Origin of the sequence: Amycolatopsis sp. A133 (genome assembly GCF_031082405.1) — a bacterium.
In the GTDB taxonomy this organism is placed as follows: Bacteria; Actinomycetota; Actinomycetes; order Mycobacteriales; family Pseudonocardiaceae; genus Amycolatopsis.
Map to the genome: position 1 here is coordinate 54,166 of NZ_JAVHJU010000076.1, position 113,862 is coordinate 168,027.

The 113,862-nt window shown below is 71.5% G+C and carries 104 protein-coding genes and 2 pseudogenes (2 of these 106 cut by a window edge); 52 read left to right on the forward strand and 54 right to left on the reverse strand.

What is annotated here, in order from left to right:
- Nucleotides 1-1,024: the 3' portion of a nucleotide sugar dehydrogenase gene (locus Q5425_RS44120; RefSeq protein ID WP_308678420.1), read on the forward strand. 230 nt of this gene lie to the left of the window's left edge; 1,024 of the gene's 1,254 nt are visible here — the last part of the coding sequence; its start codon lies beyond the left edge, outside the window; the stop codon is at nucleotides 1,022-1,024.
- Nucleotides 1,025-1,085: 61 nt separating this feature from the next.
- On the forward strand, nucleotides 1,086-1,619 hold the full coding sequence (locus Q5425_RS44125) for an EF-hand domain-containing protein (protein WP_308678421.1): 534 nt from the start codon (nucleotides 1,086-1,088) through the stop codon (nucleotides 1,617-1,619).
- Nucleotides 1,620-1,683: 64 nt separating this feature from the next.
- Here the strand turns inward: Q5425_RS44125 and Q5425_RS44130 are convergent, their stop codons facing one another.
- From Q5425_RS44130 to Q5425_RS44155, 6 genes are read right to left on the reverse strand one after another with little or no spacing between them, the layout of a single operon-like run.
- Nucleotides 1,684-2,085 (reverse strand): DUF6917 domain-containing protein, encoded by a 402-nt coding sequence (locus tag Q5425_RS44130; RefSeq protein WP_308678422.1) that lies wholly within the window; start codon nucleotides 2,083-2,085, stop codon nucleotides 1,684-1,686.
- Nucleotides 2,085-2,984 carry a Gfo/Idh/MocA family oxidoreductase gene (locus Q5425_RS44135; RefSeq protein ID WP_308678423.1) on the reverse strand — a complete coding sequence of 300 codons (900 nt, stop codon included), beginning with the start codon at nucleotides 2,982-2,984 and terminating at the stop codon, nucleotides 2,085-2,087. The genes Q5425_RS44130 and Q5425_RS44135 overlap by 1 nt, the downstream gene beginning before the upstream one ends.
- The gene (locus Q5425_RS44140; protein ID WP_308678425.1) at nucleotides 2,981-4,072 is read right to left on the reverse strand and encodes an Ldh family oxidoreductase; all 1,092 of its coding nucleotides are present in this window, start codon (nucleotides 4,070-4,072) and stop codon (nucleotides 2,981-2,983) included. Before Q5425_RS44140 ends, Q5425_RS44135 begins: the two co-directional genes overlap by 4 nt.
- On the reverse strand, nucleotides 4,053-5,321 hold the full coding sequence (locus Q5425_RS44145; RefSeq protein ID WP_308678426.1) for a M20/M25/M40 family metallo-hydrolase: 1,269 nt from the start codon (nucleotides 5,319-5,321) through the stop codon (nucleotides 4,053-4,055). Before Q5425_RS44145 ends, Q5425_RS44140 begins: the two co-directional genes overlap by 20 nt.
- Entirely contained in the window at nucleotides 5,315-6,169 is an 855-nt protein-coding gene (locus Q5425_RS44150; protein WP_308678427.1) for a sugar phosphate isomerase/epimerase family protein, read from the reverse strand. Before Q5425_RS44150 ends, Q5425_RS44145 begins: the two co-directional genes overlap by 7 nt.
- The gene (locus Q5425_RS44155) at nucleotides 6,159-7,145 is read right to left on the reverse strand and encodes an oxidoreductase (protein ID WP_308678428.1); all 987 of its coding nucleotides are present in this window, start codon (nucleotides 7,143-7,145) and stop codon (nucleotides 6,159-6,161) included. The genes Q5425_RS44150 and Q5425_RS44155 overlap by 11 nt, the downstream gene beginning before the upstream one ends.
- A 253-nt stretch (nucleotides 7,146-7,398) precedes the next feature.
- Here Q5425_RS44155 and Q5425_RS44160 point away from each other — a divergent pair, with 253 nt between their 5' ends.
- The 9 genes from Q5425_RS44160 to Q5425_RS44200 are packed head-to-tail and all read left to right on the forward strand — an operon-like array spanning nucleotide 7,399 to nucleotide 18,278.
- Nucleotides 7,399-8,604 carry a DegT/DnrJ/EryC1/StrS family aminotransferase gene (locus Q5425_RS44160; protein ID WP_308678429.1) on the forward strand — a complete coding sequence of 402 codons (1,206 nt, stop codon included), beginning with the start codon at nucleotides 7,399-7,401 and terminating at the stop codon, nucleotides 8,602-8,604.
- Complete coding sequence (locus Q5425_RS44165; RefSeq protein ID WP_308678430.1) at nucleotides 8,601-9,740, forward strand: DegT/DnrJ/EryC1/StrS family aminotransferase; 1,140 nt, start codon at nucleotides 8,601-8,603, stop codon at nucleotides 9,738-9,740. The genes Q5425_RS44160 and Q5425_RS44165 overlap by 4 nt, the downstream gene beginning before the upstream one ends.
- Nucleotides 9,737-10,408, forward strand: coding sequence for a class I SAM-dependent methyltransferase (locus Q5425_RS44170; protein WP_308678431.1), 672 nt, complete (start codon nucleotides 9,737-9,739; stop codon nucleotides 10,406-10,408). The genes Q5425_RS44165 and Q5425_RS44170 overlap by 4 nt, the downstream gene beginning before the upstream one ends.
- The gene (locus Q5425_RS44175; RefSeq protein ID WP_308678432.1) at nucleotides 10,405-11,370 is read left to right on the forward strand and encodes a UbiA family prenyltransferase; all 966 of its coding nucleotides are present in this window, start codon (nucleotides 10,405-10,407) and stop codon (nucleotides 11,368-11,370) included. The genes Q5425_RS44170 and Q5425_RS44175 overlap by 4 nt, the downstream gene beginning before the upstream one ends.
- Nucleotides 11,367-12,728, forward strand: a complete 1,362-nt coding sequence (locus Q5425_RS44180; protein ID WP_308678433.1) for an NAD(P)/FAD-dependent oxidoreductase — start codon at nucleotides 11,367-11,369, stop codon at nucleotides 12,726-12,728. Before Q5425_RS44175 ends, Q5425_RS44180 begins: the two co-directional genes overlap by 4 nt.
- Nucleotides 12,729-12,739: 11 nt before the next feature.
- Nucleotides 12,740-14,293 (forward strand): AMP-binding protein, encoded by a 1,554-nt coding sequence (locus Q5425_RS44185; protein ID WP_308678730.1) that lies wholly within the window; start codon nucleotides 12,740-12,742, stop codon nucleotides 14,291-14,293.
- Nucleotides 14,294-14,302: 9 nt separating this feature from the next.
- The gene (locus Q5425_RS44190) at nucleotides 14,303-15,088 is read left to right on the forward strand and encodes a methyltransferase (protein WP_308678434.1); all 786 of its coding nucleotides are present in this window, start codon (nucleotides 14,303-14,305) and stop codon (nucleotides 15,086-15,088) included.
- Nucleotides 15,085-16,650 (forward strand): CoA transferase, encoded by a 1,566-nt coding sequence (locus tag Q5425_RS44195; protein ID WP_308678435.1) that lies wholly within the window; start codon nucleotides 15,085-15,087, stop codon nucleotides 16,648-16,650. Before Q5425_RS44190 ends, Q5425_RS44195 begins: the two co-directional genes overlap by 4 nt.
- On the forward strand, nucleotides 16,647-18,278 hold the full coding sequence (locus tag Q5425_RS44200; RefSeq protein ID WP_308678436.1) for a long-chain fatty acid--CoA ligase: 1,632 nt from the start codon (nucleotides 16,647-16,649) through the stop codon (nucleotides 18,276-18,278). The genes Q5425_RS44195 and Q5425_RS44200 overlap by 4 nt, the downstream gene beginning before the upstream one ends.
- Here Q5425_RS44200 and Q5425_RS44205 read toward each other — a convergent pair.
- From Q5425_RS44205 to Q5425_RS44215, 3 genes are read right to left on the reverse strand one after another with little or no spacing between them, the layout of a single operon-like run.
- Nucleotides 18,217-19,029, reverse strand: coding sequence for a class I SAM-dependent methyltransferase (locus tag Q5425_RS44205; protein ID WP_308678437.1), 813 nt, complete (start codon nucleotides 19,027-19,029; stop codon nucleotides 18,217-18,219). The genes Q5425_RS44200 and Q5425_RS44205 overlap by 62 nt on opposite strands.
- A gap of 8 nt (nucleotides 19,030-19,037) precedes the next feature.
- A complete protein-coding gene (locus Q5425_RS44210) occupies nucleotides 19,038-19,493 on the reverse strand; it encodes a transcriptional regulator (protein ID WP_308678439.1) in 456 nt (151 codons plus the stop codon).
- The gene (locus Q5425_RS44215; RefSeq protein WP_308678440.1) at nucleotides 19,483-19,728 is read right to left on the reverse strand and encodes a hypothetical protein; all 246 of its coding nucleotides are present in this window, start codon (nucleotides 19,726-19,728) and stop codon (nucleotides 19,483-19,485) included. The genes Q5425_RS44210 and Q5425_RS44215 overlap by 11 nt, the downstream gene beginning before the upstream one ends.
- 977 nt (nucleotides 19,729-20,705) lie before the next feature.
- Here Q5425_RS44215 and Q5425_RS44220 point away from each other — a divergent pair.
- Complete coding sequence (locus tag Q5425_RS44220; protein ID WP_308678441.1) at nucleotides 20,706-21,632, forward strand: DUF1996 domain-containing protein; 927 nt, start codon at nucleotides 20,706-20,708, stop codon at nucleotides 21,630-21,632.
- A gap of 157 nt (nucleotides 21,633-21,789) precedes the next feature.
- On the opposite strand, the gene Q5425_RS44225 is transcribed toward Q5425_RS44220, so the two are convergent.
- Nucleotides 21,790-22,353, reverse strand: a complete 564-nt coding sequence (locus Q5425_RS44225; protein WP_308678443.1) for a DUF305 domain-containing protein — start codon at nucleotides 22,351-22,353, stop codon at nucleotides 21,790-21,792.
- Between the two features lie 219 nt (nucleotides 22,354-22,572).
- On the opposite strand from Q5425_RS44225, the gene Q5425_RS44230 reads away from it, so the two are divergent.
- Nucleotides 22,573-23,781, forward strand: coding sequence for a glycosyltransferase (locus Q5425_RS44230; RefSeq protein WP_308678445.1), 1,209 nt, complete (start codon nucleotides 22,573-22,575; stop codon nucleotides 23,779-23,781).
- 71 nt (nucleotides 23,782-23,852) lie between these two features.
- Here Q5425_RS44230 and Q5425_RS44235 read toward each other — a convergent pair whose 3' ends face one another.
- Nucleotides 23,853-25,691 carry a TIM barrel protein gene (locus Q5425_RS44235; RefSeq protein WP_308678447.1) on the reverse strand — a complete coding sequence of 613 codons (1,839 nt, stop codon included), beginning with the start codon at nucleotides 25,689-25,691 and terminating at the stop codon, nucleotides 23,853-23,855.
- A complete protein-coding gene (locus Q5425_RS44240; protein WP_308678731.1) occupies nucleotides 25,678-26,610 on the reverse strand; it encodes a shikimate dehydrogenase in 933 nt (310 codons plus the stop codon). The genes Q5425_RS44235 and Q5425_RS44240 overlap by 14 nt, the downstream gene beginning before the upstream one ends.
- Nucleotides 26,611-26,741: 131 nt before the next feature.
- Here Q5425_RS44240 and Q5425_RS44245 point away from each other — a divergent pair, with 131 nt between their 5' ends.
- Nucleotides 26,742-27,404, forward strand: a complete 663-nt coding sequence (locus tag Q5425_RS44245) for a TetR/AcrR family transcriptional regulator (protein WP_308678448.1) — start codon at nucleotides 26,742-26,744, stop codon at nucleotides 27,402-27,404.
- A gap of 2 nt (nucleotides 27,405-27,406) precedes the next feature.
- On the opposite strand, the gene Q5425_RS44250 is transcribed toward Q5425_RS44245, so the two are convergent.
- The 3 genes from Q5425_RS44250 to Q5425_RS44260 all read right to left on the reverse strand — a co-directional run bounded on the left by Q5425_RS44250 (nucleotide 27,407) and on the right by Q5425_RS44260 (nucleotide 31,100).
- Complete coding sequence (locus tag Q5425_RS44250) at nucleotides 27,407-28,162, reverse strand: N-acyl homoserine lactonase family protein (protein ID WP_308678449.1); 756 nt, start codon at nucleotides 28,160-28,162, stop codon at nucleotides 27,407-27,409.
- Nucleotides 28,159-29,514 carry an MFS transporter gene (locus tag Q5425_RS44255; RefSeq protein ID WP_308678450.1) on the reverse strand — a complete coding sequence of 452 codons (1,356 nt, stop codon included), beginning with the start codon at nucleotides 29,512-29,514 and terminating at the stop codon, nucleotides 28,159-28,161. The genes Q5425_RS44250 and Q5425_RS44255 overlap by 4 nt, the downstream gene beginning before the upstream one ends.
- A 158-nt stretch (nucleotides 29,515-29,672) precedes the next feature.
- Nucleotides 29,673-31,100 carry an alpha/beta hydrolase domain-containing protein gene (locus Q5425_RS44260; RefSeq protein WP_308678451.1) on the reverse strand — a complete coding sequence of 476 codons (1,428 nt, stop codon included), beginning with the start codon at nucleotides 31,098-31,100 and terminating at the stop codon, nucleotides 29,673-29,675.
- 368 nt (nucleotides 31,101-31,468) lie between these two features.
- On the opposite strand from Q5425_RS44260, the pseudogene Q5425_RS44265 reads away from it, so the two are divergent.
- Nucleotides 31,469-33,244 (forward strand): annotated as a pseudogene (locus Q5425_RS44265) (bifunctional sugar phosphate isomerase/epimerase/4-hydroxyphenylpyruvate dioxygenase family protein); the annotation flags it as partial.
- Nucleotides 33,245-33,346: 102 nt separating this feature from the next.
- Nucleotides 33,347-34,105, forward strand: a pseudogene (locus Q5425_RS44270) (sugar phosphate isomerase/epimerase family protein); the annotation flags it as partial.
- 15 nt (nucleotides 34,106-34,120) lie between these two features.
- On the opposite strand, the gene Q5425_RS44275 reads toward Q5425_RS44270, so the two are convergent.
- From Q5425_RS44275 to Q5425_RS44295, 5 genes are all read right to left on the reverse strand, one after another.
- Entirely contained in the window at nucleotides 34,121-35,341 is a 1,221-nt protein-coding gene (locus Q5425_RS44275; RefSeq protein WP_396135375.1) for an FAD-dependent oxidoreductase, read from the reverse strand.
- A gap of 163 nt (nucleotides 35,342-35,504) precedes the next feature.
- Entirely contained in the window at nucleotides 35,505-37,085 is a 1,581-nt protein-coding gene (locus Q5425_RS44280) for an FAD-dependent oxidoreductase (protein WP_308678453.1), read from the reverse strand.
- On the reverse strand, nucleotides 37,082-37,882 hold the full coding sequence (locus Q5425_RS44285; RefSeq protein ID WP_308678454.1) for a citryl-CoA lyase: 801 nt from the start codon (nucleotides 37,880-37,882) through the stop codon (nucleotides 37,082-37,084). The genes Q5425_RS44280 and Q5425_RS44285 overlap by 4 nt, the downstream gene beginning before the upstream one ends.
- A gap of 1 nt (nucleotide 37,883) precedes the next feature.
- Nucleotides 37,884-39,113, reverse strand: coding sequence for a CoA transferase (locus Q5425_RS44290; protein WP_308678455.1), 1,230 nt, complete (start codon nucleotides 39,111-39,113; stop codon nucleotides 37,884-37,886).
- 37 nt (nucleotides 39,114-39,150) lie between these two features.
- The gene (locus Q5425_RS44295) at nucleotides 39,151-39,936 is read right to left on the reverse strand and encodes an IclR family transcriptional regulator (RefSeq protein WP_308678456.1); all 786 of its coding nucleotides are present in this window, start codon (nucleotides 39,934-39,936) and stop codon (nucleotides 39,151-39,153) included.
- 162 nt (nucleotides 39,937-40,098) lie between these two features.
- Between Q5425_RS44295 and Q5425_RS44300 the strand changes: the two genes are divergently transcribed.
- The 8 genes from Q5425_RS44300 (at nucleotide 40,099) to Q5425_RS44335 (ending at nucleotide 49,113) form a co-directional block, all read left to right on the forward strand.
- Nucleotides 40,099-41,577, forward strand: a complete 1,479-nt coding sequence (locus Q5425_RS44300) for an aldehyde dehydrogenase family protein (protein ID WP_308678457.1) — start codon at nucleotides 40,099-40,101, stop codon at nucleotides 41,575-41,577.
- A gap of 36 nt (nucleotides 41,578-41,613) precedes the next feature.
- The gene (locus tag Q5425_RS44305; RefSeq protein WP_308678458.1) at nucleotides 41,614-43,359 is read left to right on the forward strand and encodes a thiamine pyrophosphate-binding protein; all 1,746 of its coding nucleotides are present in this window, start codon (nucleotides 41,614-41,616) and stop codon (nucleotides 43,357-43,359) included.
- Between the two features lie 32 nt (nucleotides 43,360-43,391).
- The gene (locus Q5425_RS44310; RefSeq protein WP_308678459.1) at nucleotides 43,392-44,549 is read left to right on the forward strand and encodes an ABC transporter substrate-binding protein; all 1,158 of its coding nucleotides are present in this window, start codon (nucleotides 43,392-43,394) and stop codon (nucleotides 44,547-44,549) included.
- A 56-nt stretch (nucleotides 44,550-44,605) separates the two neighbouring features.
- Complete coding sequence (locus Q5425_RS44315) at nucleotides 44,606-45,475, forward strand: branched-chain amino acid ABC transporter permease (protein ID WP_308678460.1); 870 nt, start codon at nucleotides 44,606-44,608, stop codon at nucleotides 45,473-45,475.
- Nucleotides 45,472-47,364 (forward strand): branched-chain amino acid ABC transporter ATP-binding protein/permease, encoded by a 1,893-nt coding sequence (locus tag Q5425_RS44320; protein ID WP_308678461.1) that lies wholly within the window; start codon nucleotides 45,472-45,474, stop codon nucleotides 47,362-47,364. Before Q5425_RS44315 ends, Q5425_RS44320 begins: the two co-directional genes overlap by 4 nt.
- Nucleotides 47,361-48,077: an ABC transporter ATP-binding protein gene (locus Q5425_RS44325; protein ID WP_308678462.1), complete on the forward strand. Its 717-nt coding sequence runs from the start codon at nucleotides 47,361-47,363 to the stop codon at nucleotides 48,075-48,077. Before Q5425_RS44320 ends, Q5425_RS44325 begins: the two co-directional genes overlap by 4 nt.
- A gap of 300 nt (nucleotides 48,078-48,377) precedes the next feature.
- Nucleotides 48,378-48,602, forward strand: a complete 225-nt coding sequence (locus Q5425_RS44330; protein WP_308678463.1) for a winged helix-turn-helix domain-containing protein — start codon at nucleotides 48,378-48,380, stop codon at nucleotides 48,600-48,602.
- Between the two features lie 112 nt (nucleotides 48,603-48,714).
- Complete coding sequence (locus Q5425_RS44335; protein ID WP_308678464.1) at nucleotides 48,715-49,113, forward strand: hypothetical protein; 399 nt, start codon at nucleotides 48,715-48,717, stop codon at nucleotides 49,111-49,113.
- Between the two features lie 63 nt (nucleotides 49,114-49,176).
- On the opposite strand, the gene Q5425_RS44340 is transcribed toward Q5425_RS44335, so the two are convergent.
- The 3 genes from Q5425_RS44340 to pqqC form a co-directional block, all read right to left on the reverse strand.
- On the reverse strand, nucleotides 49,177-50,145 hold the full coding sequence (locus Q5425_RS44340; protein ID WP_308678466.1) for a ThuA domain-containing protein: 969 nt from the start codon (nucleotides 50,143-50,145) through the stop codon (nucleotides 49,177-49,179).
- 259 nt (nucleotides 50,146-50,404) lie between these two features.
- On the reverse strand, nucleotides 50,405-51,790 hold the full coding sequence (gene pqqE / locus Q5425_RS44345; RefSeq protein WP_396135376.1) for a pyrroloquinoline quinone biosynthesis protein PqqE: 1,386 nt from the start codon (nucleotides 51,788-51,790) through the stop codon (nucleotides 50,405-50,407).
- Nucleotides 51,787-52,476, reverse strand: a complete 690-nt coding sequence (pqqC, locus tag Q5425_RS44355; RefSeq protein ID WP_308678467.1) for a pyrroloquinoline-quinone synthase PqqC — start codon at nucleotides 52,474-52,476, stop codon at nucleotides 51,787-51,789. The genes pqqE and pqqC overlap by 4 nt, the downstream gene beginning before the upstream one ends.
- 373 nt (nucleotides 52,477-52,849) lie before the next feature.
- Here pqqC and Q5425_RS44360 point away from each other — a divergent pair, with 373 nt between their 5' ends.
- Nucleotides 52,850-54,994 carry a PQQ-binding-like beta-propeller repeat protein gene (locus tag Q5425_RS44360; protein ID WP_308678468.1) on the forward strand — a complete coding sequence of 715 codons (2,145 nt, stop codon included), beginning with the start codon at nucleotides 52,850-52,852 and terminating at the stop codon, nucleotides 54,992-54,994.
- A gap of 209 nt (nucleotides 54,995-55,203) precedes the next feature.
- Here Q5425_RS44360 and Q5425_RS44365 read toward each other — a convergent pair whose 3' ends face one another.
- Nucleotides 55,204-55,800, reverse strand: a complete 597-nt coding sequence (locus Q5425_RS44365) for a TetR/AcrR family transcriptional regulator (protein ID WP_308678469.1) — start codon at nucleotides 55,798-55,800, stop codon at nucleotides 55,204-55,206.
- Nucleotides 55,801-55,906: 106 nt separating this feature from the next.
- Between Q5425_RS44365 and Q5425_RS44370 the strand changes: the two genes are divergently transcribed.
- Nucleotides 55,907-56,656 carry an SDR family oxidoreductase gene (locus Q5425_RS44370; protein WP_308678470.1) on the forward strand — a complete coding sequence of 250 codons (750 nt, stop codon included), beginning with the start codon at nucleotides 55,907-55,909 and terminating at the stop codon, nucleotides 56,654-56,656.
- Between the two features lie 54 nt (nucleotides 56,657-56,710).
- Here Q5425_RS44370 and Q5425_RS44375 read toward each other — a convergent pair whose 3' ends face one another.
- On the reverse strand, nucleotides 56,711-57,658 hold the full coding sequence (locus Q5425_RS44375; protein ID WP_308678471.1) for a 2-dehydropantoate 2-reductase N-terminal domain-containing protein: 948 nt from the start codon (nucleotides 57,656-57,658) through the stop codon (nucleotides 56,711-56,713).
- Nucleotides 57,659-57,794: 136 nt separating this feature from the next.
- Here Q5425_RS44375 and Q5425_RS44380 point away from each other — a divergent pair, with 136 nt between their 5' ends.
- Nucleotides 57,795-58,451: a helix-turn-helix domain-containing protein gene (locus Q5425_RS44380; protein WP_308678472.1), complete on the forward strand. Its 657-nt coding sequence runs from the start codon at nucleotides 57,795-57,797 to the stop codon at nucleotides 58,449-58,451.
- A gap of 188 nt (nucleotides 58,452-58,639) precedes the next feature.
- Here Q5425_RS44380 and Q5425_RS44385 read toward each other — a convergent pair whose 3' ends face one another.
- The 5 genes from Q5425_RS44385 to Q5425_RS44405 form a co-directional block, all read right to left on the reverse strand.
- The gene (locus Q5425_RS44385; protein WP_308678473.1) at nucleotides 58,640-60,055 is read right to left on the reverse strand and encodes an NAD(P)/FAD-dependent oxidoreductase; all 1,416 of its coding nucleotides are present in this window, start codon (nucleotides 60,053-60,055) and stop codon (nucleotides 58,640-58,642) included.
- A gap of 1 nt (nucleotide 60,056) precedes the next feature.
- Entirely contained in the window at nucleotides 60,057-60,620 is a 564-nt protein-coding gene (locus tag Q5425_RS44390) for a hypothetical protein (protein ID WP_308678474.1), read from the reverse strand.
- A gap of 244 nt (nucleotides 60,621-60,864) precedes the next feature.
- Nucleotides 60,865-61,458 carry a TetR/AcrR family transcriptional regulator gene (locus Q5425_RS44395; protein ID WP_308678475.1) on the reverse strand — a complete coding sequence of 198 codons (594 nt, stop codon included), beginning with the start codon at nucleotides 61,456-61,458 and terminating at the stop codon, nucleotides 60,865-60,867.
- A 58-nt stretch (nucleotides 61,459-61,516) separates the two neighbouring features.
- Nucleotides 61,517-62,668, reverse strand: a complete 1,152-nt coding sequence (locus tag Q5425_RS44400) for an epoxide hydrolase (RefSeq protein WP_308678476.1) — start codon at nucleotides 62,666-62,668, stop codon at nucleotides 61,517-61,519.
- A gap of 44 nt (nucleotides 62,669-62,712) precedes the next feature.
- On the reverse strand, nucleotides 62,713-63,765 hold the full coding sequence (locus Q5425_RS44405) for an aldo/keto reductase (protein WP_308678477.1): 1,053 nt from the start codon (nucleotides 63,763-63,765) through the stop codon (nucleotides 62,713-62,715).
- Nucleotides 63,766-63,768: 3 nt separating this feature from the next.
- Here Q5425_RS44405 and Q5425_RS44410 point away from each other — a divergent pair, with 3 nt between their 5' ends.
- The gene (locus Q5425_RS44410; RefSeq protein WP_308678478.1) at nucleotides 63,769-64,140 is read left to right on the forward strand and encodes a helix-turn-helix domain-containing protein; all 372 of its coding nucleotides are present in this window, start codon (nucleotides 63,769-63,771) and stop codon (nucleotides 64,138-64,140) included.
- Nucleotides 64,141-64,336: 196 nt separating this feature from the next.
- Here Q5425_RS44410 and Q5425_RS44415 read toward each other — a convergent pair whose 3' ends face one another.
- The 5 genes from Q5425_RS44415 to Q5425_RS44435 form a co-directional block, all read right to left on the reverse strand.
- Nucleotides 64,337-65,833, reverse strand: a complete 1,497-nt coding sequence (locus tag Q5425_RS44415) for an arabinofuranosidase catalytic domain-containing protein (RefSeq protein WP_308678480.1) — start codon at nucleotides 65,831-65,833, stop codon at nucleotides 64,337-64,339.
- Between the two features lie 373 nt (nucleotides 65,834-66,206).
- Nucleotides 66,207-67,691, reverse strand: coding sequence for an alpha-N-arabinofuranosidase (locus tag Q5425_RS44420; RefSeq protein WP_308678481.1), 1,485 nt, complete (start codon nucleotides 67,689-67,691; stop codon nucleotides 66,207-66,209).
- Between the two features lie 7 nt (nucleotides 67,692-67,698).
- Nucleotides 67,699-68,550 (reverse strand): carbohydrate ABC transporter permease, encoded by an 852-nt coding sequence (locus Q5425_RS44425; RefSeq protein ID WP_308678482.1) that lies wholly within the window; start codon nucleotides 68,548-68,550, stop codon nucleotides 67,699-67,701.
- Entirely contained in the window at nucleotides 68,547-69,428 is an 882-nt protein-coding gene (locus Q5425_RS44430) for a sugar ABC transporter permease (protein ID WP_308678483.1), read from the reverse strand. The genes Q5425_RS44425 and Q5425_RS44430 overlap by 4 nt, the downstream gene beginning before the upstream one ends.
- A gap of 13 nt (nucleotides 69,429-69,441) precedes the next feature.
- Nucleotides 69,442-70,770: an extracellular solute-binding protein gene (locus Q5425_RS44435; RefSeq protein ID WP_308678484.1), complete on the reverse strand. Its 1,329-nt coding sequence runs from the start codon at nucleotides 70,768-70,770 to the stop codon at nucleotides 69,442-69,444.
- Between the two features lie 316 nt (nucleotides 70,771-71,086).
- On the opposite strand from Q5425_RS44435, the gene Q5425_RS44440 reads away from it, so the two are divergent.
- Nucleotides 71,087-72,136 (forward strand): LacI family DNA-binding transcriptional regulator, encoded by a 1,050-nt coding sequence (locus Q5425_RS44440; protein WP_308678485.1) that lies wholly within the window; start codon nucleotides 71,087-71,089, stop codon nucleotides 72,134-72,136.
- 140 nt (nucleotides 72,137-72,276) lie between these two features.
- Here Q5425_RS44440 and Q5425_RS44445 read toward each other — a convergent pair whose 3' ends face one another.
- On the reverse strand, nucleotides 72,277-73,116 hold the full coding sequence (locus Q5425_RS44445) for a helix-turn-helix transcriptional regulator (protein ID WP_308678487.1): 840 nt from the start codon (nucleotides 73,114-73,116) through the stop codon (nucleotides 72,277-72,279).
- Nucleotides 73,117-73,172: 56 nt separating this feature from the next.
- Here Q5425_RS44445 and Q5425_RS44450 point away from each other — a divergent pair, with 56 nt between their 5' ends.
- From Q5425_RS44450 to Q5425_RS44480, 7 genes are all read left to right on the forward strand, one after another.
- Nucleotides 73,173-74,078, forward strand: a complete 906-nt coding sequence (locus tag Q5425_RS44450; protein ID WP_308678488.1) for an alpha/beta fold hydrolase — start codon at nucleotides 73,173-73,175, stop codon at nucleotides 74,076-74,078.
- Between the two features lie 45 nt (nucleotides 74,079-74,123).
- A complete protein-coding gene (locus Q5425_RS44455; protein ID WP_308678489.1) occupies nucleotides 74,124-75,140 on the forward strand; it encodes a GlxA family transcriptional regulator in 1,017 nt (338 codons plus the stop codon).
- Nucleotides 75,141-75,247: 107 nt separating this feature from the next.
- The gene (locus Q5425_RS44460; protein ID WP_308678490.1) at nucleotides 75,248-75,886 is read left to right on the forward strand and encodes an HD domain-containing protein; all 639 of its coding nucleotides are present in this window, start codon (nucleotides 75,248-75,250) and stop codon (nucleotides 75,884-75,886) included.
- 153 nt (nucleotides 75,887-76,039) lie between these two features.
- Nucleotides 76,040-76,549, forward strand: coding sequence for a hypothetical protein (locus Q5425_RS44465; protein ID WP_308678491.1), 510 nt, complete (start codon nucleotides 76,040-76,042; stop codon nucleotides 76,547-76,549).
- Between the two features lie 183 nt (nucleotides 76,550-76,732).
- Nucleotides 76,733-77,818: an L-dopachrome tautomerase-related protein gene (locus Q5425_RS44470; protein ID WP_308678492.1), complete on the forward strand. Its 1,086-nt coding sequence runs from the start codon at nucleotides 76,733-76,735 to the stop codon at nucleotides 77,816-77,818.
- Between the two features lie 134 nt (nucleotides 77,819-77,952).
- Nucleotides 77,953-79,077 carry an AI-2E family transporter gene (locus Q5425_RS44475; RefSeq protein WP_308678493.1) on the forward strand — a complete coding sequence of 375 codons (1,125 nt, stop codon included), beginning with the start codon at nucleotides 77,953-77,955 and terminating at the stop codon, nucleotides 79,075-79,077.
- Between the two features lie 44 nt (nucleotides 79,078-79,121).
- Complete coding sequence (locus Q5425_RS44480) at nucleotides 79,122-80,831, forward strand: SpoIIE family protein phosphatase (RefSeq protein ID WP_308678494.1); 1,710 nt, start codon at nucleotides 79,122-79,124, stop codon at nucleotides 80,829-80,831.
- Between the two features lie 111 nt (nucleotides 80,832-80,942).
- Here the strand turns inward: Q5425_RS44480 and Q5425_RS44485 are convergent, their stop codons facing one another.
- From Q5425_RS44485 to Q5425_RS44505, 5 genes are all read right to left on the reverse strand, one after another.
- A complete protein-coding gene (locus Q5425_RS44485; protein WP_308678495.1) occupies nucleotides 80,943-81,452 on the reverse strand; it encodes a hypothetical protein in 510 nt (169 codons plus the stop codon).
- 437 nt (nucleotides 81,453-81,889) lie between these two features.
- Nucleotides 81,890-82,801 (reverse strand): sensor histidine kinase, encoded by a 912-nt coding sequence (locus Q5425_RS44490; protein ID WP_308678734.1) that lies wholly within the window; start codon nucleotides 82,799-82,801, stop codon nucleotides 81,890-81,892.
- A 58-nt stretch (nucleotides 82,802-82,859) separates the two neighbouring features.
- Nucleotides 82,860-83,795, reverse strand: coding sequence for an MEDS domain-containing protein (locus Q5425_RS44495; RefSeq protein ID WP_308678496.1), 936 nt, complete (start codon nucleotides 83,793-83,795; stop codon nucleotides 82,860-82,862).
- Between the two features lie 80 nt (nucleotides 83,796-83,875).
- Entirely contained in the window at nucleotides 83,876-84,550 is a 675-nt protein-coding gene (locus Q5425_RS44500; protein ID WP_308678497.1) for a fasciclin domain-containing protein, read from the reverse strand.
- Nucleotides 84,551-84,651: 101 nt separating this feature from the next.
- A complete protein-coding gene (locus tag Q5425_RS44505; RefSeq protein ID WP_308678498.1) occupies nucleotides 84,652-86,226 on the reverse strand; it encodes a molybdopterin-dependent oxidoreductase in 1,575 nt (524 codons plus the stop codon).
- A gap of 195 nt (nucleotides 86,227-86,421) precedes the next feature.
- Between Q5425_RS44505 and Q5425_RS44510 the strand changes: the two genes are divergently transcribed.
- From Q5425_RS44510 to Q5425_RS44540, 7 genes are all read left to right on the forward strand, one after another.
- Nucleotides 86,422-86,928, forward strand: coding sequence for an Asp23/Gls24 family envelope stress response protein (locus tag Q5425_RS44510; protein ID WP_308678499.1), 507 nt, complete (start codon nucleotides 86,422-86,424; stop codon nucleotides 86,926-86,928).
- Nucleotides 86,925-87,254 carry a hypothetical protein gene (locus Q5425_RS44515; protein WP_308678500.1) on the forward strand — a complete coding sequence of 110 codons (330 nt, stop codon included), beginning with the start codon at nucleotides 86,925-86,927 and terminating at the stop codon, nucleotides 87,252-87,254. The genes Q5425_RS44510 and Q5425_RS44515 overlap by 4 nt, the downstream gene beginning before the upstream one ends.
- The gene (locus tag Q5425_RS44520; protein WP_199191637.1) at nucleotides 87,251-87,427 is read left to right on the forward strand and encodes a hypothetical protein; all 177 of its coding nucleotides are present in this window, start codon (nucleotides 87,251-87,253) and stop codon (nucleotides 87,425-87,427) included. The genes Q5425_RS44515 and Q5425_RS44520 overlap by 4 nt, the downstream gene beginning before the upstream one ends.
- A gap of 5 nt (nucleotides 87,428-87,432) precedes the next feature.
- Nucleotides 87,433-87,795: an Asp23/Gls24 family envelope stress response protein gene (locus Q5425_RS44525; RefSeq protein ID WP_308678501.1), complete on the forward strand. Its 363-nt coding sequence runs from the start codon at nucleotides 87,433-87,435 to the stop codon at nucleotides 87,793-87,795.
- The gene (locus Q5425_RS44530) at nucleotides 87,792-88,319 is read left to right on the forward strand and encodes a DUF6286 domain-containing protein (RefSeq protein WP_308678503.1); all 528 of its coding nucleotides are present in this window, start codon (nucleotides 87,792-87,794) and stop codon (nucleotides 88,317-88,319) included. Before Q5425_RS44525 ends, Q5425_RS44530 begins: the two co-directional genes overlap by 4 nt.
- Nucleotides 88,316-88,888, forward strand: a complete 573-nt coding sequence (locus Q5425_RS44535; protein WP_308678504.1) for an alkaline shock response membrane anchor protein AmaP — start codon at nucleotides 88,316-88,318, stop codon at nucleotides 88,886-88,888. The genes Q5425_RS44530 and Q5425_RS44535 overlap by 4 nt, the downstream gene beginning before the upstream one ends.
- Nucleotides 88,889-89,173: 285 nt before the next feature.
- The gene (locus Q5425_RS44540; RefSeq protein WP_308678505.1) at nucleotides 89,174-89,890 is read left to right on the forward strand and encodes an anti-sigma factor; all 717 of its coding nucleotides are present in this window, start codon (nucleotides 89,174-89,176) and stop codon (nucleotides 89,888-89,890) included.
- Between the two features lie 88 nt (nucleotides 89,891-89,978).
- Here Q5425_RS44540 and Q5425_RS44545 read toward each other — a convergent pair whose 3' ends face one another.
- Together Q5425_RS44545 and Q5425_RS44550 are read right to left on the reverse strand one after the other, a co-directional pair.
- Nucleotides 89,979-91,694, reverse strand: a complete 1,716-nt coding sequence (locus Q5425_RS44545; RefSeq protein ID WP_308678506.1) for a hypothetical protein — start codon at nucleotides 91,692-91,694, stop codon at nucleotides 89,979-89,981.
- A gap of 57 nt (nucleotides 91,695-91,751) precedes the next feature.
- The gene (locus Q5425_RS44550; RefSeq protein WP_308678507.1) at nucleotides 91,752-92,645 is read right to left on the reverse strand and encodes a hypothetical protein; all 894 of its coding nucleotides are present in this window, start codon (nucleotides 92,643-92,645) and stop codon (nucleotides 91,752-91,754) included.
- 300 nt (nucleotides 92,646-92,945) lie between these two features.
- On the opposite strand from Q5425_RS44550, the gene Q5425_RS44555 reads away from it, so the two are divergent.
- Both Q5425_RS44555 and Q5425_RS44560 read left to right on the forward strand, forming a co-directional pair.
- Nucleotides 92,946-93,917, forward strand: a complete 972-nt coding sequence (locus tag Q5425_RS44555) for a ferritin-like domain-containing protein (RefSeq protein WP_308678508.1) — start codon at nucleotides 92,946-92,948, stop codon at nucleotides 93,915-93,917.
- 117 nt (nucleotides 93,918-94,034) lie between these two features.
- Nucleotides 94,035-94,448, forward strand: a complete 414-nt coding sequence (locus Q5425_RS44560) for a hypothetical protein (RefSeq protein ID WP_308678509.1) — start codon at nucleotides 94,035-94,037, stop codon at nucleotides 94,446-94,448.
- Between the two features lie 144 nt (nucleotides 94,449-94,592).
- Here Q5425_RS44560 and Q5425_RS44565 read toward each other — a convergent pair whose 3' ends face one another.
- Nucleotides 94,593-97,286 carry a SpoIIE family protein phosphatase gene (locus tag Q5425_RS44565; protein WP_308678510.1) on the reverse strand — a complete coding sequence of 898 codons (2,694 nt, stop codon included), beginning with the start codon at nucleotides 97,284-97,286 and terminating at the stop codon, nucleotides 94,593-94,595.
- Nucleotides 97,287-97,455: 169 nt separating this feature from the next.
- Here Q5425_RS44565 and Q5425_RS44570 point away from each other — a divergent pair, with 169 nt between their 5' ends.
- Nucleotides 97,456-98,019: a dihydrofolate reductase family protein gene (locus tag Q5425_RS44570; RefSeq protein WP_308678511.1), complete on the forward strand. Its 564-nt coding sequence runs from the start codon at nucleotides 97,456-97,458 to the stop codon at nucleotides 98,017-98,019.
- A gap of 61 nt (nucleotides 98,020-98,080) precedes the next feature.
- Here Q5425_RS44570 and Q5425_RS44575 read toward each other — a convergent pair whose 3' ends face one another.
- Both Q5425_RS44575 and Q5425_RS44580 read right to left on the reverse strand, forming a co-directional pair.
- Nucleotides 98,081-99,088: an RNA polymerase subunit sigma-70 gene (locus Q5425_RS44575; protein WP_308678512.1), complete on the reverse strand. Its 1,008-nt coding sequence runs from the start codon at nucleotides 99,086-99,088 to the stop codon at nucleotides 98,081-98,083.
- 84 nt (nucleotides 99,089-99,172) lie between these two features.
- Entirely contained in the window at nucleotides 99,173-100,081 is a 909-nt protein-coding gene (locus Q5425_RS44580) for a hypothetical protein (RefSeq protein ID WP_308678513.1), read from the reverse strand.
- A 217-nt stretch (nucleotides 100,082-100,298) separates the two neighbouring features.
- On the opposite strand from Q5425_RS44580, the gene Q5425_RS44585 reads away from it, so the two are divergent.
- Entirely contained in the window at nucleotides 100,299-101,561 is a 1,263-nt protein-coding gene (locus Q5425_RS44585) for a PP2C family protein-serine/threonine phosphatase (RefSeq protein WP_308678514.1), read from the forward strand.
- Nucleotides 101,562-101,748: 187 nt separating this feature from the next.
- Here the strand turns inward: Q5425_RS44585 and Q5425_RS44590 are convergent, their stop codons facing one another.
- The 3 genes from Q5425_RS44590 to Q5425_RS44600 form a co-directional block, all read right to left on the reverse strand.
- Nucleotides 101,749-103,740 carry a SpoIIE family protein phosphatase gene (locus Q5425_RS44590; RefSeq protein ID WP_308678515.1) on the reverse strand — a complete coding sequence of 664 codons (1,992 nt, stop codon included), beginning with the start codon at nucleotides 103,738-103,740 and terminating at the stop codon, nucleotides 101,749-101,751.
- A complete protein-coding gene (locus tag Q5425_RS44595; protein ID WP_308678516.1) occupies nucleotides 103,737-104,123 on the reverse strand; it encodes an STAS domain-containing protein in 387 nt (128 codons plus the stop codon). Before Q5425_RS44595 ends, Q5425_RS44590 begins: the two co-directional genes overlap by 4 nt.
- 162 nt (nucleotides 104,124-104,285) lie before the next feature.
- Nucleotides 104,286-104,537: a hypothetical protein gene (locus Q5425_RS44600; RefSeq protein ID WP_308678517.1), complete on the reverse strand. Its 252-nt coding sequence runs from the start codon at nucleotides 104,535-104,537 to the stop codon at nucleotides 104,286-104,288.
- Nucleotides 104,538-105,224: 687 nt separating this feature from the next.
- Here Q5425_RS44600 and Q5425_RS44605 point away from each other — a divergent pair.
- Nucleotides 105,225-105,557 (forward strand): helix-turn-helix domain-containing protein, encoded by a 333-nt coding sequence (locus tag Q5425_RS44605; RefSeq protein ID WP_308678518.1) that lies wholly within the window; start codon nucleotides 105,225-105,227, stop codon nucleotides 105,555-105,557.
- A 113-nt stretch (nucleotides 105,558-105,670) separates the two neighbouring features.
- On the opposite strand, the gene Q5425_RS44610 is transcribed toward Q5425_RS44605, so the two are convergent.
- Entirely contained in the window at nucleotides 105,671-106,930 is a 1,260-nt protein-coding gene (locus tag Q5425_RS44610) for a serine hydrolase domain-containing protein (RefSeq protein WP_308678519.1), read from the reverse strand.
- 242 nt (nucleotides 106,931-107,172) lie between these two features.
- Between Q5425_RS44610 and Q5425_RS45980 the strand changes: the two genes are divergently transcribed.
- From Q5425_RS45980 to Q5425_RS44635, 4 genes are all read left to right on the forward strand, one after another.
- Entirely contained in the window at nucleotides 107,173-107,889 is a 717-nt protein-coding gene (locus Q5425_RS45980) for a MarR family transcriptional regulator (RefSeq protein WP_396135377.1), read from the forward strand.
- A gap of 261 nt (nucleotides 107,890-108,150) precedes the next feature.
- Nucleotides 108,151-108,603: a hypothetical protein gene (locus Q5425_RS44625; RefSeq protein WP_308678520.1), complete on the forward strand. Its 453-nt coding sequence runs from the start codon at nucleotides 108,151-108,153 to the stop codon at nucleotides 108,601-108,603.
- A gap of 86 nt (nucleotides 108,604-108,689) precedes the next feature.
- Nucleotides 108,690-109,397 (forward strand): HAMP domain-containing sensor histidine kinase, encoded by a 708-nt coding sequence (locus Q5425_RS44630; RefSeq protein ID WP_308678521.1) that lies wholly within the window; start codon nucleotides 108,690-108,692, stop codon nucleotides 109,395-109,397.
- 190 nt (nucleotides 109,398-109,587) lie between these two features.
- Nucleotides 109,588-110,082 (forward strand): MarR family transcriptional regulator, encoded by a 495-nt coding sequence (locus Q5425_RS44635; RefSeq protein ID WP_308678522.1) that lies wholly within the window; start codon nucleotides 109,588-109,590, stop codon nucleotides 110,080-110,082.
- Nucleotides 110,083-110,435: 353 nt separating this feature from the next.
- Here the strand turns inward: Q5425_RS44635 and Q5425_RS44640 are convergent, their stop codons facing one another.
- The 4 genes from Q5425_RS44640 to Q5425_RS44655 form a co-directional block, all read right to left on the reverse strand.
- Nucleotides 110,436-111,473 carry an ion channel gene (locus Q5425_RS44640; protein WP_308678523.1) on the reverse strand — a complete coding sequence of 346 codons (1,038 nt, stop codon included), beginning with the start codon at nucleotides 111,471-111,473 and terminating at the stop codon, nucleotides 110,436-110,438.
- Between the two features lie 204 nt (nucleotides 111,474-111,677).
- On the reverse strand, nucleotides 111,678-112,115 hold the full coding sequence (locus Q5425_RS44645) for a DUF6292 family protein (protein ID WP_308678524.1): 438 nt from the start codon (nucleotides 112,113-112,115) through the stop codon (nucleotides 111,678-111,680).
- A gap of 323 nt (nucleotides 112,116-112,438) precedes the next feature.
- Complete coding sequence (locus Q5425_RS44650; protein WP_308678525.1) at nucleotides 112,439-113,020, reverse strand: dihydrofolate reductase family protein; 582 nt, start codon at nucleotides 113,018-113,020, stop codon at nucleotides 112,439-112,441.
- Between the two features lie 68 nt (nucleotides 113,021-113,088).
- On the reverse strand, nucleotides 113,089-113,862 hold the 3' portion of the coding sequence (locus tag Q5425_RS44655; protein ID WP_308678737.1) for a helix-turn-helix domain-containing protein. The gene runs 48 nt beyond the window's last position; only the last 774 of its 822 coding nucleotides appear in the window; the start codon falls outside the window, past its right edge; it ends in the stop codon at nucleotides 113,089-113,091.

Below are 113,862 nucleotides of genomic sequence, written 5' to 3' on the forward strand. Positions count from 1 at the left end.
GGCGGACGTGGTCGTGATCTGCGTGCCGACCGGCCTGACCGGCGATCGTGTCCCGGATCTCGAGCCGCTGCGCGCGGCGTCCGCGACCGTCGGCGACCGGTTGCGGCCGGGCACGCTGGTCGTGCTCGAGTCGACGAGCTTCCCCGGCACGACCGAGGAGGTCGTGCTGCCGATCCTCGAGCAGCGCAGCGGGCTGCGGGCGGGCGAAGACTTCTACCTGGCGTTCGCGCCGGAGCGGATCGACCCGGGCAACACGCGATTCGGCCTCGCCGACACACCCAAGGTCATCGGTGGCCACACACCCCTGTGCGCGAAGTACTGCGCCACGTTCTACAGCCGGTTCGTCGACGCGGTGGTCGTGGCCAGGGGGACGCGGGAGGCCGAGCTGGCCAAACTGCTGGAGAACACCTACCGGTTCGTGAACATCGCGCTGGTCAACGAGTTCGCCCGGTACTGCGACACGACCGGCATCGACGTGTGGGACGTGGTGCACTGCGCGGGCACGAAGCCGTTCGGGTTCGCGTCGTTCAGCCCGGGCCCCGGCGTGGGCGGGCACTGCATCCCCGTCGACCCGGTGTACCTGACCACTCGGGCCGCCCAGGAGGGGTTCACGTTCACGCTGGTGGAGGCGGCCGCCCGGGTGAACGAAAGCTCACCCGCACGTGTGGTGGACCGGGCCGAGACGTTGCTCGGCGACCTGCGGGGCGCCTCCGTGTTGCTCCTGGGGGTGACCTACAAGGCGGACGTGCCGGACGTGCGCGAGTCCCCCGCCCGGCCGATCGCGGCGCAGCTGCTCGCGCGCGGGGCGGACGTCGCCTACCACGACCCGCACGCAGCCGGCCTCGACGTGGGCGACCGCCCGCTGCGCCGGGAAACCGATCTGCGCACCGCCGCGGCGGCCGCCGACCTGACCATTCTGCTGCAGGACCACCGCGATTACGACCTGGTTCTGCTCGCGAACGCGTCGCGGCTGCTCCTGGACACCAGGGGAAAAGCTTCCGGCAGCCGCGTCCGGCATTTGTGATTCTTCCCGGTCCACACCGGGCCGGGCTGTTGTTTCCATCCGACGAAAGGATTCTACCGGTATGACGACCGCAATCACCACCGACCGGCTCCGCCGGCGATTCGCCAAGTGGGACGTCGACGGCAGCGGCACGCTGGAACGCACCGACTTCGAACGCGAGGCGGAACGGGTCGCGGGCGCGTTCGGCGCCCAGCCCAAGTCCAAGGAGGCCACCGCGCTGCGGGACGCCTTCCGCAACCTGTTCGACTTCCACGCCCGGGAGGCGGGCGTCCCGTCGAACGGCTCGGTCAGCGAGGAGCAGTTCATCCGGATCAACGAGAAGCTCATGTTCTCCGAGGGGGAAGCGAGCTTCAACCGGGTCCTGCGGCCGGTCATGCAGGCGATCGTCGGGCTGTGCGACCGCAACGACGACGGCATGATCAACCGGGAGGAGTTCATCGCGTACCTCGGCGGCGTCGGGGTCGACGAATCCACCGCGCAGGACGCCTTCCGGCAGATCGACACCGACAACAGCGGTGAGCTGACCGTCGACGAACTGCTGGCCGCGGTGCGGAACTTCCACTACGGCAAGCTGGACGTGCCGCTGCTGGGCTGAGCGACGACGAGCTGAACGGGGCGGCCCGTCCTCGGGCCGCCCCGCTTTTGCGCGTCGGGATCGCTCAGCCCACCGGCCTGAACGTGACCGGCAGCTCGGGGGCCAGCGTGAGATCACCGCCCGAAACCGGCGCCGGAGCGGCGATGAGGATGTTGTAGTGGTTCGGGAAGTGGCAGGCGTCGAACCCGTGCACGGTCCCGATCAGCCGGCCGCCGATCCAGACTTCGTCGCCGCGGTCGATCACGCCCGCGTTGTGCAGTTCGGCGAACCCGAGGAACCCCACCCGGTCGATCCGCGCGCCCGGCGCCGTCTCGGTGTGGTCGGTGGTCACCAGTTCGTGCACCTCCCCTTCGCGCACGCACCGGCTCGCGTGCGGTTCGAGAGTCATTCCGCGCTCGTCGCGCCGGTGCAGCAGGACCTTCACCAGCGCACCCCGGACGGCCCGCTTGGCGCCGTTTTCGCTCATCACGCGCGAGTCACCCGGCTTTCCTCGCGGTAGCAGGACTCCACGAGCTCGAGCGCCGCGACACCGTCGCCCGGGGCGCTCCCGCCGGTCCGGACGAGATCGGCGAACTCCGCGACCACACCGCGGTATTCGTGGTCCAGCGACTGCTTGAACCCGGGGTGGCCGGCGAGCAGGTCCGCGTACCGGACGGTGCCGTCCGCCGACTCGATCCGGACGTCCTTGACCTCGCCGGGGAACGACCAGTCGAGCTCCACCCGCGCGGTCGCGCCGCCGGACGCCCGCAGGGCGACCACGGCCTGCCGGTCCACTCCGCCGGTTCGCGCGATCTCGACGCCGGTGACGGCGACGTCGCCGAGGAACGACCGGACGAGGTCGAAGGCGTTCGGCCCGTTGTCGGCCACGCAGCCGCCGCCGCACCGCACCGGGTCGAGGTACCAGGCGTCCACCCCGACGTGGTCCTCGATCCGTTCGAGGTAGCGCACGGTCACGTCCCGGATCGGGTACTCCACCGTGGACCGCAGAGCACGCAGGTTGTCGTTGTACCGCCGGTGGAACGCGGTGAACAACGGCCGGCCGGCCGCACGTGCCAGCCGATCGAGGGCGACGGCGTCGGACAGCGAGGTGGCCAGCGGCTTCTCGACGCACACCGCGACGCCGGCGGCGAGCGCGTCCCGGCACACGGCGGCGTGCGCATCATTGGGCACCGTGACCACCACCGCGTCCAAGCCGGCTTCGGCGAGCATCCGGCCGTGGTCGGTGTAGCGGGCGGACTCGTCCCCCTCGATCAGTTCAGGTCGTAGATCGCACACCGCCGCGAGGCACAGGTCCGGCCGGGCCGTGATCGCGGCGCGGTAGAACGCCCCGATCACGCCGAGGCCGACGAGACCGATCCGGATCACCGCGGCAGTCCCGTCGCGACCAGGTCTTCGTGGACGTCGCGGGCGAGCGGGACGCCGGACCTCCGGTGGGCGGCGGCCCGCTCGGCCTCCAGCCACCCCGGGTAGCGGACCACGTCGGCGCCGGCCGCGGGCGGGCAGTCCAGCAGCGTGCCGAACACCGTGCCGGTGATGGCGGCGAACCCACCGCCGGGCCGCAGGGTTTCCGGGGCGATGGCGAGCACCAGGTAGCCGATGTCGTCGTCCGTGCCGTGCGGTCCGCCGTCGCCCTCCAGCGCGGCGGGCGCGGGCCCGAGCGCGGCGCCGGACAGCGCCGCGGCGAGCAGCTCCACCGCGAGCGCGAGCCCGAAACCCTTGTAGGCGCCGGTCTCCGGGTCGCCGCCGAGCCACCGCAGGTGGGCCTCGCCGCGGTCGAACGCCGCCGGGTCGGTGACCGGCCGGCCCTGCTCGTCGGCGAGCCAGCCGCCCGGGATCGCCTCGCCGGCCCGCGCGGCGGCCCGGATGCGGCCGGTCGGCACGACGGTCGTGCTCATGTCGAGGACGAACGGCCGGTCCGGCAGCGCCGGCGCCGCGACGCTCAACGGGTTGGTGCCCAGCATCGCCACCGCTCCCCCCGGCGGCCGCGCGATCCGCTGACCGCCGCAGTTGCTCGCGACCACCCCGATCATGCCGCGCGCGGCGGCGACGGCCGCGTGGTGCCCGGCGCAGCCGAAGTGCGTGCCGCCCCGGACCGACACGAGCCCGACGCCGTGCTCCCGCGCCTTGTCCGCCGCGAGCTCCACGGCTTCGGTGGCCGCCCACAGGCCGAGCGCGGTTCCGGCGTCGACCACGGCGGCGGGACCGGTGTCGCGGACCACTTCCGGTTCGGCCGCGGGGTCGCACCGGCCGGTGTCGAACAGCGGCAGGTACAGCGGGCGCAGGTTCGCGAGTCCGTGGGAACCGAGCCCGTGCAGGTCGCCGTGCAGCAGGGCGGTCGCGGCGGTCTCCGCCCGGGCGGCGGGCACACCACGATCGTGGAACACGCGTGTGGTGAACGCCAGCAGATCCGCGTACGGCACGCGGATACCGGTGTCAGGGAGCGTCAGGGACATGGTCCTCCTCGTGGCGCGCCGCGAACTCGGTGAGCACGCGGGTGATCGTGTCGGCGAAGGCGTCGAGCTGGGACAGTTCGGCGAACTCGCCCGCGGCGTGGGCGTTGTTGCCCGCGAGATCACCCGGCCCGAGGACGACGGTGGCCGTACCGGGCACGTCGTGCATCCAGATGGCGTCGCAGGTGAAGCCGGGTTCGGCCGGAGGCCAGGCCGCGACGCCCGCGGCGTCGAGCAGCCCGGTGGCCCACCGGTCGCGGCAGTCCAGTGCGGGCAGGCCCCGCTTGTGCCACCTCAGGGACACGATCTCCTCGGCGTCCTCGGCGGTGCGGTGCAGTTCCCTGGTCGCGTGGAAGCGGTTGCGGAACTCGGTGAGCCCATCGCGCACTGCGCCGGTCACCCGTTCCTCGAGCCGCCGGCCCGCGGCGAGCGAGGGGTAGGACAGGTTGAGCAGCAGGCGGCCGGTGCCGTACACGCGGTTGTGGGCCGTGCCGGTGTGCAGGCCCGCGACGCACACCCGGCCACCCGGTTCCACGCCGTCGAGGGCCGTGGCGAGGTGCTGGGCGAGGAAGCCGAGCAGCACCGTCGCGTTGTGCCCGGCGCCGGGCTCGTCGTCGATGCTGCCGGTGCCCTCGACGGCCACGCACGCCGTCATCGCCGCGGTCGACCTGGTCAGGTAGCGCAAGCCGGTGGGTTCGCAGAACACGTTGAGCCGCCCCACGTACCCGGCCTCGACGAGCGGCCGGGTGCCGTAGACGCCCATGGCGCCGCCTTCCTCCCCCGCGACCGCCTGCACCAGCACCGCGACCCGGTCGCCGAGCACGCGCCGCGCGGCCCGCACCCCGGCGAGCATCGCCACCGCGGGGCCTTTGGCGTCGATGGCGCCGCGGCCGGTGAACCGGACGCCGTCGAACCCGGTGGGCTCGGCGCCGGCGACGGTGTCGAGGTGCACGTTGAACATGACGGCCGGCGCGCCGGCGGGGCCGTGGCGCAGCACCAGGCTCGGCTGCGCGGCGAGGAACCCCGGCTCGCCGGCGTGCTCGCGCACGATCGAGGGCACGTCGTCGCGTTCGAGGACGGCCGGATCCGGTGCGGCGTCGTGGACGGTGGTGAACCCCGCCTCGGTGGCCGCGGCGGCGAAGATCCGCTGCGCCGACGGCAGGTCGGTGTTCTCGCCGGCCGCCTCGAGCGGGCTGACCGTGGGGGTGCGCAGCAGCTCGAGGAGCAGGTCGTGGTCGGCGGGGCTCAGCACGGCGTGTCCTCGACCAGCTCCGCCAGCCGGCGCCCGGCGGCGATGAACGACGCCGTGCCGGTCACGTCCGCCCACCAGCCCTCGTGCGGGCGGGTGGCGAGGTGGGGCTCGATCGACAGCGCGCCGGAGTAGCCGCCCGCGCGGAGCAGCCGCAGGCATTCGGCCACTCCGGCCTTGCCGTCGCCCGGCAGCGTGTAGGTCGTGCCGGCCCCGCCGCCGACCGCGTCCTTGACGTGGACGTGGGCCACGAACGGGACCAGCTCGGCCAGCAGCGACGGCGCGTCGTAACCGTGGGCGACGCCGTTGCCGACGTCGAACAGCAGCCGCAGCGCCGGGCTGCCGACGGCGTCGAGCAGGTCGAGCGTGCGCTCAGCACTCGCCGCCGCCCAGCCCGCGCAGTTTTCGTGCAGCAGGGTGATCCCGGCCGCCGCCGCGCGGTCGGCGAGCACGCGGATCCGGTCGACGACCGCCCGCCGCCATCCGGCGCCCGGCAGCCCCGCGTTCGGGTAGGACATGATCCGCACGAAGCCGGTGCCCAGTTCGGCGCCCAGCGCGGCGAGCGCCGCGAGCTCTTCGGTGTCCCGGTCCAGCGGGTCGGTGATCGTGCCCGCCCAGCTGCCGATCCGGGAGTCGAGGCACACCACCCGCAGCCCCGCCGCGTGCACCGCGCGGACCAGCCGGTCGCGTCGGGCGCGGTCGAGGTCGGCGAGCGCGAGCCCGTCGACGGTGCGCAGTTCCACCGCGTCCCAGCCGAGGGTGCGCACGGCGGCGAGCTGGCCGTCGAGGTCCGGGGCCGCCTCGTCACCGATCCCGGCCAGGCCGCCGGGCGGCCAGAGCTCAGCCGGCATGGGCGGGCACCTCCTCGGGCGACCGGGCTGCGTCACGTGCGGCGGCCAGCAACCGCACCACGGCCGCGTGCACGGCGAACTCGCCGGGCGGCGCGGTCGCCGCGCCCGTGAAGTACCGGTAGGCGGCGAGCAGGAAGGCGCCGAGCGCTTCGTCTTCGAACACCTCACGGGGACCGGCGCCGACCCGCAGCTGGGCGTGGTGGTCGTCGGCGGACACCGGGTAGTGGCCCACCACGGTCGTGTCCCGCAGGCGCAGGGTGATCTCGCGGCGGCGCACCGGTGAGGTGAGGTCGGAGCGGATCGTCGTGCGCGGGCCGCCGCGGTGCCGCACCGAGATCCAGGCGCCGCCCAGCGGACCGGCCTGCGGATCGGTCCACCCGGCGCCGACCAGCCCGGCCGGTCCCGCGAGGGTGAGCGCGACCGCCAGCGCGTGCGGGATCTCCACGTCGAACGCATCGGCGTGCGCCGGGTCGCCCGCCCGGGCGAACCTCGGCTTGTCCTGGCACACGGTGATCGACGCGAGCGGGCCGTGCTCTCCCGACCGCGCCAGCGCGGCGAGCCGCCGGGTGAGGGCGGCGGCGAGCCAGTGCGTCACCACGACGACATCGAGGCCGTGACCGGCCCGCAGCCGCTCGATCGCCGCGAGCGCGGCGAGGTCCCCGGCGACCGGCTTCTCGACCACCAACCGGCGAAACCCCTGCACCGCAAGGCATGTGAGCACGTCGACCCGCGTCGCGGGCGGAGTGCACACGTGCACGACGGTGTCGTCGGGCGGGACGAGCGCACGGAGCCGGTCGAGCGAGCCCGCGACAACATCCACGCCACCGTCACGCAGAGCCATTCCGGTACGGAGATCGAACCCCACGATCGGCTGAGTTCCGATCAGCTCCGGAAACTTCGCGCGCAAGCGCTTCAGCACCGGCACGTGCAGGCCCGCACCCGACCGCCCGAGTCCCACGACCACCGTGTGCGGCATCGCCGTCCCTTCGTCCTGACGTGGTTTTTGTTCTCCGTGGCAACGAGATCACCGCCGACAGTAGCGTCCCGGCCGACCGGCTGCGACAGCTCGGACCGCCGAACCGGGCGTGCGTCTTCGCGCTGTGTCGTCGGGCGTTGGTCCATTGAGTTACGCCCGCACCTCGACCGGATGATTCCGGTCGAGGTGCTCGCCGCACTCGCTCGAAGCGGGCTACGTTCGAAGGGCGTCCATCCGCGACAGACGAGGAGCCATGTCCGTAACCTCCCTTCCTCACAGGGGAAACCAGCCTGCCGCCGAGTTCGCGCCGATCCCGTTCTTCAGCCAGGCGGCCGGCTTCCGGCGGCTGTGGCCGGAAATCGAAGCGCGGCTGCACGAAGTCGCCGACAGCGGGAAGTTCTCCCACGGCGGGCAGGTCGCCCGCTTGGAAAACCTCTTGGCCGAGTACACCGGAGCGGCCCACGTCGTCGGCGTCAACAGCGGGACCGACGCGCTGACCCTGCTGCTGCGCGCGTGCGGGTTGGGCGACGGCGAAGGGGTGCTCGTCCCCGCGTTCACGTTCGTGGCGACCGCGACCGCGGTCGTCCACGCGGGCGGACGGCCCCAGTTCACCGACATCGATCCGGTGACCTACCAGATGTGCCCGGAAGCGGCGGCGCGGGCGATCACGCCCCGCACGCGCGCGGTCATGCCAGTGCACCTCTTCGACCGGATGGCCGACGTCGCCGCGTTCACCACCCTCGCCGACCGGCACGGGCTCACGTTGCTCGAGGACAGCGCGGAGGCGATCGGCATGCGGCGACAAGGCAAGCACGCCGGGCTGCACGGTGCCGGCGGCGTGCTGTCGTTCTTCCCCAGCAAGACACTCGGCGCCCTCGGCGACGCGGGCGCGGTGCTCACCGACGATCCGCAGGTCGCCGCGAACGTCGCCGCGCTGCGCCACCACGGACGCCCCGGCGCGACCCTCGGCGACTTCCCCGCCATCAAGACCGGCAGCGTGCTGGCCGGGGTGAACAGCAAGATGGACGACATCCAGGCCGCCGTGCTCATCGCCAAACTGTCCGCTTTGGAATACGACATCGCCCGGCGGGCCGAGCTCGCCGCCGCCTACACCGAGCGGCTGTCCGGCCTTCCCGGCGTGCGCCGGGTGCCCGGTCCGCTCGCGGACGGCGGGGACGACCGCGACGTCTGCTACGTCTACGTGGTCGAGGTCGAGGACCGCGACCGCCTCGCGGACGCCTTGACCGCCGCGGGCATCGGCACCGAGGTCTACTACCCCGTCCCGCTGCACCTGCAGCCGTGCTTCGCCGGCCTCGGCCACCGGCCGGGCGAGTTCCCCCACGCGGAGGACGCCTGCCGCCACACGATCGCGCTGCCGCTCTACCCGGACCTCACGGTCGCCGAGGTCGACTCGGTGTGCGCGGAGATCCGGCGCCACTACACGGGAACCCCGTCGTGACCGCGACGCTGCCGTTCTTCCCGCCGGACCTGTTCGAGGCCGATCGCGACACCCTGATCGGAATCGTCCGCGACCTCGGCACCGCACCCGCCCAGCGGTTCATCCTCGGCGACCACACGGCACGCTTCGAGCACGCGCTGCGCGACACGGTCGCCGGCGCCGACGTGGTGGCCTGCGGAAGCGGCACGTCCGCCCTGTCGCTCGTGTTCGCCGCGCTCGGCATCGGCCCCGGCGACGAGGTCGTGGTGCCCGCGTTCGGCTGCGCCCCGATCGCCGCGACCGTCGTCACCGCGGGCGCCACCCCCGTGTTCGCCGACGTGCAGGCGGACACCATGACGCTGGACCCCGGACTCGCCGAGGCGGCGATCACCCCGCGCACCCGGGCGATCATGCCCGCCCACCAGTTCTCGGTCATGGCCGGCATGCCCGCGTTCGAGGACATCGCCGAGCGCCACGGACTGCGTCTCGTCGAGGACTCCGCGGTCGCCCAGGGCGCCACCCTGCGCGGCCGGCCCGCGGGCACGTGGGGTGACGCGGGCGTCTTCTCGTTCGTCCAGGTGAAGTCGTTCGGGATGCCGGGCGAAGGCGGCGTCGTGATCACCAAGAACCCGGAGCTCGCCGCGGCCGTGCGCATGCTGCGCAACCACGGGCAGGACGGCAACCGGCGCTTCTTCCACCACCGCATCGGGTACAACAGCCGGTTCGACGAAGTGCAGGCCGCGTTCCAGCTGCGGCGCCTCCCCGGCCTCGCCGCCCGGCTCGCGCGCCGCGCCGACATCGCCGCGTACTACACCGAACAGTTCGCTCCCCTGGCCGACCGGGGCATCACACCGCCACCGCCCGGCCGGGACGGACGCTGCTACTACGTCTACTGCCTGCGGGCCCGCCGCCGGGACGAACTGGCCGCGCACCTCGCCGCACACGGGATCGGCACCCACGTGTACTACCCGGCCCCGCTGCCCGCTCAGCCCGCGTTCGCTCGCTACGCCCCACCCGGGGCGGCGTGGCCGAACGCGGTGGCGGCCAGCGAAACCATCCTCGCCCTCCCCGTCTATCCCCACCTGAGCGACGCGCAGGTCGAGCACATCGCCGCCGCGGTGTGCCGGTTCGCCGACCGGAAGGATCCCCGACCGTGAACACGACGGCAGGCGGCATCGAGACCGTCACCGAGGACGAAATCTCCGGGGAGTGGCGGGAGCGCGCGCGGCGCGACGGCCTGCGCCGGGTCATGCGGGCGTCCCAGCCGGACAGCCTGAACGCCGGCGTGACCGAGCGGACCCGTGCCGTCGTCTCCGGACAGCTCGCGCTCGTCGCGGACCGCCTCGGCCGGCGGCCGCGGCGTGCCCTGGAGATCGGCTGCGGAATCGGACGGCTCACCCCGACCATCGCGGCGCACGCCGAACGGGTGCACGCGATCGACATGACGCCGGCGATGGTGGACCAGGCCCGGGCCACCTGCGCCCACCTGCCCGCCGTGGAGTTCGAATGCGTGCGGGCGGACCGGATGTCCCCGCCGCGGGAACGGTACGACGCCGCGGTGTGCGTGTGGGTGCTCATGCACGTGCTGGACGAGCGCCGGCTCGCCGAGTCCTGCCGGGTGATCGCGGCGTCCACCCGCTACCTCACGCTCATCGAGTACGAGCACGCGAGCGTCCCGGTGAGCAGGTGGTCGCGGCTGCGCACGCTCGAGGACTACGTCCGGCTCCTGCCGGGCGCCGAGGTCGTCGACGAACAGGTGATCGACTACGGCGGCGACCACTCCTTCGCCGCGCTCATCGCGCTCGGTGGGCAGGCCGCCCGATGACCGGCAGCACCGTCCGGGCGGTACCGTCCACCGCCGGCGAATCCAAGCTCGTCAGTTACGCGCGGCTGGCGAAACTCGACGTGTTCGACTACTACCTCAGCCTGCCGCTCGTGCTGTCCGCCGTCGTGCTGCCGATCGGCGCCTTCGATCCCGCGGTGCTGGGAACGCTCGGCCTGTTCGGGCTCGGCGCCGTCCTCATGACCGCCTCGCTGGTCGCGTTCGACGACCTCACCGGCTACCGCGACGGCAGCGACACCGCCAACTACCAAGCCAATCCGACCCTGCGCCGCGCCCGGCGCAAGCCCCTGGTGACCGGAGCGCTGACCGAACGCGAGGTCGTGCGGTTCGGGTGGCTCACGGCCCTGGCCGGCGCCGCCGTCTTCGCCGTCACGGTGGCGACCGCACCGCACACTCCACAATGGACGATCTGGCTGATCGTGGCCAACTTCGTCTTCGGAATCCAGTATTCCTACGGTCTGAAGATCAGCTACCACGGCTTCCAGGAGGCGTACATCGCCGCCCTCGGCTGGGTCATGGTGCTCGCCCCCTACGGCCTGATCACCGGCCGCTTCGACGGTTTTGTGCTCGTGCAGGCGCTGCTGTTCGGGCTCGGGCCGCTGCTGTTCGGCGTGTACTCCAACACCAACGACATCGCGGGCGACCGCTCGGTCGGCCGGCCGACGGTGGCCGCGCTGACGACTCCCCGCGGCAACCGGCGGTTCGTCGCCGCCCTGTCGGTGGCGGAGTTCCTGCTCGGGGCGGTCGCGTCGGCGACCGGCGTGGCCCCGTGGTGGTTCGTCCTGCTGATGTTCCCCGTCACCGTCCTGCGGGCCCGCCAGTTCGGCGTGGGGTTCGGGCCACGCGGCGACATCCTGCGCGCCCGGGCGATCGGGTTCACCGCCCACCGGGTGGGCGCCGGGCTGCTCGTGGCCGCGAACCTGCTGCCGGCGGTCACAAAATGAGCGGCAGGCAGGAACCCGACGTCGATGTCGCGGTGGTGGGTGCCGGGATCGCCGGCCTGACGGCAGCGCACGAACTGGTCCGGGCGGGCCTCGCGGTGCGGGTCTTCGAGACGCGAGCCCGGGTCGGTGGCCGCATGGCGAGCCACCGCCACGCCGGGTACACGATGGACGAGGGCGCGGAACAGATCCCGTCGAGCGGGTACCGCGCGACGTGGGAACTGCTGCGCCGAAGCGGACTGTCCGAGACGGACTTGCCGAGGATCGGCGGGCCCATCGCGATGTGGCGCAACGGCGCGGCGCACAGCGGGGTCTCCGACCCCCGCGGCCTCCTCGGCGGTGCCGGGCTCGGGCCACGAGCCCGGGTCGACCTGGCCCGGTTCCTGGCCTGGGCGGCCCGGCACCGGCGACGGTTCGACCCCGACGTGCCCGAGGAGAGCCCGCTGGGCGCCACCACCGTCGCCGCTCTCGCCCGCCGGTACCATCCCGACCTGCACGACTACCTGTTCCAGCCGGTGGCCGGCAGCTTCTTCGGCTGGCGGCCGGAACGCTCGGCCGCCGCACCGTTCGTCGGCCTCATGCTCGACGTCGGGCCGCCCTCGACGTGGCGCACCTACCGCGACGGCATGGACACCCTCGCCCGCGTGCTCGCCGGGCGCCTCGACGTGAGCACCGGCACCACCGTCACGCACGTCGCCGCCGGCACCGGGATCGCCGTGCTCACCACCGACCGCGGCCCGGTCACCGCCAGAGCCGCCCTGCTGTGCGTCCCGGCACCGGTCGCCGCACGGCTGCACACAGACGAGCGCGAACCCGTACGGCGATTCGTCGACGCGTGCACGTTCACCCCGACGCTGAAGGTCAGCTGCCTGCTCGACCGCCCGTTGCGGCTCCCCGCCCGCAAGCGGCTCTACACGCTGCTGACTCCCGCCGCCGAGGAACCGGTGCTCGCCGGCATCATCGCCGACCACGTCAAACACCCCGGCCGCGCCCCGGCGGGCCGTGGCCTGCTCACGCTGATGACCCACCCGTCGGCGATCCCGGGGCTGCTGGACGCCCCGGACGACACCGTCGCCGCCGCTCTCGTCGAGCCCGCGGCGCGGTACGTGCCCGGGCTGGCGGACGCGGTCACGGCGACGTTCCCCCACCGGTTCCGCCACGGGCTGCCGGAGGCCACCCCGGACGCATTGCGGCTCCGAGCCGGATTCGCCGCCCGGGACGGCCGGTACCCGGTGGACTACGCGGGCGACTGGGAATTCCTGCGGCCCAGCAGCGAGGGTGCGGTGCGCTCGGCAGCGCGCACCGCGTCCCGGGTGCTGGCCCGCCTCCGGACGCCGGTTCGCGCCGAGGAGCGGGTGTGAAGCCCTACGACATGGGCGTGCTGCTCGACGAGTGCGCCGACCGGGGGGTGCCGACGGTCGTGCACCTGGACCGCCCCTTCGACATCGCCCCGGACTCCGGCACGACCCACGACGTGCCCGCGCTCGCGCGGCTCGTGCGGACCGCGGCGGGCTGGCTCGCCGCGGCCGGTGCGCGGCCCGGCGACCGCGTCGCGATCGTCAAGGACAACCACTGGGACTACGACCTGCTCGCCTGCGCGGCGGTGCGGATCGGCGCCGTGCCGGCGAAGCTGTCCGGAACGCTGCCGCCCGAGTCGCTCGCCGTCCTCCTCGGCCGGCTCTCCCCCGCGGTCCTGATCACGACCGCGGACGTGCTGGACGGGGGGCACGCGGCCGCAACCGACCTGACCGCCGCCTGCCGGGTGACGGTCACCGTCGACCGCGAGCACCCGGGCGCGGCCCACGTCGGCGAATTCCGCGACGCCGCCCCGCCTCCCCCGGTCCGGCCCCGCGCGGACGACCCGCTGGTGATCATGCACACCTCCGGCACGACCGGTTTGCCCAAGCTGGTGGCCCATTCCACCCGCACCATCATCGGGGCGCTGGCCCGGCTGGAGGCCCGCCGGGTGCCGGTGGTCGGCGTGCGGCACAGCGACACCGTGACGACCGTCAGCGCGTACGCCCACGGCCGGACGTTCTGCTGGACGGCGAGCGTGTTCTGCCTCGCCCCGCGGAAGATCGTGGTGCTGACCGACGCCGATCCCGACCGGGCCGACCCCGTGCTGCGCGCGCACCCGCCGACGGTCCTCGAAGGACTGCCCGCGAGCTACGTGCGGCTCCAGCCGCTGACCACCCGGCTGGACAACGCCTTCCGGGACGTCCGGCTGTTCGTGAGCACCTACGACGCCGTGCACCCGCCGACCGTGCGGAGCTACCTCGCCGCCTCGGCTCGCCGGCGCCCGCTGTGGATGCAGGGATGGGGGCAAAGCGAAACCGGGCCGATCACGTTCCGCTTCCTGGCCCGGAAGTCGGCATCCTGGCGCAACGCCGGACACCCCATCCCGCTGCGGACGCGGCTGCGGGTCGTCGACCCGGCCACGCTGGTTCCGGTGCCCCGGGGCCGGCCGGGCGTCGTGCAGGTCCGCACCCCGGCACGCTGCCTCGGCTACGTCGGCGAGGACGAGCGGTTCGCGGGCAAATGCGCGGACGCGTGGTGGAACACCGGCGATCTCGGGGTGCTGAGCCGGACCGGATCCGTGCGGCTGCTGGACCGCGAAGTCGACACTGTGCCGGGGATGAGCTGCCTCGCGGCGGAGGACGCGATCGAGGACCGCCTCGACACTGTGGCCGAGTGCGTCGTGCTCGGCCGGGCGGGCGCCCCGCCCCTGCCGGTGGTGGTCGCCGACGGCGCGCTGGACCCCGCGGCCTGGGCCGCGGCGGTCGCGGACCTGCCGCCCATGGCCGGGCCCGTGGTCCTGGCGCGGGAGGACGTGCCCCGCACCGGCACCGGGAAAGTCCGCCGCACCGCCCTGCTCGCCGCGCTCACCGGGAACGCCGCACCCGCGGGTTCCGGCCGCTGGACCTGAAGGAGCACGATGACCCTCGCCGGCCGGCGCTACGTCTTCGACAACAACAACACCCACAGCGACGAGCAGCACCGCTGCCTGGCCGCGGCCTACGACCCGGCCACCATCGGATCGCTCGCGGCGACCGGTGTGGGACCGGGGTGGCAGTGCCTCGAAGTCGGCGCGGGCGGCGGCAGCATCGCGCACTGGCTCGCCGGCCGGGTCGCCCCCGCCGGCGGGGTCCTCGCGACCGACATCAACCCCCGCCACATCCACGCGGCCCCCGGCCTCACCGTGGAACGGCACGACGTCGTCCACGATCCGCTGCCGGAGCGGCGGTTCGACCTGGTCCACGCCCGGCTGGTCCTGCTCCACCTGCCCGAACGCCTCGCGGTGCTCGACAAGCTGGTGCGGGCGGTCAAGCCGGGCGGCTGGCTGCAGCTCGACGAGTTCGACATCGCCTACGGGCCGGCGCTGGCCGGCCCGGACACCGGGCGGTACGAACGGTTCCTCGACGCCAAGGCCGAGCTGATGCGGACCGCGGGGGCGCTCGGCACCTGGGGACGTTCGGTGGGTGCGGCCATGATCGCCGCCGGGCTGGAACGGGTCGAGGCGCGGCCGCACGTGTCGCTGTGGGACCGCGACTCGCCCGGCCTGCAGCTGCTCGTGCACCACACCCGGCACCTGCGGGACGAATTCGTCGCGGCCGGGTTCTCCGACGACGACCTCGCCCGCGTGCGGGACGTGATGGCGCACGAGGACTTCCGCGCCTGTTCCTGCCTGTTCTACACCGTGCGCGGGCAGCGTCCGGCATGACCGTGACCCTGCCTTCCACCCACCCGGCGGTCCGGCTCGCCCGTGACCACCTCGCCGCCCTCGGCGCGGGTGACACCGGCGTCGAACCCACCGTCGGCTGGGCCGGTCCGGTCGACCTGCCGCTCACCGACGAGGTGCTCGTGCAGGCGGCGTGCGGGATCATGCACGTCCACGGCCGCGCGCGAGGCACCCCCGAGCCCTTGGCTGTCGACTACGCGACGGCGGTGGCCGGGGTGCTCGCCACGGCCGGGGTGCTCGCCGCGGAGTTCGCGCGAGGCCGCGGCGTGCAGCTGCCTGCCGTACGTACGTCCGTCGCCCAAGCCGCGTTGTTGTCGGTCGGCCAGTATCTGGCGTGCGGGCCACCCGAGACACCTGCCGCGGTCGGCGTGCCACCGCCGTTCGTGTCGGCCGACGGCGTCCGGTTCGAGATCGAGACGCTGCGCGCCGAGGACTGGCAACGGTTCTGGCGGGCGATGGGTGCCTGGGAACCGGCACTGCGGCAGGGATGGGCGCCGTTCGTGCACCGGTTCGCGACCGCGGTCTGTCCCCTGCCCGCCGCCCTGCACGACGTGCTCTCAGTGCACCCGTTCACGGTGATCGACCGCGCCGGTACCGCGTCCGGGGTGAGCGTCGTGCCCATCGGTGAAACGCCGGTGGTCCCGGTATGGGCCTTCAGCCCGTTGCCGGGTGGGCCCGGTGCTTCGGCGGCCGACCCCGACGTCGACGCGCCGCTGCGAGGAGTGCGGGTGGTCGAGTCGGCGCGCCGGGTCCAGGGGCCGCTGGCGGGGCACGTGCTCACGCTGCTCGGCGCGGACGTGCTGCGGATCGAGCCGCCGGGCGGCGACCCGGCGCGCGGCGTGCCGCCCCTGGCCGGCGGGGTGTCCGCGCGTTTCGCGGCCTTGAACGCCGGGAAGGACGTGGTGGACCTGGACCTCACCGAACCGGCGGGGCGGGCAGCGGCGAAGGAACTGGTCGCCGACGCAGACGTGTTCCTGCACAACTGGGCGCCGGGCCGGGCCGCGGCGTGGGGCCTGGACGCGCCCGACCTCGCGGCGGTGCGTCCCGGGCTGGTGTACGCGGCGGCGTCCGGCTGGGGCCCGCACCTGGGGCCGCACCCGCCGCTCGGCACGGACTACGTGGTTCAGGCGCACAGCGGGCTCGCCGCCGCGCTGCGCCCGCCCGGCGAGCCACCCGCACCGTCGCTGATGACGATCACCGACGTGCTCGGCGGACTGGTGTGCGCGGTCGGTGTCCTCGCCGGGCTCAACCGCCGGGAACGCACCGGCGCCGGCTGCCGCGCCGACACGTCCCTGCTGTCCGCGGCGAGCACGGTTCCGCGGGTGCGCCGGGAGTTCCACCGTCCATTGCGGACCGCGGACGGCTACGTCGCCGTGTCCGGCGCCTTTCCCGAGGACACCGGCCGGTGGTCGACCGAGGAGGTGCTGACCCGCCTCCGGGAGCACGACGTGCCCGCGGTGGCCGTGACGACGGACCTCGCAGCGCTCCGCGCCGACCCCCGCTTCACCGCCGCGCTGCACCGATCACCGTGGGAGTTCCGGTGAGCGCCGTGTGGACGTCGAGGGCCGGGGTCGTGATCCCGGACCTCGTGCCCGAGCAGCTGCGGCGTGCGTGGGTGACGCGCGGACTGTGTCCCGGCAAGGACATCCACCGGTCGTTCACCGAACACGTGGACGCGCACCCGGACCGGCAGGCGGTGATCGACGACGCCGGTCCGGTCACCTACGCCGAACTCGACCGCGCCGTGTCCGCCACCGCGGCCGGGCTGCGTGCCGCCGGGCTGGGACCCCGCGACGTCATCGGCATCCGGATGGTCAACAGCAGGCACGCGGTCGCCGCCGAACTGGCCGTGGCCGCCGTCGGCGCGGTGTCCATGCCGTTCCCGGCCGGGCGGGGCAGCCGGGACGCGCTGAGCCTCCTGCACCGCGCCAGGGCGACCGGCCTCCTCATCGACCAGCAGGCCGACGACCTGCCGACCCGGACCCTCCCCCACCTGCAGGCGACGATCGCCCCCGAGCAGCTCGCCACCCGGGCGGCCGCTCGCCCCGCGCCCGTGGCCGCACCGGGTGACCCGGCACGCATCCTCGTGTCCTCCGGCTCGGAGACCGAACCGAAGATGGTGGCCTACTCGCACGACGCGTTCCTGGGCGGGCGCGCAACCTACGTGCGTGCCCTCCACGAAGACGACACCCCGATGCGGAACCTGGTGCTGGTGCCGCTGTCGTCGTCGTTCGGCTCGTGCGGGATCCCGGTCACCGTGGCCGCGCTCGGCGGGACGCTCATCGTGCAGCGGCGGTTCGACCCCGACGCTGCGCTGCGCGCGATCGACGAGCACGAACCGACCCACGTGTTCGGCGTGCCCACGATGCTGAGCCGCCTGGCCGAGCGTCACCGCACCGGACGCCCACGCGGGTTGCGTGCGCTGGTGTCAAGCGGCGCGCCCATGCCGCCGGCGGTCGAACAGCGGATCCGGGCCCGGTTCCGCACCCCGGTGATCCGCGTCTACGGCTCGACCGACGGCGTGAACTGCCACAACGCCATCGACGGCCGCCCCGACCCGGCGGTCGCCACAATCACCGTCACCGACGAAGCCGGCAGGCCGCTCCCTCCCGGCACGTCCGGGGAAATCCGCGCCCGCGGCCCGATGACGCCGATGTCCTATGTGGCCGATCCCGAACTGAACACCCGTTACCGCACCGCCGACGGCTGGGTCCGCACCGGAGATCAAGGTGTCATCGACGAGAGCGGCGTACTCCACGTGACCGGTCGCAGCGGCCAGATCGTCCTCCGCGGCGGCCGCACCATCAGCCCGGCCGAAGTCGAGACGTACCTGTCCGGCCACCCCGCCCTGGCCGAGGTCACCTGCATCGGAATCCCCGACCACGACCTGGGCGAACGGCTGTGCGCCTGCATCGTGCCGCACCCCGGTCACCCATCACCCGGCCTGGCCGAACTGACCGAGTACCTCCGCACCCGCCACGACCTCGAACCGGTCAAGCTCCCGGAACGCGTCATCGTCCTGCCCACCCTGCCCCTGGGACCGACCGGGAAGGTCTGCCGAACCACTCTCACCCGGCTGGCCACCACCCCGGCAGCGTCCGGGAAAATGTTCAGAACCGGTAGCGGAGTATGCGGGTGCCTTGCCGGGACAGGGCGGTGCTGTGGCTCATGAGCCGGGTGGCCGCGCGCAGTGGCTGGGGGAAGCCGGCGACTTCCGGGGCTCGGGTGAGCAGCTGCTCCTCGACCATGGTCAGGCCGGCGTCCCACGTCTCGGGGTCGTGCGGGTCGTCGAAGCCCTGGGCGGCGGTGATGCCGATGGCCTTGATCGCCGGGTGGTACTTCATCGACCACGCAGCGAAACGGGTGTAGCCGTTGAGGGCCAGTTCGCCGGTGGTGAAGTGCGCGGTCAGCTCCCGGGTCATCCGCTGGAACGTGTCGCCGGGCAGGAACGGCAGCAGGCCCTCGGCGACGATCATGACCGGCCGGTCGCGGGGCAGCGGGGCCAGCCAGCCCGTCGTGGTCAGGTCGGCGCCGACGCGTAGGGAGCGGTCCGGGAGGAACCGGGACCGCAGATCGGCGACGTCGGGGAAGTCGACGTCGTACCAGCCGACGCCGGCGGGCGGGTCGCAGCGGAGGACGCGGGTGTCGAGCCCGCACCCGAGGTCGAGCACGACGGCGTCCGGATGGGCGGCGACGAACGCCCGGACCGCGTCGTCGAGTTTCTTGGCGCGCAGGGCGGTGCCGCAGACGAGGCCGGGCTTGAGCTTCAGCTTGGCGAAGTCGTAGTCGATCGCGTCGGCGATGCCGGCGGAGTGGGTGTCGCCGAGGATCGGGTGGGGCAGTTTCGTGTCCAGAGCCCTCGCGTAGAGGGTGAGCAGCAAGGTTTCCCGGAGCGGGTCCAGGTCCAGTCGCAAGCGTGGCACGAAAGTCCTCACGTGTTCGGGGGGTTGCGGGCGGCGATGTCGCGTAGCCAGGTCAGGGACTGCTGGGCGGCGCGGATGCGTTCGGTCTGAGCCCCGCTGCCGCCGGCGAGCTTCAGGCCCTCGTCGGCGATGTCGCCGAAGGCGCCGAGGCTGTCGAGCTTGCGCTGGATCACCTTGTGCCAGGCGTCGTCCTCGATGCGGTAGTAGGTGGTGCGGTCACCCGGCACGCGAACCTTGCGGACCAGCCCGATGGCGGCGAGGAACCGCATGTTCGACGTCAGCGAAGCGCGGCTGGCCCGGATTGTCTCGGCGATCCGGCCGGCGGAGCACTCGGGCGGGTCGCAGATCATCAGCAGGCCGAGGATGCGCCCGGTGATCGGCGGGAGCGCCCATTCCTCCACGCAGAACGTGGCCACCCGCTCGACCCACTGCAGCACCTCGTCCTGGTTGTCCTCACTGGACATAGCGCCCCCGCGGCTCGCCCACACTGGCACCGACCGTGCGGTAATCGATCGCCAGCACGGCGAACCCGGCGCGCACGAAGTGCGGCGCGAACACGGCCAGCGCCTCCTTGACCATCACCCCGCTGTGCCCCAGCACCAGACCGGGCACCGGGGCATCCGCCTCCGGCAGGTACAGGTCACCGGCGCACGCGGTGCCGAGGCTGTTGAACCGCACTTGCTCAGCACGCTGAGTCACCGTCTCCCCCTTCCCTTCGTCGGCCAGTTGTTTCAGTCTTGACTGAAATAGCTGGCAAAGTCAATCACGAGCCGATCGGAGTGTCACCCCGGGTGGCCGGCGGTAGCTGGAGCTCAGCGTCCGCCCGGCGCCGGCGCACGTAAAGCGCTTTCGGCGCGGGCCACCGACCGGGCCGAACCGGGCGGGTGGAAATTTGCCGTCATGCGTCTTGACGTCACCCAGTCGGGACGGGTTTACTGTCAGTTGTCTCGATGGAACCGGTTCCGCGGCCGCCACCTGGAACACTCCAGCACCTCGGGTTTGACTACATCACCCGAATGCCGATACGAGCCGTGTGCTCGCCTCGGCATCGTGACGCGCGCAGTGCGCGACACGGTGGATCACGACTGACCAGGTGGGCTCGATGAGATCAAAGACGTTCTCCCGACCACGACGCGCCACAGCACACCGACCGCACCCGCGGGGCACAGCTTCCGCCGCCCGCTCCGGCCGAGTGGTGCCCCGTCTCCGCGGAATCGGGTCATTGCCGTGCGACTCCTGTGTGGCCGCGGGGTTCACCCGGACAATGGCGCGCCGGCACCAGCCCGGGCGCGGGTGTTCATTCTGCGCGTTTCCAGATCGGCGACTGCCGCCCCAGTTCCGCGTTGACCGTGTTCACCGGCGCGAGCAGTAACACAGCTCCCCGGCAGTAGGCTGCCGTTCTCGCAAGCGGCAGTTAACGGCGCCCAGGCATCGGAGAAGATCCGCGCCACCATTGCGGTTATAACAACATCTGCGGCCACGGGTGCCATCTCCGCTATTGCATTACTTCGGACCTTCGTAGTACGCATGCGACTCTTCGAAAACAAAGCAAGGAGATTCATATGCAAAATATGACAAGTCGGGCTGCTGGTTGGCGACCTCGACAGTCCCGGCTCCGGACCCGGGCCGTTCTCACCGCTGCCCTCGCGCTGGCGCTGGCCGGGAGTACAGCCTTCGTGGCCGGCGCGAGCGAAACCAGCGAACCGGGCTCCGCTGCCGCCGGCGCTTCGGGCAACTCCATCGCGGCGGATGCCGGCTGGGTGGATGTCGACCAGGCCCGGTACCAGCGCGAACTGACCGCCTACCAGGGCATCGTGCCGCCACCGGTGCCGGCCGGGACGACCAGGGTTCCCGAGTTCCACACCGACTGCACGGTCGCGAACGAAGCCAAGGACGATGCGATCGTCTTCCCCCGCCTGCCCGGCGCCTCCCACATGCACACGTTCTTCGGGCCGAGGAACGACGCGTTCATGACCACGGAAACGCTGCTGGCCGCCGGGTCGACCACGTGCAACTCCCCGGGTGACAACGCCGCTTACTGGGTACCGCAGCTGCAGCGGAACGGTGTGGCCGTTCCGTTCAAGAGCATGCGCACCTACTACGGTTCCCGGCTCCCCGACCCGTCGGCCGTCCGACCGTTCCCGCCCGGGCTGGTGATGGTGCAGGGTGATGCCAAGCTGCAGGTCCCCACCCAGAAGGGCCAGGGGAACCAATTCTGGTGCGCGGGCAGCGCCGAGGTCGGGCGGAGCGCCGACGGGAACTGGCCGGTTTGCGCCCCTGGCGGGAACCTGATCTACCAACTCACGTTCAAGGATTGCTGGGACGGCAAGCACATCGACTCACCCGACCACAAGTCGCACATGGGTGACCCGGTCGGCGGCAAGTGCCAGGGAAACTACCCGGTCGCGGTGCCGAACCTGTCGTACATGGTCAACTACGACAGCCTGGGCGGCAACGGCCTCGCGCTGTCGTCGGGAATGGCGTCGTCGATGCACGGTGACTTCATGAACGGCTGGGACCACGTCAAACTGGCCGCGCTGGTCAAGACCTGCCTGAACCAGAACGCGAAGTGCGGGACCACGCCGAGCTTCACCGGCGGCTGAGAGCGACGGCAAGCGGGCGCCGTGCCGTCCCGACGGCCGGCACGGCGCCCTTCAGCTGGTCTTTCCCGGCGATCGCGGAAGCCGGCAAGTGGTCGATCGACGAGCTCAGGACCCGGCATCCCGCGCGCGGCGCCACCGAATGCCACGGGGTGACGGCTCAGCGTTCGGCCCTGACCAGCGCGGAGAGACTGGCCTGTTCTTGCAGGACTCGCGAAGCCAGGCTCACGGTCTGCGGCTCTTGGCCGGACGACTTCTCGCCGAGCGCCAACCGTTCCTTCTGATCCAGGTGCTCGCGCAGGCACTTCTTGAAGTAGTTGTCGAAGTCCGCCTCGCGCAAAGCGCCGGCCTGCGTGATCTGGTTCGAGGAAACCATCCCGGGCATCTCCATCCCCTTGTGGGGGTTCTCCGCCGGGAGGCCGGCCTGATCGTGAAGCCGCCGCAGATCCAGCAGCTCCGATTTTGTCGAGGCGTCGGCCTTTTTCCCGAGGTCGCGGACAGCTGCGGTTCCGGTGTGACTGTCGACGAGGCCGAGCATCGGAACAAGCTGCTCGTCCATGGCCACGTTGATCTCGATCCAAGCGCGGTCCGTAGCAGCGAACGACGACGCCGCAGTAGGGATGGTTGTATTCACGGATGGATTTCCGGAGTGACTGTGGAGACCGGTGGCGCAGCCGCCGGCGAATACCATGCCCATGATGCCCAATCCCAGAAAAATGCGCATGTATTGATTACATGCTATCCCCTCCGACGAAGTCAACATGTCTTCATTCTTTTACCGCGACAAGCGCGCGGACGGCCTGGGACGAGACCGGAAGGGACGGAGACGAAGGCGTTGAGCTCGGCCGGCGACCCATGGTGCGCGGGTGGTCGTGGGTAGAACTGCGGGCCCGCGATCCCCGCTCCCGTCTCCAGAATGGCGGGTGGAGACGGGAGTGGTCACGTGCGCGTGTTGTTGTCGACCTACGGGTCGCGCGGGGATGTCGAGCCTCTGGTCGGGCTGGCCGTACGGGCGCGGGAACTGGGCGCGCAGGTGCGGGTGTGCGCGCCGCCCGATTTCGCGGAGCGTCTGGCCGGCGTCGGTGTGCAGCTGTTCCCGGTCGGCTGGCCGGTGCGACCGGTGTTGCACGGGGCGACGCCACCACCGGCCGGCGACCGGTCCCAGCGCGTCGCGGAGCTGATCGCCGCGCAGTTCGAGGCGCTGGCCGCGGCGGCGCAAGGGTGTGACGCGATGGTGGCGGCCGGGCTGATGCCGGTCGCGGCGCGGTCGGTGGCCGAGAAACTGGGTCTGCGCTACCGGTATGCGAGCTACTGCCCGGTCATCCTGCCCTCGCCGCACCACTCGCCGGTGCCGTTCGCGGAGCGACCGTTCCCGCCCGGGGCGACCGACCACCAGGCGCGGTGGGAGCTGGATGCCCGCAACTACAACGCGGTGTTCGGCGCCGAGCTCAACGCCCACCGGGCGGCGATGGGCCTGCCCGCCGTCGACGACGTCCGCCGCCACGTCCTGACCGACCGGCCCTGGCTGGCCGCGGATCCGGTGCTGGCACCGTGGCCCGAGCCGTCGGACCTCGACGTCGGGCAGACCGGTGCGTGGATCCTGCCTGACGACCGACCGCTGCCCGGCGAGGTCACGGCGTTCCTCGATGCCGGTGATCCGCCGGTGTACGTGGGGTTCGGCAGCATGCGTGCCCCGGCCGACGTCGCCAAGGTGGCCATCGAGGCGATTCGGGCCCAGGGGCGCCGGGTGGTCGTCGGGCGGGGCTGGGCCGATCTGTCGCTGATCGACGACGGCGCGGACTGCTGCGCGGTCGGCGAGGTCAACCTGCACGCCCTGTTCGCGCGGATGGCCGCGGTGGTGCAGCACGGCGGCGCCGGCACGACGACGGTGGCCGCGCGGGCCGGCGCGCCGCAGGTGGTGGTCGCCCAGATGGTGGACCAGCCGTACTGGGCCGGGCGGGTGGCCGAGCTGGGCATCGGGGTGGCCCACGAGGGTCCGACGCCGACGGCCGAGTCGCTGTCGAGCGCGCTCGATCGGGCGTTGGCGACGGAAACCGCTGCCCCGGCTCGGGCGGTCGCGGCCGCGATGCGGACCGATGGGGCCGCGGTGGCCGCGTCGTGGCTGCTCGATACGGCCGGATCGGCGCGCTGAACCGAGGCGGTGCCGAGCGCGGTCGGTACGAAGGCGTCGTCGTTCGCCTGCGTCGCGAACACCCGGCGCCGTCAGGCGGACTCCTCGACGCGCTTGGCCGCACGCTGCCGCCGGTGGGCGGCCATCCGGACCGGCGAGTTCGCCGCGCCGTCGCCGGCGTAACCGCCGATGCGTTGCACCACCTCGAAAAACACGCGGCCGCCCAGTACCACCGTGAAGAAGTGCAGCAGTTCGCCGTGCTCGTCGCGGTCGTAGAGCACCGACTGCTGCCGCAACGCCGTCAGCAGCTCGGGGTCCGGGGCCAGCCGGGCGTCGAGGTCGTCGTAGTAGTTGCCCGGAATCTCGAGCAGCGGCGCCCCCAGCTCCTGCATCCGGCGCGCGGACGCGAGCGCATCGCCGGTGGTCAACGCGACGCGCTGCGGCTCGCGCACTCCCGGCGCCCAGTCACCCCGCCGGAGCAGGGCCGATTCGAGCGCGACGCGGACCCGGCCGGACGGGTCGGCCACCGTCCGGCTGCGCACCAGGCCGAACGGCGCGGCGAACTCCGTCACGGGTTCCGGCTCCAGGCCGAGCACCGCACGGTAGAACAACGCCGCTTCGTCGAAGTGGTCGAACGGCTGGGTCAAGGCCAAGTGGTCGATTCCGGTGACACCGGCGCCCGGGCCGGGCGGCTCGGTCAGCGTGAAGTCGCCGAGCCAGCTGTCGCCGGTGTCGGCGCCGGTGCGGCAGAAGAAGACCGAGGTCCCGTCCGGCGCGGCGATCGCCGACAGGTCCGCTTCGTCCGCGCGGTGGCTGCGCGGCAGGATCGGCGCGAGCAGCCGCTGGGCGCGGCGGGCCGAGCCGACCGGGTCCGCGCTCTCCACCGCGACCGCACCGACCGACGCACCCGCCGAAGAGCCGGCGCTGTTGAGCAGGATCCGCGCGTTTCCCTGCTGCCACAACCGGACCGGCTTGGACCGGTGGTGGCCGGCTTCGGTGAAACCGAGGCCGGCCAACGCCTCCGCCAGCGGAGGCTCCGCCACGTCGTCGACCGCCAGCTCGACGAACGCGTGCCCGGCCAGCGCCGGCGCCGGCGGCAGCTGGGCGACCCCGAGCGTCTCCTGCAGGACGAGCAGGGACCGCATCGCGTCGACGGCCGCCGGCACCGGATCGGCCTGGCGGAAGACGTCGTTGAACACTTCCAGCGACAACGGGCCGCGGTAGCCGGCCGCGAGCACGTGCCCGGTGAACGTCGTCAGGTCGAACGCGCCCTGGCCGGGGAAGAGCCGGTGGTGCCGGCTCCACTGCAGGACGTCCATCTGCAGCCGCGGCGCGTCGGCCAGCTGCAGGAAGAACAGCTTCTCGCCCGGGATCGTCCGGATCGCGGCCGGGTCGCTGCCGCGCGAGAGGATGTGGAAGCTGTCCAGGCACAGCCCGAGGGCGGGGTGGGCGGCGCGGCGCACGATGCGCCACGAGTGCTCGTAGGTGTTGACGAACCGGCCCCACGCCAAGGCTTCGTAGGCGATCCGGATCCCCCGCGCGGCGGCGTGTTCGGCCAGCAGGTGCAGCTGCTCGGCGGCGAGGTCGTCGTCGTCGACCGCGTCCGGTGACACCGACGAGCACACCAGCATCGTGTCGGCGCCGAGCTGGTCCATGACGTCGAACTTGAGCTCCGCGCGCCGGAGGTTGCGGGCCAGCACGTCCGGCGGCACCGCTTCGAAGTCGCGGAACGGCTGGTACAGGTCGATCGACAGCCCCAGTTCCGCGCAGTGCTCGCTGATCTCCTTCGCCGACCACGACGAGGCGACGAGGTCGTTCTCGAAGATCTCCACCCCGTCGAACCCGGCGCGCGCGGCCGCGGTCAGCTTGTCTTCCAGCGTCCCGGACAGGCAGACGGTGGCGATCGAACGGCGGAACTCAGTCGAGGACATCGGCAGGCTGCCTTTCCAGGGGTGGCGTACGGGTCAGGTCGGTGAAGTGGCGCAGCATCCGCCCGGCGTCGGGCCGGGCGCCGGTGAAGAGGGCGAACGCCTCGGCGGCCTGGAACACCGCCATGCGGCCACCGTCGAGGACCCGCGCCCCGAGCGCGCGGGCGGTGCGGACCAATTCGGTCTCGAGCGGCCGGTAGACCACCTCGGCGACCCACAGGTCCGGGCGCAGCAGTCCGGCGGGCAGCGGCAGCCCCGGGTGGGCGGCCATGCCGGTCGGGGTGGCGTGCACGAGCCCGTCCGCGGCGCCGATCGCCGCCTCCAGGTCCGTTCCCGCCGATGCGCGGCCGGCCCCGAACCGGCCGGCGAGGGCGCCGGCCAGCTCGGCGGCCCGGCCGGCGTCGAGGTCGAAGACCTCAACCCGACCGGCGCCGGCCGTGAGCAGGCCGTGGGCCACCGCCGCGCCGGCCCCGCCCGCTCCGAGCACCACGACAGCGCCGAGGTCCACGCCGGGCAGTCCGGTCCGCAGGCCACGGGTGAAGCCGGACCAGTCCGTGTTGTGCCCGACCGCGCGGTCACCTTCGAACACGACGGTGTTGACCGCGGCCAGCGCCGCCGCGTCGGGAGACAGCTCGTCCAAGTGCTGGAGCACCACCTGCTTGCACGGGTGGGTGATGTTCAGGCCGCGATACCCGGCTTCGCGAGCCTCGGCCAGCAGCGGACCCACAGCCACGCCCTGGATGTCGTGCTCGTCGAGGTCGAACCGGGCGTAGACCAGTTCCAGCCCGAGCCGGTCGGCCTCGGCCTCGTGCAGCGGCGGGCTCAGCGACGGTCCGATGCCCGCGCCGATCAGCCCGGTGAGCACCGTGCCCGGCGTGGCCCGCGCCGCGTGGGCGCGGATCGCGTCGGCGGCTGATGACAAGGTCACGCGCACTCCCGTAATGTACGAACCAGTACGTTATTTGTACCTCACGGTGTCGCCGCCGTGAAGAACCCCGGCTCCGCGGCGACGGCCTAGAGTGGGAACCCCAGCTGAAGCGAGGAAGGAACTCCGTGGCAGCACCATCGGCGGACGAAGTGGTGAACAGCGGACCCGAACGCATCCGCGACGCCGACCGGACCCGCGCGGAGATCCTCGACACGGCCGCCCGCGAGTTCGCCGAAAAGGGCTTCGACGGTGCCCGGGTCGACGAGATAGCCGCGAAGACCCGCACCACCAAGCGGATGATCTACTACTACTTCACCAACAAGGACCAGCTGTTCGTCGAGGTGCTCGAACGCGCCTACACGGTCATCCGCTCCCTCGAGCAGCACCTCGACGTCGACCACCTCGACCCCGCCGAGGCGATCCGGCAGCTCGCCGGGCTCACGTTCGACCACCACGAGTCCCACCCGGACTTCGTGCGGCTGGTCAGCATCGAGAACATCCACCGCGCCGAGCACATCGCGCGGTCGACCGCACTGTCCAACCTGGCCAATCCGGCCCTCGAAGTGCTCACCCGCATCCTCGCCCGCGGCCGCGAAGCGGGGCAGTTCCGCGACGACGTCGACGCGCTCGACGTGCACATGGCCATCAGCGCGTTCTGCGTGTTCCGCACCGCGAACCGCTACACGTTCAACGCCATCTTCGACCGCGACATGCTCGACCCGGCGCTGCGCGACCACCACCGGCGCATGGTCGCCGACATGCTCGTCAGCTACCTGACGACGCGCTGACCTCACGCGATCCGCACGATCCGGTCGGCGACCGGCGGGTAGCGCGCGAGCACTCCGGGGTCGTGACCGGGGATGACGGGGCCGGCACCGGCCAGCTCCTTGACCCGGTCGAAGGCGCCGTACACCCCGGTCATCGAGTGCAGCAGCGGCGCCGGACGGTCGTGCTCGAGGTTCTCGTGGAAGTGACTGGCGTCCGACGCCAGCACAACCGCGCCGGCGGCGGTTTCGACGCGGACGACCTGCATCCCGGCGGTGTGCCCGCCGACCAGGTGGACACCCAAGCCGGGCACGACCTCGGCGTCGCCGTCGACGAGGTCGACCGCCCCGGCGCGCACGTGTTCGAGAGCTGCTTCGTCGAGCAGCCACCGCTCCCGCTCGATCCGCTTCGCCCACGGCCCGGTCCAGTAGTCCAGTTCGGACTGCTGGACCGTGAACCGCGAGCCGGGGAAGCCGGCCACCGCGCCGCAGTGGTCGTAGTGCAAGTGCGTGAGGACGACGTGACCGACCACCTTCGGGTCGACGCCGAACTCGGTGAGCAGCCGGACGGGATCGACGTAGTCCAATCCGGACACTTCGCGAGCCCGCTCCGCACGGATACCGGCGTCCACGACCACCGTGTGCTCCGGCGACACCGCGAGCCAGATGTAGTAGGCGGTCGGGTGGGGTTCCGCGGAATCTCCGCCGTAGCCCAGGAAGTGTTCGCCGCGGTACCCGGTCCGCCGGCCGTAGCACAGGGCGTAGACCTCGAACACGCTCACCGCGGGACGCCGGCCTCGCTCCGGTCCGGCGCCGGCTCCTTGAGGCCGAGCTGCGCGGTGGGCACCCGGTAAGTCTCCTTCCCGGTGGCGACGGCGATCGCGTTCACCAGGCACAGCGCGGCGGTGAAGACGGCGACGCCCAGCCACGCGCCCCGGCCCGTCCCGGTCATCCCGACCGCGATGGTGGGCAGGAAACCGCTGATCGCGAACCCGATCTGGGTCCCGATCGCGGTGCCCGACAAGCGCACCCGGGCGGGGAACATCTCGCCGTAGAACGACGGCCACACGGCACTCGTGGCGGTGTAGACGATCCCGAACATCCCGATACCGACGACGAAGATCCACAGGTAACTCCCGGCCTCGATGGCACCGAGGTACGCGAAGATCAGGACGGCGCAGCCCAGCGATCCCGCGATGAAGATCCGCTTGCGCCCGACGCGGTCGGAGAACTTCGCCCACAACGGGATCGAGACGACGGCGGCGACGTTGGCCAGCACACCGACCCACAGCATGGGCGTCCTGCTCAGGCCCACCGTGTTCACGGCGTAGCTGAGCGCGTAGACGGTGAAGATCGTGCTCACCGAAGCGATCAACGCGGCCACGACCACGCGCAGGACGTCGGCCCAATGGTCCCGCAACAGGATGGCCAAGGGGAGCTTCGCGACCTCGCCGCTCGCGACCTCCTCCTGGAACACCGGCGTCTCTTCCAGCGAACGGCGGATGTAGTAACCCACCAGCACCACGACGGCGCTGAGCCAGAACGGCACCCGCCAGCCCCAGGACAGCAGCTCTTCCTGCGGCAGTGCGGCCACCGGCAGGAAGACGGCCGTGGCCAGGATCTGCCCGGCTTGCGTGCCGCTGAGGGTGAAGCTCGTGTAGTAGGCGCGCCGGTGTTCCGGGGCGTGCTCGAGGCTCATGGAGTTCGCGCTGGCCTGCTCACCGCCGGCGGACAAGCCCTGCAGCAACCGCAGCACGACCAGCAGGATCGGCGCGGCCACACCCAGCGAGCCGTAGCCCGGCAGGCAGCCGACGAGCACGGTGGACAACCCCATCAGCAGCAGGGTGGCCAGCAGGACGCGCTTGCGGCCGAACTTGTCACCGAGGTGCCCCAGCAGCAGCGCCCCGAGCGGCCGCGACACGTAGCCGACCCCGAAGGTCGACAGCGCCAGCAGCGTGCCGGTCGCCGGCGACGAGGCGGGGAAGAAGATCTTGTTGAAGACCAGCGCCGCCGCTGTGCCGTAGATGAAGAAGTCGTAGTACTCGAGCGCGCTGCCGATCCACGCGGCCAAGGCTGCCTTGGCGGGCTTGCCCGCGGTCGGGGCGCCCGCTGCGCCGTCCGGACGATCAGTCACGTCGTTCTCCTCCGCGGATGCACCCTTGCAGTCCAGTGAACTAACCGGTTAGGTATGTACCGTACGGTTAATTAGAGAGACTGAAGGGCGCTCGCGAGCTTGTCAAGTACTCCTTGTCCCCTTTGATGAGCGTGACCGCAACCAGGTCGACCGGTGGCTCACGGCACATCGGCCCGTTCGGCGGCGCGGATGGTGGCGTCGGCGTCCGCCTGGACGAGGAAGCCGTCGCGGACGTTCTGGGTCGTGACCTGGCGGACCGCGCGGACGTACTGCGCATGGGTCGGGTAGAGCTCGCGCAAAGTGGTGCCGTCGAACGGGATCCAGGTGCCGCCCTGCGCGCAGGCGCTGTCGCGGTCGGGGGTGAGACCGCTGTTCCAGCCCGTGTTGCGTTCGGTCGGCGCGGCGACCGCGGCGAGCCGGATGCCGCCCTTGATGATCTGGTAGGCGTCCCGGTTGGCCGTGGCCGGCCTGGTCGAGCTGTCGGTCACCTCGATCCGCGGGGCGGCGGGTGGCCGGGTACCGCGGACGACCCAGCGGACGATGTGGTCGAACATCGCGTCGAGCACGTACTCGTAGGGCACGTTGCTGCGGGCCGGCGCCACGCAGGGCGCGGTCGGCCCCGCCGGCAGGCCCGACACTCCCGCGTCGCGGAGCCGGATCGGGTTGTTCACCAGGTAGGCGTGCCGGTCGGAGTGGGACGCGCCCGCGATCTCCCAGTAGCCGAACCGCCCGGTGTCCGGCTGGCGGCGAGCGGCCTGGCCGGCGAGCACGTCGTACTCGCTCGCCGTCTTGAACACCTTGGTGGTCAGGTCGGTCCGCACCGGGCCGCCGCCGTCGACGATCGTGATGGCGTCGTACACCGGTGCGATCGGGTGAACGGAGTTCGCGTACGTGGTCAGCCGGGACGCCGACTGCGACTGGCCGGTCGCGATCACCGTCCGCACGTCGAGTCCCGGCACCGGGTTCGCGCCGCGTGGATGACGCAGGGCCTGAGCGGCCTGACTGAACACGTCGTAGGACAGCGCGTCGTCGGTGACCGTGCCGCCGTCGGTCAGGTCGAGTGAGCCGTACCGATCAGGGCTCCACGCCTTGAGCCCGCGCGGGGAGTGGACGCCCGTGCCCTGGGCACTGACGCCGACCCAGGCGTAACCGGCTTCGAGCAGGTGCCGGAACGAGCGGCTCCACACGACCTCGTAGTCGAACGTGTTGGTCACGTTGTACCACTCGACGACGGCGGTGCCGTTGAACTTCTTCGGTGAGATCGGGCGCCGGACCACGATTCTCGTCCGGTACGCGTGCCCTCCGTCGACGACCGTGCCGGTGGCACCGTCCGGCGTCGTGTAGCGGTTGGCGGTTCCTTCGACGAAGTACTCCTCTTCGACGTACCCGTACGCCCGGAGGTTCTGGTCGGTGGCGAAGAACGGGTAGCCGTGGGAGGGGTCGCCGGGTTTCGCCTTCGCAGGGATCGGGCCGGTGACCACCGGCGAAGGCACGGCCGCCGGGCTCGCCGGCGCCGATCCGGCGGCCGCGGCCGGGCCGGTCACCATGCCGGCCAGAAGTGCCGCGACGACAAGGAAAACGCGCATTTCAGTACACCTCGATCTCGCCGGTGGCCGGAAAGTCCTTTGTGGACGTGAAGTCGTCTCCTCCGACTCGACAGAGGTCCACTAGGTGGACCTGGCGAACCGTCTCACGGAACGACCATAGGGCGCAGTTCCCCGCGAGCGCAATACGCCCGGCGGCCGCAGCGTTCCGGAAGGCCGTCCAGGGCAACGCCGGCGAGCCTCTTCCGACGCCGCTGCTGTCACACCCTTCCCTATTCCGGCACCGGGGCGTATATGTAACTACCTAGTACGTTCACGGGCAAGGAGGCCGCGTGACCGCTCGAGACGGCCGTTTACCCGTCCCGTCCCTCCCCGCATCCGGCACCGCCGGTACACAACGACGCCTCGGCATCGCGACGGCCTGCCTGTCCGGCACCCTCGACGACAAACTGTCCGCCGCCGCGGCGGCCGGCTTCCACGGCGTCGAAGTCTTCGAACACGACCTCGTGGCGTCCTCGTGGTCACCGGGACGGGTACGCCGGGAATGCGCCCGGCTCGGCCTGTCGATCGACCTGTACCAGCCGTTCCACGATTTCGAGGCCGTCCCGCCGGACGTGCTCGCCACCAATCTCCGCCGCGCCGGGCGGAAGTTCGACGTGCTGGAGCAACTGGGCACGGACACCTTGCTGGTCTGCTCGTCCACTTCACCGGACGCGGTGGACGACGACGACCTCGCCGCCGAACAGCTGCACCTGCTCGCCGACCGGGCCGCGGCCCGTGGGCTGCGGATCGCCTACGAGGCACTGGCCTGGGGCCGGTTCGTCCACACCTACCAGCACGCCTGGCGGATCGTGCGCCGCGCCGGCCACCCCGCGCTGGGTCTGTGCCTGGACAGCTTCCACGTGCTCTCCCGCGGCGGCGATCCCGCGGGAATCCGCGTCGTGCCCGCGGAGAAGATCTTCCACCTGCAACTCGCGGATGCCCCGCGCCTCGTCATGGACGTGCGGGAGTGGAGCCGGCACCACCGGTCGTTCCCCGGGCAGGGCTCGTTCGACCTCGCCGGTTTCGCCGGTCACGTGCTCGCGACCGGGTACGCGGGCCCGCTGTCGCTCGAGGTGTTCAACGACGTCTACCGCCAGACCGACCCGTGGCACGCGGCCGTCGACGCGATGCGCTCGCTGCTCGCGATGCAGGAGTCCGTCGTGATGAGCGGCCTTCCGCCGGCGTCCCCGCTCGGCGGGCACGTGTTCACCGAACTCACCGTGGACGAGGTGTCGGGCCCGGCGATGGCGCACACGCTGACGAGGCTGGGGTTCACCCACACCGGGCAGCACCGCTCCAAGCCCGTCCAGCTGTGGCAGCAGGGCGAGGCCAGGATCCTGCTCAACCACGGGTCACAACGGACGGTCGCCCCGGGGACGGCGATGATTTCCGCACTGGCGCTGGAAAGCAGCGACCCGGCCGGTTCGGCCCGGCGTGCCGAACGCCTCCTGGCGCCCGTGCTGCCCCGGACCCGCCGCCCCGAGGAGGCGGACCTGTCTTCGGTGGCCGCGCCCGACGGCATGGAGATCTTCTTCTGCCGCAACGACGGCTGGCCGGACGACTTCGTCCCCACCGGCCACGCGCTCCCCCCGGCCCTGCTGACCGGTACCGACCACGTGTCGCTCACCGAGTCGGTCGACGACTTCGACCAGAGCTCGCTGTTCTACCGATCGGTGCTCGGGCTCGAACCGGACCGCACCGTCGAGCTGACCGCGCCGTTCGGGCTGATCCGCAGCCGGGCGGCGAGCGATCCGGCCCACCACGTCCGGATCACCCTCAACACCGCACCACTGCGCCGGGGCGACTGGGCACCCGCGGTCCCCAACCCCCAGCACGTCGCGTTCACCACCGGCGACATCTTCGCCGCCGCGAAGGCCGCCCGCGGAAGCGTGCTGCGCATCCCGGGCAACTACTACGACGACCTCGACGCCCGCCTCGCCCTGCCGGCCGAGCGGCTCGCCACCCTGCGCGCGCACTCCGTGCTCCACGACCGCGACGAGCACGGCGAGTACCTCCACTTCTACACCGGGATCGTCGGCTCACGGGTGTTCTTCGAAGTGGTGCAACGCGTCGACGGCTACGCCGGGTACGGCGCGGCCAACACTGCCGTGCGCATGGCCGCGCACCGCCGCAGCCGGCTGAGCGCTCTCCGGGAGACGGCGGACGCGCACGACCACGGGCACGACTACTCCCTGGCCCACCTGACCGCGCTGAGCCTGTCCCCGCCCGAACTCGTGGCCGCGGCGGCGAACGCCGGCTATCGCTACGTCGGCCTGCGCCTGACCCGGGTGACCCGGGAGGAACCGCACTACCCGCTGGCGACCGATCCCGCGCTCATGCGCGCGACGAAAGCACGTCTGGCGGCCACGGGGATCGAGGTCCTCGACATCGAGCTCGCCCGGATGGGCCCCACCGACGAGCCACGCGACTTCCTGCGCGTCCTCGAAGCCGGCGCCGAGCTGGGCGCCCGGCACGTCATCACGCAACTGCCGGACCCCGATCCGGTCCGCAAGGTCGACCACTTCACCGAACTGTGCGACCTGGCCCGCCCGCTCGGCCTGACCCTCGACCTGGAGTTCCCGTCCTGGACCGAAACCGGCGACCTCACCGAGGCCGTCCGCGTCCTGCGCGCCGCCGGCCGGCCCAACGCGGGTCTCCTGATCGACGTGCTGCACTTCGCCCGCTCCGGCTCCGGCATCAACGAACTCGGCGAGCTGCCGCGTGAGTGGTTCCACTTCGCCCACGTCTGCGACGCGCCCGGCGAAATCCCCGCCACGACCGCCGGCCTGATCTACACCGCCCGCTTCGAGCGCCTGTTCCCCGGTGAAGGTGGACTCGACGCGCCCGGCATCCTCGCCGCGCTCCCACCCGGAATCCCGTACACCTTGGAAATCCCCCGCGCCATGCTCGTTGCCCAGGTCGGCGCGAGCGAACACGCCCGCCTCGCCCTGGCAGCCACCCGACGCCACCTCAACGCGGTCAGCCCGGCGGCACTCCGCCCCTGACGGCCTCTTGCCGGGTCAGGCGACGAACTGCTCTTCCGGCGTGACGCCGCGCCGGGCGGACGCCGGAGCTCGCTCGGGGCGCAGTCCCACGCCGACGAGGTACACCGCCAACGTCCGCAGGATCGGCGACCACTGCGCCGCGGTCATGATCCAGCCCGCCGGACCTGCCTGCCTCCCGGACCCGAGGGGGCCGGCGAGGTCGGCGTGCATGATCCGCTGCAGGGCCTGCACCAGCAGCAGGGACGGCAACCGGCGCCGCCGGATCCGGGCGAGGTCGGCTCCGCGCACCGCACCCCGCTGCAACCGCCCGGCCAGCAGGGTCGCGGTCGCGACGGCGTCCTGGACGGCGAGGTTGATGCCCACGCCCCCGACCGGCGACATGGCGTGCGCGGCGTCCCCGATGCACAGCAAGCCCTCGACGTGCCATCGGCGCCGCCGGTTGAGCCGGACGTCGAGAAGCTTGACGTCGTCCATCGAGACCAGCTCGCCGACCCGGTCGGCGTACTCCGGGAGCAGTTCGGCCACATCGCGCCGGAACGCGTCGATTCCGCGAGCACGCAGCCGGCTGTCGGTGCCCTTGCGGGCGACATAGCCGATCTGGAAGTAACCCTCCCGCGGGATGACGATCGCGAAACGTCCCCGGCCCGGCCGCCGGGTCAGCTGTTCGACCTGCTCGCCCGCGCGACGCGAAAGCCGGAACCACCAGGTGTCGAACGGAACTTCGAACTCGGTCACCCCCAACCCGGCCGCCGCGGGCAGGACCGAATTCCGGCCGTTGCACACCACCGTGAGGTCCGCCCGGATCTCACCCTTCCCGCCGCCGGGACCGCTCGTGCGGTAGCGGACCCCGGCGACCCGGCCGCGCTCCCGGATCAGCGAGGTCACCGCGGTCCCCGTTTCGAGCCGGAACGACGGTTCCGCCCGCGCGGCGTCGGCCAGCAGGTTCAGCAGGTCCCACTGGGGAACGATCGCCACATACGGATGCCGCACTCCCCACCTGCGCAACGCACCGAAATCACCGATCCGCCGGACCCCGCCGGCTCCGTCGGGCAGGACCACGTCGGTGATCCGCGTCTGGGGCAGCCGCGCGAAGCGCTCCCCCAGTCCCAGCTCGTCGAGCAGCTGCAGGGTCGCCGGATGCACGGTGTCGCCGCGGAAGTCGTGCAGGAAGTCCTCGTGCTTCTCCAGCACGGTGACCTCGACGCCGGCCCTCGCGAGCAGCAGTCCCAGCACCATGCCCGCCGGGCTACCGCCCACGACGCAACACGTCGTCCGCTCCACCACGCCCCCGCTCCCCCGTCGGCTGCACCCCACCACCTTCTACACCCGACGGGCCGGCGGTTCCGGGCCCGCGGCGCGGACGGGAGTATCCAGGGCAGCTTTGCCGCGCGAACGTTCCCTAGGAGGACCGGCGGATGTGCTGCGCGGCCAGGTAACCGAAGACCAGCCCGGCTCCGATCTGGCACCCCGCCCCCGGGTACTCCGAGGCGGTCGCCGACATCGCGTCGTTGCCGCACGCGTACAGCCCTCGCACCGGATCACCGTGCTCGGCGAGGACCTGGGCGTGCGCGTTGATGCGGAGGCCCAGCGTGGTCGCCAACGGGGTGGGGACCACGGCGATCGCGCAGAACGGCGGCTTTTTGATGGCCCCGAGGTGGTTCGCCGCTTCGATCGTCCTCTTCAGACCGTCCGGGTCGACGCCGATCGTCTCGGCGAGTCCTTCGATCGTCTGTCCGATGTGGAGGTATCCGTCCTCGATGTGCCGGCGGAGAACGCGCTCGCGGGCGTGGGGACGGATCAGGCCCAGCCCGTACCGCTTCAGCGTGTGCGCGTCGAGGATCAGCCACGCCGGGATCGCGTCCGGCGCGGCGTACATCGCCCGGACGAACCGGTGGTAGGACACCGACTCGTCCACGAACCGCCGGCCCGCCGCGTTCACCGCCACGATGCCCGGCTTGGCCCGATCCCAGATGTGCGGGAAAACCGCCGTGGAACCGTCCGCCCGACGCCCGAGCGAACTCGGGAACCACAACGCGTTGTCGTCGCGCGGCTCGGCCAGGACACCGCCGGCCGACCGGGCCAACACGATGGTGTCGCCCGTGGCGCCTTCGGCGGCCGGCGTGAACTGCGGCGTCGGCGACGGCAGGTGCTCGGCGCGCAGGTCCGGGTTCGCCGGGAACCCGCCGCCGGCCAGGACGACACCACGACGGGCGGAGAGCCGGACGACGTGACCGCGGTGGGACACGACCGCACCCGTCACCCGACCCGAATCATCGGTCGTCAGCTCGGTAGTGCGCGCGGTGAACCAGACTTCCCCGCCGCGGCGCGTGAGCTGGTCGTAGAGGGCGGCGACGAGCGCGTTGCCCATCGTCAGGCGCGTCCCACGAGGGTGGCGGAGACGGTCGAGCGCCCACCTCGCGCCGAGGCGGAGGGCCAGTGCCGTCGCGCGTACCGAGCCGTCGAACACCTTCAGCAGCTGGTCGGCTTCGCTCCGGCGGACCATGAGCGTCCCGCCGAACAATGCGAACTCACGAATCGGCCACCGGACGCGGCCGAAGCCGGCGAGCCGCCGGGCGTCGAACGGGTGCGGTTCCAGCGCCCGGCCGATCCCCGAGCCCGGCAGTTCCGGGTGGTAGTCGGCGACGCTCGCCGAATGCCGGAACCGGAGCCCGAGCCGTTCGAAGTACTCGATCGCCTCGGCCCCGTGGCGCAGGGAGGACTCCCGCAGTTCGCGTGGTGCGCGATCGCCGACGAGCGCGTCGAGGTACCGGCGTGCCGCCGCGAGGTCGGCGGCCGGGTCGGGCTGGCGCCGGTGGCCCGGGATCCAGGACGTTCCGGCCGAGTAGGCGCTCGTGCCACCGAGCCACTCCGTCTTCTCCAGCACCAGCACCGAAAGTCCCCCGGCGGCCCCGGCGACGGCCGCCGCGAGACCGGCCGCGCCGGAGCCGAGGACGAGCAGATCGACCGTGCGGCCGGTCACGCCCGGCCCGGCAGCACGGCCGGCAGGATCGACGTCGGCATCGGGCCCTTGTTCCGCCGGCCCTGCGTCGTCTCTTCCCAGGCGTGAGCCAGGATTCCGACGCTGCGGCTGAGCACGAACAACCCCCGCGCGAGCGGCGGGGGGAACCCCAGCTCGGCGTAGATCACCGCGGTGGCGCCGTCGATGTTCATCGGGATCGGCTTGGCCCGGCCCTGGTTCAGCAGTTCCTCCACCGCACGCGCCGCGCGCAGGTGGTTCCCCGCCACGACACCGTCGGCGACGGCCGCGTCGACCAGCCCCAGCAAGGGATCCCGGCGCGGGTCACGCGGGTGGAAGCGGTGACCGAAGCCGGGCAGGTAGCGGCTGTGCTTCCGGAAGCCCGTCACGGCGGCTTCGGTCGCGGCTTCGAGGGAATCACCGGCGGCTTCGCGCTCGACGATCGCCGACAGCAGCTCCACGCACTGTTGCCCGGCGCCGCCGTGGGAGTCGCCCAGCGCGTTGACCCCGGACGCCATCGCGTTGTTCAGGCCCACGCCGCAGGTCGCCGTCATCCGCGCGATCGCGATGGACGGTGCTTGGGGACCGTGGTCCACCGACGCCACCATCGCGGCTTCGAGCAACGCCGCTTCCCGGGCCGACGGGCTCGTCCCCCGCACCATCAGCCAGATCGTGGCGACAAAACCGTGGGAGCCGATCAGCTCCTGCACCGGGATTCCGCGCAGCTCGACCACGCCCGGTTCCATGCGGCAGATCGCGGTGGCCCACCAGTCGGCCACGGCCGTCGTTCCGGCGTCCATTTCAGTCCTTGTCCACGGGCGCGAACGACCGTTCCGGAGCGGGCCGCGGGATGGGCGGCTCGTCGTTCCACCGGCGGGCCAGCAGCCCGGCTTCGTCGTTGTGTTCGCCGAGCAACGGCGGGCGCGCGCCCGGCCGCAGCGGCTCGCCGTCGACGAGGACGCCGTTGCCGCTGGCCCGCAGGACGCGTTCGGAGCCGCCGGGAAACGGCAGTTCCGTGAAGAAGCCGCGATGGGCGAGCTGTTCGGACTCCAGCGCCTGGGGGACGGTGAGGATCCGGGCCGCCGGCACCCCCGCGCCGGACAGCAGCTGCTCCCATTCGAGCGCGGGCCGCGCTCCCAGGGCCTTGTTCAGCTCGGCGTCGAGGTCCGCGCGGTGGGCCTTGCGGTCCTCGCGATCGGCGAAGCGGGGGTCGGTGGTCAGTTCGGGCCGCCCGACCAGCGAGCACAGGGTGACGAACTGCTCCTGCCGGTTCGCCGCGATGTTCAGCGGGCCGTCCGCGGCGAAGAACGTGCCCGAGGGTGCGGCCGTCGCGTTGTCGCGCCCCATCGGGACCGGCGGGACGCCGCTGATGACGTAGTTCGAGACCGCCCAGCCCATGGCCGAAATGGACGCCTCGAGCATCGAGAGGTCCAAAAACGACCCTTCACCGGTGCGGTCCCGGCCGACCAGTGCAGCCGAGATGGCCAGGGCCGCCATCAGCCCGCCGACGGTGTCGGAGACCGGGAACCCCACGCGCAGGGGTGCCGTCTCCGGCGTGCCGGTCACGCTCATCATGCCCGAGAGGCCTTGGATGATCTGGTCGTAGGCCGGGGCCTGGCTCAACGGCCCGCTTTGGCCGAACCCGGAAATCGCGCAGTACACCAGCCCGGGATTCAGCGCCCGCAGGCTTTCCCAGCCGAAGCCGAGCCGGTCGAGCACGCCGGCCCGGTAGTTCTCGAGGACGACGTCCGCGCCGCGGACCAGATCCTGGAAGAGTGCTCGCTGGCCGGTGTCCTTGAGGTTGAGCTCGATCGACTTCTTGCCCGCGTTCTGCGCCAGGAACGACGTGCCGATCCCGGCCCGGTTCAGGGCCGCGTCCGGTCCCAGGTTCCGGGCGAGGTCGCCCGAACCCGGCAGCTCGATCTTGACCACCTCGGCGCCGAACAGCATCAGCTGGTAGCTGCAGTACGGCCCGGCGAGGACGTTGGTCAGGTCGAGCACCCGGATCCCGCGCAGCGGTCGTTTCGTCATTCCCTCTCCTTGCACCTGGCGACGAGCCCGGCCGGAGTCAGCCGGCGAACGGATGGTCGAATCCCCGCTCGCTCATCCGCGTTGCGGACTCGATGAGATCGGTGACGAACTCGGCGATCCGTTCCTCGGAGAACCGGACCGTGGGACCGCTCAGCGACAACGCCGCGGCGACGGAACCGTTCTTGCCGAGCACGGGGACCGCCACGGCCGACAGGCCCGCTTCACGTTCGCCGTGGCTCACCGCGTACCCCTGGTCCGCCGCCTCGGACAGTCCTTTGTGGATACTGTCGACGTAGTCGGCACCGGCCGGGGAACTGCGCGCGATCCTCTTCAGCAAAGCAGGAGAAGCGTCGCGGAGCAAGACCTTCGACGAAGCACCACCCCACAACGGGAGTTCGTCACCGACCCGCACGACGTGCCGCAGCGGCTGCGGGCTTTCCTGCTGCGCCACGCAAACCCGGTACATGTCCCGCCGCACGTAGAGGTTCACCGTCTCCCGCTGCCGATCGCCGAGCTCGCGCATCAGCTGCATCATCTCCGCCGGCAGTTCCCAGCTCTGCCGCGCGAGGTGCGCCCACCGCCACAGCCCGGGTCCGGCCATGTAGCCCTTGCTGGTCGACCACAGCAACCCGTTGAGCTCCAGGGTCTGCGCCAGCCGGATCGCCGTCGTCTTCGCGAGACCCGTCGCCTTCACGATGTCGGAGATCGTGACGGCCGGCCGCTCGTCGGTCAGCAACCCGAGGATGTCCAGCGCGCGCTGCACGCTCCGCACACCCCCCTCGCCGGACGAGCCCTCGCGCTCCTCGGCCCCGTCAGCCTTCATCTCGGCACACCCTTCGTCGTGTTGCGGGTCCCCGGCCGGTGGACCAGTTCGCAACAGTTTCAGATCCCGCTCTTGCCACCGGCAGGCGGCTCACCGTACGTTACACGGAGTCCGCAGAGCGGTCCAGATGTGCCGTTTGATGGTTCACAAGGGAGTGTGGCGGTGCTGGAGCAAGTCCTCGAAGCCGCAAAATCCGATACCCCGGTCGAGGCCGCCGCGTTCGTCGCCGGGCAGTGGTCCCGAGCCGGATCAAGGGCCGACCGCACCGGTCCCCACCGGCGAAAAGTGGTGTCCACTTCGTTCCTCGCGGACGAGGCCCAGATCTCCCGCGCGGTCCGGTACGCCGCCGCGTCCGCACCCGCTGTCGCCCGCTTGGCCCCGGCCTCCCGCGCGGCGATCCTGGAGCGCGCCTCACGGCTGGCCGAAGACCACCGGGACGACATCGCCCGGCTGATCGCCCTGGAACTCGGGAAGCCCCTCAAGGACGGACGGGGCGAGCTCGACCGCGTCGCCGACACCTTCGCCGTCTGCGCCGCCGAAACCCGGCACATCGGCGGGGAGAACCTGCCGGTCGCCGGCTGGGAACGCGGGGTCGGCAACACGGCACTGACCTACCGCGCGCCGGCCGGGGTGGCCCTGGCGATCACGCCGTTCAACGCTCCGGCGAACCTCCTCGCGCACAAGCTCGGCGCCTCGTTCGCCGCCGGCAACACCACGCTGGTCAAGGCCCCGCCCCAGGCACCGGCCACCACCGCGGCGGTCGTGGCGTTGCTGCTGGAAGCCGGGATGCCACCGGAAGCCGTGCAGCTGCTGCACGGCGGCGGTGACGTCGGCGCCGCCCTCTGCGCGGCCCGCGAGGTCGCCGTCATCAGCTTCACCGGCAGTGCCGAGACCGGCAACGCGGTCGCCCGCGCGGCCGGTGCGAAACGGCTGGTGCTGGAACTCGGCGGCAACGCGGCAACGCTGGTGTGCGCCGACGCCGACATCACCCTCGCCGCCAAAACCTGCGCCCGCACCGGTTACAGCAACTCCGGCCAGAGCTGCATCTCCGTCCAGCGGGTCTACGTGCACCGCAGCCGGTTCGAAGACTTCCTCACCGCGTTCCGCACCGAAGTCGAAGGCCTGCGGGTCGGCGACCCCCTGGACGAGACCACGGACGTCGGCTCGATGGTCGACGACGAAGCCGCCGCCCGCGTCGAAAAGTGGACCGCCGAAGCGGCAGCCGGCGGCGCGCGGGTCTTGCTGGGCGGTACCCGCGACGGGGCCACGCTGCTGCCCACCATCGTCGCCGACCCCGCACCGGACGCCACCGTCGTCGTCGAGGAGGTGTTCGGCGCCCTGGTGGCGGTGCTGCCGTTCGACGACCTCGGCACCGTGATCGCCGCGTGCAACACCAGCCGGTTCGGCCTGCAGGCCGGCATCTTCACCCAGGACATCGGCACGATCTTCACCGCGTGGCGCGAACTGCAGGTCGGCGGGTTGATCGTCAACGGCTCGTCGAACTTCCGCCTCGACCACGTGCCCTTCGGCGGGGTGAAGGACTCCGGCTTCGGCCGCGAATCCCCCGCGCCCATGATCGACGACTACACCGTCGTCAAGACCCTCGTGCTGCGCAACCTGTCCATCTGGGGCGAGCAGTGACCAAAACCGCCGAGCGATAAGAGGAGTCCGACTTCGATGAGCGCCCCCGCCCCGACCATCACCGCCGCCGACGCGCTCGTGCGCCAACTGGAGTCCTACGGCGTCGAGTACGTCTTCGGCCTGTGCGGACACACCAACATCGCCTTCCTGGACGCCTTGGGCCGCAGCCGCATCGAGTTCGTCATGGCGCGCCACGAGCAGGCCGCGGCCCACGCCGCCGACGGCTACGCCCGCGCCACCGGCAAGCCCGGCGTCCTGCTGGTGCACGTCGGCCCCGGCATGATGAACGCGGTCACCGGCGTGGCCACCGCGGCGTTCGACTCGGTCCCGCTGATCACCATCTCCGGCGACGTCCCGTCGTACTACCACGGCCGGCACCCGCACCAGGAAGTCAACCTGCACGCCGACGCCGACCAGACCGCGATCTACCGCCCGTTCGTCAAGCGGGCCTGGCAGGTGCACCGCGCCGAGGACCTCGCCCGGTTCACCGAGCGCGCGTTCTGGACGGCGACCTCGGGCCGCCCCGGTGCGGTGCTGCTCAGCGTCCCGATGGACCACTTCTCCCGCGAAGTCCCGCTCGTCGAGTACCCGCTCGTCGCCCACCCGGCGAAGCCCGCGCTGTCCGACGCCGACGCCCGGCGGATCGCGCAGGCACTGGCCGGCGCCGAACGCCCGCTCGTCTACCTCGGCGGCGGCCTCCGTTCACCGGAAGGACGGGCCGCGCTGCTCGAACTGGTCGAGCACCTCGACATCCCGGTGGCCCACTCCCTGATGGCCAAGGGCACCCTGCCCGACCGCCACCCGCTCGTCATGGGCATGACCGGGTTCTGGGGCCTCGAGCTGACCAACGAGTACACCCGCAAGGCCGACGTCGTGCTGGCCCTCGGGACCCGGTTCGCCGAGACCGACGCCAGCTCGTGGAACTCCGATTACACCTGGGCGTTCCCGCCGGGCCGGCTTATCCAGATCGACCTCGACGCCGCCGAGATCGGCCGCAACTACCCCGTCGAGATCGGCGCGGTCGCCGACGTGAACCACGCCGTTCCGGCCATCGCGGCCGCCGTCAAGGACCTGGTGGCCGAGCCCGTCGACCGGGCCGACGTCCGCGAGCAGATCGGCACCGTCCGCACGGAGCTCTTCTCGGCGAGCCAGGAACGCGGCCGCAGCACCGATTTCCCGCTGCGCCCCGAACGGATCCTGGAGGATCTGCGCACGACGCTGCCCGCGGACGCCGTGCTCGTCACCGACGTCGGGTGGAACAAGAACGGCGTCGCCCAGTGCTACGAGCTGCCCGAAGAGGGCCGGTTCATCACCCCGGGCGGCGCGTCCACGATGGGCTTCGGCCCGGCGGCCGCGGTCGGCGTGCAGCTGGCCCAGCCCGACCGCGTCGTCGTCGCGCTGGTCGGCGACGGCGGGATGAGCGCCCAGCTGCCCGCCGTGCCCCTGGCCGTCGAGCGGGGCCTGCCCGTGCTGTTCGTGGTGATGAACAACCGGGCGCACGGCACGATCGCGGACCTGCAGGCCCACAACTTCGGCCAGAGCTTCGGCTGCGAATTCCGCGACCGGGACGGCAATCCCTTCTCCCCCGACTTCGCGGCCTTCGGCCGGTCCTGCGGCGCCGACGGCTACACCGTCGAACGCCCCGAGGACCTCGCCGCCGCGCTGCGCGAGGCGATCGCGAACCGGCGCCCCGCCGTGCTCGACGTCCCCATGGTCAACGAGCCGGTGCCGACGCCGGGGCACTGGAACATCAACGACATCTACCAAGGCGTCTTCGAATGACCCCCGCCACCGCACACAACGGAGTGTCCCCCATGCACCGACCCGGAATCAGACGACTGCTCGCCTCGCTGACCCTGCTGGCCGCGGGGGCCGCGGCCGCCTGCAGCGCGCCCGGCAGCTCCACGTCGTCCCCCTCGGACACCAGCGGCCCGATCAAGATAGCAGTGGTCAACGCGCAGAGCGGGCAGCTCAGCTCGCTGGGTGCGTGGGAGTACAAGGGCGCGAAGCTGGCTGTCGACCAGTGGAACGCCAAGGGCGGGGTCAACGGCCGCAAGGTCCAGCTCGACGTCTTCGACGACGCCGGCGACCCCACCGTCGGCACCAACCTGGCGCGCAAGATCTCCAGCGAGGGCTACATCGCGATGATCGGCACCGCCGAGAGCGCGGTGACCGTGGCGATGGCACCGGTGCTGCAGCAGGCGAAGATCCCGAGCATCACCTCCGGGCAGTCGCCGGCGATCATCGCGGTGAAGAGCCCGTTCCAGTTCCTCAACGGGCCGACGAGCACGACCTACGACGAGACGCTCGCGAAGTACCTGGTGGACCGGAAGGGCCAGAAGAACATCGCGTTCATCACCAACAACGGCTCCTACGGCAAGGGCGAGCACGACGCGTTCGGCAAGGCGCTGGCCGCTCGCGGCGTCACACCGGTCGACGATCAGGTCGTCACGACCGATCAAAAGGACTTCAGCGCCGCGCTGACCTCGATCCGGCAGAAGAACCCGCAGGTGCTGTTCGTCGGGACCGAGGAGGTCGAGGCGGGGCTGATCGTCAAGCAGGCCCGTGAACTCGGCATCACCGCGACCATCGCCGGCGCCGCCCCGATGGGCACGACGGTGTACCTCACCACGGCCGGAGCGAGCAACGCCGAAGGCACCGTCGTCAGCAGCCCGTACCTCAGCAACGAGACCAGCGACGCGGCCCGGCAGTTCGCCCAGGCCTACAAGGCGGCCTACAACGAGGACGCGGAACTGCACGGCGCCAAGGCCTACGACGGCGCCGGCATCTTCCTGACCGCGCTGAAGACCGGCAACGGCGCGACCGGCCGGCAGCTGGCCGACGCCATCCGCGGCACCAAGTACCCCGGGCTGCTCGGCGAGTTCACGTTCGACCAGACCGGGGTCGGCATCCACGCCACGTCGATCGGTGTCATCACCGGCGGCAAGCTCGTCGCGGCCCCCGCCAGCTGACTCGCCCCCGAGGGGCCGCGCGGAACCGCCCGGCCCCCGCCGGTGGAAGGACCCCCATGCAAGTTCTGCTCCAAACCCTCGTCGGCGGGCTCAGCTTCGGTGCCGTCTACGCCCTCGTCGCGATGGGCTTCTCGATCGTCTACCGCACCATGGGCCTGGTGAACTTCGCCCACGGCCAGGTGGTCATGGTCGGCGCCTACGCGGCTTCGACGTTCTACATGTCTTCCCGGCTCCCGTTCATCCTCGCCATCGTGGTCGCCATGGTGGTGACCGGGCTCATCGCGCTGGTCATGGAGCGGGTGCTGCGCCCGCTCGAAAACAAGGACTTCGACCTCATGCTGATCGGCACCATCGGCTTCGGCGTGGTGCTCGAGTCGCTGGCCACGATCATCTGGGGCGCGACCGGGCACGCGGTCCCCACGCCCGTGGAGACCGGGCCGCTGGACCTGTTCGGCGTGCGCGTCCGCACCTACAACCTCGTGGTGCTCGCCGTCGCCGCCGTCGCCACCGTGCTGTTGCTGCTGTTCCTGCAGCGCACCAAGCGCGGTGCCGCGATGCAGGCGGTGGCCATGGACCACGAGGCCGCGACGGCCGTCGGCATCCACGTCGGGCGCAGCAACGCGATCGCGTTCGCGATCGGCGCGGGGCTCGCCGCCCTCGCCGGAGGGCTGGTCGGCCCGCTGCTGTACGTCAGTCCCACGCTCGGCGGCACCTTGGGCATCAAGGGGTTCGCCGCGGCCATCCTCGGCGGCTTCGGCAACATCGGCGGCGCGATCGCGGGTGGTCTCGCCATCGGCTTGCTCGACTCGTACGCCTCCGGTCAGTTCCAGGGCTATTCGGACCTGGTGGTGTTCCTCGCCTTCACGGTCATCATCATGATCCGGCCGACCGGGTTCTTCGGCGAACGGACGGTGAACCGGGCATGAGCACTGGGACGTCCGGGGCTGCGCCCCAGGCCGGGGGCTCCGCCACCCGGAACCCCCGAAAAGCACCCTTCCTGCGTGACAAGTCCACCGCGGCCAAGGTGATCGCCGTCGCCGCGATCGCCGTCCTCGCCTGGTTCCTGCCCTACGGGCTGGACACCTACGGCATCCACGTCGTCAACATCGCGATCGTCTTCGCCCTGCTGGCCGTCGGCCTCGGCCTCGCCCTCGGCGTCGCCGGGCAGATCAACCTCGCCCAGATCGCCTTCTTCGGCATCGGCTCCTACTCCCTGGCCATCTTCACCACGTCGGCCGGCCTCGGGTTCTGGGTTTCCGCCGTGCTCGCGATGCTCGCCACCGCACTGGCGGGGCTCTTCGTCGGCATCCCGGCCCTGCGCGTCCAATCGCACTACCTCGGTATCGTCACCCTCGGTCTCGCACTGGCCTTCACCAACTGGGTCACCAACGCCCAGATCGCCGGCGGCGCCTCGGGGATCAACGGAATCCCCGCCCCGCCGCTGTTCGGCATCGACCTGACCAACGAGTACCTGTACTACTACTTCGAGCTGATCGTCTTCGCGCTGGCCATCGGGTTCGCCGTGTTCCTCGTCCGCACCGCGCTCGGCCGGCGCCTGCGGGCGATGCGCGACGACTCGCTCGCCGCCGGCGCCGTCGGTGCCCCGGTATCGCTCCTGCGCATGACGGCGTTCCTGACCGCGAGCGTGTACGGCGGCGCGGCCGGCGTCCTGTACGCCGGGCTGATCCACTACATCGCGCCCGAGTCGTTCAGCGTGGCCAACATGTTCCTGCTGCTGGCGATGGTCATCATCGGCGGACGGCAGAGCATCGTCGGCTGCGTGGTCGGCGCCCTCGCGCTGGCCCTGGTGCGCGAGGCGCTCGTCGACTTCTCCGTCTACGCGCAGCTCGGCTACGGGAGCGTCGTGGTGCTGATGGTCGTGTTCGCACCCACCGGCCTGGCCGGCCTCCCCCGCCGGATCCGCGCCGCGGTGCACCGCCGCCGGCACCGGGAAGCGGGTGTGCTGCGGGAGTTCCGCCCGTACGAGCCGGCCACCGGGGAAGCGACCTCGGGTTCCCTCGAAATCTCCGGAATCACCAAGCAGTTCAAGGGTCTGCGCGCTCTCGACGGCGTGACGCTGTCGGTCGCGCCCGGCGAGATCCGCGGCATCGTCGGGCCCAACGGCTCCGGGAAGACCACGCTGTTCAACGTGATCAGCGGGATCTACACCACCGGCGGCGGGACCGCGAGCTTCAGCGGGCGGCAGCTGATCGGGCAGCGCCCGCACCAGCTGTCCCAGCAGGGCATGTCACGGACGTTCCAGAACCTGCGGCTGTTCGGGCAGATGACGGTCGAGGAGAACCTCCTGGTCGCGCTCGACCGCACACCGATGCGCTCGGCGTGGCAGTACGTGGTGTGGCCGATCGGCATCTGGCGCCACGAACGGCGGCTGCGGCGCGCCGCGGCGGAGCTGCTCGACCGGTTCGGCCTGACGGACTTCGCCGACGCTGCCCCCCGCTCGCTGCCGTACGGCATCCAGCGGCGGGTCGAACTGGCCCGGGCGATGGCGGCCGAGCCCAGCCTGCTGCTGCTGGACGAGCCCGCCGCGGGCCTCAACGGCCAGGAGGTCGGGCAGCTGCAGGAGATCGTGCGGTCCATTCGCGACAGCGGGGTGACGGTGGTGCTGATCGAGCACAACATGGGCCTGGTCATGTCGCTGTGCGACCGGGTCACGGTGCTGGCGAGCGGCCGGGTGATCGCGGAAGGGACACCCGCGGAGGTCGCCGTCCAGCCGGAGGTCATCGAGGCCTACCTCGGCGACTCGTTCAGCACGGCCGAGGTCGTGGAAGCCGTGGAGACGGAGGCACTGCAGTGAACCCAGGCGACTTGGTCGTGGAAGACCTCGCCGTGCACTACGGCGGGGTCCAGGCGGTCAGCTCCGTGTCGTTCACCGTCGGCGCCGGCCGCTGCCTGGGCATCATCGGGGCCAACGGCGCGGGCAAGACGTCGACGTTGAAGGCCCTGATGGGGCTGGTCCCCCGCAAGGTGGGCACGCTCCGCCTCGGCGACCAGGACCTGACCAAGGTGAAGCCGAAGGACATCGTGCGCCACGGCATCGGGTACGTCCCCGAAGGCCGGCACGTGTTCACCGGGCTGACGGTGGAGAAGAACCTGTTGCTCGGGGCGTACCTGCGGTCGTGGAAGGGCAGGGCGCAGGAGAAGCTGGCCGAGGTCTACGAGATGTTCCCGGTCCTCGGCGAGATGCAGCACCGCCTGGCCGGGGCCCTGTCCGGGGGCCAGCAGCAGATGCTGGCGATCGGCCGGGCCCTGATGTCCGAGCCCCGGCTGGTGCTGCTGGACGAGCCGTCGATGGGCCTGTCCCCGAAGCTGGTGGAGGAGATCCTCGGCACGCTGCAGCGGCTGTCCGCGTCGGGGCTCGGGCTGCTGCTGGTGGAGCAGAACGCGAAGCTGACGTTCGAGGCCACCGAGACGTGCGTGGTCATGGAGAACGGGCGGATCGCGATGACCGGCAGCTCCGCCGAGCTGGCGCACGATCCGCTGGTCCGGCAGATCTACCTCGGGCTGTAGCGGTTGCCACGAACACCCGGGGCACACTGGTGCTTCGTGGTCATCGGGGGTCCGGGAACGACGTGCCGCAGTTGCAAGTCCACTTCACCGCTGCCCAGGTCTTGCAGCACGGCGACGGCGGGTTGCCGCTGAACCTACTTCCCGGACTTCCTCCCCCGCCGGAGAAGTGCGCGACAGCCGGGCGTTGCACGTGTACTTCGGGGCCCTGCTCGAATCGGATCTCCCGGTGATTGCCGGCGCGCGCATCGCGTGCGCCGGCGGCATCCAGCGGTACCTGAGCGACGGTACGGCGGCAACCACGTGGGCGCGCTGCTGGGACCCACGCGGGCCGCGATCCTGCGCTCCGCCGTCACCGGCACGACCACCTGCCGGCTGGCCCGGCAGGCCGGGGTCGCCCCGGCGACCGTCAGCCACCACACGAACGTCTTGCGCGACGCGGGGCTCATCACGACCGACCGGCACGAGAACCTCGCGACCCGCCTCATCACCCCGCTCGGACCGGCGGTGCTCACCTCCGCGGGCTAGCCCGCCGGGAGTGTTTCGAGCGAGTTCGAAGGAGCGCTCCCACCGGTGGCCGAGGTGCCAGAGTCTCCCCCGGATCTCCTGGTCCGGAAAGACACTGCGAATGGAGGGTGAGATGAGGTTGCCGAAGTGGGGGGCAGTCGGCGCGGCGACGATCGGCGCGGCGGGGCTGCTGGCGCTGGGCGCTCCCGTGGCGGGGGCCGCGAACACCACGGACGTCGCGAGACCGTCCCAGAGCGCGCAGATGCGGGCTCTTCCCTGTGAGAACTGGACGGTCCAGATCCCCGAAGGGCACGCGTCGGGGACGTGGTGCAACAACTACACGACCGTGAGCGGGAAGGTCACCGACGACAAGGCCGACGGCCGGTGCCCGTACGTCCGCTCGCACTGGAGCAACGGCGGGGTGAGCGACAGCGCCTCGATCGGCCCGAAGGGCGCGTCCCGGTCGTTCACGCTGAACGCGCCGTCGGGGACGACCTCGACGCAGATCAGCATCCACTACGTGCTCTGCTGAGCCGACGTCCGGCTCGGCGCCCGGCCGGGAAACCTCCCGGCCGGGCGTCCGGCCTCCGCGGGATCAGCGGCAGAACGGCGCCGCCCCCGCCGCGGACTTGATGCCGTTCGCGACCAGCGTCCGGAAGTACGCCGCACCGTCCGAAGTGGACGTGCTGGTGAACGCCCAGCTCTCGTGGCCGAGCGTGGTCACCCACGACCGGCCGCCGTCGTAGTACTGGCACCACGCCACCGGGTGGTCGTTGCCGTGCCCGGGGTGGCCCATCGAACCTTCGACGCCCTTCGCGAGCGACTTCTCGCCGACCTTCGCCAGGAACCGCACGTTGCTCGGGAACGGCACCAGGTTGTACCACTCGTCGGTGAAGGCCCAGCGGTTCGGCAGGTCCTTCGTCGACACGTCGTTGCGGTCCACCGTCTGCACCACGCCGGCCTGTGCGGGGCCGTGGTCGTAGTAGTTCGCACCGCCCAGCAGGCCCTCGTACCAGGGCCAGTTGTACTCGGTCCCGAACGCGTTGTGGATGCCGACGAACCCGCCGCCGCCCCGGATGTACTGCCGCAGCGCGGTCTGGGCGGAGTCGTCCAGAGTGTCCCGGGTGGTGCTCATGAAGATGACCGCGTTGTACTTGAACAGGGTGTTCGGGCTGGCGAGCTGGGTGACGTCCTCGGTCCAGTCGACGGTGAACCCGTTCTCCTTCCCCAGTTCGACAAGCCCGCTCTGCGCGACGTTCGCCGCGGTCAGCGGCGGGTTCAGCCCCGGGCCCAGCACCGGCCCCAGGTTCGCGTGGCGCGGACCGGCGGTGCGCGAGTAGACGAGCACCTTCACGCCCTTGCTCAGGTCGAAGTTGCCCCAGTTGTGGTAGCACCGCGAGTCGAGGCCGCGGCAGACGCCGTAGTCCGGGTCGCCGAGCGCCTGCGCGCCCTGCTTGTTCCCGTCGTGCGCCGAGGCGGGCATGCCGATCACCGCGGCCGTGGTCAGCGCCGCGGTCACCGCGCTCCCGAGCATCGTCAGCAACGTCGTTGATCTCTTGTTCATGGTGGTTCCGACCTTTCTCCGGGCACGGCGGTGCCCCGGGGTCTTTCGGGGCGGCGAGTTACAGCTCGAGCAGGCCGTCGGCGGCCACGGCCGGCTCCGGTGCGTCCGGCAGGACGAGCGGGTTCGTGTTGTTGAAGTGGGTGAACAGGTACCGCGGCGGTCTGTAGAGGGAAGGCGGTCGTGAGGGCTTCGTGCACGCGGCAGCCGCAGTTCCACTACGGCGCCCCACCACCGGCGGCCGTGCCGAGGAACCGGACCTTCACGGCATCCGCCGGGGTACGGCGGGGGCCGGCGTCGGCTCCGCGACGCCGTCCAGCACCAAGTGGTGGGATTCCGAGAGATCGCAGACGGGGTCGGTCACGGTCGCGTCGCCGGTCAGCTGGTAGGCCTGGCACCGGCAGCCCCCGAAGTCGATCTCCTTGAGGGCGCAGCTCCCACAGGGGTCCGGCAGCCACTCCGTGCCCCGGAACTTCCGGAAGGCCGGGGACTCGTACCAGATCCGTTCCAGCGAATCCGACTGCACCGACGGAATTTCGAGCCCAGGCAACGTCTCCGCCGCCAAGCACGGCAGCACGTGCCCGTTGGGCGTCACGGTCAGCTGCCGCGCACCCCAGCCGTAGTTGCACGGCTTCGGGCGCGGGTCGTAGTAGTCGGCGGCGACGTGCACGACCTCGTAGCCGTACCGCTCGCGAACGCCGGCGACGTCGCGTGCGGCTTGGTCGACCTGCTCGCGCGTCGGCATGAGCGCGGCGCGGTTGCGCAGTGCCCAGCCGTAGAACTGGGTGTGGGCCAGCTCCAGCCGGTCCGCGCCCAGGCGATCGGCCAGCTCGGCGATCGCCGGGACGTGCCCGGCGTTGCCGCGGTGCAGCACCACGTTGATGGTCAGCGGCAACCCGGCGGCGCGCACGGCCTCGGCGACGACCAGTTTGCGCTCGTGCGCCGCCCGCCCGGCGATCCGATCGGCGGGCGCCGCTTCGGCGTCTTGGAGGGAAAGCTGGAAGTGATCGAGACCCGCCTCGGCGAGCCCGGCGATCCTGGTCGCGTTCAGCGAGATCCCGCTGGTGACCAGATTCGTGTACAGCCCGAGCCGGTGCGCGGCCGCGACCAGGTCGACGAGGTCGCGGCGGAGGCCGGGTTCGCCCCCGGAAAGGTGCAGCTGCAGGACGCCGAGGTCCCGCGCCTGGGTGATCACGTCCAGCCAGCCGGCCGTGTCCAGTTCGTCCCGGTAGTCGGCGAGGTTGAGCGGGTTCGCGCAGTACGTGCACTGCAGGGGACACCGGTAGGTGAGTTCGGCGAGCAGGCCGAGGGGCACCGGCGACCGGTGCCGCACCGGTGTCGCCGACACCCTCGGAGAAACCGGCGCCGGGCGGGCATCCGGCGTCTCGCCCACCAGGCCACGGTGTTCGAAGTCGGCCAGCGTGCGCAGCACCGAGCCGGCCGAGACACCGGCGTACTGGGTGGCGAGGTCGTCGACGATCTCGGTCACCGAGCGGCGGGTGTCGCACCGGGACAGGACGGCCACCGCGGTCTCGTTGAGCAGCAGCACCCCTTCGGGAAACAGCAGCACCGGACGGCCGCGGACGGCGTCGAACTCCACCCGCACCCCACGACGCAACCCGAGGCGGCTCCCGGCGGTCACCGTCATGACGCCCCCGCGTAGTCCACCGCGTCGAGCACGGCCCACAGCACGTCGCACTTGAAGTTCAGGGCCCGGATCGCGGCCTCCTGCTGCTCCGCGGTGACGCAGTGGTCGAGCACCAGCCGCAGCGTCAGGGCGCTGTCTTCGCGGGCGGCGGGGATCCGGCGGTCGAAGTAGGCGAAGCCCTCCGGCCGGATCCAGTCGTAGTGTTCCCGCCACGCGTTGACGCGGTCGGTCATGTGCCCCGGGGAGAACAGTTCGGTGCACGCGGCCGCGACGCTTTCGATCCACGGCTTGGTGCGGCAGAAGTGCAGGTACCCGTCGACGGCGAACCGCACGCCGGGCAGCACGTGCCGCTCGTCGAGGACCTCCGCCCTGCTCAGCCCGACCGCTTCCGCCAGGCTCAGCCACTGTTCCATGCCGCCTTCGCCCGGGTTCGCTCCGTCGTGGAAGACGATCCGGTCCACCCAGACGCGGCGGACCTCGGGCAGCGGGCACGCCGCGATGATCGCGGCGTTCTTCTGCGGCAGGCACTTCTGGTAGTACCAGCGGTTGGCCACCCACCGGCGCAGGTCCGCCGGTGGGCAACCCCCTTCGTGCAGCCGGAGGTGGAACGGGTGGTGAGCCCAGTAGCGCTTCTCGAGGCGGAGCAGGGCGTCGGACAGCTCCGCCCGGCTCAGCGGGCCCGCCACGGCCCGCTCTCGCCGGCGTACGCGGTGACCTCAGGACGGGTTTCATAACACTCGACCGCCGGCTCCGACCACAACGGGAGGACTCGCTCGTCTCCCTGGGCCACAACGGTTTCCACCACAGCAGGCATACCGGCACTCCTCTTCGAGTCGCGGATATCTGGTCCACGCAGCGGTCCTATCGGTCCGCCTAGCGTTCCGTGACCGTACCCCCGCAGCCGCGCACCGAACAAGGGGCGAGCACTCTTGTCACTCCGTCGACCCCGCCTTACACTCAACCGTCGAGCGGTCCGAGAGTACCACTAGACGGACCTCGTGTCGCCCTGGACCATCTCGTCGCAGCGCGCTTTTCCTCAATGAAGAGAGGGCTTGATCGATGGATCGACGCAAATTCCTGACCGGCGCGACGGGAGTCGCCGTGGCGGGGACCGTCCTCGGTGCACAGTCCGCGACCGCCACCACGGTGGACACGCCGCGACAGCCGGAAGCGTTCGGCCGGCCGGGACGGGACTACCCCAAGGTCGGCGGCGATCTCGGCAACCAGAACCACACGCCGCTGCACCGGATCAACCGGCAGACGGTGCACCGGCTCGGCGGCGCCTGGCACGTCAACCTCGAAGGCGGGGACACCTCCCGGGCCCAGCAGAGCACCATCGTCGCGCAGAACGGCGTCCTCTACGTCCAGACCACCCAGCAGCACGTCTTCGCCGTCGACGGCCGGACCGGCGCGGTGCGCTGGAAGACCGACGTAGGCACGGAACCGACCAACATGCGTGGCGTGGCCCTGGGCCAGGGCAAGGTGTTCTCGACCTCGGGCGCGAACTTCCTGTACGCGCTCGACCAGAAGACCGGCGCGGTCGTCTGGAAGACCCCGCTGCTGACCGAAGACGCGTCGCAGGGCACGCCCGAGCCGTGCGACCCGGCGAACGGCCAGTGCGGCGGCAGCATCGGCAGTCTCGCCGGCGCGGTCGTCTACTCCGACGGGCTCGTCTACGTCGGCATGCAGGGCAGTACCGCCGGCGCCCGTGGCCGGGCCTACGCCCTCGACGCCGCCACCGGCAGGATCGCCTGGACCTTCTGGGCCGTGCCCGGCCCGGGCGAATTCGGCAACGACACCTGGGAAGGCGAGTCCTGGAAGACCGGCGGCGCCGTGCCGTGGATCCACCCGGCGGTCGACCCCGAACTCGGCCTCGTCTACTGGACCTTCGGCAATCCCTACCCCCGCACCAACGGCTCGACCCGCGGCGGCGACAACCTCTTCGCCAACTCGATCGTCGCGATCGACGCCAAGACCGGCGAGCGCCGCTGGCACTTCCAGTCCGTGCACCACGACATCTGGGACTACGACAACGTGATGGCGCCGGTCCTGATCGACCTGCGCATCAACGGCAAGCTGCGCAAGGTCGTCGTCTACGGCAGCAAGGTCGGGATGTACTACATCCTCGACCGCACGAACGGAAAGCCGATCCAGGGCATCACCGAACGCCCGGTGCCGCAGGACCCGCGGCACAAGACCTCACCCACCCAGCCGTTCCCCGAGGGCGACCCGTTCGTCCCGCAGGAGCCCCGGCTGGACAACTCGACCCGCCCCGTGCCCTTCTACCCCACCGGAGGCTTGTTCGCGACGCACTGGGACCGCGCGACGATCATCTTCCCCGGCGCCGGCGGCGGCGCGGACTGGTCCCACGTCTCGTTCAACCCCAGCACCGGCTGGGCGTACGTCGGCTACGGCCTCATCAACTCCGCCTACTCCAACACCACCGGCGGCCGGGTCAACACCGCGCGTCCGTACGGCGAGTACTTCGCCGGCGGACTCGCCGCGGTCGACCCCCGCACCAACAGACTGGTGTGGAGCAAGGACAGCGAGTGGTCCCTGGCCCACGGCAACGGCATCCTGACCACCGACGGCGGTGTCATGTTCCAAGGCGGCCCGGACGGAAACCTCCTGGCCATGAGCGACACCGACGGACGCGAGCTGTGGCGCTTCCAGTGCGGCGCCGGCGTCCACACGAGCCCGATCAGCTACGAGATCGACGGCGAGCAGTACCTCGCGGTGTTCGCCGGCGGCAACGGCCTGCCCTACCCGGACATCCCGAAGGGCGACCACCTCTGGGCGTTCAAGCTCGGCGGCAAGGTGGCTCCCGCACCGGCGCCCACTCCCCCGTCGAAGCGCAACCAGATCCGCGCGGCCGCCGTCACCGCCGCCGCGGCGAAGAACACGGTCACCCTGGGCCGGATCTGGGACGCCACCGCGGGAGCACCCGGCGCGACGGAGAACACGGTGGCGCAGACGGCGATGTCGCCGCAGAACCTGACGGTCCCGGTGGGCACGGAGATCACGTTCGTCAACCCGCAGGGCAACACGTTCGCCCACGGCGCGGTCTCGTTCTTCGAGTACGAGTTCGACAGCGGCACCCTGATGCCGGGACAGTCCTTCAAGCACACCTTCACGAAGAAGGGCGAGTTCTTCTACAACGACCCGATCTTCCCGCAGAACACGGGCAAGATCGTGGTGACCTGAAACCGGGCTGCCGGGCGTCGGCCTCGCGGTGGTGTTCCGCGGCGAGGACGATGCCGGTGATCAGCGCCGGCAGGTCCGCCGACGTCACCCCGGCCGGGTGATCCCGGCTGCGCCTGAACCGGCCTGCCCGGCGGTGCCGGGCACGTCTCGAGCCCTGCGCGGGCACGTTCACCCATCCCGATCACGCTTCGCGCCGGGAATCTTCGGCGTCAGCTCGCCTTCGAAGCCGGCGGCCAGTTCCGCAGGGCGGCGTCGGCGACTCGCAACAGGTCTTCCCGGGCCGCGCCGCCCGCCGCCTGCACGGCCAAGCCGTTCGCGATCGTCATGATGTAGCGGGCGATCAGCTCGGGATCGGCGTCGGCGGGCAGGTCACCGCCTTCGACGGCCCGCTGGAACCGCTCGCGCAGGTACGTCAGACCCAGCGCACGCCACGCGGCCAGGGTGTCGCGCGCGACCTGCCCGGTCGCGCCGACGGCCAGCGCGCCCTGCACCCCCAGGCACCCGGCCGGGAACCCGGGCCGGGTGTTGGCCCGGACCGAGCCGTCGAGGAACAACGTCGCCACCTCGTGGGCGGTGGGTGCCCGCAGCGCCTCGAGGATGTAGGCACCAGGGCCTTCCGTGTAGCGCTGCAACGCCTTCCGGAAGAGATCTTCCTTGTTCCCGAAGGCGGCGTACATGCTCTTGCGGGAGATGCCCATCGCCTCGGTCAGATCGGCGAGACTCGCCCCCTCGTACCCCTGCTCCCAGAAGACCACCATGGCCTTCTGGAGCGCAACCTCGGCGTCGAACCCCCTCGGCCGACCCACCTGCGCCTCCGTCACCACCCCATCGTAGCAGTTGTGCACCGATCGGTGCACAACTGCTACGGTGGCATTATGCACCGATCGGTGCCGAACATTTCGGAGGTCGACAATGCTCAGGCTGGCAGGCAAAACCGCGGTGGTCACCGGCGGCGGCACGCGAGGGATCGGCCGGGCCACCGCCGCCCGGCTGGCGGCCGAAGGGGCGCACGTGTTCATCACCGGGCGGCGCACGGCCGAGCTGGACGAGGCGGTGGCGGCGATCGGCGGCACCGTGACCGCGGTGCCGGGCGACATCACGGACCCGGCCGACCTCGACCACCTCTACGACGTGGTCGCGGCCCGCGGACGGGGACTGGACGTGCTGTTCGCCAACGCGGCCACCGCCTCGTTCGCGACCATCGAGACGATCACCGCCGAGGACCTCGACCGAGTCTTCGGCGTCAACGTCAAGGGCACCGTTTTCACGGTTCAGAAAGCGCTTCCGCTGCTGAACGAAGGCGCGTCGGTGATCGTCAACGCCTCCACCGCGGCCGACCGCGGCACCGCGGGATTCGGCGCCTACGCGGCGTCCAAGGCGGCCTTGCGGACGTTCACGCGCAGCTGGGCGAACGAGCTCAAGGACCGGGGGATCCGGGTGAACGCGATCTCCCCCGGCCCGACCGACACCTCCGGGCTGACCGAGCTCGTCGGCGAGGACGATTCGGCGGCGTTCAAGGCGAACGAGGCGGCCCGCATCGCCATCGGGCGGCTCGGACACGTGGACGAGGTCGCGGCCGCGGTGGCCTTCCTCGCCTCCGCCGACAGCACCTTCATGCTCGGCGCCAACCTGTACGTCGACGGCGGGGAGAATCAGATCTGAACCTCGGGCGTGGCGGCGTGTCGATCGAGATCGGCACGCCGCCGCGGTCCGAACTCAGGTGGCGAAGACGTTTTCCAGCGCCGCGAGCCGCGGCGTCGGGAACTCGATCTTGCGCGCTTCGGCGAGCACGTCCCTGGCGTAGAGGCCCGCGCCTTCCCGGGTCAGGTGTCCCGCCCGATCCAATTCTTCCATGAGGAAGCTGTACATGTTCTTGCCCGCGAGCAGCCTCTGCAGGAAGAAGCTCAGCAGTCCCGCCGGGACGCGGGAGACGAGGGCCGCGCCGCCTCCCGGCGATCCGCCTCTGGCCTTCACCAGTGGAATCATCTCGCGCGTCAGGAGAACGGCTTGCTCGACAGCCTTGCGCGAGGCGAACAGGCGGGCCTGCCCTCCCACCGCCAGCACCTGAGTCAGGAGCCCGGCGTCCAGGACGAAGTGGACCCAGAGCCACGAGCGGAAGTCCGGCTGCTCGGACACCGAGAAGCCGGCGTCCGCGAAGAGGTCCCGGACGAGGGTGTACCGCTCGGCCCGGTTCGAGCCCTCGCAGAAACCCAGGAAGATCTTCTTCGTGACGCCACCGCGGAGCGTGGAGCCGGTGAAACCTCCGCCACCGGCGGGAAACCCCCAGACGACCTGGTCGCCGGGCAGCGGGGACACGACGGCCGACGGCTCCGCCCAGACGTTGCCGAACATCAGCACGGTGGCGTCGCCGACGCGGCTGCCGAGGAAGCCGACGGCGTCGTCCAGCTGGTCGTGGTTGACACTCAGCACGATCAGGTCGTAGTCGTGCCCGGCGTCCAGGTCCTCCCGCAGGGTGACCGGCCACCGTTGCGCGACCGGAGCGCCGCGGCGGACCCGGCCGTCCCGGATCCGCAGGTCCACTGTGGAACCGAGCGCGGCCGCCCGGCCCGGCCGCACGTAGAACTCGACCTGGTGCCCCGCTTTCTCCAGGGCCCAGCCGTAGAGCGTGGCGATCGTCCCGCGCCCGAACATCAGCACCTTCACCGGATCGACGCTAACACCGCGAACGGAAAGCGTTGTCCTCTTGATCGGAAGTGAGAACGATCGTCGTCCGGGTGACTCATCTCGCCACGGCGCAAGCCGGGTGGAGATCCGATGGCACATGCGGTTGACTGCAGGTGTGAAGGCACCACGGACCGACGAGGCCGGCCTGCGCTCCGACGCCGCGCGCAACCGAGCGCGGATCGTGGAGACGGCCCGGGAGCTCTTCCGCGCCCGCGGAATCGACGTCCCCATGAGCACGATCGCCCGCCACGCCGACGTCGGCGTGGCAACGCTTTTCCGGCGGTTCCCCACCAGGGACGCCCTGGTGACCGAGGTGTTCACCGAGCAGATCGCCCGCTGCCAGGCTCTGCTGGACGAAGCCGTCGACGATCCGGATCCGTGGCGCGGCTTCCGCCGGCTCCTCGAGTTCACCTGCACCGAGCAGCTGGACGACCGCGGGTTCACCGAGGCGTTCCTCGCCCTGTTCGCCGACGAGGTCGACTACCGGAAGCGGCGCCGGGACGTCGAAACCGCCTTCGGGAAACTCGTCCGCCGGGCGCAGGAGGCCGGTCGGCTCCGGCCGGACTTCGCCCCCGGCGACTTGGTCATGATCTTGCTGGCCAACGGCGGCCTCCGCAACGCCCCGCCGGAACACGCAAAGGATCTCTCCCGCCGATTCGTCGCCTACCTGCTGCAGACGTTCGGCACCGAAGACGCGGCCGAACGCGAGCCCCTTCCGCCGGCCGGCCCGCTGGGCCTGCACCACGCTCAGGGGCAGGGCACGGCCAGCTGACCGGGCGGTATCGCACCGGCCCTCACCGGCCGGTGAGGGCCGGCTTGCCCGGTGGCGGAGGCCGTGGTCGGTGCGGTCGTGGCGAGCAGAGCAAGGGCCACGGCACCGGCACCGGCGAGGCGGGGAACGCGGGGACCCCTTCCGGGGGAAGGTGGCGCCCCGCCCCGCCGGATCGCGGCGAGGGCGGGTCAGCGGCCGTAGGCTTCGAGCAGCCGCAGCCACACCTCGCTGACGGTGGGAAAAGCCGGGACCGCGTGCCAGAGCCGGTCCAGCGGGACCTCGCCGACCACGGCGATCGTCGCCGCGTGCAGCATTTCCGCGACGTCCGGGCCGACCAGGGTGAACCCGGCGATCACCTTGCGGTCCTCGTCGACGACCATCCGGGCGTGTCCCCGGTAGCCCTCGGCGTGCACGGCGGAGCCGGCGGTGGCGGCCAGGTCGTAGTCGACGACGCGGATCCGCAACCCGGCGGCCTCGGCGCCGGCCGCCGTCAGACCCACCGACGCGATTTCCGGGTCGGTGAAGACCACCTGCGGCACCGCGCGCTCGTCGGCGGTCGCCGCGTGCCGGCCCCATTCGCCGTCTTCGACCGGTTCGCCCTTCGCGCGCGCCACGATGACGTCGCCGACCGCGCGGGCCTGGTACTTGCCTTGGTGCGTCAGGAGAACGCGCCGGTTGACGTCCCCGGCGGCGTAGAGCCAGTCGTCTGCTCCGAGGACCCGCATCGTGTTGTCGACCGTGAGCCAGGCACCCGGCTGCAGGCCGATGGTGTCGAGGCCGATGTCCTGGGTGTTCGGCGTGCGGCCGATCGCGACGAGCAGTTCGTCGGCGTCGAGCTGCTCGCCGTCGGTGAGCGTGAGGGACACCGTTCCGTCTTCGTTGCGCTTGACGGAGCCGGCCTCGGCACCGATGCGGACCGAAACCCCCTTCTCCTCGAGCGACTCCGCGACACGTTCGCCGACGAACGGCTCGTTGAGGTGCAGCACGCCGTCACGGGCCAGCATCGTCACCGACGACCCAAGCTCGCTGAACGCGGTCGCCATCTCCGAAGCCACCACCCCGCCGCCGATGACGGCGAGCCGGCCCGGGACCGCCTTCGCCGCGACGGTTTCGCGGCTGGTCCACGGCTCGGCCGCGCGGAGGCCGTCGATGTCCGGGACCAGGGCGCTGCTGCCGGTCGCGACGATCACCGCGTGCCGCGCGGTCAGCGTCGTGGTGGTGCCGTCGGCGCCGGTCACCTCGACGACCCGGGCGGCGGCGATCCGGCCGTGGCCGCGGTAGAGCGGGATGCCGGCCGATCCGAGCCAGGACACCTGGCCCTCGTCGTTCCAGTCCGAGGCGAAGGAGTCGCGCCGGCGGAGCACGGCCGCCACGTCGAGCTCACCCGTCACGGCTTCCCGCGCACCGGGCACCTGCCGGGCCGCGCGGAGTGCCGCCCCGCTGCGCAGCAACGCCTTGGTCGGCATGCACGCCCAGTAGGAGCACTCACCGCCGACCAGCTCCCGCTCGACGACGGCGGCGGTCAGGCCGCCCTGCACCACCCGGTCGGCCGCGTTCTCCCCGACCGGGCCCGCCCCGATGACGACGACGTCGTACGTGGTCACTTCAGTTCCCCTTGGCGGCGCGGCCGAGCCGGATCGCCGAGACGAGGAAGAAGATGCCGCCGAGGACCGCGTAACCGGCGACGCTGCTCAGCGACGGCTGCGCGCCGGAGGCGCTGATGACGAAGTTGGCGCCGGCCAGCACGGAGATGCCACCACTGAGGATCATCGGCCACTGGCCTCCCATTTTGCGGCGGCGGACGCCGACGATCAGCTGGACCAGCCCGGCCACGATCGCCCAGGCCCCCCACACGCGCAGCACGCCCGCCACCCCGGACGCGGACGCGATGCCGATCCCGATGGCCGCGAGCAGGCTGATCGCCATGTTCACGTACAGCGCGGTCACCGACCCGCCGCCCTTCGAGGAGCGCGCGTCCACCACGGCCGAACCCACGTCGAACAGCGGGTACAGGACGACCAGGACGACGCCGGCCGCCCCCAAGCCCGACTTGGTCGTCAGGAACACCAGGACCGCCCACACGACGGCGAACGCGAACCGCACGAAGTACAACCGGCGCAGAGCCGGTGCGAACCCACCTACGGCGGGCGAGTCGACAGTAGTCACCATGATCCCTTCAAGGCTGCGGGACATCATCCCGACAAGACCGAACGTTCTATCTCACGTCAGCATGGTCGACGCCGGCACCGGTGTCAAGACAGAACGTTCTATCTGAGTTCTTACGCGCGGGGAGCGTGGGATCCCGGCGGGAGCGGAGGCAGTGGAGATCGCCGTGCCGGTGCAGCTTCCGAGCCGTGGCGACCACTCGGCGGCAGGTCAGGACCGACGTTCTCGCCCGAGTGCCCCGCGGCCGTTACTTCGAGGCGGAGTCGATGCGGTGCTGCAGGATCCCGTCGACACCTTGCAGGAACGTGTCGCAGACGCCGGCCGGGTCGGCCAGGCAGCCCGAGACCATCGCGCCGTCCCGCAGCAGCACGAAGTGCCGGCCCGCGAGTTCGGGCGGCGTGTCGCCGACCTGCGCGAGCAGGTCCGTGACGATGTTCAGGAACCACTTGCGGTGCGCGAGGACGGCTTGGTGCACGGGGTGCGCGGGATCCGGGTACTCCGCGACCGCATTGAGGAACGCGCAGCCGCGGAACCGGGCGGAGCGGATGCCGTCGGTGATCGATCCGGCGATGGCTCGCAGCTTGTCCGCGGCCGAAAGGTCGCCGGCCAGAACCTTGCCGAACCCTCCGCGCTCCATCTCGTGCACACCCCGCAGATACGCGACGACGAGGTCTTCTTTGCCGGGGAAGTGCCGGTACAGCGTGGCGCGGGTGACCTTCGCCTCCGCGACGATCCGGTCGATTCCCACGGAGTGCAAACCCTCCGCGTAGAAGATCCGGGTGGCCGTCGCGAGCAGCCTCGACCGCGCTTCGGACACCTGGCTCCGAGTGTTGTGCACCATCCGTTCGAGTTTAGCAGATAGAACGGTCGGTATCGAGTCGAGAGCCGCCCGCTCGACGTCAGCCCGTCCGGTAGGGACGGAAGAACTCCCGCAGCTCGTGGGCGTACAGCTCCGGCTCCTCGAAGGCCGCGAAGTGCCCGCCGCGAGCCGGTTCCGTCACCCGCACGGTGTTCGCCACCCGGTCGAACCACGCGCGAGGCGGACGGACGATGTCACCGGGGAAGATCGCGAAACCGGAGGGAACCTCGACCCGGCGGGCGAGCTGAGCCGGCGGGATCGCGGCGTTCGCGCGGTACATCCGCATCGACGACCCGATCGTTCCGGTCGACCAGTAGATCATGATGTTCGTGAGGATCTCGTCCTTCGTATAACTGCGCTCGACGTCGCCGCCGCAGTCGCTCCAGGCGCGCAGCTTTTCCACGATCCACGCCGCGAGGCCGGCCGGGGAGTCGTTGAGCCCCACCGCCGCCGTCTGCGGCTTCGTGCGGTGCATCGCCGCGTACGCCCCCTCCGCCGCGCCCCACGACGCGACCTCGGCCAGCCAGTCGCGCTCCTCCCGCGTGAGTTCCGCCGGGTCACCCGCGAAGAACGGCAAGCCGGCGTCCGTGCGGTGCACCGCCACCACCCGATCCGGGTGATCGAGGGCCAGGTAACGGCTCACGTGGCTGCCGATGTCGCCACCGGCCGCGCCGAAGCGCCGGTACCCCAGCACGTCCATCAGCTCGGCCCACAAGCCCGCCACCGCGATCGAATCCACCGGCACCCCGGGCCGGCCGGAATACCCGAAGCCGGGCATGTCCGGTACGACGACGTCGAACGCGTCGGCGGGATCGGCGCCGTGCGCGCCCGGGTCGGTCAGCAGCGGGAGGAGCTTCGTGTACCGCCAGAACGAGTCCGGCCACCCGTGGGCGAGCACGATCGGCAGGACGGGGCCGGCCGGCGCGACCGCCCGCACATGCGCGTAGTGGATGCCGAACCCGCCCACCGGCACGCGGAACCGGCTGATCGCGTTCAACTCGGCTTCGCGGGCACCCCAGTCGAACTCCTCCGCCCAATAGGCGACGAGTTCGCGCAGGTAGCCGAGATCGGCGCCGGCCGACCAGCCGGCCTCTTCGGGCGTATCGGGCCACCGCGTTGCGCGGAGGCGGGCGCGAAGGTCTTCCAGGTCCGCCGGGGCGGTTCGCGAGACGAAGGGTTCGGGGGTCGGCATGGAACCGACCGTACAAGCCTGAAGAGGAAGGCGTCCCGCGGAAATCACCGCACGGGAACGAGCGGAACGTCGAGGAGGCCGCGGTTTCCGTCGTAGCCACCGGCCAGCGCGGCCACGACGTCTTCGTGTGGCGCTCCCAGCCGCACCGCGCTCACCTCGTCCAGCCGACGGTAGTGCTCGTCGGCGAGCCCGACGTCGAGCGCGTCGAGGTACCCCTGCAGCTGGGCCGGGGTGCGAGGTCCCACGATGGGGATCATCGAAGTGCGAGCCAGGGTGGCGCGCCGGCGCAGCCACGCCAGGGCGACCTGGATCGGCCCGGTTCCCGCCTCTTCGGCGACGGCGAGGACGGCGTCGACCACCGCCGTGCGCTGTTCGGTGCCGTCGACGCCGCCCGCCGCGACCCGGGCGCTGAGCCGCCCCTGCTCGCCCTTGCGGTACTTCCCGGTGAGGAGACCACCTGCCAGCGGCGAGTACAGGACGATGCCGAGCCCGTGGGCTTCGGCCATCGGGATGAGTTCCCGTTCCGCGGAGCGCTCGGCCAAGCTGTACTCGGTCTGGATGCCGAGGAGCGGCACCCGTCCGCCCAGGTCCGAGCGGACGGCGGCGCCGGCGACCCGCCAGGCCGGGAAGTTCGACAGTCCGCCGTAGCGGATCTTGCCCGCGCGGATCAGGTCCTCGAAGCCCGCCAGGATCTCCGGTATCGGCGTCACGCCGTCGGGGAAGTGCGCCATGAAGACGTCCACGTAATCGGTCTTCAGCCGCTGAAGGCTCTCTTCCAGGGAGCGGACCATCGCCTTGCGGCTGTTGCCGGTACCGGTCGGCGGGGCCCCCGCCTGCCGGGTGCCGCCGTACTTGGTGATCACGACGAAGTCATCGCGTTCGCCACCGAGGAGATCACCCAGGATGCTCTCGGCCTCGCCGTTCTGGTAGATGCTCGAGACGTCGAAGGTGCTGCCGCCGGCCGCGACGAACGCCTCGAAGATGGCCTTGGCTCCCGCCGTCCCGGTGGCGGCCGGTGCCGTGCCGAAGCCGGCCGTGCCCAGCACGTACTCCGAGACCCGCAAGCCGCCCTGTCGCCCGAAGGTTTGATAGCGCACGAAGTGCACCTCGACGCGCGCCGCCGGCAGATCGTCGACGCGGCCCGCGCCCGCTTCGCCACGCACGGATTCGCGCGGACGTCCATGACCGACCTCGTCGAGGCCTCCGGTCTCTCCGTCGGCGCGATCTACCGGTACTTCGAGAGCAAAGACCAGGCGGTCTCCCCGCCGCTGGCCACCCTCGTCCGCAGTCAGGTCGAGGACCTGCGCGCGGGGATCGCCGCGCTCCTGCCCGACCACGAGCCGGCGAAAGCGGAAGCCGCCGCCGAGGCGTTCGTGACCCTCTGCCACGGCTACGGCCAGCAGCTCGCGGTCCGCGGCGACCTCGACCCGGCGCCCTACGCCGCGGCCCTCCTGGCGATCATCGATTCGTGAGCTTCAGACGGACCCGAGCTGGTGCGCGCCGGTGCGCCCGGGCGGCGTCGGGATCGCCGCGATCCGGGCGCCCCCGCTCAACCGCGCCCCGCCGCCGCACGAGGGGACGATGAGGACTCGGTCCCGATGCCGGCCGGCCGCCGGCAACGCGACCGCTGCTGCGGCGCGAACAGGTCACCGCGCCGCAGCAGCGGGCCTACGACGAGAACGACCAGAGCTGGCAGGTGTTGTTGAGCCACATCCACATCTGCGCCTTCGTGCCGTTGGCGGTGCCGCAGTTCTGGTCGTCGAGGACCATTCCGCTGTTCTCCACCACCAGTTCGTAGCGTCCGTTGCCGGCCGGGATCACCGCCCACTGCTGGCACTTGTTGCCCAGCGACTGCCACAGGTCCGTGGCGGTGCCGAGCGCCAGGCCGCAGTTGACCGCGTCGAGCACCGTGCCCGAGTTGACGTTGGTGATGGTCCACTTGTTGGCGCCGACACTCGTGAAGCGCCACTGCTGGCAGGCGTTGTTCAGGTTGTCCCACAGCCGGACCGCGGTGCCGTTCGCGGTGCCGCAGTCGGCCGCGTCGAGCACCTTGCCGGCCGCCAGGTTCGTCAAGCGGTAGCTCGCGCCGTTGACCGGGAACGTGACGCTCTTGGTGTAGCCCACCGAAACGATGTTCGCCTGCACCGAGTTTTCCGTGGCGTCGGAGGGGTAGCCCGAGGTCATCACACCTTCGAAGAACGAGCCGACCGAACCGTTGCTGTTGTCGCCGCCGATCCCGAGGATGATGGCGCCCTGCTTGGTCATCGGCCGGTAGCCGTCCTGCGTCGGCAGGGATCCGTTCCACCGGGTCGCGAGCCCGCCGGACTGCGCGTTGCCGTCCTTGATCGCGTACGTCGAGGTGCCGTTGTTCTTGGTCACCGCGGTGACGAACGCGCTGCTGCGGCCGGTGTTCGCGGTGTTCGAGCCGTTCCCCCCGGCGAACAGGCCGTTCTCCAGGTCGGCCATGACCTTCGGCGCGGAGCCGCTGCACGGTGAGAACCAGCACAGGGTGCCGAAGTAGATGGCGTCCATGTCCCCGTTGCCGGTGTCGTTGTTGTTCGTCTCGGCGTTGCCGTAGTCGAAGCAGCAACGGTCGTTGAAGTGCGTGCCCTCGGTCACCATGTACATGCCCTCGGGGGCACTGCCGGTGGCGACGCCGTTGGTGTTGTTGTTCCGGTAGCCGTTGCCCGCCGAGATGTAGACCCCGTACACCTTGTGGCCGCCCGCCGTCACCGGCAGGGCCGCGGCGTTCGCGCCCTGGTCGGCGGTGGGGTTGGCGCCGCCGCCGGGGGCGATGGTCAGGTCGTTGTGACGCGAGGTCTGGTCGTAGATCCGCACGATCGTGCAGTAGGTGCCCGAGCAGAACGAGTCCTGCGTCGCGGCGTTCGCGTAGCCGCCGGTGCTGAGCACGCCGATGTTGGCGGTGGCTCCGTCGGACCAGCGGCGCACCTGGTACAGCGATCCGCCGTAGGAACCGAACAGCGCGCGAGTGGTGCTGTGCGCGGCGACGCAAGGGGTGCCGCCGGACGCGTAGATGTCGCACGGCCCGGTGCCGGCGGCCGTGGCCGTGCCCGCCGCGGCGGCCAGCGCGGCGCCGGTGAGCAGGGCCGCGGCTCCCACCGCGAGCACCTTCCGCCAGCGGTGACGGAGAACCTGGAACCTCATGGCTGTCTCCTTTCGTCAGACCCAGCAGCCGGCCAGGACGTCCACCCGAGGGTCATCGCGACGCCGTTGCCCAGGTCGAAGGAGATGAAAGCGATCAGGAGTACCGAAAACCGTTTCATCGACGGGACCACGATGTCCTCGATTCCGCAGAATCACGGCGACGTCAGCGCCACCGGAAGCACACACAGCACGATAACGCCGGCGAACAGCCCCGACAAGGAGCAATTGTTATCGCTAACACTGAATGTTCGGCCAATGCTTCCCGCTATCTTGGCCGAACATCCTGGCCATCTGGGAAAACTCCGGATCGACCGCCATTGCGGCGAGAAGAAAGTTACCGAAAGTGTTCACGCTAACACTCCCCCGCTGCCGGTCACGCGAGCCGCACCGCGGTCCACGACACCGGGGTCAGGACGGTGCGCAGGGTGCCGTCCGCCAGCTCGGCGGGGTGGGGCCGGGGCACGACCCGGTCCGGGTGCGCCGCGGTGTTGGTCGCCGCGGTGTCCGGGTCGTGCAGGGTCCAGGACTCGGCCACCGACACCGCCCCGGGCACGGTGACGGTCAGCTCCACCGGCTCGGTGCGGTGGCGGTTCACGGCGAACACGACCGTCCCACCCGTCGCCGGGTCGTGGGTGGCGACCGCGTCGACCACCGGCACGTCGCCGTAGCGGGCCGTCTCGTACACCGGAGACGTGACTTCCGTGCGAAGGACCTGTCCCCGGGCGAGCCGGGCCGTCAGCGCGAACGGGTGGAAGATCGTCTGCCGCCACGCCGGGCCCCCGGGTTCCGTGCGGATCGGGGCGATGACGTTGACCAGCTGCGCCTGGCAGGCGACCGCCACCCGATCGCTGTGCCGCAGCAACGAGATCAGGAGGTTCCCGACGACGACGGCGTCGGTGACGTCGTAGGTGTCCTCGATGAGCGGGGCCGCGGTACGCCACTGCGTGGGCGGATCGGCCTGCAGACGCGTTTGGTACCAGACGTTCCACTCGTCGAAGGACAACCCGATGCGCTTGTCGCTCCTGAGCCGCGCGCCCACGGCGTCGGCCGTCGCGACGACGCTGTCGATGATGTGGTCCATGTCCACGGCCGAGGCGAGGAAGCTGCCGACGTCCCCGTCGAGCACCTCGTAGTAGGCGTGGCACGAGATGTGGTCGATCTGGTCGTAGGTCAGCTCGAGCACGGTCGACTCCCACGCGCCGAACGTCGGCATGCCCGAGTGCGAGCTGCCGCACGCGACCAGTTCGAGCCCCGGCTCGGCCTGCCGCAGCGCCCGGGCCGTCTCCGCCGCCAGCCGGCCGTATTCGTGCGCGGTCTTGTGGCCCGTCTGCCACGGGCCGTCCAGCTCGTTGCCGAGGCACCACAGCCGCACCCCGTGCGGTTCCGGCGTGCCGTTCGCCCGCCGCCGGTCGGACAGGTGCGTGCCGCCCGGGTGGTTGAGGTACTCGTGCACGTCGAGGGCTTCCGCGACCCCGCGGGTGCCGAGGTTCACCGCGTACATGATCTCCGCGCCGGCCTTGCCCGCCCAGCGGGCGAACTCGTCGATGCCGACCTCGTTGGTCTCGATACCGCGCCACGCGAGGTCGCGGCGCACCGGGCGGCCGGGGCCGACGCCGTCCTCCCACCGGTACCCGGACACGAAGTTGCCGCCCGGGTAGCGGACGACGGTGACCCCCAGCTCCCGCGTCAGGGCGAGCACGTCGCCGCGGAAGCCGTCCTCGTCGGCGGTCGGGTGCCCCGGCTCGTGGATCCCGTTGTAAACGCAGCGCCCCAGGTGCTCGACGAACGAGCCGAACGTGCGGCGCCGCACCGGCGCGATCACGAAGTCGGGGCTGAGGACGATGGCGGCACTGAGCACGGGTCTCCTATCGCAGTGCGCCGGCTGCGGCGCCGCTGCGCCAGAACCGTTGCAGGAGGACAAAAGCGATGACGAGCGGCACGATCGCCAGCAGCGAGCCGGTGACCACGAGGTTGAACAGCACGCGCGTGCCGGCCTCCTGCTGGGCGGTGTTGAACCACGTGGTCAGCCCGACGGTCAGCGGGAAGAGCTCGGCGTCGCTCAGCATCACCAGCGGCAGGAAGTAATTGTTCCAGGTGGACACGAGCGTGAACAGGAACACCGTGACCAGGGCCGGCCGGATCATCGGCACCACCACCTGCCGGAAGACCCGCCACTCGCTCGCCCGGTCGAGGCGGGCGGCGTCGAGCAGCTCGACCGGCACGCTTTCGGCCACGTACACCCGCACCAGGTAGGTGCCGAACGGGCTGAGCAGCGACGGCAGGATCACCGCCCCCATCGTGTTGACGACGCCGACGTTCGACAGGATCAGGTAAGTCGGCAGCACCAGCGCCGTCGCGGGCACCATGATCATACCGAGCAGCGCGGTCTCGAAGAACCGTTTGCCCCAGAAGGAGAAGCGGGCGAGGCCGTACCCCGCGAGCGCGGCGAGCAGCGTCGCGCCCGTCGCGCTCGCCCCCGAGTACACCGCGGTGTTGACGAGCCAGTGGCCGTACACCCCGCCGTCCTCGCGGAACAGCTGCGCGAGGTTGTCGAACAGGCTGAAACCGTCGAACCACAGGGCCGGGCTGGAGAGCAGGGCGGCCTGGCTCTTGGTCGCGGCGATCACGACCCACAGCAGCGGGACGAGGAAGTACAGCATGCCCGCCGCCATGAGCACGTGCGGTACCCGCGTCTTCGGCGCCACGAGCGACTTCATGACCGCCCCCGCTTCCTCGTCAGCAGCACGAACGCGTACGCGGCGACGAACACCACGAAGCCGAGCGCGAACGAGATCGCGGCCGAGTAGTGGAAGTCGGAGTAGGCGAACGCCTGGTTGTAGGCGTACAGGTTGGGCGTGTACCCCGCGGAGATCTGCGGGGCGAACCGGGACATCACGTACGGCTCGACGAAGAACTGCATGGTGCCGATGACCGTGAAGATCGCGGCGAGCCCGATCGCCTGCCGGATGGCGGGCACCTTGATCCGCACCGCGATCTGCACCTGGGACGCGCCGTCGATCAGCGCTGCCTCGTACGTCTCCCGCGGTACGCCCTGCAGCGCCGAGTACAGGACGATCGTGTTGTAGCCGGTCCACGCCCACGTCACGATGTTGCCGAGCGACAGGAGCAGCAGATCCGCCGAAAAGAAGTCGACCGGCTCGCCGCCCACCACCGCCGGCAGGCCGGCGAACGGGCCGAACGTCCTGCTGTAGAGGAACCCCCACATGAGCGCGCCGAGAACAGCCGGCACCGCGTAGGGCATGAACGCGATGAGCCGGAACGCGATCGCGAACCTCGTGGTGACCGCGTCGAGCGTGAGCGCCCCGGCGAGCGCGATCCCGAGCATGACCGGGATCTGCACCGCGCCGAACACGACCACGCGGCCGACGCCGTCGAGCAGCACCGGGTCGGTGAAGGCCCGGGTGTAGTTGGCGAACCCGGTGAAGCGTTCGCCGAGCGCGAGGCTCTTGCTGGACAGGCTGAGCCAGAAGGCGTACCCGAGCGGCACGACCAGGAACGCCAGCACCACGAGGAAGAACGGGAGGACGAACAACGCTCCGGCGACCGGGTGGCCGGTTGTGTGCTTGCGCCGCACGGGGTCTCCTCCGTCACCGGCCGACCGTGAAGCCCTGTTTCCTGGCGTAGTCCACGACGTTGGCTTGGGTGGTGGCGAGCACCGTGTTCCACTTCCGCTTCCCCGAAACGGCTTCCGCGCACCGGTCGAGCAGGTCGCCGAACACGAAGTCCTGGAACGGCGTGTACTCGAAGTCGCCCAGCTTCTCCGAGACCGGCACGAAGATCTCGTTGACCTTCTGGCCGGCGAAGAAGCCGTAGGCCTTTCCGGTGAACGCCGGGTCGGCCGCCACGTCCTTGGCCAGCGGGTAGAGGAACGCCTTGTTGAGGCCGATGTCCCAGGCCTGCTTCGACTTGCCGAACAGCTCCCGCGCCACCACGGTGGCCGCCTTGGGGTTCTTCGCTTGCTTGGTGACCGTGAACGTCGAGCCGCCCCAGTCGCCTTGGGCGTCGGCACCCTCGGTCCACTGCGGCATCGGCGCGACCGCCCACTTGCCCGCGGTGTTCTTCAGCGAACCCGCGACGTAGCCGGGGGTCCAGCCCGCGGCCGCCCACGTCCAGTACTTGCCGGAGTCGAGCGCCGCGGCCGCGTCGGCGGTGAAGAACGGGTCGGTCGCCATGAGGTGCCGGTCGACGAGGTCGCCGTAGAACTCGATGACCTTCTCGCAGGCCGGATTGGTCAGGTCGATCTTCACCTGGTCCCGCGCCTTGGCCAGTGAGTAGCCGTAGGGCCGGCAACCGGCCTGCCACATCAGGCCGTTGAGCCAGCCGCCGTCGCTGCCGAAGCTCGCGACGAACGCGGTGGGGTCGGCCGCCTTCAGCTTCTCCGCGGCGGCCGCGTACTCGGCCCAGGTGGCCGGCACCGGGATCGCGTGCTTGTCGAAGAGGTCCTTGCGGTACATCAGCGCCATCGGGCCGCCGTCGACGGGGATGGCGTAGACCTTGTCGCCGTCGGTCGACTGCTGCCAGGCCCATTCGGCGTACCGGCCCTTGTCTTCGCCGGCGCCGTACTGGGCCATGTCGACGAGCGCGTCGAGGATGAGGAACGTGGGGATCTGCTGGAACTCCACCATCGCGACGTCGGGCGCTCCGGTGCCGGCGGTGAAGGCGGTCTTCAGCTTGGCGTACTGGTCGGGGCCGGTACCGACGTTCGTCCAATCCACCTGGATGTCGGGGTGGGCGGCGTTGAACGCGTCGACCACGCCCTTGAACTCCGGGTACCACGCCCACACCGACACGCGCACGGGGCCGCCGGTGCCACCGTCCGCGCCGTCGCCGGAGCCGCCGCTGCACGACGTGACCGCCAGCACGCCGCCGACGGCGAGGACGGAGACGAGCTTGCGCAACCCGTGGAAGCCGAGCATTTGACAGCGCCTTTCCGCGGGCTCACGGCGGCTTCGGCCGTCACGGAACGCGATCTTCCGCAAGGCACGCCGAACCGGGAGCGAAGGGCAGGGACCGAACGGTGTCGCGCGCCACGGCCGGCCGGGTCTGCAGGGACCGAACGGACTGCCGCCGTGGCACCGGGATTTTGCTGCGCTGCAAAAGAGTATGGACGCCGGTTTGCCGCGCTGCAAGCCCCGGTTTCGCCGGCCGGGCCCGGAAGGCTCGGGTTGTCGCCGGTCGAGGCGGCCGTGCACACTTCTCCCGGAGCGGGATCGTCCACCGAAGGAGCACGTCATGCGCGATGCCACCCTGCGTGACGTCGCCCTGCTCGCGGGCGTGTCCGCCCGGACGGTCTCCAACGTCGTGAACGGCTACGCCCGCGTGTCGGAGCGGACCCGGGAGAAGGTCGAGCGGGCGCTGCTCGAGCTGAACTACCGGCCGAACGTGCTGGCCCGCAACCTCGCACGCGGCCGGTCCGGGCAGATCGCGGTGGTCGTGCCCTACCTCGACACGCCGTACTTCGCCGAGCTGCTGCAGGCGATCATCCCGAGGGCGCGCGAGCACGGGTACAACGTCCTCATCGACCAGACCGACGGCGACGCGGCGCACGAACGCGAGCTGATCAGCCGCGGCGCCCGCGCGTTCCTGTTCGACGGGATGATCTTCTCGCCGCTGGGGCTCGCCCAGGAGGACCTGGTCGAGATCGACCCGGACCTGCCGCTGGTCGTCCTCGGGGAACGGGTGTCCAACGGCGTGTTCGACCACGTCGGCATCGACGACGTCGAGGCGTCCCGGGCCGCCACCGCGCACCTGATCGGCCTCGGCCGCCGGCGCATCGCGGCGATCGGCGACCAGCCCTACCCCACGGGCGAGGCCGCGCAGCTGCGCACCCGCGGCTACCGCCAGGCCCACGCGGACGCCGGCCTGCCCGTCGACGAGTCGCTGATCATCCCGACCCCGCGGTTCAACCGCGCCGACGGCTCGGGCGCCATGCGCGCCCTCCTCGCCCGCGAGGACCCGCCGGACGCCGTCTTCTGCTACAGCGATCTTGTGGCCCTGGGGGCACTTCACACCGCTTTGGAGCTCGGCCGTCGTGTGCCGGAGGACATCGCGCTGATCGGCTACGACGACATCGAAGAGGGCCGCTACTCGAACCCCGCGATCAGCACGATCTCCCCGGACAAGGTCGCGATCGCGGCAACCGCGGTCGAGCGGTTGCTGAGACGCATCGCCGGCGACGAGCCGATGCCCGGCATCGAGGTGCGCGCCGATCACCGGCTCATCGCGAGGGAAAGCACGGTCGGGAGGCCTCCCGTCGCCCGGCAGAACCCCGGAGGCACGTGACGGCAGCGGTCCCGGTGGGCTCGCCGTGCGCGGCCGTGACTCGGCACCTGCCCAGCTGCTGCCGGCGCACTTGCCCTGACCGGGACGTCGTGCCGAGAGGATCGCACTCCGATGCGCCGACAGACGCGCCCGGTGGGGCCTCAGCCGGTGCTGGCGGCGGTGGCCCCGGAGTCACCCGGGTTTCCGGGTGCGTACTCCGTCGGGGTGCAGCCGGTGAGCGCGCGGAAGTCGCGGTTGAAGTGGGACTGGTCGGCGTAGCCGCACCGGTGGGCGATCTCCGGCCAGGGCAGCCGGCCGGCCAGCGACGTCGCGTGCTGGAGCCGGACGACGCGGGCGAGGGTCTTCGGGCCGAACCCGAACGCCGTGCGGAAGCGGGTGGTGAGGTGCCGGCGCGTCCACCCGGCCTCGTCGGCGAGGTCCTCGATCCGCACCCGGCCACGGGTGGCCAGGACGCGCTGCCACGCGCCGAGCACCGGCCGCGGCGGCGCCGGCGGGTCGCGCAGCCGCGCGCCGAGGAAGGCGTCGAGAACCCGGAAGTCCGGGTGTTCGCCGAGCCGCTCGGTGAGCAGTTCCGCCTCCCGGCCGAGCAGGTCGGCGAAACCGGCGGTGGTGTTCGCCAGCTCCCGCAGCGGCATGCCGAACAGCGCGTACGCGCCGGGCGGCGTCAGGGCGACGGCGATCCCGCGGGACGGACCGGACTGGACCACCTCCAGGGGCCGGTCGCGCAGGCCGAGCACCGGTGACACCGGCAGGTCGTGGGCGGTGCCGGCCACCCGCCGGACGGGTGCGGTGAAGTCCAGCGTCACGGTGACCAGGCCGAGCGGGGTGAACCGCCACGGCAGCGCGTCCGTGCGGTGGAAGTCGTGGAAGACGTAGCCGAGCACCGGTCCGGCCAGCCGGGGGTGGGGGCGCCCGGGACGCCGTTCGGCGGGCACGCGGACCGCGTCGCGCCGCGGCAGCACCAGCGTCCAATCCGCCATGCCTCATCGTACTTTCGTCCAAGACGGTTCCGGGGTGCTTTTTGTACTTTCGCCCCATGAAGGACATCGGAACGTTCCGCGACCCCGCTGCCCGTGCCCGCTACTTCACCGCCTACGACCGGGCCATGCGGCTCTGCCCGGTTCCGGACGCGGTCCTCGACGTCGACACCGCGCACGGCACGACCCGGGTGTACCGCTTCGGCCAGGGCGACGCGCCGCCGCTGGTGCTGCTCCCCGGCATGGCGGCGACTTCCGCGTGCTACGCCGATCTCCTGCCCGCGCTGGCCGCGACGGGCCCGGTCTACGCCGTCGACACGCTGGGCGAGCCGGGCCGCAGCGTGCACCGCAAGCCGCTCAGCGGGGTCGCGGACCGGGCCCGCTGCCTGGACGACGTCCTCGGTGAGCTGGGGCTCGCTTCCGTGCACCTGGCCGGCGGATCGGCGGGCGGCTGGCACTGCGTCAACCAGGCGATCCACGCCCCCGGCCGGATCGCTTCGATCAGTCTCCTGGATCCCACGACCGTGACCGCGCCGTACAGCCGCGCGGTGATCCGGCTCGCACTGCTGTGCGCGGTGGTCCGCACCGAACGGATGCTGCGCCGGTTCGTCGTCCGGGCTTCGGGGGAAGGCGCGCTCGGCCGTCCGGAGGTCGAACTGGTCCTGTCCGGGGTGCGGGAGTACCGGCCGCGGGTGCCGTTCCCGGCGTGTCCGCCGGAGGACCGGCTGCGCGCGTTGCGGCTGCCGGTGCTCGCGATCTTCGCCGGGCGCAGCCAGGTGCAGGACGCGGCACTGGCGGCGCGCCGCTTGGGCGCGTTCGTGCCGCACGCCGACGTCGAGGTCCGGCCCGGGCTGTCCCACGCGTTCCCCCTGCCGCCGCGGGAGCGGGACCACTTCACCGCGCGGGTACTGGCCTTCACCGGACGGCGGCCGGCGGCCTCGCCCGTTCTCGGTCAGGAATCCTGACTATCATGAAATCCGGCTACATCGGGCGAAGGCGAGGAGACGACGATGCCGGTCGCCGAGCTGACCGGCGCGACCGTGGCACAGCCCCGCAGGATCGTCTTCGTCCTGTTCGACGGCATGAAGATGCTCGACGTCACCGGACCCGCGGAGGTTTTCGCCGAAGCCGGCCTGGCCGGCGGCCGGTACTCGATCGAGTACGTCTCCCCCACCGGGGAGCCGGTGACGACGTCGGTCGGGATCCGGCTGCCCGTCGGCGGCCGGGCCGCCGACACCGGGGATCCCGACACCGTCGTCGTCTCGGGCGGCGACGCCCTCGCGACCCACCCCGTTCCCCCCGAACTGGTCGCCGCCGTCCGCGAGCTGCGCCCGCGCACCCGGCGGCTGGTGTCGATCTGCACCGGCTCGTTCGCTCTCGCCGCCGCCGGGGTGCTGGCCGGGCGCCGCGCCACCACCCACTGGCGGCACACGCGGCGCCTGGCCCGCGCCCACCCCGACGTCCGGGTGCAGCCCGACGCGCTCTTCGTCGAAGACGGCGGGATCTTCACCTCCGCGGGGGTCTCGGCCGGCATCGACCTCGCACTCGCCCTCGTCGAGCAGGACCACGGACCCGAGCTGGCCCGGACCGTCGCGCGCAACCTCGTCGTCTTCATGCAGCGGCCCGGCGGTCAGTCCCAGTTCTCCGCGCCGCTGGAGATCCGCCGTCCCTCGGCACCCACCTTGCGCGCCGTCGTCGACCTGGTCTCGGCGCAGCCGGCGCTCGACCACAGCGCGAGTTCGCTGGCCTCGCGCGTGGGCGTCAGCCCCCGGCACCTCGCCCGGTTGTTCGCCGACGAGCTCGACACCACGCCCGCCAAGTACGTCGAACAGGTACGGCTGGACCACGCCAAGGCGCTGCTGGACGCCGGTCACGGGGTGGCCGAGACGGCGCGATCGGCCGGTTTCGGGAGCTCGGAGACCATGCGCCGCACGTTCGTGGCGCGCTTGGGCACCTCCCCCAGCCACTACCGCGCCCGGTTCGGGACGACCAGCGCGAGCCGGCGCGTCCCGGGCTCCTCCGCCTGAGGGACCGTGTCCGCATCTGTGGGCCCGTCGTCGGTTTCGGCGGTGGGCGAGCCCCGCGCGACCGGCAAGACTGGACGCAGTCCACAAAGCACACGACGGAGGGCTCGATGTCCGAAATCATCGCGGGAATCGGTATTCCCGGCACGGAACTCGTCCGGGAAGCGACGACGCTGGTGCGCAGCACCGCGGACGAGACGTTGTTCCACCACTCGCGGCGCGTGTTCCTGTGGGGCTCGCTGAAAGCGGCGGCGCGCCGGCTGGACGTCGATCCGGAACTGGCCTACGTGGGCGCGCTCTTCCACGACCTGGGTCTCACCGCCCGCTACGCGACGAAGGACCGCCGGTTCGAGATCGACGGCGCGGAGGCCGCGCGCACCTTCCTGCTGGAGCACGGACGGTCCGAAGAGGACGCGCGGACCGTCTGGCTGGCGATCGCCCTGCACACCACACCGGAGGTGCCCTTGCACCTCGCCCCGGAAGTCGCGGTGGTGACCCTCGGGGTGGAAACCGACGTACTCGGTTTCGGCCTGGACGAAATCACCGGCGAGCAGCGCGCCGAGGTCGTGGCCGCCCACCCGCGGCCGGACTTCAAGAACCGCATCCTGCGCGCCTTCCGCGACGGCATGGCCGCCCGGCCCGACACGACGTTCGGCACCATGAACGACGACGTCCTCGCCCACTTCGACCCGTCCTTCACCCGGAAGGACTTCGTGCGGATCATCCAGGACAACGCCTGGCCGGAATAGCCGGCCCCGGAAAAGGTTCTGCACCGTGCCGCCGGACGCCGTGATCGTCCAGCCGCCTCGCGGTCGCGCACCGTGATTGGGGTTGTCGGATTCGGGGTATCTGCGCAGTCCGCACCCACCGAACAGCGCCAGACCGGATCATCGAGGACGAGCATGCCTGAGCCGACCACGTCCGAGCCCCTGCCCGCCGAGCTGCGCGCGCTGGCCGCCGACGCCGAAGCGCTCGCGAACCGGACCGCGGAGGTCGCCGCCCGGCTGAAGACGGCGCCCGACGGCAACCTGCAGCGCCTCGCCCGGCCCATCGCGAAGGCGACCCACGACCTGAGCGAGTACACCGAGGAAGTCTCCCGGACCGCGGAAAACCTGGCCCGGGTCCGCGTGGCCCGCGACCCCGGTTTGTGCGACGTTCCGTGGGGCATCTGCCCGGCCCACGGCGTCACGCTGCGGGCCGGCGAAGACCGCGCCTGGTGCTCCGTCCCCGGCTGCGCCGGCGAGTGGGACTACGACCGGCTCCACACCCCGTGCGGCGAGCGGGCCGTCGCGGTCGTCACCGACGAAGACGGCGCGGCCGGCAAGATGTGCGCGGCCCACGCGCGGGACGCCGGCGACCGGTTGGCCGGCTGCACCGTCTCCTCCCTGGATCACCGGGCCGCGAATGGCTGACCGAGCCTGATCCCGGGATGGGGCGACCACGGCAGCCGAGGTCGATCGCCCGGGCCGCAGCGCGTTTCCCCGGAACCGGAGCGGGCACCCGGTCCCCATGACGCTGCCCTTGCCCGAGAGCCACCCGGACGGCCTCGGCCGGCCGGATCCGGCCGCCCACCGCGCCGGCCCGGTGTGATCACCATGTCCGCAACCGACCAGCCCCTCGGCGAGCTCGAGGTGGTCCACGAGTTCTCCGGCGCGATGCCCACCGGGGTCAGCGTGTCCCGGCAAGGCCGCGTTTTCGTCAACTTCCCCGAGTGGGGCGACGACGTCCGCTTCACGGTCGCCGAAATCCGCGACGGCGAACTCGTCCCCTACCCCAGCCAGGCCTTCAACGACAGCAAGAGCCGGACCGACCCGGACGCGCTCGTTTCGGTGCAGAGCATCGTCGTCGATCCCGCCGACCGGCTCTGGATCCTCGACACCGGCAGCCCGCTGTTCCAGCCCACCGCCCACGGCGGACCGAAGCTCGTGTGCGTCGATCTCGCACGCGACGAGGTCGTGCGAACGATCCTGTTCCCCGAAGACGTCGCCCTGCCGACGACCTACCTCAACGATGTCCGCTTCGACCTCGGCCGGGGGTTCGCGTTCATCACCGACTCTTCCGACCAGGGACCCAACGGGATCATCGTCGTCGACCTCGACACCGGCGAGTGCTGGCGGCGGCTGCACGACCACCCCAGCACCAGGGCCGAAACCCCGCCGGACCTGCGCATGATCGTCGAAGGACGGGAGTTCCTGGAGCGCTCCGAAGACGGCTCCACCAGCCCGGTGCAGATGGGCGCCGACGGCATCGCGATCGGCGCCGACGGCGCTCGCCTGTACTACTGCTGCCTGGCCTCACGCCGCTGGTGGAGCGTCGCCACCGACGCCCTGATCAACCGGGAGCACGACGACGACGCGGTCGCCGCCACGCTGATCGACGAAGGCGACAAGGGAGCCGCCGGCGACGGCATGGAGACCGACGACCAGGGCCGCCTCTACGTCACCGACGGCGAGCACAACGCCATCCACCGCCGCCACCCCGACGGCCGCTGGGAAACCGTCGTCCACGACCCGCGGCTGCTGTGGCCGGACACGCTGTCCGTCGCCGCCGGCGGGTACCTCTACGTCACGGCGAACCAGCTGCACCGCCAGGACAAGTACCGCGGCGGCAGCGACGAACGGGAGTACCCGTACTTCCTGTTCCGCACCCCGATCGACGCCGGGCCCATCGACCTGCGCTGACCGGGCCGCCGATCACCCGGATCCTTCGACGAGGCCGAGCCGGCCTCCTCCCCACGCGCCTTCCGGTGCGAGACAGTGCGGTGCTCATGACGTCCCCATCCGATTCCGAAGCAGCCGAAGGACACCACCCGCTGGTGGGCCAGCCCCACAGCGAGGACGAAGGCGCGGTCGCCGAGGCCGAAGCCGAGGCCGCCGAAATCAGCACGCCGGACCAGCCACTGGGCCGGCTCGGCAAGCGGCTCGACCGCCGATCGCCGTTCTTCATCGGCATGACCGCCGCGGCGGGGGTCGCCGTCACCTACGGGGTGATCCAGCTCCTCGCCGGCGCGGCGCACATCCTGATCCTGGTCGGACTGGCCCTGTTCCTCGCCATCGGCATGGAGCCCGCGGTGTCCTGGCTGGCCCGGCACCGCTTCCCCCGGTGGCTCGCCGTGACGACCGTGTTCGTCGTCGCCGTCGCCGCTGTCGGCGGGTTCCTCGCCGCCGCCATCCCCGTGCTCGTCGAACAAGCCACCGCGCTCGTCACCAAGGCCCCGGACTACCTGCGCCAGGCCCAGGACCACAACACCCTCCTCGGCCGGCTCAACGAGCGGTTCCACCTCCAGCAGGGGATCGAATCGTTGCTCAGCTTGGGCAGCGGCCTCACCGGCGGCGTCCTCGGGGCCGGCAAAGCGGTCTTCGGCGTCCTGACCGACACGCTGATCCTGATCGTCCTGACCATCTACTTCGTGGCCGGCCTGCCCCGCATCCGCGCCACGATCTACCGGCTGATCCCGCACTCCCGCCGCCCGCGGGCGATCTTGATCGGGGACAACATCTTCGCCAAGGTCGGCGGCTACGTCCTGGGCAACCTGGCCGTGTCGGTCATCGCCGGCGTGCTCACGTTGATCTGGCTGCTGATCTTCGGGGTGCCCTACGCGGCGTTGCTGGCCATCACCGTCGCCGTGCTGGACCTGGTCCCGGTCGTCGGATCCGTGGTCGCCGGCGTGCTGGTCAGCCTCGTCGCGCTCACGGTGTCGCTGCCGGTGTGCCTGGCGACCGTGGGGTTCTTCGTCGTCTACCGGCTGGTGGAGGACTACCTGCTGGTGCCGAAGATCATCGGCACCGCGCTCAAGGTCCCGGCGCTGGTCACCGTCGTCGCCGTCCTGCTCGGCGGCGCCCTGCTGGGTGTCATCGGCGCTCTGGTGGCCATCCCCGTCGCCGCGGCGATCCTTCTGCTCGCCGAAGAGGTGCTCTACCCGCGCCTCGATCAGGCTTGAATCGCCCGTGATTGAGAGCCGCGCGCACGGGGCAAAGAGAATCCGTGGACAGCATTCCCGGTACCGAGGCCCCGGCCGCCCCCCTGGCGGCAGAAGCGCTGGTGTCCGCCGCTTTCGCCGCGGCGGGCGCCGGCGTGTACGCCGTGGACGCCGGCGGTGTGGTGATCGCCTGCAACCCGTGGGCGGAGCGGCTGCTCGGCTACGACCCGGGCACGCTGGTGGGCGTCGACGCCCAGCAGGTGCTCAATCCGCACACCGGTGACAGCTCCGGCTTCCCCGGTCAGCAGCCCGTCCTGCGTGAGGTCGCGCTCGGCAAGCGCATCAGCGGTGACCGCGCGGTGCTGCTGCGCCGGGACGGCTCCGCGCTCGCCGCGTGGTGGTCCGCCGCGCCCCTGCCACCCGAGGCCGGGCACGGCGCCGGCGCCGTGGTCGTTTTCCACGACATGTCCGCGCAGCGTGCGCGTGACGGCCGGCGTGCCGACCGCTACGCGCACAGCGAGACCATGCGGGAGCAGGCCGAGTACGACCTGGCGGAGATCAGCTGGCTGAGCGAGGTGACGCTGGCCATGGTCAGCACCCTCGACGCGGGCCAGGCCCTCGAACGCCTGGTGCGGCTGCTCGTGCCCCGCCTCGCCGATGCCGCCGTGATCGACCTGGCCGAAGCGCGGGAACCGCGTCGCATCGCCTGGGCCAACGACCTCGGTGCCGCGGTGCCTCCGAGAACGGCGGAGCCGGGCGGGCATCCCGCGCACGAAGCCGCCCTGCGCAAAGTCCTGAGCGGCGGCGGAGTACAGCACCTTTCCACACCGTCGGCGTCGGCCGACGCGCCGCAAACCCTGCTGGGCCTGGTGGACGCGGTCGACGTGCTCGTCGTGCCCGTGCGGCTGCGAGCCACGACGTTCGGAGCACTGACCCTCACCCGCGGCGCGGCCGGCCCGCCGTTCAACGAGGCCGACCGGGTCCTGGCCGAAGAAGTCGCCCGCCGCACCGCACTCGGGCTGGAAAACACCCGGTTGCACACCGCCCAAGCCGACATCGCCGCGACCCTCCAGCGCGCCCTGCTCACCGAGCTCCCCACCGTGCCCGGCCTGGACCTGGCCGCCCACTACCGGCCCGCCGCCAGCGTCGCCGAAGTCGGCGGCGACTGGTACGACGCCTTCCCGCTGGGCGACGACGACATCGCACTGGTCATCGGCGACGTCGTCGGCCACGACATCCACGCCGCGTCCCGCATGAGCGAGCTGCGCAACATGCTGCGCGCCCTCGCCGTGGACCGCCCCGACGAAACGCCCGGACGGATCCTGCAACGCCTGGACATCGCCCAGTCCCGCCTCGCCTTCACCGACCTGGCCACCGTCATCTTCGCCCGCCTCCATCCCGCGCCCGGCGGATCGTGGGAGCTGTCCTGGTCCATCGCCGGGCACCCGCCACCGCTGCTCCTCAGCACCGGCGGCGCCGCCACCTACCTGACCGGTGCGCACGGCGTCATCCTCGGCGCCCGCCCCGACCGGCCGCGCCCCACCGCCCGCGAAGAGCTGCCCGCCGGTTCGACCCTGGTGCTCTACACCGACGGGCTGATCGAATCGCGCACCCAGGACATCGACACCGGCATGACGCGGCTGCGGCAGTACACGGCCGGCCACCCGGACCTGCCGCTGTCCCGGTTGTGCGCCCAGCTGGCCCGCGACCTCGGCAGCACCCGCGACGACGTGGCCCTCATCGCCGCCCGGATCCCGCCGCACTCCGGCGGATGACCCGGCCCGAGGCCGGTGAACCGTCGGGACGAGCTGTACCACCTGGCGTACGAGATCAACGCCGCCACAGCCGCGGTCGCCCGGATCGAGTCCGGTTGCGTCGGGGAGTCGTCAGTACGGGACGGCGATGTCGGTGGCGCTGGTGGTCTCGTAAACCACACCGCTCTTGGTGGCGTAGTGGGTGCAGGCGACGTGGACCGTGCGCAACACGGCGCCGTTGGGGATCCATGGCGTCTCGAAGTGGACGTCGACCAGCGCGCCGCCGTTCTCGGAGTCGTAGTCGCCCGTGACGGCGCCGGTCGGACCGGTGGCGGTGCACCGGACGTTGATGTAGTCGGCGTCGCGCCGGTCGTTGCCCGGGGTGGCGAAGCGCGAGTAGCCGCGGAGCTTCACCCGGCGGCCGGTCCCGTCGCTTTGGGTGCCTTCGGTCTGGATCACGCCCTGCAGGACATAGGCGGCCGTCGTACTGCCGCCGGAGCCGCCGCCGGTCCCGGGGTCCTCCGGGGTCGGCTCGCTGATGTCCGGCAGCTGGTAGGGGTCCGCCTGGGCGGGGGTGACGACCCCCAGGGAGAACGCGGCGACGGCGACAGCGGTGAAGACTCGTTTGCGCGATGAACTCATGCCCGAAGCATTACCGCGATATCCGAAATACGCCACGAAATTCCGCGGACGATCCGAAAGTTGGTACATCCGGACCAGGCTTCGCCTGCACACGCAGTACCATTTCGGCAAAATTGCCCACATTCCGGAGAACTCGCGCCAGGAGTACCGGGTGGAATACCCGCAGCGACGCCACCACGGGATAAATACCGTCATCCGGCCGGCGCGGACCACCCGAATGACCGCTGTTCTTTCCCACGCTTCTCTTATGCTTCCCCCGAGGAGTCTTTTTGACGAAACGGGAGCCATTCACGTCGATGAAAAACCGTTCCGGCGGCTGCCGGTCGACCTTCCGCCGTAACGCGGTGCCGGCCCCCGCGGCGCCGGCCGAGCGGACGATTCGCGGGCCGCCAGCGGGCAGGTACCGGCGAGCCGGTGTTGGTACCGGGCAGCAGCCGTCAGGCCGTGCCGACGTGCAGGCGCACGGTCGTTCCGCCGTCACCGGTGTGGACTTCGACCAGGTCACACAACTGGCGCACGATCCACAGGCCGTGTCCGCTCTGCCCACCCGGCTCGGGAGGCAAGTACCCCAGGTACCAATCGAGTGCTCCGGAGCCGGGGTCGGTGATGTCGCAGATGATCCGGTTCCCGGAGCGGCCGACGGCCACCCGGCCGCGGCCGCCGCCATGGCTGACGGCGTTGGTGGCGATCTCGTTGGCGGCGAACACCAGCAGCTGCACACCGGATTCGGACAGCCCCAGCGAGCTGGCGTGTTCGGCCACGAAGGTCCGGACCGGGACCAGGTCGGCGTCGAATGGCAACACGGCGTACGGGCTGCCCGCGGGTATGGGTGCGAGGCGACGCGTCCACGCGCCGTCGGCAGCATCCGGCGGGGTGTAGTCGTCGCTGGCCTGCGCGGCGGGACCCGCCACCAGTTGCGGGTGGGTGCGGCGGGCGTCCTCGACGACGTGTCCGGGCAGGACCCGGGTGTCGTAAGGGCAGACGATCCAGGCCGGGCAGCCGGCGAAGGCGACATTGATCGCCGACTCGTACCGGGTCCACTCCGTGGTCTCGGTGGCGTCCCGGCCGTGCCACACCGGTTCGCCGATCACCCGCACCAGCGGGTATCGTCCGCCGGTGGTCCGCTGGTCGACGTAACGGTGATACGCGCCCAAGGTGCGCCCCGGAGTCCGGTACCACTCGTTCGCGTCAACGAATTCGACGTCTCCGGCGGCTCCTCCGAGCGACTGGCGCAGCAGATCGATGTTGGCGCCGGTCGTCACGGCCAAAACGGCGTCGCCTTGTTCGAGCCCGTCGAGGCAGAACGGCACGGTGGCGGCGAGGAATTCCTCGTCGCTGCGGTAAATCAGGCCTTGGTGGGTGAGACCGGGCCGGGAACGGCGTGCGACGGGGGCCGGCTCGTCGTGGTCATGCGCCCGCCTCGCGGGGAGTGACCACCAGAGCCGGCTCGTCGTCCCAGCCGACCACGCTGATCACCCGGCACAGCAGCTCGGCCAGGTTGGCCACGTGCATCCGCTGGCCGTTGCCCAACCGGCCTGCCGCCTGGGCCAGCGCTCGCATCCCGGCCAGATCGATGAACTCCAGCTGGGTCATGTCCACCCGCACATCGCCCGGCCAGGTCGACACCGTCTCCAGCGCCGAGGCCAGTGCACCGGTGGTGCGATGATCCACGACGCCGATCACCCGCAAAGTCAGCCTGCCGTTCTGTAAGGTCCGCGCCAGGCGTAGCACGGTGTCGACATAGAGAGGTTCCAGCGCCACGGAACCGGAGTGGCGACGGTCGACGGCGGTCAAGGTTTCGGCGTCGAAGCGGCGGGCGTCGTACTGGCAAACCGCCGAGGCGCGGCTTCCGTCGAACACCGCGTTGACCTTCGCCTCGTACTCGTGCAGCCGGTCGGCACCCGGGACGTCCCGCAGTGCCCAGCCCATCTCGCCGCTGACCCGGAGGCCGGTGTAGCCGGCGGCCAGGGAAGCGGTGACCTCTTGCTGCAGGGTGGCCACCATGCCGTCGGCGTCGAACGAACCGCCGGCCAGATAGCTGCGGCCGGCCGTGGTGATCTGGAGCTGACCTCGCGCGACCGCCGGTCCCGGGTCGGTTCCGGCTCCGTCGAGCCAGTCCAGCACCTGCTCGGGTGCACATTGGTCCGAGAAGTACTTGACCCGCTCGCCGCGTTCGAGTCCCGCACGCAAGTAGGCGGTGACGACCCGGCGCTGCTCGTCGTCATCGGCGAACGTCAGACACAGGTGGTCACCGTGGCCCACGTCCTCCACCCGGTGCTCTCTGCTTTCTCGCGCCATCACTTCAGCCAGTCCTCGCGTCGCCGTCGGCGAACGTCCCCGCACCGGCTCGTACGGACACAGCGCGCCCCCGACGACTCTAGCGCCGACCGTCCGGACGCCGGAGCCGCGGGGCGGCGGTCTCCTTACTTGTTGGTGCCCGGCGTGAGCACCTTGTCGATCACGAAGACGGTGGCGTTCTTGGTGGGGATGTTGCCGCACAGGATCTTCGCGCCGTTGATCGTCATGTTGTCGCCCGAACCCTCGATCTTCACCGGCCCGCCGGCGGTGTTCAGGGTGTCGACCGAGCCCGCGGTGGCGAGCCCCTTGCCGTCGTAGCGCTTGCCCACGACGTGGTACTGCAGGATCGGCGACAGCTCGGCGGGCTTGCCGGCCAGCTCGTTGAACTTCGCGTCGCCCAGCGCGGCGAACGCGGGGTCGGCCGGCGCGAAGACCGTGATGGCCTGCTGGCTGTTGAGCGTGTCGACCAGGTTCGTGGCCTTGACCGCCGCCACCAGCTTGGTCAGCAGCGGGTTCGTCGACGCGGCCGAGGCGACCGGCTGCGGGCCCATCGAGTCCAGCGAACCGGGCGCGGAGCCCTGCGGCAGCTGCGAACAGGCCGGGCCGAACACGTCGGCGTTGGTGGTCATGCCGTCGGAGGCGGCCATGCTGGAGGAGGGCGCGGCCATCGACGACGACGGAGCCGGCGCCGGGGCACTGCTGGAGCTGCCCGACGACGCGGTGTCGCTACCGCTGCACGCGGTCAGCGCGAGGGCGGCGGTCGCGGTCATGCCGATACCAGCGATACGAAGCTTGTTCACGGAAATCACTCCAAGAGGGGAATAAATGCGGCTGTTCCCGCGGGGGGAACTTGCTCTCTGACCCCGGCCCCAGCCGGATTGGTCAGCCGGGAAAGTTTTGGTCAGGCAGCGGTGAAGGTGACGTTGTGCCAGCCGGTGGCGCCGTCGGGGACGGTGCCGGCGCGCTGGTCGGTCTGGGTGTAGCCGGTTTTGTCGGTGGCGCGGCAGAACACCTGGTGCACGCCGGCCGGGACGTCGACCTCGGTCCACCACATCCGCCAGGTGTTCAGGTTGACTTCCCGGGACAGCGTCGTTTCCTGCCACGGTCCCCGGTCGACGCGGACTTCGACCTTCTCGATGCCGGTGTGCTGCGCCCACGCCACGCCGGCGACCCGCACTTTTCCGGGCTTGACGTTGGCGAAACCGCGGTGCGAATCGATCCGGGATTCCGTTTTGATCGGAGCCTCCTGGCTCCAGCCGCGTTTGAGCCAGTACGCCTGGCGCGCGGCCCAGGTGGTGACTTCGATGTCCACGACCCATTTGGTCGCCGAGACGTAGCCGTACAGGCCGGGTGTGACGAGCCGCGCCGGGAAGCCGTGTTCCAGCGGCAGCGGCTCGCCGTTCATGCCGATCGCCAGCATCGCCCCGCGCCCACGGTCCTGGGCCGCCGCGACCGGGGTGCCGGAGGTCCAGCCGTCGACGCTGGTGCAGTAGAGCTGCTCGGCGCCCGGTTTCACGCCGGCTTCGGCGAGCAGGTCGGCCAGGTCGACGCCGATGAAGTTCGACGTCGACACGTAGTCGCCGCCGACCTCGTTGGACACGCACGTCATCGTCACCGTGCGCTCGATCAGCGGCCGGTTGCGGATGTCGTCGTAGCTGTACCGGATTTCGCGGTCGACCATGCCGTGCAGCCGCAGTGCCCAGTCCTCGGCCCGCAGCTGCGGCACCGACAGCGCGGTGTCCACCCGGTAGAAGTTCGCGTTCGGCGTCAGGAACGGCGGGGTGCCGAGCTTGGCGAAATCGGCGTCGGCCGGAACGGCCGGCGCGGTCCGCGCGGGAACGAGCTTGCCGATCGCCTCCCGGGACGCGGTCGCGTCCCGGGCCAAGCTGATCAGCTGCCCACCCACGCCCAGCGCGCCGGCTCCGACGACAACACCCGCACCGCCGAGGAGGAAGGACCGCCGTGACGTGCCGCTCTTGTCTTCGGATCCGGCGTCTCGCCACACCCGCGGAGCGATCCGATGCAGGACGAGGAAAACCGCGACCCCGACGAGCAGGCTGGCGGCCGGTGCCAGCAGGGCCACGGTGGTCAGGTCCGGGCGCTGGGACACGGCGAACCCGCCGATCAGTCCGAACAGGACGATGACGACCGTTCCGGGTACCGGCGAGCGGCGCGAAAGCACGCCGGCGAGCGCGGCGGCAAGCACCATCACCACGGCCATGCTGCCGAGCAGCACCAGCTTGTCGTAGGTGCCGAACGTGCGGACGGCGAAGTCCTTCAGCTCCACCGGCGTCAGGTCGATGGCGCCGTTGCCGACGGCCAGGTAAGGCGAGGCGTTGATGCCGAGGAAGCCGGCGACGAGGTGGCCGGCCGCCAGCGCGGCGGCCAGCGCGAGAATTCCGGTGAACGCGGCCGCGAAGAACCGAAGCCGGGCACGCTCCGGAACGGTGGGGGCGTCGAGTTCGGTAGCGGTCATGTCCAGCATTCGGTGCTCGCCCCCGGCCGGGATTGGTCGATGACCTCCTTTACCCGAATGGGTGAGAGCGGTCTCGGGAGACGGCCGTCACACGATGGAGCCGTGACGATCTCCGGGCGGCGGGGTCTGTAGCGGTGTGGGAGTGAACGGAACTTCCACGCAGCCCAGCAAAACGCCGGTCAGAAGGAGAACACCATGACGAAGCCGACCGCCACCACGGCCGCTGCCGACCCGGCCTCGACCGCGCTGGACAAGGGGGGCGTCAGCGCGCTCGTGTCCGCGCAGGGTTCCACCACCATCGCCGACACCGTGGTGTCGAAGGTCGCCGGCCTGGCCACCCGTGAGGTGTCCGGCGTGTACGCCCTCGGCAGCGGCGCGGCCCGGGCGTTCGGCGCGATCCGCGAGCGGATCCCCGGGGCGTCCGCCTCGGTGAGCCAGGGTGTGTCGGTCGAGGTCGGTGAGCGTCAGGCCGCGATCGACCTGCAGATCCTGGTCGACTACGGCGTCTCCATCACCGACCTGTCCCGCTCCGTGCGCCGCAACGTGATCACGGCCGTGGAGCAGATCACCGGGCTCGAGGTCGTCGAGGTCAACATCAACGTCTCCGACGTGCACCTGCCCGGCGACAACGAGGACGGCGCCGAGGACGGCGCCGGGGCCGGAGCCGGAAACGCCAAGGCCGACACCGGCCGCGTTCGGTGACCTCCGGCGCCGAGATCGACCCGGACCGCATCGCCGCCGCCGTGCAGGCCCTGGCCCCCGTCGCGGGCCTGCACAGCGGCCGGTTCGGCGAGATCGCCACCCCCCTGCCCGGCCGCCGCGTCCCCGGCGTCCGGATCCGTGAAGACGAAATCACCATCGGCGTCACCATCCGCTACCCGGCCCGCTGCACCGAGGTCGGTGCCGCGGTCCGCGCGGCGGTCGGCGCCGTCGACCGGCCCGTGGTGGTCCGGATCGGCGACGTCGTCCCCGCGGCAACCGGCTTCGGCACCGCAACGGTGTCCGCACCAGGAGGAGAACCTTCGTGAACTCGACCCACCTCGGCCTGCTGACCGGCCTCGCCCTCGGGCTGGCCGCGGCCTTCGGCGGCTTCGGCGCCTTCTTCGTCGTCCTCGTCCTCGGCGCGATCGGCCTGCTGGCCGGCCGCGTCCTCGACGGGAAGCTCGACCTGTCCCGGCTCACCGGACGCGATCGGGGCTGAGCACCGTGACCGCTGTCATCCAGGACGAACGAGGGCGCACCACGATCGCCGGCCGGACCGTCGAACGCATCGCCGCGCGGGCGGTCACCGATCTCGACGACGTCGGCGGCGCGGCGACGCGGGTGCTCGGCCTCGCGGTCGGCCGCGGGAACACCGCCGAAGTGAGCGCGACGGTCTCCGGCGGCACCGCCGTCCTCGACGTCCGGCTCTCGCTCGCCTACCCCACCCCGGTCGGCCCGGCCACCGAGTCGGCCCGGCAGCACCTGATGGACCGGGTCCGCGAGCTCACCGGGCTCACCGTGTCCCGGGTGAACATCACCGTCACCGCTCTCCGCGGCGGCGCCGGAGAAGTCAGGAGGGTCCGGTGAAACGCCGGCCTCGTCGCAGCACTCCCGCCACTCTCACCGCCCTCGTGCTGCTGGCCGGGTGCGTGTTCGTCGCGGCCATCGCGATCCAGCTCATGCTGGGCCGGACCCCGTGGGCCGACTACCACGCGATCGCCGCGGTCCTGCACGACACACAGTGGAGCGATCTGGCGCCCGCGCTCGCCGGCGGCACCGCCGCCGTGCTCGGCCTGACGATGCTGCTGTGCGGGGTGCTGCCGGGCAAGCGCACGATCCTCCCGCTCGCCGGCGATCTCGACTCGGGCGCCTCGCGGCGCAGCTACCGCAGCACCCTGCGCACCGCGGCGTCCGGTGTGGACGGTGTATCGGCCGTGCGGCTGAAACTGAAGGACCGCAAGGTCGTCGTCAAGGTCGCCACCCGCCGCACCAGCACGGCCGGGCTGGCCGACGCGGTCCGTGACGCGGTCTCCCGCCGGGTCGACCAGATCGAGCCCGCCACCCGGCCGGTCGTCAAGGTCCGGGTCCACGCCGTCAGGAGCTCGTCATGACCGACCTCAACCGTCCCGCACGCCTCAACCGGACGCTGCTCATCCTGCTCGGGGCCGCCCTGCTCGCCATCGGAACCTTCACCCTGCTGACCCACTTCGGGCGGTTGCCCGTCTTGACGCCGGACTCCGCGCTGCTCCCGGAAACCGGGGAGCTGCCCACGTGGAGCCGCTACGCGGCTGCGGCGGCCGCGGTGATCACCGGGCTGCTCCTGCTGCGCTGGCTGCTGGCCCAGCTGACCCGCAAGCCGAAAACCCACACCTGGCGCTTCGAGGACGACCCCGCCCGCGGCCGGACCGAACTGGCCGCCGGCACCGCGATCACGCCGTTCATCGACGAGGTCAAAGGCTACGCAGGGGTGCACAACGCCCACGCCACCCTCGCCGGAAGCCGCGACCACCCGGCCGTCGCCCTGGTGATCAGCGCCGGGCAGGACGGAGAGCCGGCCGCGATCCGCCGGCAGCTCGGCACCGCCGGTCTTCCCCGCCTGCGCCACGCCCTCGGCGTCCGTGCGCTGCCGGTCACCGTCGAATTCCGCTTTTCCTCCGAAACCGGGGCTCGCGCTCGCTGATCCACCTCCGCGCGGCGGAGCCTTCCGATCCACTGTGGACTTTTGCGGCACTGACCCTTGCGGGTGACCGTTGTCGCTTCCTTTCCTCCGCACCAATCCGCGCGGGCCGCCGGAGCCGAACTTGTTCCGACACGCCGCCGACAGCGGCGCGTGACTCGGCGTTCGCCGAGGAAGGACAGGTGGCATGACCGCCCGCGCAGTGACACTCCGCACCCGTGCCGAACGCCTGGACGTCGCGATCGGCACCGGCAAGACCCGCCTGCGCGACGCTCTCGGAGTGAGCCGATGACCACCGCCGACGCCCACGCCCTCACCGGTGCGTACGCCCTCGACGCGGTCACCGACCTCGAGCGCGCCGCCTTCACCCGCCACCTGGCCGACTGCCCGGTCTGCGCCGTCGAGGTCGCCGGCTTCCGGGAAACCGCCGCCCGGCTGGGCGGCGCGGCGGCCCTCGTCCCGGACGGGAACCTGCGCCGGCGTGTGCTCGCCGTGGTCGCCCAAACCCGGCAGCTGCCGCCCCACGTGACCGCCCGCCCTGCCGCGCGGGGGCAGCGCACGCCGTGGCGCCGGCGCGCGTTGATCGGTGTCGCGTCGGTCGCCGCCGCAGCCGCGGCGCTGGCCGGGGGAATCGGCATCGGGCTGAACCACCCGGGGTCCGCACCGGTGCCGGTGGCCGAGGGCAACACGGTGACCAGCGCGCCCGACGCGATCACCGTGCGGACCGCCGCGACCGGTGGCGGCGCCATCACGGCGACGATCTCCCGGCGGCTCGGGAAAGCCCTCATCGCCGCCCAGGCCCTTCCGCGGCCGGCTGCCGGTCACGCCTACGAGGTGTGGCTGACCGGGCCGCACGGGCCGCAGCCGGCCGGGCTGGTCACCTCCGGCGGCACTGTCGAGACCACCGTCCCCGGCGGCACCGACGGCGTCGCCGTGACCGTCGAACCCGCCACCGGATCCCTGCAACCGACCACGCCGCCGATCGCCGCCCTCGCGCTCGGCTGACCCACCGCGAACGGCGGCCGGCTCGGCACCGCAAGGAGCGGGGCACCGGATTCCTCCGGTGCCCCGCTCGGGTGCTTCCCGCTGACCGTCAGACGGTGTGCGGGGCGTGCGCGACGGTGTTCCAGCCGGTGGCGATCACAGCGGCGTCGCCGCCGTTGCCGCCCCAGCCCGAGTTGCCGCCGTGGGTGACGCCGGCGTTTCCGGCGTTCCCGGTCGAACCGGTCGCACCGGTGCTGCCGGAATCACCCGAGGTGACCGTGGTGTTCACGTGGTCACCCTGGTGGTGCCGGCCGCCGTGGTGGTGGCGGCCCTGCTGCTCGTGTCCGCGGGTCGAGGACACGGCGGTGTTGCCGCCGGTCGAGCCCGAGTCACCCGAGTGGCCGGTGGTGCCGGTCACCGCGGAGTTGTGGCTGGTGGCGTTGCCGGCATCGCCGGAGCCGCCACCGTTGCCGCCCTGCGCGGAGCCGAAGACCCGGCCCAGGACGCCGGTCGTGCCACCCTGGCCGTGCCGGTTCCCGCCGGTGTTCGTGGCGGAGTCGGTGCCGGTGCCGACGACGGTGGCGTCGCCACCGTGGCCCGCGGCACCGGAGTCGCCACCGGCGGTGGTGCTGGTGTTCGTGGCGTCACCGGTCGAGCCGGTGGCGCCGGTGTTGCCGGAGTGGCCCGACGTCACCTCGGTGGCCGACTTCGTGCCACCGTTGTCCCAGCCACCGTTGTCCCAGCCACCGTTGTTCCGGCCACCGTGGGAGCAGCCGCAACCCTGGTGCCCGCCGCCGTTGCTCTGGCCACCGAGGGTCCACCCGATGGCGCTGTTGCCACCGGTCGAGCCCGAGTCACCGGAGTTGCCGGACGTGCCGGTCACCGCGGAGTTGTGGCTGTTCGCGTTGCCGGCGTCACCGGAGTTGCCGCCGTTGCCGCCCTTGGCGATGCCGGTCACGAGACCGACGACGCCCGTGGTGCCGCCCTGGTCGTGACGGTTCCGGTTCCAGCTGTGCCCACCGGTGTTCGCACCGGACGCGGTCGTGGTGGCGTCGCCACCATGGCCCGCGTTGCCGGAGTTCCCGCCGGTGGTGGTGCTGGTGTTGGTCGCGTCGCCGGTCGAGCCGGTGGCGCCGGTGTTCCCGGAGTCACCCGAGGACACCGTGGTGGAGCACTGCGCCAGCAGGCAGAGGCCGTAGGCGCTGTTGCCGCCGGTCGAGCCCGAGTTCCCCGAGTTGCCCGAGTCACCGGACACCGCGGAGTTGCCGCTGGTGGCGTTCCCGGCGGCACCGGAGTCGCCGCCGTTGCCGCCCTTCGCGGTGCCGGTCACCGAACCCAGCACCCCGAGCAGCCCGCCCCGTGAGGCGTGCGAGCCGGCGGTGTTGTGGCCGGTGGCCGCCGTGGTCCCGGAGCCGCCGTGGCCGGCGTTCCCGGAGTGGCCGCCGGTGGTGGTGCTGGTGTTCGAGGCGTTCCCGGTCGAGCCGGTGGCGCCGGTGTTCCCGGAGTTGCCCGAGGACACCGAGGTGCTGCACTTGGCGAGCACGCAGACGCCGTAGGCGCTGTTGTGCCCGGTGGAGCCGGAGTCGCCCGAGTTGCCGGAGTTCCCGCTGACCGCGGTGTTGCCGCTGCTCGCGTTCCCGCCGGAACCGGAGTCCCCGCCGTTGCCGCCGGCCGACCCGCCGGAGACCACGGAGTGCAGGGTGCCGCCGAGCCCGCCCAGCGGGCCCGGGTTGCCGGTGTCCGCACTGGCCACCGCGCTGCCCAGCAGGACGAACCCGCCGGAGATGAACGCGACGGTCAGGCCGCGTCGCACGTACTTGTGCATGTCTTCCCTTTCCTTACCTTCTGTCCACAATGGATTTCTGGTGGTGGAAAGGGAAAGTCAGCTCGGATGGTCGTTTCCGTAGAAGACCAGCCAGTACAGCGGCGCCCGCCCGCCCGGCGGTGCCCGCCAGGCACGATCCGTGCCCGGCGGGCCCGACCCGGCCATCGTCACGGCGTGCTCACCACCGTGCTGCCCGGCCGGCCCCGCCGACACGGTCCCGCTCGCGGCGGGACCTTCCGGCGCCGGCGGCACGCTGCCGCCACCGGCCGGCCCGGACATCCGGGCGAACCCGGCCGGTACACCCGCGTCCTTCGCGGTGTCTTCGGCGAACGCCGGCCGATCCGCACGCGGCTGCCTCGGCGGAACGACCGCTTCGGCCTCCGGCTGCTCGGTGGTCACCGCAGCGGCCTGTTCCGCCGGAGCAGGCCGGACGTCGTCCCGGGGACGCGTGGTCCCCGTGGTTTCCGTGCTCCCGGCGACCACCGTGCCGGCGGGATCGGCTCCCACCGCGTGCACCACCGGCTCGGTCACCGGCGCGAGCGCGTCCAAGACCGGCCGGAGGACCGGCTCGGTCACCGGGCGCACCACCGACAGCACCGGCGCCACCGCCGTGACCACCGGCCGCACAACCGGCGCGAGCACCGGCTCCACAAGCTCGGTCACCGGCTTGGCCACCGGTGCGACCTGTGACGACACCGTGTGTACGACGTCGGTGACCGGCCGCAGGACCGGCTTGGCCTGCTCGATCGTGCCCCGCAGCGGTTTCCCGATTGCGGACAACAAACCAGGCCGATCCGTTCGGTCCGGCGAGGACGATTCGGCCGCATCGGCCGTACCCGACATCAGCAACGCCAGAACAGCGAGACCCACCAAGACGCCCGCGACCAGCAGCATCCGGGCCACCATCGAGCTTTCGCCGACTTGCACGTCCTCAGACTGGGAAGTATTCATCCATCTCACCTCCCTTCGAGTGCGATCTTCACCCGTCAGGGGAAATTCGCCGCGCGATCGTCACCGGATTGGGTGGCCGAGGGAATTACTTTTCTTTTTCTCCACGGGTTTCTCCTCACCGGTAGCGGGTAAGCACCGCGGCTCGTTCAGCCGATCCGGGAGCCGGCCTGTCCGCTCGGCCGGCAGCTTCGAAAGGGTGACGTCAGCGACCATCCATCCTGCTCGCCCGGGAGGCCATGCCGGGCGCGCGGGACACGTCCGACGTCGCGCAGCGTCGCGCGCGGGCGGGAAGGAGTGCACGTGTTCGGCAAACGCTATGCCGCTTCGATGATCAACCGCAGTGCCGGGAACGCGCAGGACCGGCGCCGGTTCCTGCGCGCCGCGGGCATGACCGGGCTCGGTGTCGTGGGCGCGGGCGCGCTCGGCGGGCTCACGGCCGGCCCCGCCGCCGCGGCCGCGGCACGCCCGGCTGCCGCCGCCGGAGAGGCCGCGGCGCCCGGCGTCAGCGATGGCGCCGTCCTCAACTTCGCCCTCAACCTCGAGTACCTCGAGGCCGAGTTCTACCTGCACGCCGTCACCGGCCGCGGCCTCGCCGACGCCATGACCACCGGCACCGGTACCCGCGGCGGCGTCACCGGCGGCCGCGCGGTCCGCTTCGAAACCAAGACCGCCCGCCAGTACGCCCAGGAGATCGCGGCCGACGAGAAAGCCCACGTCCAGTTCCTGCGCTCGGCGCTCGGCTCGGCTGCCGTCAGCCGGCCCGCGATCGACCTGCAGTCCAGCTTCACCGCCGCCGCCCAGGCCGCCGGCTTGGTCAAGCCGGGCCGCAGCTTCGACGCCTTCGCCTGCGAAGAGAACTTCCTGCTCGCCGCATTCCTCTTCGAAGACGTCGGCGTCACGGCCTACAAGGGCGCCGCCCCGCTGATCACCAACAAGACCTACCTCGAAGCAGCGGCCGGCATCCTCGCCGTCGAGGCCTACCACGCCGCCAACATCCGCAGCGCGCTCTACCAGCGCGGCGACGCCAAAGCGACGGTCAAGCTGTCCAACGCCCGCGACAGCCTCGACGGCGCAGGCGACGACGACCAAGGTGTCATCGATGCCCGCGGCAACGCCAACATCGTCCCCACCGACGCCAACGGCATCGCCTACAGCCGCTCCCCCGGCCAAGTCCTCAACATCGTCTACCTGACCCCCAAGGCCGCCACGTCCGGCGGGTTCTTCCCCCAGGGTGTCAACGGCGAAGTCAACACCAGCGCCGCCAACGGCTGAGCCCACCGAACGCGGGTGCCCGGAACGTCCGTCGGGGACGCTCCGGGCACCCTCGGCGTCGTCCTGCGGAAGGATCACCGGAGGCAACCACGGCGGTCTTTCCGGCGTGCTGGAGGCATGACGTCGTCGAGATCCTGGCTGCCCCAGGCGGCCGTGCTGTGGCTACCGCCGGTGCTGCTGGTCGGCGGGCTGGTGGTCATGGGCGTCGGCGTGCACACGCTCGCTGACGAGAGCCGGTCGGCGGGGCTCTTCCCGGGCCGGGTCGTCGCGACCGATGACCGGACCGCGAACGTCGAGTACACCGGACCCGACGGGCGCGCCACGACGGCCACCGTCGGGCTCCAGAAGCCGGCGCTCCGCCTCGGTGCCGCGGTCCGGATCCGGGCGTGGCCCGACGCACGGCGGGCGGAGCTCGACCACGGCGTCTCGCACGGCGCGACGATCGTGGTCGGCAGTGTGCTCGCGCTGCTCGGCGCGGCCGCCACCGTCCTCGCCTTCGTGCGGCACCACCGGGAACGGAGCCGGTCCTGAAGATACGCACGGTTGCGCGCCGTAGAGGCCCTGAGGCGTTCCGACGCCGCACCCCGCCGGCAACAAGCCGGCTCCGCCACCGGCACCCGTGGCGGCGGCTTCTGCTGGTTCATCCTCGACCGCGCCAAGAGCCAGGCGGATCTTTCAGTGACGCGTTTCCGGGACGACTTCGGCCGTGAACGGGCTGCCCGCCGGATCCACCAGACCGGCGAGCTGGAGGATGCGCAGCGGGGCGGATCCGGCTCTTCCCCGGATGGTGAGTTCCAAGTCCCGGCTCCGGCTCACTGCCGCGGTGTCCAGCAGCAGGGCGATGCCGCAGCTGCTCAGGTAGCGCACTTCCGTCAGGTCGACGAGCACGCTGCGGGATTGCGTGGCTCTCACCTCGGCGAGGGTGGCCGGTCCGACCTGACCGACCGTGCTCAGATCCAGATCGCCGGTCAAGCGCACGGTCAGCTGCCCCGGCACCGTGGCATCGACGGACACGTTCGCCGGGGCCGGGACGTCGGGAGCGGCGGCCGGCCGCGCTTCTCGTTCGCGGGCCGGGTCCGGGGAGAGGGCGAAGCGGACCGCCGTGCCGTCGTCGTGGTGTTCGATGGCGAACTGGTCGGACAGCGCCTTGATGATGCCGATGCCGCGGCCGCGATGGCTGTTGTCGGCGGGTTCCGGGCGCCATCGGCCGTCGTCGTGCACGACGCCCACGAGCCGGCTGTCGGCGGTTCGGGTCACCGAGTACGTGACTTCGCCGGGGCCCGCCGGGAAAGCGTGTTCGACGGAGTTGGCCACGGCTTCCCCGAAGGCGAGGGTGAGGTCCTGGTGCACCTCCGCGGACAGCCCGGCCAGGGCCGACCAGCGGGAAAGGTCGTCGCGCAGGTGCCGCAGCACCGCGGGCTCGGCGACCGCCCGCCGCTGCAGCGGCGGCGGCATCAGCCGGACCGCGAGGACGGCGACGTCGTCGTCCTGCCCCCCGTCCAGCAGCTCGTCGGTGATCGCGGCGACCAGCAGATCCGGCGCCGAGGCGTGCGCGCGCGCCGCCGCGTCGCACAGCCGCCGCAGTCCTTCGTCGATCGGCTCGTCACGGCGCTCGATCAGGCCGTCGGTGTAGAGCAGCACCGAAGCGCCCGGAACAAGTTTTGTGCTCTGCTCGGTGTAGCCCGGCCGGTCCGGACGGCCCAGGACGCTCCCGCCGCCCGGCAGCAGCCGGGCCGTGCCGTCGCCGACGAGCACCGGCGGCGGGTGCCCGGCCACGGCCCAGCGCAGTTCCCCGGTTTCCCAGTCGAGCGTGAGGCACGCGCACGTCGTGCCGGCCGCACCGTCCGTGCGCGCGGCGAACGCGTCCAGGCGTTCCAAGGCGGCGGCCGGCCCGTGCCCGTCGAGCAGGCTGCCGGTCAGCGCACTGCGCAGCTGTCCCATCACCGCCGCCGCCTGCGGGCCCTTTCCGACGACGTCGCCGACCGAGAGAGCGACCACCGAGCCGCCCAGCGCGACCAGCTCGTACCAGTCCCCGCCCGTCTGGGCGTGCGCCGCCGCGGGCTGGTACCGGGCTGCGGCGGCCACCCGCGCCAAGGCGGGCAGCTCACGCGGCAACAGGCTCCGCTGGAGTGTTTCGGCGATTTCGTGCTCCCGCTGCAGCAGCAGATCCCGCTCGGCTTCCCGGCGGCGCCGCTCGGTGATGTCGCGCCCGATCGCCTGCACGCCGGACGGCGTGACCTGGATGCTCAGCTCGAGCACCACCTCGGCACCGCCGGCCCGGCGGACGTGGTGCACTTCGCTGGTCTCGCGGACCGCGCCGGGTTCCGCGACCAGCTGCCGCCACCGGCGGATCCCGTCGTCGTCGAGGAGCCCGGTGATCGGGGTACCGATCAGTTCGTCGCGGCGGTAACCGAGCAGCTCGCAGGCCGCGGCGTTGATCTCGGCGAAGCGCAAGGCGCGGTCCAGCACCCAGATGGCGTCGGTGGCGCGTTCCACGAGCAGCCGGTGGCGCTGTTCGCTGTCGCGCAGCGCGCGGCCGGCGTGGGTCCGCTGGATCGATTCCCAGCACCGGCTCACGATGAGCTCGACCAGGTCGACCTCGGCGTCCGTCCAGTGCCGGACCGTGGCCTGGTGCACGGCCATCGCCGCGACGAAGCGGCCGCCGCGCAGCAGCGGCACGCAGATGACGGCGCGGATGCCGGTGACCCGGTAGGCGTTCAGGTCGGCCGGGACGAGACGGGCGTCGGCGGAGCAGTCGTGGACGACCCACGACTTGCCGGCCCGCATCGCCCGGACGCAGCCCTGCCCGAACGCCGACATCGCGAACCGGCCGGGCAGCGGCGGCAGACCGGTGTGGTGGTCGCCGCTCATCAGGAAGTGGTCTTCGTCCCCTTCCGCTTCGGCGTACGCACAGCGGTCGGCGCCGAGGTGTTCACCCAGGCTGCGCGCCGCGTACTCCATCACCTGCTCGGCGTCGTCGAGTTCCTGCAGGCCCCGCTCGAACCCGGCGAGGAAGCGCTGCCGTTCCGCCTCCGCCCGCCGCTCGCCGGCGTCCAGCCACACGCCGCGGACCGTGCCATCGGGCGCCACCCGCGCCAGCTCCTGCAGCCACACCACCCGGCCGTCGGCGGCCAAGGCCCGGTAGGTGAGCTCGTACCGGCCCCGCGCGCAGCCTTCTTCCCGGGCGCGGGCGCAGTGCTCGCGATCCTCCGGGTGCACCATCGACGACGCCAACGCCGGATCGCTCAGCCAGGAGGCGGGCGGATACCCCAGAAGCTCCCGCACGGCGCCGGACACGAAGGACAAGGCGCCGCTGGCGATGGCGCCTTCCCACACCACGACCGGCAGACCATCGAGGAGGTTGTCCAAGTGCTCGAGTCCCTGCTCCAGATTTCCCGCCGACGCCGGCTCGTACGCGGCCGGTGCCAGCCTAGACGAGACGGACGGTCACCGCCCAGCTCACCGGCCGGGGCACCGATGAGGTTTCCGCGCCGCGCCCGTCTGTACCGGTGAGATCGACACAAGAAAGGCCGGCACGATGCGGAAACTGATCTTCGGCATGAACGTGACCCTGGACGGCTACATCGCCGCGCCCGGGGCGGACATCGGCTGGAGCGAGCCGAGCGACGAGCTGTTCCGGTGGTGGCTCGACCAGGAACGGGCGAGCGATCTGACGCTGTACGGGCGCAAGCTGTGGGAGACGATGAGCTCCCACTGGCCGACCGGCGACGAGCAGCCCGGCGCCACCCCGGCGGAGGTCGAGTTCGCGCGGAACTGGCGGGACACGCCGAAGGTGGTGTTCGCCTCGACCGTCGACCGGGTCGGCTGGAACACCCGCCTGGTCACCGGCGACGCGATCGCCGAGATCACCCGGCTCAAGGCCGGGGACGGCGGCCCGATGCGCATCGGCGGCGCAACGCTCGCCGGGGCCGCCGTGCGGGCCGGGCTGATCGACGAATACGCGATCGTCACCCATCCGGTCCTGGTGGGCGGCGGCACCCCGTTCTTCACCGCGGTGGACAGCCGGGTGCCCCTGAACCTGGTGGAGACGCGGGAGTTTCCCGGCGGCGTGGTGCTGACCCGGTACGAGACGAGGCGATGAGCCGGGCTTGACGCTCGGCCCGTGAAGCCCCGCCGGCCACGCCGGCGGGGCAGGACGATCATCACAGCGCCGGCGGCAGGCCCAGCCACGGTTTGCCGGCGGCGTCGAATCCGGTGAGCTCGGCGATCTTGCCGTCGACGACGTGCAGGACCGCGATGGCGAACAGCCGGTACCCCGGGTCGTCGGAGGTGCGCAGGTACAGCGCGGCGGCAGGCATGCGGTTGACCGTCGTGGTGATACCGCGCCAGTCGTCGTGGCCGTGCCGGAAGAGCCCGCCGGAGACCCAGCCGTCCACCGCGTCCCTGGCCGTCGTGGTCAAGGTGCCCTGCTCGGGCAGCATCGCGAAGCGCAGGTCGTCGCGCAGCAGGGACGTCAGCCCGTCGAGGTCGTTGCGCTCGTGGGCGTCGATGTAGGACTTCACCACGCCGCGCTCGTCGTCCGACAGCTCGTGGGAGGCGGGGCTCCGCCAGTCGAGGCGGCGGCCGGGCAGCTGCTCGCGCATCGTCACGCGCGCCCGCTGCAGTGCGCTGGTCACCGATGCGACGGTCAGCCCGAGGGCGTCGGCGGCCTTCGGCGCCGGCCAGCCGAGGACGTCGCGCAGGATGAGCACCGCCCGCTGCCGCGGCGGCAGGTGCTGGACGGCGACGATGAACGCCAGCTCGATCGTCTCCCGCGCCACCACCGATTCCTGCGGGTCCTCGGGGAGCATCCGGTCGGGGTACGGCTGCAGGTACAGCACCTCGGAGCCGGAGCCCGGCAGCTCGGCCGGTACGGGTGTGCGGTCGTTGCGCTTTTCGAGGAAGTCGAGGCAGGCGTTCGTCGCGATCCGGTACAGCCAGGTCCGCAGCGCGGCGTGCCCCCTGAACGACTCCCGCTTGTTCCACGCCCGCAGGAACGTCTCCTGCGTCAGGTCCTGGGCGTCCTCGTAGTGCGCGAGCATCCGGTAGCAGTGCACCTGCAGCTCACGCCGGTGGCGCTCGGTGACGAGCGCGAACCGCGCCGGGTCGTCCGAGCGGACCGCCGCGATGAACGTGGCCTCGTCGGCGCCCAGCGGTCTGGTGTCGGTCATGGTCGTCAATCCTTCCACCGGTGTGGGGGGTCACCAGAACTGACGACGCGGCGGAGGATTCCTGATCGGTGCAGCCCGATCCGGCTAGTTCACCACGATGGAGTAGTCACGGCCGAGGTTCGACTGGGTGCCGTCGGCGGTACGGCTGTAAACCTGGATGGGGTAGAAACCCGACGCGGTGGGGGTGAAGGTGAAACTCGCCCGGCCGTCGGTGCCGGCCGGGACCACGGTCGGATTGTCCCAGTCCCAGTAGAAGTAGTAGACGTAGTCGACGACGCCCGGCGAGCGGGGGGTCAAGGTGAAGACGCCGGGGACGCCGGGGCCTCCGCTGCCCTCGAAGTCCGGGTAGTCGGTGCTCGCCACCAGAGGCGCGTCACTGGCCGTGTACGGGGTACGAGCGGTACCGGACGTCAACCCCGTTCCGGTCGTGCTCCACACTTCGAGCCGGTGGAAACCGAGGGCCGAGGTGATGTTCGCGGTCGTGGGGACGCCGGCCGAGGCCGCGAGGGTGGTCTCCGGCCCGTTGTCGATCCGGTAGGTGTAGGAGACGACATCGGCCATACCGGGCGAGAACCGGAATTCGGCGGGCACTCCGGCACCGGTTTCCCTCGGCCCGCTGACCCGGGGTTCCGTCGACTGCACGTAGAAGTGGTGGACGTGCTGGGGCGACCGGTTGCCCGCGTTGTCGACGCTCGCCACGTAGAGATCGTTGGGGCCGGAGGTCTGCGGCGTGTGGGAAACCGTCGCCGTGCCGCCAGGGTGGTCGGCCGCCACGAAGGTGCCCGCCGGATCGGTGGTTCCGTAGAAGAAACCGACGACCGCTTCTTCGCCGTTCGCCTCGAAGGTGAACGAGCCCGGCATCCCGGCGCCGGGGTGCCAGGCACCGTCGTCGGGGTACTCGGCCGAAACCACGGTGGGCTCGGCGACCGGAGCAGCGGCACTCGCCTGGCCCGGTGCGGCGCCGGACGCCACCACCCCGACGGCCAGAAGCACGGTGACTCTACGGCGAACTCTCATCGGAAACCCCCCAGGCGAATCCTGCTGTCGGCTACAGCTAAGCACAATTCCGCCACCGGACGAACGCCAAGCCGTCACGCTCCCCCGAGGCGCCACACCTGCGCCGGCGATGCCGCCTGACCACCAGGGCGACGACCATGCCCAGCGATGCGAAGGTGGTCTTGCGTCCCGGCGGCGGGAGTGATGTGGTTGGGTGGACTCCGAGTGGTCGGAGGTGGCCGTGGACGAGGGAGTGCTGGGACCGGGTGACGTGCTGGCGGCGGCCGAGACCGCCCCGCCGGTGGAGTCGGTCGAGGTCGTCGCGCGTGATCTGGCGAAGCGGCTGGGTGCCTTCGACGTTTCCTTCCTGCTGGTCGACCTCGTCGAGGAACACCTGGTTCGGCTGACCTCGACCGCGCAGGACCCGGACGGAAGCGCTCCGGAGGCGGTCGATCTGCCGGGCAGCGTCTACGAGCGGGTGCTGCGCACCCAGCGGCCGTGGCGGGAGCAGGACGACAGCGGGGTGCGGGCGGTGCTGCCGGTGACCAACCGCGGCGACTGCGTCGGCGTCCTGGAGGTGACCGTGCCCTTCTGCGACGACGAGGTGCTGGCCCAGCTCGGCCAGGCCGCACACGCGCTGGCCTACGTCATCGTCACCGACCGCCGCTTCACCGACCGCTACCACACCGGCCGGCGCACCACCCCGATGAGCCTGGCCGCGGAGATCCAGCACCAGCTCCTGCCCTCGGCCGCCTGCTGCGAGGCGGCCCAGTTCACCGTCGCCGGTGCCCTGGTGCCCGCCGACGACATCGGCGGTGACACCTACGACTACACCCTGGACCGCAACACCCTGCACCTGTCGATCACCGACGCCGCCGGCCACGACGTGGCCTCGGCGCTGACCGCGACCCTGCTGGTCGGCGCGCTGCGCGGCGCCCGCCGAGCCGCTCGTGACCTGGCCGAACAGGCAGGGCACGCCAACCAGGCCCTGCTCGACCACGGCGGGGAAGTATCCCTGGCGACCGGGCTGCTGCTGCGCGTGGACCTGCACACGGGAGCGGCCGAGCTGGTGAACGCCGGACACCCGCCACCCCTGCTGCTGCGCGACGGGGTGGTGGCGGAGCTCGAGCTGGAGGCCGATCTGCTCTTCGGCGTCCGGCCGTACCGGTACCGGGTGCAACGGCTGGACCTGCGCCCCGGCGACCGGCTGGTCCTGCTCACCGACGGCATGCTCGAACGCGACGCCGCCGGCGCCGACCTGCCCGCGCTGATCCACCAGACCGCCGGACTGCACACCAGAGAGCTGGTCCGGGCGGCGACCAGGGCGGTGACGCACGCCTGCAACGGTCACCTGCAGGACGACGCTACGGTGCTGTGCCTGGACTGGCACGGGACCGCCCGCACCGAACGCCAGGCCGACTACGGCGCCGACACCGACACCGCCTCGCCGGCCGCCACCTCCGACGACCCGGTGTGACCGCCGGGCCCCGCACCGGCTCGCCGCGGGGCTGCGACCACGCCGCCATCCGCTCCACCTCCGATGGGGACCTGCGCGCCGTCGTGGTGCCGTTGCCGAACGCAGGCCTCACGGCGGGTTCTTCCACCCCACCGCCGACGAGGCCGGCGACCGGCGCCTGACCCGGTGAAGCCGCGGGGTCGCCCGGTCATTCCGCCGGGAATCCGGTGGTGCCGGGAAGGGTCCAGGTCAGGGTGACGGTGGTGCCGTTGTCCCGGTGGATGGTCGAGGCGTGGTCGGCCAAGGTTGCGATGAGCAGATGGCCGCGTCCCCGGACCGAGTCGGCGGCATCCGGGGGCTTCCAGGTGCCGTAGTCGGTGACGGTGACCGTCACCTCGCCCCGGCGGTGTTCGCCGTGCACCTCCAATGCGCCGGGCCGCGGGTGGTCGCGGTAGGCGTGTTCGACCGAATTGGACATGGCCTCGTAGCTGGCCAGGACCAGGTCTTCGTGGCGTTCGGCGCCCATCCCGAGGCCCGCGGCCCATTGGGTCAAGCCGGTGCGCAGCGCGGTGAGCTGGTCGACGGTGGCGTCGGCGCGCCGGTGGAATTCGGCCGCCGGGGGGTCGATGTGGCGGTGGACGTGGATGAGGGCGATGTCGTCGTCGTGGCGGCCGAGGGTGAGCTCGGAGATGAGCTTGTCCCATGCCGTCTCCAGGTCGGGCGCGTCGAGTACCCGGGGGATGCCTTCCAGCAGCCATTCGATGCCGAGGGTGAGGTCCCGGGTGCGGCTTTCGACCAGGCCGTCGGTGTAGAGCACCAAGTCGACCCCGGGTGGGAACGGCGTCGTCCGTTCGGGGAACTCGGCGCCCACGCCCAGCGGCTGGGCCAGTGCTTCCCCGATCTGGCGGGTTTCTCCTTGCGGCTCGACGAGGATGGCGGGGAGGTGGCCGGCGTTGGCGTAGGTGAGGGCGCGCCGACCGGGATCGTGCACGGCGTAGAAGCACGTGACGAAGCCGGCTTCGACCAGACCGGCGGTCAGCTGGGAGACGTTGCGCAGAACGTCGGACGGCGACAGCTCGAGCAGCGCGTAGGACCGGATGGCGGTGCGGACCTGCCCCATGACGGTCGCGGCGGTGACACCGTGCCCGACGACATCACCGATGACGAACGCGGTGGCGCCGGAGGTGAGCGGGATGACGTCGAACCAGTCGCCGCCGATCTTGCTCCCCATCGCCGCCGGCAAGTACCGCGTCACCACGTGCGCCCCGGCAACGTCGGGGACGTCCGGCAGCATGCTTCGTGACAGCTCGGTGACCAGGGTGCGTTCGCGCTCGTACAGCCGCGCATTGTCCAGGGCGATGGCCGCGTAGCCGGCGATGCCCTCCGCGAGGAACTCGTGCCGCGAGGTGAACCGATCCGGCTGCGGGTGGCCGAAGAAGAACCCGCCCAGCACCTCTTCGGTCGTCGGGCTGATCACCGGGACAGCGAGGTAGCTGCGCACCGGCAGGTGACCTTCCGGCATCCCGTGATAGGGCGGGTTGCGGCCGAACCGGGCGTCCTGGGTGATGTCGGCACTGCGGAAGGTGCCCACACCGTCGAACGTGGGAGCGAACACCGCGCTGTTGCGGGGCATCGGGAACCGGGAGAACGCCTCCCGCGGCACCCCGGAGATCGTGTACCGGGTGTAGGACTCGCCCAGTTCGTCGACCAGGTTGTAGAAGAACGCGCCGAACTCGGCCCCCGTCGCTCTTGTGGCCGCGTCGGTCGCGTTCTGAACCATCCGGTCGAGGTCGAGCTGAGCGGTCAGCTCCCGGCCCACCGAGTGCAGCAGGTCCAAAACAGCCGCTTCGGCCTGCAGTTCGCGGACCAGCCCGGCGACCGGACCGGCCACCATGCCGGCGCCCTCCACCAGGGCCCGATGGCGATCGCCGACCGGATCGGTGGCGAACATCAGCACACCGTGTCCGCGGCTGACGACGCCCACGGCCGCGGACACCGTCAACCCGGGCAGCAGCTCGTCCAGCAGGGCACGACCGGGAACGATCACGGCCGGATCGTCGTCCGGGTCACCATCCATCAGCCGGTGCAGCTGAGCGTCGTCCAACTGGTGTGTCTTGACGTCGACCGGGTCGCCGTCGCCACTGACGAAAGCGCCGCGCAACGCGTCGATCAGGTCATCGAAGCCGCTATGGCGGGTCACACGCGATCCAGCGCAGCCGCGAGCGTGGGAACGATCACCAGTTCGTCGGTCAGCCGCGTGAGCTCGAGCGGGCGCAAGGTGACCCGCCCGGTGGCCACGACCCGCACTGCCATCGACGCGGTGAGGCGATGGGCCCGCACCAGTTCCGCCATCCCGGCCGATGCCAGGAAGTCGACCTCGGTCAAGTCGATGACCAGCACCGAAGGGGCCAGCCGCTGCGCGCGGTCGACGAGCTGGCGGATCTTCGGCGCCAGAACGAGGTCGAGAGCTCCGGTAACCCGCAGGACGAGCGCGTCGCCCAGCGTTTCGAGTTTCACTCCGTCCGCCGCGCCGCCGGCATCCCCCAGCGGCTCCTCGGTCTCCCTGCCATCCGTCTCGAACATGCTGCAATTCTGCCTCGACCGGGCGGCAGGTGCTCATCTGGTGGCGCGACGCCTGCCCCGTCGGCCGCTGGTGACCGAGCGTCTCGGCCCCCACTCGACGGGCCACGGTGACCGGAAACACCGAACCGGCTACCCGGCAACGCACACGGAGCCGGCCGGCGCTCAGGCGCCGAGGCGGCTGTAAATCCGGCTGGCCATGGTCGCGGCGAGCTGGTGCAGCTTGTCCGTGGGATCGAGCTGGGCGTATTGGCCCAGCAGTTCGGCCACGGCGTAAGCCTCGGTGCCCGACACCAAGGCGATGCAGCGTTCCCGGCGTCCTCGATCGATCAGCCGCGTGAGCGCCTCGGCGTAGTCCTCACGGTTGCGCACCGCGGCAAGTTCGAACGGCTCCTGCCCGGCGACCTGGTCGCTCATCCCACTGTCCTCCCCTGTCCGTGTGCTCAAGGGCATCCGCCCCCGAAGCTCACCTGCGACTTTGCGAGGTGGGGGTACCCCGATCGGGTCGCGGAGTAAATCTATGTCGGGTGGGTTAGACATTCGGCGTTGGGTGTGTGTAGAGTCCTTCTCGTAGCGAGAGAGACAACGTCAAGCAGGCGCGGGAGAGGACGTAACTACCCGCGAAGTGAGACAAGCGGTCAGGCAGGACGGGGCCAATCAGTGAACAGGTCTCGGCTGGTGACCGAAGCAGTGCTGGATCGCAGTAGGCAGTGAAGTAAGCCAGGTGGCCGGGACCGAGCAGGGTAAGGGGTTCCGGGCAGTGGCCGCGGTGTTGCGCGTGCTGGGGCCGATCGGTGAAAGGGTTCCAGCCGGTGACGACCGCGACAGCAGGACACAGCAAGAAGGAAACACAGGAAAGAAGGGACAGGGCCCATCATTGGATCGCCCGCAGCGGCTGGGCAGTAGTGCCGCGCGGGTACCGCAGTCCCATCGGATTGGCAGGTGGTTCTCGGTTACGAATCAGCGATCCCCGCGTCAGCGGCCTCCCGGCCCGACGCGAGAACAGGAAGCCGGCGGTCGCGCCGGCCGACAATGGTGAAACCCAACCCTGGGACCCCGGGTGCCGTGCATGGCACCCGGGGTCCCTTGTGATGCGGAGGCCGAATGATCCCTGACCAATACCACCCGGCCACGCCCGCGGCCGACAAATTCGACGACGAACACTACCCCGGCTACACGATGGGCCGGGCCGCCGAAATGCTCGGCACCACCCAGAACTTCCTGCGCAGCCTCGACGAAACCGGGCTGATCAAGCCACAACGCTCCACCGGCGGGCACCGCCGCTACTCCCGCCACCAATTGCGCATCGCCGCACGAGTACGGCACCTCGTCGACGAAGGCACCGCCATCGACGCCGCCTGCCGCATCATCACCCTCGAAGACCAGCTCCACGAAGCTCAACGACGCCACACCCGTCCCCAACCCGCCACCGACTGAGCCGCGAGGTGTACCACCGAAAGCCCCGCAGGTGGTACACCTCGAACGCTCAGTTCGTCCACCACGGTGGGTGCCCGGCGATGGCCGGCAGCCATCGCCGGACCGGGTTCTCGCTAACCGGCCGGGCAGAACTTCGCCTCGATCACTGACTTGACCGTGGGGAGCTCGGGGGTCATCTGGTCGATGTTCATGCTGATCCCGACCAGGTGCTCTCCGTCCCGGGTGCCCAGCGAGAACGTCATCGCGCCGCTGATGGCACCGCCGATGCCCCAGACCTCCCTCCCGCAGCCCAGCGTCCAGGACCAGACGCCGAGACCGTAAGTGGTGCCGGAAACCCACGACTCGATCTCCTCGCCGGTGGCCGGGCTCTTGACCACGGTCCGGACCATGGTGAACATCTCCCGCTGCTGGGCGGGCGCCAGGATCTGGCCCTGAAGCAAGGCTCGGGTGAACTTGTCGACGTCCTCGACCGTCGACACCATGCCGCCCGCCGCCCAGCCGTAGGACACGTTCTGCTCGGTCACGTCGTAGACCTCGGCGCCCGGCTCGTTCACGAACAGCGTCGAGTAGTGCCTGGGGTGGGGCCCGCGTATCCGCACTTCGTCGTCGTTCGGCAGGTAGGTCCCCTCGAGCCGGAGCGGGAGGACGATCCGCCGCCTGATTTCCTCGGCAAGCGTGTTTCCGGTCACCTTCTCGACGATCATCGCGGCCAGGAAGTATCCGGTGTTGGAATAGGCGAAACCGTCACCGGGTTCCGGGAAATAGCGTTCGTTGCGCAGGCCGGCCTCCACCAGCTGCCCGGGGGTGTACCGGTCGAAGCGGTGCTCGAAGAAGTCTTGGCCCGTCCGCACGATCTGCGCGTCGTTGCCGTAGTTGAAGATCCCGCTGGTGTGGTTGAGCAGCTGCCTGATGGTGATCTCGCGGCCGTCGTTGCCGTTGCCGCGGACCAGGCCGGGCAGCCACTTCTCCACTTCGTCGCCGAGGCTCAGCTCGCCGGCGGCCTCCAGCTGCAGCACGACCGCGGCGGTGAACGCCTTGGCGGCGCTGCCGATGCGGACCCGCTCGTGCGGGCGTTGCGCACGACCGGTTCCGGTGTCGGCCACGCCCGCGTGGCCGAACCAGCTCTGACGGCCGTCGATGACCTCGGCGACCATGCCGGGCACGCCCTTCCCGGCTACGGCTTCTGCCATCGCGCGCCGCACCGCGGCGTTGTCGGGACGGCTCGTCGCCGGATCCGCTTCCGAGACCGCCGCCACGGCCGTATTGCCGCCGTACTCCGTCATCGCCGTTCCCGAGATGAGCAGGGTCATCCCCGCCAGGACCGCGCGCACCCGGTTCTGCGCAGAGGAATGCACCCCGATTGTCATCGCCATACCCGTCCCCCATTTCCACTCGACGGTGAACGCTAATTTGCGTTCACCGTCTCGTCAAGGATCCCCCGTCGGGTTATGGCCGTCCAAGGCCCATTGATCAGGTCTTTTGCAATGGCGCTGCCCGTGAATGCAAAGGACGCCGGCGAAGGTGATTTGCAATGGACTGGAGACGAATGCACACTGTCGATCGGCTCCGGGGGCGGAGCGGTGATGGTGACGGCCGAGCGGCGGAAGGTGCGCACATGCCGGGCAGCAGACTGACTCACGAGGACCGCCGGGACATCGAGGTGGGTCTGGCCGAGGGGTTCACCTACTCCGGGATCGCCGAACGCCTGTCGCGCCCGGTTTCGACGATCAGCCGCGAGGTGGCCCGCAACGGCGGCCGCGCCGCCTACCGCGCCGACCACGCCCACCGGGCGACCGAGGGACGTGCGCGCCGGAGCGGGCCGGCCGCGGTCGAGGGGGCCGGGGCCGGCGGCCGTGATCCCCGGGTGCTGCACCAGTTCGAGGAACGGTTCGCCGCGCTGATGGCCGGGACCGGCCTCCCGCGGATGACCGCCAGGGTCCTCGCCTGCCTGTACGCCACCGACACCGGTAGTCTCACCGCCGCCGACCTCGTGCACCGGCTCCAGGTCAGCCCGGCGTCGGTTTCCAAGGCCGTCGGGGACCTCGAGGCGCAAGATCTGATCAAGCGCGAGCGTGACGCCCGGCGACGGCGTGACCGCTACGTCATCACCGGCGACGTCTGGTACCGGGCGTGGCTGAACAGCGTCCGGGCGAACCTCGCGCTGGCCGACGCCGTCCGCCAGGGTGCCGAGAGCCTCGGTGCCACCACCCCGGCCGGTGCCCGCCTCCAAGACATGGGCCGGTTCCTCGAGCACGTCAGCCGCGTGCTGATCCAGGCCGCTCAAGGCCGGCCGGGAACCGCCGTCGCTCGCCACGGAGGCTCGGCCGGCTGACCGGCGACCACCCGCCGAACCTCGGAGGCCACGCCTGCCGCTCCGCTTCCGCCGCCTCCGCTCGCGGATCGCGGCGAACGACGCGTCGACCCATCGTGTCCACTGTGGAGAGTTCGCGGCCGCCTGCGCGCTTCACCGCGAGCTTCGGCGACCGTAGCGAGTTCCGGTAAGCCGCGGCGTGGCACCCGGCCACTTCCGCGAGCACGGGGTACCCACTCCGCCGCCCCGGACCATCGTCCTGACGACCTCACCACCGGCTACATGCTCAGCCAGCGCGAGCAGAGCGTCACCCGCCAGTCGGAAGTCGACGTGCGCCTGGTCGAGGCCGCACTGGGCGACGACCCGGAGGGACTCGAAGAACTGCTCACCGGATTGGCCACCGGGCCCGACTCCTCGATCCTGCTCTCGCGCCCGGCCGGCTGGCTCACCAGCGGCCGCCGGGTCGAACCCGCCGTCGTGCCCGGTGCCCTGCTGGACCAGGCCCGGCACGGGGTCGCGGCCCGCCAGCGCTTCGCCGCCGGCGGGATCCCCGTCCTCGGGGTGGCGACGCCGGTCGGCGCGGACGGCAGCATCTACGTCGAGCTCTACCCCCTGCTGGAACTCGACCGCAGCTTCCGCTACCTGAGCACCCTGCTCATCACCGGCACCGTCGTGGCCGCCCTCTTCGGCGTCGGCCTCGGTGCCTGGGCCGCCCGCCGGGCCCTCCGGCCCTGACCGCGCTGACGGCCGCCGCGGCCCGCGTCGCGCGGGGCGACCTGTCGACCCGGCTGCCCGAGCAGGCCGACCCCGACCTCGCGCCCTTGGCCGCCGGCTTCAACACGACCACCGAACAGCTCGAACAACGCGTCCGGCGGGACGCCCGGTTCGCCGCCGACGTCAGCCACGAACTGCGCTCGCCCTTGACCACGATGGTCAACGTCACCGAGGTCCTCGACCGCCGCCGGGACGCCATGCCGCCGACAGCACAGCAAGCCCTCCGGCTGCTCCGCTCCGAGCTGCGCCGCTTCCAGCGGATGGTCGTCGATCTCCTCGAGATCTCGCGAGCCGACCAGGACGACACCGGCCGTTCGGTCGAGCTGGTCGACCTCGGTGCGCTCGTCCGCAACGTCGTCGACAGCCGGGCCGAGTCCGGGGTGCGGATCGACACGGATCCCGCAACGCCGCTCGTCGCCGTGGACCGCCGCCGGATCGACCGGGTCGTCGCCAACCTGCTGGACAACGCCGGCCACTACGGCGGCGGCGCGGTCACCGTCCACCGCCACGGAACCCGGGCGCGGATCGTCGTCGACGACGCCGGCAGCGGCGTCCCACCCGCCCTGCGCGAACGCATCTTCGAACGCTTCGCCCGCGGCCTGCACGCCGGCCGCCGCGACGCCGGCACCGGCAGCGGCCTCGGCTTGGCCATCGTCGCCGACCACGTGCACCGCCACGACGGCCGGGTGTGGGTCGAAGACCGCCCCGGTGGCGGCGCCCGCTTCGTCGTCGAACTCCCGGAGGCACCGACATGAGAATCGCCCTGACCGCCGTGGCCGCGGTGGCCGCGGTGTGGCTTGGCGGCTGCGGGGTGACCACTCAGGACCGGCCCGATCCGATCACCACCCCGGTGCCGACCGCGACCCCGGCGGTCACCAGCCGGCCGGCCTCCTCGACACCATGCACACCGACGCCCCGAATTCACCGGTGAGGCACACTCGAGGTATGCCTCGCAGCACTTCCGCCCTCGACGCGACGGACGTCGACGCCGTGACCGACGCCGTGCTGACCGCTTCGCGCCTGCTGGTGGCCGTTTCGGCGCGTTCGATCGCCGCCGCCGGCGACACGATCACGCTGCCGCAGTTCCGGCTCCTGGTGGTCCTGCAGACCCGGGGACCGCTCAAGCACGCCGATCTGGCCGAGTACCTGCAGGTCACGCCGTCCACCGCGAGCCGGATGGTCGACCGTCTCGTCGGGGCCGGCGTGGTGGACCGGCAGCACAGCCCGGTTTCCCGTCGCGAGATCGTGCTCGCCCTGACCCGCGAGGGCGCGAAGGTGGTCCGCCAGGTCACCGCGCGCCGCCGCAAGGAGATCGCGAAGATCGTCGCCCGGATGCCGGACGACGCCCGCAGCGGCCTGGTCGACGTCCTCACGGCGTTCGCCGAGGCAGGCGGCGAACCTCCGGCGTCCACCGTGGCGCCCGAGGTGGTCTGGACCTGACGGTCCGCACGACCGGTGCTGGCCCCCGGCGATGCCGATCCGGAAGCGCGGTGGCAGGGCACGACGATGTGCCCCGCCACCGCGGCACGACGCCGCTTCCACCCGGCCCGGGGCTTCCTCGGCACCCAGGGACCGCGCCCACGAAACCATGACACGTTCCCCGCTCACGACGACATCCGCTCCAGCCCGCCGGCGCCGGAATCCACTCTCCCCCACGGGCCGCGCGCCGGACCTGACGATTGCCTTGCGATCCGGCCCGGCCGGGCACGAAGCGGCGCGCCGGCGGTACGGTGCGGCGATGCCGAGCACGACGACGTTGGCCCTCGCCCTGGCACGACATCGACCGGCCGGTCTCAGCCGCCCGGGGCGCCCAAGGCGGCCGCGATCTCGGCGTCGGTGAGCCGCCGCGGGCCGACGTAGTAGAGCACCGAACCACCCGGGAGCTCGCCGTCCCAGCCGGGGTTGACGACGAGGCCGTCGACGGTCCGCACGGCGAGGATGGTGACCCCGAAAGCGCGCCCCAGCGCGATCCGGCACCGCTCGATCCCCGAAATGCCCGGCGACTCCGGAAGGGTCACGGAGTAAGTGGCGGCGCCGCCCGCGGTCATCAGCTCCGTGTAGACGTCGGCGATCCCGGGCGAGGTCAGCTCTTCGGTGATCATGCGAGGCGTGTGCCACTGCACGCACTTGATCTTCGGGTCGACGTAGCGAACCAGCTCGGCGCGGTCCATGTCCCGCAGCGCCACCACGACGTGCGCGCCCGGGTTCGCGTGGTCGACGGTGACCGCCACCGCCAGTGCCTCGTTGTCGTCGGCCATGTCCACCAGAACGGTCGCCGCGCGGTGCACGGCCGCCCGCGCCAGCACGCCCGCCGCCGTCGGATCACCCCGGACGAAGTCCACCGGCTCCCCGGGCATCGGGTGCACCGGCACCTCCTCGCCCGCGCAGAGGACCAGCCCGGTCACGCCGTCGGCCAGCAGCTGGGCCACGATCCGCTCGGTCCGCCCGGCCGTGTAGCCGATCAGCACCGTGTGCCCGGTCGCGCGAACCGGCTCGCTTCCCTGCATCCGCCGTCCCTTCGCCTGCTCGAGCGCCGCCGCCAGTTTGGTGAAGACCGTCGTGAGGGTGGCGATCCCGCCGAAGATGACGTAACCGCCCACCACGTGCCCCGCGGCGGTCTCGGGCGATAAGTCCCCGTAGCCGACCGTCGAGGCCGACACGACGAAGTACCACCAGTAGTTGCCCGGACGCACGAGCTCGCTGCCCGCCGGTTCGGCGAGCGCCATCAGCGGCCAGCTCGTCACGAACACGACCACGACGACGGCCACCGGCAGCAGCCACCCCCGGGTCAGCACCCAGCGCGCGAGCAGCCGGGACAGGAAGAACGCCATCCGTGCCCTCCGCCGGCGCGACCGTCGATCGCACCAGCCGACCACACGACCGGACCGGACACAATGGACTTTACCGGACCGTGATCCCGGCGGCCGGGATGGATCGGGGTGGCACCGGGCCATCGTGTTGCCGGTCAACGCCGGACCGCACTCAGTCCATTGTCGACAGTCGGCGCCGGGATCTCCGTGCTGAGGAGCGGAGCTTCATCCGAGGCGATCCGGGCCCGGCAGCCGCACCCGCCCCGGCAACGCGATGACGGTGTAACCGCTCAGCAGCTCGGCCAGGCCGGCTGCGCCACCGCGGGCCGGTTCCCCGCCTCGGCGCTGCCCCGCCAGGACCTGGTCGACGAAGCGTGCCACCCGGACGGGTTCGGGGACGAGCGGGTCGCCGAACCGGGCCAGTACCTCTCCCGGCCGCAGCTCCGTGCGCTCGAGCACCAGTGCCCACCCGGACTCGGCCGACCAGACGAGCAGGAGGCCGTGCCCGGGGTGCCGCGCGGACCGCCGGCTCAACGCCAGGTGTGCGGCGGGCGGGTCGAAGCCGCGGCCGACACCACCCGGGAGCACACCGACCGCCGCGGAGACCGCCCGCAGGTAGCCGGCCAAGCCGACCTCCCAGGACCGGGGTCCGCCCTGCAGCACCTGCTTGCTCTCCTTCGATCGGGCCGGAACGAACGGACGGCGTGCGCGGCACCGTGCACCGCCGCCGCCGGGCCCCGATGCCCTCGGCGGCCGGCTGCGAGCCGTTGCTTCCCCGCTCGCACCGAGTCGTCGCAGCCCGCGTTCGCCGGCCCTCGGGCCGGCTGCCCCCCAGCATGCCGGAAAGCCGGGAAGCCGAACCTGACGAATACCTTGCGATCTCGCCCCGCCGGGTGAACGACCGATCGGCGACGGCACGTGCAGCACCGGACCGGGGCCACCGGTGGCCGGTGGGACGAGCTGCGCGGCACCGCTCACGAGCTCGGTCATCGGCGCACCCGATAGCGCAGGTGAAGCACCCGGTCGCCCTGGACCACCGCGTCCGGATCCTCCAGCAGGTGCTGCGCGTGGACCGACCCGAAGTAGCGCTTGCCGGACCCGAGCACGACGGGGACGACGTCCATGCGCACCTCGTCGACCAGGCCCGCGGCGAGCACCTGGCCACCGACGTCGCCGGCGGCGACCTCGACCGTGCGGTCACCCGCGAGCTCCTGCGCCTTCGCCACGGCCGCCTCGACGCCGTCGACGAAGTGGAACGGCGCCGCGGGGTCCCAGCCCTCGGGCGGCGGCCGGTGCGTCACGACGACCACGTGGTCGATCCCGCCCGGGGGCTTCCCGTCCCAGCCGTCCGTCAGGTCGAAGACGTGGCGGCCGGCGATCGTCACCCCGATTTCGTCCCAGTACGGCCGGGTGTGGTCGTAGGACGTCTGCGACACCTTCAAGACGCCGCTGTCGTCCAACGGGACGTCACCGTTGGACAACCAGTCGAACAGCAGTCCGGGCTGGTCGTTCTCGTCCGCGACGAAGCCGTCCACCGACACCGAGCTGTACATGACCACCTTGCCCACGGGGCTCTCCTCTGCTTCGGGGGTGGCCTCAAGCTAGCGTGCCGTGAGGGGGTCGCTCTTGTAAGAAATCAATCGGCGGGCAGCGGCCAGCCGTCCAGCGCGTGGCCGGGGTGTTCGCGCAGGAACCGCCGCCGGACTTCCACGTACCGGGTCGGCGTGAGCCCGGTGAACGCCCGGAACTCGTGGCCGAAGTGGGCCTGGTCGAAGTAGCCCGCGCCACCGGCGAGGTCGCCCCAGTCGATCGGGCCGGCGGGGTCGATCGCGAACACGGTGGCGGTGAAGCGGTAGGTGCGGGCCAGCCGCTTCGGCGTGACGCCGATGAGCTCCTTGAACCGCCGGGCCAGATGAGTGCTGCTGACCCCGGCTGCCGCGTTCAGGTCGCCGATCGCCGCCGCCCCGCCGGCCGCCGCGAGGACGCTGCTCGTGTGGCGGACCAGCCCCAGGCCGGCGATCTCGCGCAGCCGTCGCCTCAGCTCCTCCTCGAGCAGCGTCAGCATCGCGTGTGGTCCGGCCGCCGTGGCCAGCCGGTCTCGCAGCGACGCGGTGGCGGCCCGGCCCCACACCTGCTCCACCGTCACCGGCCGGTCACACAGCTCGGCCGCGGGCATCGGCAGGAACGGCGCCAGCCCCCACGGCTTGACGTGCACGCCGACGGACCGGGTCGGGAGCGGGTAGCCGAACTCCCACGCACGGGTGGGCATGGTGACCACGCAGCCGTCGGCGTACTCGGTCGCCTCGAGGTCGGTGCCGCCGCGGATGCGGAACGGCGCCCCGAGGTTGACGATGAGCAGCGCCGACGGCGCGGGCGGCAGCGTCAGCCGGGCGTACGGCGGCGCACCCTC

Excerpts from the sequence above, each read along its gene's own strand:
- Q5425_RS44125 (WP_308678421.1), top strand. The coding sequence starts at position 1,086 with ATGACGACCGCAATCACCACCGACCGGCTCCGCCGGCGATTCGCCAAG.
- Q5425_RS44130 (WP_308678422.1), bottom strand. The coding sequence starts at position 2,085 with ATGAGCGAAAACGGCGCCAAGCGGGCCGTCCGGGGTGCGCTGGTGAAG.
- Q5425_RS44140 (WP_308678425.1), bottom strand. The coding sequence starts at position 4,072 with ATGTCCCTGACGCTCCCTGACACCGGTATCCGCGTGCCGTACGCGGAT.
- Q5425_RS44150 (WP_308678427.1), bottom strand. The coding sequence starts at position 6,169 with ATGCCGGCTGAGCTCTGGCCGCCCGGCGGCCTGGCCGGGATCGGTGAC.
- Q5425_RS44155 (WP_308678428.1), bottom strand. The coding sequence starts at position 7,145 with ATGCCGCACACGGTGGTCGTGGGACTCGGGCGGTCGGGTGCGGGCCTG.
- Q5425_RS44160 (WP_308678429.1), top strand. The coding sequence starts at position 7,399 with ATGTCCGTAACCTCCCTTCCTCACAGGGGAAACCAGCCTGCCGCCGAG.
- Q5425_RS44175 (WP_308678432.1), top strand. The coding sequence starts at position 10,405 with ATGACCGGCAGCACCGTCCGGGCGGTACCGTCCACCGCCGGCGAATCC.
- Q5425_RS44180 (WP_308678433.1), top strand. The coding sequence starts at position 11,367 with ATGAGCGGCAGGCAGGAACCCGACGTCGATGTCGCGGTGGTGGGTGCC.
- Q5425_RS44185 (WP_308678730.1), top strand. The coding sequence starts at position 12,740 with ATGGGCGTGCTGCTCGACGAGTGCGCCGACCGGGGGGTGCCGACGGTC.
- Q5425_RS44190 (WP_308678434.1), top strand. The coding sequence starts at position 14,303 with ATGACCCTCGCCGGCCGGCGCTACGTCTTCGACAACAACAACACCCAC.
- Q5425_RS44195 (WP_308678435.1), top strand. The coding sequence starts at position 15,085 with ATGACCGTGACCCTGCCTTCCACCCACCCGGCGGTCCGGCTCGCCCGT.
- Q5425_RS44210 (WP_308678439.1), bottom strand. The coding sequence starts at position 19,493 with ATGTCCAGTGAGGACAACCAGGACGAGGTGCTGCAGTGGGTCGAGCGG.
- Q5425_RS44225 (WP_308678443.1), bottom strand. The coding sequence starts at position 22,353 with ATGCGCATTTTTCTGGGATTGGGCATCATGGGCATGGTATTCGCCGGC.
- Q5425_RS44235 (WP_308678447.1), bottom strand. The coding sequence starts at position 25,691 with ATGTCCTCGACTGAGTTCCGCCGTTCGATCGCCACCGTCTGCCTGTCC.
- Q5425_RS44260 (WP_308678451.1), bottom strand. The coding sequence starts at position 31,100 with ATGCGCGTTTTCCTTGTCGTCGCGGCACTTCTGGCCGGCATGGTGACC.
- Q5425_RS44275 (WP_396135375.1), bottom strand. The coding sequence starts at position 35,341 with ATGGTGCTGGGACTGCTGCTCGCGAGGGCCGGCGTCGAGGTCACCGTG.
- Q5425_RS44285 (WP_308678454.1), bottom strand. The coding sequence starts at position 37,882 with ATGGACGCCGGAACGACGGCCGTGGCCGACTGGTGGGCCACCGCGATC.
- Q5425_RS44290 (WP_308678455.1), bottom strand. The coding sequence starts at position 39,113 with ATGACGAAACGACCGCTGCGCGGGATCCGGGTGCTCGACCTGACCAAC.
- Q5425_RS44295 (WP_308678456.1), bottom strand. The coding sequence starts at position 39,936 with ATGAAGGCTGACGGGGCCGAGGAGCGCGAGGGCTCGTCCGGCGAGGGG.
- Q5425_RS44305 (WP_308678458.1), top strand. The coding sequence starts at position 41,614 with ATGAGCGCCCCCGCCCCGACCATCACCGCCGCCGACGCGCTCGTGCGC.
- Q5425_RS44310 (WP_308678459.1), top strand. The coding sequence starts at position 43,392 with ATGCACCGACCCGGAATCAGACGACTGCTCGCCTCGCTGACCCTGCTG.
- Q5425_RS44315 (WP_308678460.1), top strand. The coding sequence starts at position 44,606 with ATGCAAGTTCTGCTCCAAACCCTCGTCGGCGGGCTCAGCTTCGGTGCC.
- Q5425_RS44320 (WP_308678461.1), top strand. The coding sequence starts at position 45,472 with ATGAGCACTGGGACGTCCGGGGCTGCGCCCCAGGCCGGGGGCTCCGCC.
- Q5425_RS44335 (WP_308678464.1), top strand. The coding sequence starts at position 48,715 with ATGAGGTTGCCGAAGTGGGGGGCAGTCGGCGCGGCGACGATCGGCGCG.
- Q5425_RS44340 (WP_308678466.1), bottom strand. The coding sequence starts at position 50,145 with ATGAACAAGAGATCAACGACGTTGCTGACGATGCTCGGGAGCGCGGTG.
- pqqE (WP_396135376.1), bottom strand. The coding sequence starts at position 51,790 with ATGACGGTGACCGCCGGGAGCCGCCTCGGGTTGCGTCGTGGGGTGCGG.
- Q5425_RS44360 (WP_308678468.1), top strand. The coding sequence starts at position 52,850 with ATGGATCGACGCAAATTCCTGACCGGCGCGACGGGAGTCGCCGTGGCG.
- Q5425_RS44370 (WP_308678470.1), top strand. The coding sequence starts at position 55,907 with ATGCTCAGGCTGGCAGGCAAAACCGCGGTGGTCACCGGCGGCGGCACG.
- Q5425_RS44390 (WP_308678474.1), bottom strand. The coding sequence starts at position 60,620 with ATGGTGACTACTGTCGACTCGCCCGCCGTAGGTGGGTTCGCACCGGCT.
- Q5425_RS44395 (WP_308678475.1), bottom strand. The coding sequence starts at position 61,458 with ATGGTGCACAACACTCGGAGCCAGGTGTCCGAAGCGCGGTCGAGGCTG.
- Q5425_RS44400 (WP_308678476.1), bottom strand. The coding sequence starts at position 62,668 with ATGCCGACCCCCGAACCCTTCGTCTCGCGAACCGCCCCGGCGGACCTG.
- Q5425_RS44415 (WP_308678480.1), bottom strand. The coding sequence starts at position 65,833 with ATGAGGTTCCAGGTTCTCCGTCACCGCTGGCGGAAGGTGCTCGCGGTG.
- Q5425_RS44425 (WP_308678482.1), bottom strand. The coding sequence starts at position 68,550 with ATGAAGTCGCTCGTGGCGCCGAAGACGCGGGTACCGCACGTGCTCATG.
- Q5425_RS44435 (WP_308678484.1), bottom strand. The coding sequence starts at position 70,770 with ATGCTCGGCTTCCACGGGTTGCGCAAGCTCGTCTCCGTCCTCGCCGTC.
- Q5425_RS44440 (WP_308678485.1), top strand. The coding sequence starts at position 71,087 with ATGCGCGATGCCACCCTGCGTGACGTCGCCCTGCTCGCGGGCGTGTCC.
- Q5425_RS44445 (WP_308678487.1), bottom strand. The coding sequence starts at position 73,116 with ATGGCGGATTGGACGCTGGTGCTGCCGCGGCGCGACGCGGTCCGCGTG.
- Q5425_RS44450 (WP_308678488.1), top strand. The coding sequence starts at position 73,173 with ATGAAGGACATCGGAACGTTCCGCGACCCCGCTGCCCGTGCCCGCTAC.
- Q5425_RS44455 (WP_308678489.1), top strand. The coding sequence starts at position 74,124 with ATGCCGGTCGCCGAGCTGACCGGCGCGACCGTGGCACAGCCCCGCAGG.
- Q5425_RS44460 (WP_308678490.1), top strand. The coding sequence starts at position 75,248 with ATGTCCGAAATCATCGCGGGAATCGGTATTCCCGGCACGGAACTCGTC.
- Q5425_RS44465 (WP_308678491.1), top strand. The coding sequence starts at position 76,040 with ATGCCTGAGCCGACCACGTCCGAGCCCCTGCCCGCCGAGCTGCGCGCG.
- Q5425_RS44470 (WP_308678492.1), top strand. The coding sequence starts at position 76,733 with ATGTCCGCAACCGACCAGCCCCTCGGCGAGCTCGAGGTGGTCCACGAG.
- Q5425_RS44485 (WP_308678495.1), bottom strand. The coding sequence starts at position 81,452 with ATGAGTTCATCGCGCAAACGAGTCTTCACCGCTGTCGCCGTCGCCGCG.
- Q5425_RS44505 (WP_308678498.1), bottom strand. The coding sequence starts at position 86,226 with ATGACCGCTACCGAACTCGACGCCCCCACCGTTCCGGAGCGTGCCCGG.
- Q5425_RS44510 (WP_308678499.1), top strand. The coding sequence starts at position 86,422 with ATGACGAAGCCGACCGCCACCACGGCCGCTGCCGACCCGGCCTCGACC.
- Q5425_RS44535 (WP_308678504.1), top strand. The coding sequence starts at position 88,316 with ATGACCGACCTCAACCGTCCCGCACGCCTCAACCGGACGCTGCTCATC.
- Q5425_RS44540 (WP_308678505.1), top strand. The coding sequence starts at position 89,174 with ATGACCACCGCCGACGCCCACGCCCTCACCGGTGCGTACGCCCTCGAC.
- Q5425_RS44545 (WP_308678506.1), bottom strand. The coding sequence starts at position 91,694 with ATGCACAAGTACGTGCGACGCGGCCTGACCGTCGCGTTCATCTCCGGC.
- Q5425_RS44550 (WP_308678507.1), bottom strand. The coding sequence starts at position 92,645 with ATGAATACTTCCCAGTCTGAGGACGTGCAAGTCGGCGAAAGCTCGATG.
- Q5425_RS44560 (WP_308678509.1), top strand. The coding sequence starts at position 94,035 with ATGACGTCGTCGAGATCCTGGCTGCCCCAGGCGGCCGTGCTGTGGCTA.
- Q5425_RS44570 (WP_308678511.1), top strand. The coding sequence starts at position 97,456 with ATGCGGAAACTGATCTTCGGCATGAACGTGACCCTGGACGGCTACATC.
- Q5425_RS44575 (WP_308678512.1), bottom strand. The coding sequence starts at position 99,088 with ATGACCGACACCAGACCGCTGGGCGCCGACGAGGCCACGTTCATCGCG.
- Q5425_RS44595 (WP_308678516.1), bottom strand. The coding sequence starts at position 104,123 with ATGTTCGAGACGGATGGCAGGGAGACCGAGGAGCCGCTGGGGGATGCC.
- Q5425_RS44600 (WP_308678517.1), bottom strand. The coding sequence starts at position 104,537 with ATGAGCGACCAGGTCGCCGGGCAGGAGCCGTTCGAACTTGCCGCGGTG.
- Q5425_RS44605 (WP_308678518.1), top strand. The coding sequence starts at position 105,225 with ATGATCCCTGACCAATACCACCCGGCCACGCCCGCGGCCGACAAATTC.
- Q5425_RS44610 (WP_308678519.1), bottom strand. The coding sequence starts at position 106,930 with ATGGCGATGACAATCGGGGTGCATTCCTCTGCGCAGAACCGGGTGCGC.
- Q5425_RS45980 (WP_396135377.1), top strand. The coding sequence starts at position 107,173 with ATGCCGGGCAGCAGACTGACTCACGAGGACCGCCGGGACATCGAGGTG.
- Q5425_RS44625 (WP_308678520.1), top strand. The coding sequence starts at position 108,151 with ATGCTCAGCCAGCGCGAGCAGAGCGTCACCCGCCAGTCGGAAGTCGAC.
- Q5425_RS44635 (WP_308678522.1), top strand. The coding sequence starts at position 109,588 with ATGCCTCGCAGCACTTCCGCCCTCGACGCGACGGACGTCGACGCCGTG.
- Q5425_RS44640 (WP_308678523.1), bottom strand. The coding sequence starts at position 111,473 with ATGGCGTTCTTCCTGTCCCGGCTGCTCGCGCGCTGGGTGCTGACCCGG.